This is a genomic window from Pseudomonas azotoformans (assembly GCF_001579805.1).
Taxonomy (GTDB): domain Bacteria; phylum Pseudomonadota; class Gammaproteobacteria; order Pseudomonadales; family Pseudomonadaceae; genus Aquipseudomonas; species Aquipseudomonas azotoformans_A.
On the sequence record NZ_CP014546.1, the window covers coordinates 343907 to 459249 of the forward strand.

General features: G+C 59.9%; 95 protein-coding genes, 2 tRNA genes, 3 rRNA genes and 5 pseudogenes (2 of these 105 running past the window's edge). 44 read left to right on the forward strand and 61 right to left on the reverse strand.

Annotated elements, in window-relative coordinates; genetic code table 11:
• The 6 genes in view from AYR47_RS01650 to AYR47_RS01675 are tightly spaced (at most 57 nt apart) and all read left to right on the forward strand, a layout consistent with a single transcriptional unit that may run on beyond the window.
• A protein-coding gene (locus AYR47_RS01650) for an antibiotic biosynthesis monooxygenase (RefSeq protein ID WP_033896197.1) crosses the window boundary here: on the forward strand, nt 1–171 show its 3' end. Its footprint begins 390 nt before the window's first position; only the last 171 of its 561 coding nucleotides appear in the window; the start codon falls outside the window, past its left edge; it ends in the stop codon at nt 169–171.
• A 57-nt stretch (nt 172–228) separates the two neighbouring features.
• Entirely contained in the window at nt 229–939 is a 711-nt protein-coding gene (gene folM / locus AYR47_RS01655; protein WP_033896196.1) for a dihydromonapterin reductase, read from the forward strand.
• Between the two features lie 20 nt (nt 940–959).
• Entirely contained in the window at nt 960–1514 is a 555-nt protein-coding gene (gene folE / locus AYR47_RS01660; protein WP_033896195.1) for a GTP cyclohydrolase I FolE, read from the forward strand.
• A gap of 2 nt (nt 1515–1516) precedes the next feature.
• A complete protein-coding gene (folX, locus tag AYR47_RS01665; protein WP_033896194.1) occupies nt 1517–1888 on the forward strand; it encodes a dihydroneopterin triphosphate 2'-epimerase in 372 nt (123 codons plus the stop codon).
• Nucleotides 1889–1911: 23 nt separating this feature from the next.
• Nucleotides 1912–2208 (forward strand): DUF1244 domain-containing protein, encoded by a 297-nt coding sequence (locus AYR47_RS01670; RefSeq protein WP_010206472.1) that lies wholly within the window; start codon nt 1912–1914, stop codon nt 2206–2208.
• Complete coding sequence (locus AYR47_RS01675) at nt 2201–2539, forward strand: HopJ type III effector protein (protein ID WP_061434041.1); 339 nt, start codon at nt 2201–2203, stop codon at nt 2537–2539. Before AYR47_RS01670 ends, AYR47_RS01675 begins: the two co-directional genes overlap by 8 nt.
• A 56-nt stretch (nt 2540–2595) precedes the next feature.
• On the opposite strand, the gene trxB is transcribed toward AYR47_RS01675, so the two are convergent.
• The gene (trxB, locus tag AYR47_RS01680) at nt 2596–3558 is read right to left on the reverse strand and encodes a thioredoxin-disulfide reductase (RefSeq protein ID WP_010206474.1); all 963 of its coding nucleotides are present in this window, start codon (nt 3556–3558) and stop codon (nt 2596–2598) included.
• Between the two features lie 283 nt (nt 3559–3841).
• Between trxB and cysZ the strand changes: the two genes are divergently transcribed.
• Together cysZ and AYR47_RS01690 are read left to right on the forward strand one after the other, a co-directional pair.
• The gene (cysZ, locus tag AYR47_RS01685; protein ID WP_033896192.1) at nt 3842–4609 is read left to right on the forward strand and encodes a sulfate transporter CysZ; all 768 of its coding nucleotides are present in this window, start codon (nt 3842–3844) and stop codon (nt 4607–4609) included.
• Between the two features lie 54 nt (nt 4610–4663).
• Nucleotides 4664–5866 carry a glycosyltransferase family 4 protein gene (locus AYR47_RS01690; protein ID WP_061434043.1) on the forward strand — a complete coding sequence of 401 codons (1203 nt, stop codon included), beginning with the start codon at nt 4664–4666 and terminating at the stop codon, nt 5864–5866.
• Here AYR47_RS01690 and AYR47_RS01695 read toward each other — a convergent pair.
• The 7 genes and pseudogenes from AYR47_RS01695 to rplU form a co-directional block, all read right to left on the reverse strand.
• Nucleotides 5835–6939: pseudogene (locus tag AYR47_RS01695) on the reverse strand (NADH:flavin oxidoreductase). The gene AYR47_RS01690 and the pseudogene AYR47_RS01695 sit on opposite strands and share 32 nt — an antisense overlap.
• 132 nt (nt 6940–7071) lie before the next feature.
• Nucleotides 7072–7554, reverse strand: a complete 483-nt coding sequence (locus tag AYR47_RS01700; protein ID WP_061434045.1) for a glutathione peroxidase — start codon at nt 7552–7554, stop codon at nt 7072–7074.
• 101 nt (nt 7555–7655) lie between these two features.
• Nucleotides 7656–8120 carry a CreA family protein gene (locus AYR47_RS01705; RefSeq protein WP_015885841.1) on the reverse strand — a complete coding sequence of 155 codons (465 nt, stop codon included), beginning with the start codon at nt 8118–8120 and terminating at the stop codon, nt 7656–7658.
• A 15-nt stretch (nt 8121–8135) separates the two neighbouring features.
• Nucleotides 8136–9254 carry a glutamate 5-kinase gene (proB, locus tag AYR47_RS01710; RefSeq protein ID WP_033896188.1) on the reverse strand — a complete coding sequence of 373 codons (1119 nt, stop codon included), beginning with the start codon at nt 9252–9254 and terminating at the stop codon, nt 8136–8138.
• Nucleotides 9255–9365: 111 nt separating this feature from the next.
• The gene (gene cgtA, locus AYR47_RS01715) at nt 9366–10589 is read right to left on the reverse strand and encodes an Obg family GTPase CgtA (RefSeq protein ID WP_016976186.1); all 1224 of its coding nucleotides are present in this window, start codon (nt 10587–10589) and stop codon (nt 9366–9368) included.
• A gap of 194 nt (nt 10590–10783) precedes the next feature.
• Entirely contained in the window at nt 10784–11041 is a 258-nt protein-coding gene (rpmA, locus tag AYR47_RS01720; protein WP_003176049.1) for a 50S ribosomal protein L27, read from the reverse strand.
• 34 nt (nt 11042–11075) lie between these two features.
• The gene (gene rplU, locus AYR47_RS01725) at nt 11076–11390 is read right to left on the reverse strand and encodes a 50S ribosomal protein L21 (protein WP_007950961.1); all 315 of its coding nucleotides are present in this window, start codon (nt 11388–11390) and stop codon (nt 11076–11078) included.
• 239 nt (nt 11391–11629) lie between these two features.
• Here rplU and AYR47_RS01730 point away from each other — a divergent pair, with 239 nt between their 5' ends.
• The 3 genes from AYR47_RS01730 (at nt 11630) to AYR47_RS01740 (ending at nt 13475) form a co-directional block, all read left to right on the forward strand.
• On the forward strand, nt 11630–12598 hold the full coding sequence (locus AYR47_RS01730) for a polyprenyl synthetase family protein (RefSeq protein ID WP_028617908.1): 969 nt from the start codon (nt 11630–11632) through the stop codon (nt 12596–12598).
• A 116-nt stretch (nt 12599–12714) separates the two neighbouring features.
• Nucleotides 12715–13056, forward strand: a complete 342-nt coding sequence (locus AYR47_RS01735; protein ID WP_008022504.1) for a zinc ribbon domain-containing protein YjdM — start codon at nt 12715–12717, stop codon at nt 13054–13056.
• A 161-nt stretch (nt 13057–13217) separates the two neighbouring features.
• Nucleotides 13218–13475 (forward strand): PA4570 family protein, encoded by a 258-nt coding sequence (locus AYR47_RS01740; protein WP_003194088.1) that lies wholly within the window; start codon nt 13218–13220, stop codon nt 13473–13475.
• Between the two features lie 60 nt (nt 13476–13535).
• Here AYR47_RS01740 and AYR47_RS01745 read toward each other — a convergent pair whose 3' ends face one another.
• Nucleotides 13536–14153 carry an FKBP-type peptidyl-prolyl cis-trans isomerase gene (locus AYR47_RS01745; protein WP_017531131.1) on the reverse strand — a complete coding sequence of 206 codons (618 nt, stop codon included), beginning with the start codon at nt 14151–14153 and terminating at the stop codon, nt 13536–13538.
• A 197-nt stretch (nt 14154–14350) separates the two neighbouring features.
• On the opposite strand from AYR47_RS01745, the gene AYR47_RS01750 reads away from it, so the two are divergent.
• From AYR47_RS01750 to AYR47_RS33280, 4 genes and pseudogenes are all read left to right on the forward strand, one after another.
• Nucleotides 14351–15619 (forward strand): hypothetical protein, encoded by a 1269-nt coding sequence (locus AYR47_RS01750; protein ID WP_061434047.1) that lies wholly within the window; start codon nt 14351–14353, stop codon nt 15617–15619.
• A complete protein-coding gene (locus AYR47_RS01755) occupies nt 15600–20066 on the forward strand; it encodes a membrane-targeted effector domain-containing toxin (RefSeq protein ID WP_061434048.1) in 4467 nt (1488 codons plus the stop codon). The genes AYR47_RS01750 and AYR47_RS01755 overlap by 20 nt, the downstream gene beginning before the upstream one ends.
• A 305-nt stretch (nt 20067–20371) precedes the next feature.
• A pseudogene (locus AYR47_RS33275) lies at nt 20372–21253 on the forward strand (methyl-accepting chemotaxis protein); the annotation flags it as partial.
• Between the two features lie 198 nt (nt 21254–21451).
• A complete protein-coding gene (locus AYR47_RS33280) occupies nt 21452–22156 on the forward strand; it encodes a methyl-accepting chemotaxis protein (protein WP_371318427.1) in 705 nt (234 codons plus the stop codon).
• Between the two features lie 639 nt (nt 22157–22795).
• Here the strand turns inward: AYR47_RS33280 and AYR47_RS01765 are convergent.
• The 4 genes and pseudogenes from AYR47_RS01765 to AYR47_RS01780 all read right to left on the reverse strand — a co-directional run bounded on the left by AYR47_RS01765 (nt 22796) and on the right by AYR47_RS01780 (nt 26883).
• A complete protein-coding gene (locus AYR47_RS01765; protein ID WP_033896185.1) occupies nt 22796–23164 on the reverse strand; it encodes a glyoxalase superfamily protein in 369 nt (122 codons plus the stop codon).
• A gap of 29 nt (nt 23165–23193) precedes the next feature.
• Nucleotides 23194–24657 carry an N-acyl-D-amino-acid deacylase family protein gene (locus AYR47_RS01770; RefSeq protein WP_061434050.1) on the reverse strand — a complete coding sequence of 488 codons (1464 nt, stop codon included), beginning with the start codon at nt 24655–24657 and terminating at the stop codon, nt 23194–23196.
• Between the two features lies 1 nt (nt 24658).
• On the reverse strand, nt 24659–25519 hold the full coding sequence (locus tag AYR47_RS01775) for a MurR/RpiR family transcriptional regulator (protein ID WP_033896183.1): 861 nt from the start codon (nt 25517–25519) through the stop codon (nt 24659–24661).
• A 13-nt stretch (nt 25520–25532) separates the two neighbouring features.
• Nucleotides 25533–26883, reverse strand: a pseudogene (locus AYR47_RS01780) (GntT/GntP/DsdX family permease).
• Nucleotides 26884–27131: 248 nt separating this feature from the next.
• Here AYR47_RS01780 and AYR47_RS01785 point away from each other — a divergent pair.
• Nucleotides 27132–27512, forward strand: a complete 381-nt coding sequence (locus AYR47_RS01785; RefSeq protein WP_016976197.1) for a lysozyme inhibitor LprI family protein — start codon at nt 27132–27134, stop codon at nt 27510–27512.
• Between the two features lie 4 nt (nt 27513–27516).
• Here AYR47_RS01785 and AYR47_RS01790 read toward each other — a convergent pair whose 3' ends face one another.
• The 5 genes from AYR47_RS01790 to AYR47_RS01810 form a co-directional block, all read right to left on the reverse strand.
• The gene (locus AYR47_RS01790) at nt 27517–28962 is read right to left on the reverse strand and encodes a SulP family inorganic anion transporter (RefSeq protein ID WP_033896181.1); all 1446 of its coding nucleotides are present in this window, start codon (nt 28960–28962) and stop codon (nt 27517–27519) included.
• Between the two features lie 170 nt (nt 28963–29132).
• Nucleotides 29133–30026 (reverse strand): NAD-dependent epimerase/dehydratase family protein, encoded by an 894-nt coding sequence (locus AYR47_RS01795; RefSeq protein ID WP_033896180.1) that lies wholly within the window; start codon nt 30024–30026, stop codon nt 29133–29135.
• 103 nt (nt 30027–30129) lie between these two features.
• A complete protein-coding gene (locus AYR47_RS01800; RefSeq protein ID WP_033896179.1) occupies nt 30130–31026 on the reverse strand; it encodes a LysR family transcriptional regulator in 897 nt (298 codons plus the stop codon).
• A gap of 30 nt (nt 31027–31056) precedes the next feature.
• Nucleotides 31057–31647 (reverse strand): NAD(P)H-dependent oxidoreductase, encoded by a 591-nt coding sequence (locus tag AYR47_RS01805; RefSeq protein ID WP_033896178.1) that lies wholly within the window; start codon nt 31645–31647, stop codon nt 31057–31059.
• 120 nt (nt 31648–31767) lie between these two features.
• A complete protein-coding gene (locus tag AYR47_RS01810; RefSeq protein WP_033896177.1) occupies nt 31768–32532 on the reverse strand; it encodes a sulfite exporter TauE/SafE family protein in 765 nt (254 codons plus the stop codon).
• An 82-nt stretch (nt 32533–32614) separates the two neighbouring features.
• Here AYR47_RS01810 and AYR47_RS01815 point away from each other — a divergent pair, with 82 nt between their 5' ends.
• Entirely contained in the window at nt 32615–33505 is an 891-nt protein-coding gene (locus AYR47_RS01815) for a LysR substrate-binding domain-containing protein (RefSeq protein WP_033896176.1), read from the forward strand.
• On the opposite strand, the gene AYR47_RS01820 is transcribed toward AYR47_RS01815, so the two are convergent.
• Together AYR47_RS01820 and kynU are read right to left on the reverse strand one after the other, a co-directional pair.
• Nucleotides 33451–34857, reverse strand: a complete 1407-nt coding sequence (locus tag AYR47_RS01820) for an amino acid permease (RefSeq protein WP_033896175.1) — start codon at nt 34855–34857, stop codon at nt 33451–33453. The two genes, AYR47_RS01815 and AYR47_RS01820, sit on opposite strands and share 55 nt — an antisense overlap.
• Before the next feature lie 49 nt (nt 34858–34906).
• Complete coding sequence (kynU, locus tag AYR47_RS01825; protein WP_061434052.1) at nt 34907–36157, reverse strand: kynureninase; 1251 nt, start codon at nt 36155–36157, stop codon at nt 34907–34909.
• A 144-nt stretch (nt 36158–36301) separates the two neighbouring features.
• On the opposite strand from kynU, the gene AYR47_RS01830 reads away from it, so the two are divergent.
• A complete protein-coding gene (locus tag AYR47_RS01830) occupies nt 36302–36775 on the forward strand; it encodes an Lrp/AsnC family transcriptional regulator (protein ID WP_016974903.1) in 474 nt (157 codons plus the stop codon).
• Nucleotides 36776–36879: 104 nt separating this feature from the next.
• Here AYR47_RS01830 and catA read toward each other — a convergent pair whose 3' ends face one another.
• Genes catA through AYR47_RS01845 form a run of 3 tightly spaced genes read right to left on the reverse strand, consistent with a single transcriptional unit; the run spans nt 36880 to nt 39281 of the window.
• The gene (catA, locus tag AYR47_RS01835) at nt 36880–37809 is read right to left on the reverse strand and encodes a catechol 1,2-dioxygenase (RefSeq protein WP_033896173.1); all 930 of its coding nucleotides are present in this window, start codon (nt 37807–37809) and stop codon (nt 36880–36882) included.
• Nucleotides 37810–37850: 41 nt separating this feature from the next.
• The gene (gene catC / locus AYR47_RS01840) at nt 37851–38141 is read right to left on the reverse strand and encodes a muconolactone Delta-isomerase (RefSeq protein ID WP_033896172.1); all 291 of its coding nucleotides are present in this window, start codon (nt 38139–38141) and stop codon (nt 37851–37853) included.
• Between the two features lie 12 nt (nt 38142–38153).
• On the reverse strand, nt 38154–39281 hold the full coding sequence (locus AYR47_RS01845; RefSeq protein WP_061434054.1) for a muconate cycloisomerase family protein: 1128 nt from the start codon (nt 39279–39281) through the stop codon (nt 38154–38156).
• A 114-nt stretch (nt 39282–39395) separates the two neighbouring features.
• Here AYR47_RS01845 and AYR47_RS01850 point away from each other — a divergent pair, with 114 nt between their 5' ends.
• Complete coding sequence (locus tag AYR47_RS01850; protein WP_033896170.1) at nt 39396–40271, forward strand: LysR family transcriptional regulator; 876 nt, start codon at nt 39396–39398, stop codon at nt 40269–40271.
• On the opposite strand, the gene AYR47_RS01855 is transcribed toward AYR47_RS01850, so the two are convergent.
• Nucleotides 40268–41254, reverse strand: a complete 987-nt coding sequence (locus AYR47_RS01855; RefSeq protein WP_061434056.1) for an AraC family transcriptional regulator — start codon at nt 41252–41254, stop codon at nt 40268–40270. The two genes, AYR47_RS01850 and AYR47_RS01855, sit on opposite strands and share 4 nt — an antisense overlap.
• 310 nt (nt 41255–41564) lie before the next feature.
• Between AYR47_RS01855 and antA the strand changes: the two genes are divergently transcribed.
• The 4 genes from antA to AYR47_RS01875 all read left to right on the forward strand — a co-directional run bounded on the left by antA (nt 41565) and on the right by AYR47_RS01875 (nt 46073).
• Nucleotides 41565–42956 carry an anthranilate 1,2-dioxygenase large subunit gene (antA, locus tag AYR47_RS01860; RefSeq protein ID WP_033896168.1) on the forward strand — a complete coding sequence of 464 codons (1392 nt, stop codon included), beginning with the start codon at nt 41565–41567 and terminating at the stop codon, nt 42954–42956.
• On the forward strand, nt 42956–43447 hold the full coding sequence (antB, locus tag AYR47_RS01865) for an anthranilate 1,2-dioxygenase small subunit (protein ID WP_033896167.1): 492 nt from the start codon (nt 42956–42958) through the stop codon (nt 43445–43447). The genes antA and antB overlap by 1 nt, the downstream gene beginning before the upstream one ends.
• 148 nt (nt 43448–43595) lie before the next feature.
• Nucleotides 43596–44603, forward strand: coding sequence for an anthranilate 1,2-dioxygenase electron transfer component AntC (gene antC, locus AYR47_RS01870; RefSeq protein WP_033896166.1), 1008 nt, complete (start codon nt 43596–43598; stop codon nt 44601–44603).
• A gap of 114 nt (nt 44604–44717) precedes the next feature.
• Nucleotides 44718–46073 (forward strand): amino acid permease, encoded by a 1356-nt coding sequence (locus AYR47_RS01875; RefSeq protein WP_167351248.1) that lies wholly within the window; start codon nt 44718–44720, stop codon nt 46071–46073.
• Between the two features lie 49 nt (nt 46074–46122).
• On the opposite strand, the gene kynA is transcribed toward AYR47_RS01875, so the two are convergent.
• Together kynA and kynB are read right to left on the reverse strand one after the other, a co-directional pair.
• Nucleotides 46123–46980, reverse strand: coding sequence for a tryptophan 2,3-dioxygenase (gene kynA, locus AYR47_RS01880; protein ID WP_016974893.1), 858 nt, complete (start codon nt 46978–46980; stop codon nt 46123–46125).
• Nucleotides 46977–47627, reverse strand: coding sequence for an arylformamidase (gene kynB / locus AYR47_RS01885; protein WP_033896163.1), 651 nt, complete (start codon nt 47625–47627; stop codon nt 46977–46979). The genes kynA and kynB overlap by 4 nt, the downstream gene beginning before the upstream one ends.
• A gap of 240 nt (nt 47628–47867) precedes the next feature.
• Here kynB and AYR47_RS01890 point away from each other — a divergent pair, with 240 nt between their 5' ends.
• On the forward strand, nt 47868–48212 hold the full coding sequence (locus tag AYR47_RS01890; protein ID WP_010206533.1) for a cupin domain-containing protein: 345 nt from the start codon (nt 47868–47870) through the stop codon (nt 48210–48212).
• 49 nt (nt 48213–48261) lie between these two features.
• Here the strand turns inward: AYR47_RS01890 and mmsB are convergent, their stop codons facing one another.
• Nucleotides 48262–49149: a 3-hydroxyisobutyrate dehydrogenase gene (gene mmsB / locus AYR47_RS01895; RefSeq protein ID WP_038847136.1), complete on the reverse strand. Its 888-nt coding sequence runs from the start codon at nt 49147–49149 to the stop codon at nt 48262–48264.
• A 15-nt stretch (nt 49150–49164) separates the two neighbouring features.
• Nucleotides 49165–50682: a CoA-acylating methylmalonate-semialdehyde dehydrogenase gene (locus AYR47_RS01900; RefSeq protein WP_061434058.1), complete on the reverse strand. Its 1518-nt coding sequence runs from the start codon at nt 50680–50682 to the stop codon at nt 49165–49167.
• A 129-nt stretch (nt 50683–50811) separates the two neighbouring features.
• Between AYR47_RS01900 and AYR47_RS01905 the strand changes: the two genes are divergently transcribed.
• Nucleotides 50812–51759, forward strand: coding sequence for a LysR family transcriptional regulator (locus AYR47_RS01905; protein WP_028617937.1), 948 nt, complete (start codon nt 50812–50814; stop codon nt 51757–51759).
• Between the two features lie 314 nt (nt 51760–52073).
• On the forward strand, nt 52074–52364 hold the full coding sequence (locus tag AYR47_RS01910; RefSeq protein WP_033900338.1) for a DUF3077 domain-containing protein: 291 nt from the start codon (nt 52074–52076) through the stop codon (nt 52362–52364).
• 45 nt (nt 52365–52409) lie between these two features.
• Here AYR47_RS01910 and AYR47_RS01915 read toward each other — a convergent pair whose 3' ends face one another.
• The 22 genes and pseudogenes from AYR47_RS01915 to mrcB form a co-directional block, all read right to left on the reverse strand.
• On the reverse strand, nt 52410–53357 hold the full coding sequence (locus tag AYR47_RS01915) for a LysR substrate-binding domain-containing protein (protein WP_061434060.1): 948 nt from the start codon (nt 53355–53357) through the stop codon (nt 52410–52412).
• A complete protein-coding gene (locus tag AYR47_RS01920) occupies nt 53357–54205 on the reverse strand; it encodes an EamA family transporter (RefSeq protein WP_061434062.1) in 849 nt (282 codons plus the stop codon). Before AYR47_RS01920 ends, AYR47_RS01915 begins: the two co-directional genes overlap by 1 nt.
• Before the next feature lie 260 nt (nt 54206–54465).
• The gene (locus AYR47_RS01925; RefSeq protein WP_033900332.1) at nt 54466–54957 is read right to left on the reverse strand and encodes an OmpA family protein; all 492 of its coding nucleotides are present in this window, start codon (nt 54955–54957) and stop codon (nt 54466–54468) included.
• A 4-nt stretch (nt 54958–54961) separates the two neighbouring features.
• On the reverse strand, nt 54962–56224 hold the full coding sequence (locus AYR47_RS01930) for a diguanylate cyclase domain-containing protein (RefSeq protein ID WP_033900330.1): 1263 nt from the start codon (nt 56222–56224) through the stop codon (nt 54962–54964).
• Nucleotides 56221–56796: a YfiR family protein gene (locus AYR47_RS01935; RefSeq protein WP_033900328.1), complete on the reverse strand. Its 576-nt coding sequence runs from the start codon at nt 56794–56796 to the stop codon at nt 56221–56223. The genes AYR47_RS01930 and AYR47_RS01935 overlap by 4 nt, the downstream gene beginning before the upstream one ends.
• 142 nt (nt 56797–56938) lie before the next feature.
• Nucleotides 56939–59008, reverse strand: a complete 2070-nt coding sequence (gene recD, locus AYR47_RS01940; protein ID WP_061434064.1) for an exodeoxyribonuclease V subunit alpha — start codon at nt 59006–59008, stop codon at nt 56939–56941.
• On the reverse strand, nt 59005–62679 hold the full coding sequence (recB, locus tag AYR47_RS01945; RefSeq protein WP_061434066.1) for an exodeoxyribonuclease V subunit beta: 3675 nt from the start codon (nt 62677–62679) through the stop codon (nt 59005–59007). Before recB ends, recD begins: the two co-directional genes overlap by 4 nt.
• Nucleotides 62676–66128, reverse strand: coding sequence for an exodeoxyribonuclease V subunit gamma (recC, locus tag AYR47_RS01950; RefSeq protein ID WP_061434068.1), 3453 nt, complete (start codon nt 66126–66128; stop codon nt 62676–62678). The genes recB and recC overlap by 4 nt, the downstream gene beginning before the upstream one ends.
• 144 nt (nt 66129–66272) lie before the next feature.
• Nucleotides 66273–66388 (reverse strand): 5S ribosomal RNA (gene rrf, locus AYR47_RS01955).
• Nucleotides 66389–66542: 154 nt separating this feature from the next.
• Nucleotides 66543–69434, reverse strand: a 23S ribosomal RNA gene (locus AYR47_RS01960).
• 249 nt (nt 69435–69683) lie between these two features.
• A tRNA-Ala gene (locus AYR47_RS01965) sits at nt 69684–69759 on the reverse strand.
• A gap of 30 nt (nt 69760–69789) precedes the next feature.
• Nucleotides 69790–69866 (reverse strand) — tRNA-Ile (locus AYR47_RS01970).
• Between the two features lie 82 nt (nt 69867–69948).
• Nucleotides 69949–71485 (reverse strand): 16S ribosomal RNA (locus AYR47_RS01975).
• Together the 16S, 23S and 5S rRNA genes with 2 tRNA genes alongside form the textbook arrangement of a ribosomal RNA operon.
• 488 nt (nt 71486–71973) lie before the next feature.
• Nucleotides 71974–72594 (reverse strand): protein-methionine-sulfoxide reductase heme-binding subunit MsrQ, encoded by a 621-nt coding sequence (gene msrQ / locus AYR47_RS01980; RefSeq protein WP_033898304.1) that lies wholly within the window; start codon nt 72592–72594, stop codon nt 71974–71976.
• Nucleotides 72594–73607, reverse strand: a complete 1014-nt coding sequence (gene msrP / locus AYR47_RS01985) for a protein-methionine-sulfoxide reductase catalytic subunit MsrP (protein ID WP_033898303.1) — start codon at nt 73605–73607, stop codon at nt 72594–72596. Before msrP ends, msrQ begins: the two co-directional genes overlap by 1 nt.
• A 63-nt stretch (nt 73608–73670) precedes the next feature.
• Nucleotides 73671–74528: a CDP-diacylglycerol--serine O-phosphatidyltransferase gene (gene pssA / locus AYR47_RS01990; RefSeq protein ID WP_016976855.1), complete on the reverse strand. Its 858-nt coding sequence runs from the start codon at nt 74526–74528 to the stop codon at nt 73671–73673.
• Between the two features lie 145 nt (nt 74529–74673).
• Complete coding sequence (ilvC, locus tag AYR47_RS01995; protein WP_003176099.1) at nt 74674–75690, reverse strand: ketol-acid reductoisomerase; 1017 nt, start codon at nt 75688–75690, stop codon at nt 74674–74676.
• A 47-nt stretch (nt 75691–75737) separates the two neighbouring features.
• A complete protein-coding gene (ilvN, locus tag AYR47_RS02000) occupies nt 75738–76229 on the reverse strand; it encodes an acetolactate synthase small subunit (RefSeq protein WP_003176102.1) in 492 nt (163 codons plus the stop codon).
• A 2-nt stretch (nt 76230–76231) separates the two neighbouring features.
• Entirely contained in the window at nt 76232–77956 is a 1725-nt protein-coding gene (locus AYR47_RS02005) for an acetolactate synthase 3 large subunit (protein WP_033898305.1), read from the reverse strand.
• A 431-nt stretch (nt 77957–78387) separates the two neighbouring features.
• Entirely contained in the window at nt 78388–78717 is a 330-nt protein-coding gene (locus tag AYR47_RS02010) for a YqcC family protein (RefSeq protein WP_033898302.1), read from the reverse strand.
• Nucleotides 78717–79451 carry a tetratricopeptide repeat protein gene (locus AYR47_RS02015; RefSeq protein WP_033898301.1) on the reverse strand — a complete coding sequence of 245 codons (735 nt, stop codon included), beginning with the start codon at nt 79449–79451 and terminating at the stop codon, nt 78717–78719. Before AYR47_RS02015 ends, AYR47_RS02010 begins: the two co-directional genes overlap by 1 nt.
• Nucleotides 79452–79467: 16 nt before the next feature.
• Nucleotides 79468–81793, reverse strand: a pseudogene (gene mrcB / locus AYR47_RS02020) (penicillin-binding protein 1B).
• A gap of 118 nt (nt 81794–81911) precedes the next feature.
• Between mrcB and AYR47_RS02025 the strand changes: the two are divergent.
• From AYR47_RS02025 to AYR47_RS02035, 3 genes are all read left to right on the forward strand, one after another.
• Nucleotides 81912–83468, forward strand: coding sequence for a bifunctional aminoglycoside phosphotransferase/ATP-binding protein (locus AYR47_RS02025; protein ID WP_033898298.1), 1557 nt, complete (start codon nt 81912–81914; stop codon nt 83466–83468).
• A 93-nt stretch (nt 83469–83561) separates the two neighbouring features.
• Entirely contained in the window at nt 83562–83906 is a 345-nt protein-coding gene (locus tag AYR47_RS02030; protein WP_033898296.1) for a pentapeptide repeat-containing protein, read from the forward strand.
• Between the two features lie 191 nt (nt 83907–84097).
• On the forward strand, nt 84098–84370 hold the full coding sequence (locus AYR47_RS02035; protein WP_010206563.1) for a TfoX/Sxy family protein: 273 nt from the start codon (nt 84098–84100) through the stop codon (nt 84368–84370).
• 244 nt (nt 84371–84614) lie between these two features.
• On the opposite strand, the gene AYR47_RS02040 is transcribed toward AYR47_RS02035, so the two are convergent.
• The 3 genes from AYR47_RS02040 to AYR47_RS02050 are packed head-to-tail and all read right to left on the reverse strand — an operon-like array spanning nt 84615 to nt 87294.
• The gene (locus AYR47_RS02040) at nt 84615–85382 is read right to left on the reverse strand and encodes a heme ABC transporter ATP-binding protein (RefSeq protein WP_061434072.1); all 768 of its coding nucleotides are present in this window, start codon (nt 85380–85382) and stop codon (nt 84615–84617) included.
• The gene (locus AYR47_RS02045; RefSeq protein ID WP_033898294.1) at nt 85382–86419 is read right to left on the reverse strand and encodes a FecCD family ABC transporter permease; all 1038 of its coding nucleotides are present in this window, start codon (nt 86417–86419) and stop codon (nt 85382–85384) included. The genes AYR47_RS02040 and AYR47_RS02045 overlap by 1 nt, the downstream gene beginning before the upstream one ends.
• Nucleotides 86416–87294, reverse strand: coding sequence for a heme/hemin ABC transporter substrate-binding protein (locus tag AYR47_RS02050; RefSeq protein ID WP_061434074.1), 879 nt, complete (start codon nt 87292–87294; stop codon nt 86416–86418). Before AYR47_RS02050 ends, AYR47_RS02045 begins: the two co-directional genes overlap by 4 nt.
• 156 nt (nt 87295–87450) lie before the next feature.
• Here AYR47_RS02050 and AYR47_RS02055 point away from each other — a divergent pair, with 156 nt between their 5' ends.
• Complete coding sequence (locus AYR47_RS02055; protein ID WP_061434076.1) at nt 87451–87768, forward strand: Rieske (2Fe-2S) protein; 318 nt, start codon at nt 87451–87453, stop codon at nt 87766–87768.
• On the opposite strand, the gene sfsA is transcribed toward AYR47_RS02055, so the two are convergent.
• Together sfsA and AYR47_RS02065 are read right to left on the reverse strand one after the other, a co-directional pair.
• Nucleotides 87765–88475 (reverse strand): DNA/RNA nuclease SfsA, encoded by a 711-nt coding sequence (gene sfsA, locus AYR47_RS02060; protein WP_033898291.1) that lies wholly within the window; start codon nt 88473–88475, stop codon nt 87765–87767. The genes AYR47_RS02055 and sfsA overlap by 4 nt on opposite strands.
• Nucleotides 88475–89647, reverse strand: coding sequence for a pyridoxal phosphate-dependent aminotransferase (locus tag AYR47_RS02065; RefSeq protein ID WP_061434077.1), 1173 nt, complete (start codon nt 89645–89647; stop codon nt 88475–88477). Before AYR47_RS02065 ends, sfsA begins: the two co-directional genes overlap by 1 nt.
• A gap of 319 nt (nt 89648–89966) precedes the next feature.
• On the opposite strand from AYR47_RS02065, the gene dksA reads away from it, so the two are divergent.
• The 14 genes and pseudogenes from dksA to AYR47_RS02130 all read left to right on the forward strand — a co-directional run bounded on the left by dksA (nt 89967) and on the right by AYR47_RS02130 (nt 109357).
• Entirely contained in the window at nt 89967–90410 is a 444-nt protein-coding gene (dksA, locus tag AYR47_RS02070) for an RNA polymerase-binding protein DksA (protein ID WP_025857127.1), read from the forward strand.
• An 83-nt stretch (nt 90411–90493) separates the two neighbouring features.
• Nucleotides 90494–91381, forward strand: coding sequence for a tRNA glutamyl-Q(34) synthetase GluQRS (gene gluQRS / locus AYR47_RS02075; protein ID WP_033898286.1), 888 nt, complete (start codon nt 90494–90496; stop codon nt 91379–91381).
• Between the two features lie 62 nt (nt 91382–91443).
• Nucleotides 91444–91620 (forward strand): hypothetical protein, encoded by a 177-nt coding sequence (locus AYR47_RS32460; protein WP_003176118.1) that lies wholly within the window; start codon nt 91444–91446, stop codon nt 91618–91620.
• A complete protein-coding gene (locus AYR47_RS02080; protein WP_162240113.1) occupies nt 91604–94558 on the forward strand; it encodes a sensor histidine kinase in 2955 nt (984 codons plus the stop codon). Before AYR47_RS32460 ends, AYR47_RS02080 begins: the two co-directional genes overlap by 17 nt.
• Nucleotides 94559–94580: 22 nt before the next feature.
• On the forward strand, nt 94581–96008 hold the full coding sequence (locus AYR47_RS02085) for a sigma-54-dependent transcriptional regulator (RefSeq protein WP_061434078.1): 1428 nt from the start codon (nt 94581–94583) through the stop codon (nt 96006–96008).
• Between the two features lie 697 nt (nt 96009–96705).
• A complete protein-coding gene (locus AYR47_RS02090) occupies nt 96706–98094 on the forward strand; it encodes a polynucleotide adenylyltransferase PcnB (protein ID WP_033898282.1) in 1389 nt (462 codons plus the stop codon).
• 2 nt (nt 98095–98096) lie between these two features.
• Entirely contained in the window at nt 98097–98594 is a 498-nt protein-coding gene (gene folK / locus AYR47_RS02095; protein ID WP_061434079.1) for a 2-amino-4-hydroxy-6-hydroxymethyldihydropteridine diphosphokinase, read from the forward strand.
• A gap of 214 nt (nt 98595–98808) precedes the next feature.
• The gene (gene panB, locus AYR47_RS02100; protein WP_016976834.1) at nt 98809–99609 is read left to right on the forward strand and encodes a 3-methyl-2-oxobutanoate hydroxymethyltransferase; all 801 of its coding nucleotides are present in this window, start codon (nt 98809–98811) and stop codon (nt 99607–99609) included.
• Nucleotides 99606–100458: pseudogene (gene panC / locus AYR47_RS02105) on the forward strand (pantoate--beta-alanine ligase). The gene panB and the pseudogene panC overlap by 4 nt, the downstream one beginning before the upstream one ends.
• Before the next feature lie 225 nt (nt 100459–100683).
• Nucleotides 100684–102348, forward strand: coding sequence for a glucose-6-phosphate isomerase (gene pgi / locus AYR47_RS02110; protein WP_061434082.1), 1665 nt, complete (start codon nt 100684–100686; stop codon nt 102346–102348).
• Nucleotides 102349–102453: 105 nt separating this feature from the next.
• Nucleotides 102454–104391: an acetate--CoA ligase gene (gene acs / locus AYR47_RS02115; protein WP_033898275.1), complete on the forward strand. Its 1938-nt coding sequence runs from the start codon at nt 102454–102456 to the stop codon at nt 104389–104391.
• Nucleotides 104392–104407: 16 nt separating this feature from the next.
• On the forward strand, nt 104408–105277 hold the full coding sequence (locus tag AYR47_RS02120; RefSeq protein ID WP_061434084.1) for an oxygenase MpaB family protein: 870 nt from the start codon (nt 104408–104410) through the stop codon (nt 105275–105277).
• A 57-nt stretch (nt 105278–105334) separates the two neighbouring features.
• Nucleotides 105335–106351 (forward strand): class I SAM-dependent rRNA methyltransferase, encoded by a 1017-nt coding sequence (locus AYR47_RS02125; RefSeq protein WP_033898272.1) that lies wholly within the window; start codon nt 105335–105337, stop codon nt 106349–106351.
• An 87-nt stretch (nt 106352–106438) separates the two neighbouring features.
• Nucleotides 106439–109357, forward strand: coding sequence for a DUF748 domain-containing protein (locus AYR47_RS02130; protein WP_061434086.1), 2919 nt, complete (start codon nt 106439–106441; stop codon nt 109355–109357).
• A gap of 151 nt (nt 109358–109508) precedes the next feature.
• On the opposite strand, the gene AYR47_RS02135 is transcribed toward AYR47_RS02130, so the two are convergent.
• From AYR47_RS02135 to infB, 6 genes are all read right to left on the reverse strand, one after another.
• Nucleotides 109509–110129, reverse strand: a complete 621-nt coding sequence (locus AYR47_RS02135; protein WP_061434088.1) for a BON domain-containing protein — start codon at nt 110127–110129, stop codon at nt 109509–109511.
• Between the two features lie 296 nt (nt 110130–110425).
• Nucleotides 110426–112531 carry a polyribonucleotide nucleotidyltransferase gene (gene pnp / locus AYR47_RS02140; protein WP_016976826.1) on the reverse strand — a complete coding sequence of 702 codons (2106 nt, stop codon included), beginning with the start codon at nt 112529–112531 and terminating at the stop codon, nt 110426–110428.
• A gap of 196 nt (nt 112532–112727) precedes the next feature.
• A complete protein-coding gene (rpsO, locus tag AYR47_RS02145; RefSeq protein WP_003177875.1) occupies nt 112728–112997 on the reverse strand; it encodes a 30S ribosomal protein S15 in 270 nt (89 codons plus the stop codon).
• Nucleotides 112998–113112: 115 nt separating this feature from the next.
• A complete protein-coding gene (gene truB / locus AYR47_RS02150) occupies nt 113113–114030 on the reverse strand; it encodes a tRNA pseudouridine(55) synthase TruB (protein ID WP_003235022.1) in 918 nt (305 codons plus the stop codon).
• Between the two features lie 3 nt (nt 114031–114033).
• Nucleotides 114034–114429: a 30S ribosome-binding factor RbfA gene (rbfA, locus tag AYR47_RS02155; protein WP_016973761.1), complete on the reverse strand. Its 396-nt coding sequence runs from the start codon at nt 114427–114429 to the stop codon at nt 114034–114036.
• 159 nt (nt 114430–114588) lie between these two features.
• Nucleotides 114589–115343, reverse strand: the 3' portion of a protein-coding gene (gene infB, locus AYR47_RS02160) for a translation initiation factor IF-2 (RefSeq protein ID WP_016976824.1). It continues 1771 nt past the right edge of the window; the window shows 755 of its 2526 coding nt (coding positions 1772–2526); the start codon falls outside the window, past its right edge; it ends in the stop codon at nt 114589–114591.

The window sequence follows — 115343 nt, forward strand, 5'->3', positions numbered from 1 at the left end:
GTCCTGGGCCCTTTGCTCAACGGGCTCGACCTGGCGCCGCGCGTGCTGGTCAGCACCATGGCCCTTACGCCGCTGATGGTGTACTGGTTCATCCCGCTGTCGACCCATCTGTTGGCCAATTGGCTGCATCCTGTACCGACCCCACGCAAGGCCGGCGAAGCCGCTGCTTGAGTACAGGGGCGCCCAGTCGCTGGTATAGTTTCAATCTGCCAGCGACTCGAGCCTCCCATGACTGCAACGAACGCCCCGATCCTGATCACCGGCGCCGGCCAGCGTGTCGGTCTGCATTGCGCCCAGCGCCTGCTGGACGACGGCCATCCGGTGATTTTCAGCTACCGCAGCGAGCGGCCCGGCGTACAGGCCCTGCGCGAACGCGGAGCGATTGGGGTGTTTGCCGATTTATCCAGCGAGGCCGGCATCCTGGCGTTTATCGCTGAACTGAACACCCATACCCAACGCCTGCGCGCGATCATCCACAACGCCTCGGCCTGGATCGCCGAAACGCCCGACGAAGAAAGTCACGCCTTTACCGACATGTTCAGCGTGCACATGCTTGCGCCGTATCTGATCAACCTGCATTGTTCACCTTTGCTGCAACGCTCTTCTCCCGCAGACATCGTGCACATCAGCGATGACGTGGTGCGCAAGGGCAGCCGCCAGCACATTGCCTATTGCGCCACCAAGGCCGGCCTCGACAGCCTCACGCTGTCATTTGCCGCGCAGTTCGCGCCGTCGATCAAGGTCAACGGCATCGCCCCGGCAATGGTGATGTTCAACGAAGGCGACGACGCCGCCTACCGCGCCAAGGTACTGGCCAAGTCGGCACTGGGCATCGAACCCGGCCCCGAGGTGATCTACCAGAGCGTGCGCTATTTGCTGGATAACCCCTATGTCACCGGTACCACCCTGACCGTCAACGGCGGGCGGCATATCAAGTAAGCCGTTTGTGAGGATGTTGTATGACCCTGCCCCATCACTACCGCGAGATCCTCAAAGGCCTGGGCGAAGACCCGGAGCGCGAAGGCCTGCTCGACACCCCCAAGCGCGCCGCCAAGGCCATGCAGTACCTGTGTCACGGCTATGAGCAGAGCCTGGAAACGATCGTCAACGGTGCGCTGTTTACCTCCGACAATGACGAGATGGTGATCCTCAAGGACATCGAGTTGTACTCGTTGTGCGAGCACCACCTGCTGCCCTTCATCGGCAAGGCCCATGTGGCCTATATCCCCACCGGCAAGGTGCTGGGCCTGTCCAAGCTGGCGCGCATCGTCGACATGTTCGCCCGGCGCCTGCAGATCCAGGAAAACCTCACCCGACAGATCGCCGACGCGATCCAGGACGTGACCCAGGCCGCCGGGGTAGCCGTGGTGATCGAAGCCCAGCACATGTGCATGATGATGCGCGGCGTGGAAAAACAGAATTCAACCATGAACACCTCGGTGATGCTCGGCGCGTTCCGCGAGTCGAACACCACGCGCATGGAGTTCCTGCAACTGATCGGACGGAGCAAGTAGCAATGCCACAACTTCAACCAGGCATGGCGCGCATCCGGGTCAAGGACCTGTGCCTGCGCACGTACATCGGCATCAACGAGGACGAGATCCTCAACAAGCAGGATGTGCTGATCAACCTGACCATCCTGTATGCCGCCCAGGAAGCCGTGCGCGACAATGACATTGACCATGCGCTGAACTACCGCACCATCACCAAGGCGATCATCGCCCACGTCGAGGGCAACCGCTTTGCCCTGCTGGAGCGCCTGACCCAGGAGCTGCTGGACCTAGTGATGGGCAATGAGTCGGTGCTGTACGCCGAAGTCGAAGTGGACAAGCCCCATGCCTTGCGCTTTGCCGAGTCGGTTTCGATTACCCTGGCGGCCAGCCGTTAACCCCTGAATTGTCAGTGAGCCCTATGAACGACCAACAACGCCTCGAACTCGAAGCCGCCGCCTTCCGCCGGCTGGTGGCGCACCTGGACAGCCGCAAGGATGTGCAGAACATCGACCTGATGAACCTCTCGGGCTTTTGCCGCAACTGCTTGTCCAAGTGGTACAAGGCCGAGGCCGACGAGCGCCAGATCGAGCTGAGCCTCGATGACGCCCGTGAAGTGGTGTACGGCATGCCGTACGCCGAGTGGAAAGCCCAATACCAGAAAGAAGCCAGCGCCGACCAACAGGCGGCGTTCGCCAAAGGAAAAACCCATGACTGATCTGAACACCCTGCGCGCCAGCCTCAACAGTGGCGAACATGTTTTTGCCGATACCCTGGCGTTCGTCGCTGCCGGTTATGACTACCAGCCGCAAGCTTTCACCAATGGCGACGTGGAAAACGCTGCCGGGCAGAACGAAGGGTCATGCAAGACCCTGGGCCTGGCGCTGCTGGAAGGTCTGAGCGATCAGGAAGCACTGCTGGCGTTTGGTGAGCATTACCGCTCGGTAGTGGCGACGCCTGAGGGCAGCGATCACGGCAATATCCGTGCGTTGATTGCGAATGGCTTGGCCGGTGTGAAATTCAGCGCACTGCCGCTGACCCGTCGCTGATCAAATCGCGGACATAAAAAAACCGGCCTCTCAGCCGGTTTTTTTATTTCAACGATTTAGAACGACGCATCCTTCAAACCGTCGAGGTAACGCTCGGCATCCAGTGCCGCCATGCAACCAGCGCCGGCCGAGGTAATGGCCTGGCGGTAGACGTGGTCGGCCACGTCACCGGCAGCGAAGATGCCTTCGATGTTGGTGGCAGTCGCGTTGCCTTCGCGGCCGCCCTGCACCACCAGGTAACCGTCTTTGGCTTCCAGCACGCCTTCGAACAGCGAAGTGTTAGGGGTGTGGCCGATAGCGATGAACACGCCGTCGACTTTCAGCTCGTCGAAGCTACCGTCGTTGTTCTTCAGGCGGGCACCGGTCACGCCCATGTTGTCGCCCAGGACTTCGTCCAGGGTGGCGTTGAGCTTGAGGATGATCTTGCCTTCAGCCACACGGGCGTGCAGCTTGTCGATCAGGATCTTCTCGGCGCGGAAGGTCTCGCGGCGGTGAACCAGGGTCACGGTGCTGGCGATGTTGGCCAGGTACAGTGCTTCTTCCACAGCGGTATTGCCGCCACCGACTACGGCGACTGGCTTGTTGCGGTAGAAGAAACCATCGCAGGTCGCGCAGGCGGAAACGCCCTTGCCCATGAACGCTTCTTCCGATGGCAGGCCCAGGTAGCGGGCGCTGGCGCCGGTGGCGATGATCAGCGCGTCACAGGTGTACACGCCGCTGTCGCCGGTCAGGCTGTAAGGCTTCTTGGAGAAGTCGACCTGGTTGATGTGGTCAAACACGATCTCGGTTTCGAAACGTTCAGCGTGTTCTTTCATGCGCTCCATCAGCACCGGGCCAGTCAGGCCGTGGACGTCGCCCGGCCAGTTGTCGACTTCGGTGGTGGTGGTCAGTTGACCACCCGCCTGCATGCCAGTGATGAGCAGCGGCTTGAGGTTGGCCCGGGCAGCGTAGACCGCAGCGCTGTAACCGGCAGGGCCGGAACCCAGGATAATCACTCGCGAATGACGGGTATCAGACATGACTCACTCCTATCGACCACCCAGACTACAAGGCGGCTGGAATAAAAAAGGGACCACGAAGCACTTGGGGAAGGCTTCAACTCGCAGACCCTGAAAAATAATGGGTGCAGCGTATCGAGGGGGGCAAGATTAAGGAAATACGGAATAACAATCCAGCTCATAGGTGGTCTCTATGCAGTCACCGCTGTTGATCAACACCTTTGTTACCACTGATGTCGCCGCTTTCGCCTGTTAAACAAAGCCGGTAAGGTCGGCGCGTTCGTCACTTTGTTCGGAGTTCTCCATGCCCGCCCCTGCTCTTTCCGGCCCGCAATACCTGCGTGAAGGCCTCAAACTGGTGTTGAGCCCCGGCCTGCGCCTGTTTGTGCTGCTGCCGCTGGTGATCAACCTGGTGCTGTTCGTCGGCTTGATCTATTTCGCCGGTCATCAGTTCAGCCTGTGGGTCGATCATCTGATGCCGACGCTGCCGACTTGGCTGAGCTTTCTGAACTACCTGCTCTGGCCCCTGTTTGTCGTGTTGGTGGTGTTGATGGTGTTTTTCACGTTCACCATGCTGGCCAACATCATCGCCGCGCCCTTCAACGGCTTTCTCTCGGAGAAAGTGGAAGTGGTGGTACGCGGCACCGATGATTTCCCGGCCTTCAGCTGGGGCGAGTTGATCGCCATGGTCCCGCGCACCCTGGCCCGCGAGATGCGCAAGCTGGGCTACTTCCTGCCACGGGCCATTGGCCTGTTTATCCTGTCGTTCATACCCGTGGTCAACCTGATCGCCGCCCCGCTGTGGCTGCTGTTTGGCGTGTGGATGATGGCGATCCAGTACATCGACTACCCGGCGGATAACCACAAGCTGGGCTGGAACGAGATGCTCGCCTGGCTGCGCCAGAAACGCTGGCAGAGCATGAGCTTCGGCGGGATCGTCTATCTGGTACTGCTGGTGCCGGTGGTCAACCTGTTGATGATGCCCGCAGCGGTGGCCGGCGCCACGTTGTTCTGGGTGCGTGAACAAGGTGCCGAGGCAATGGCACAGCAGCAAAAAGTGACCCAGTCATAAATCCATCATCTCGATGACACAATGACGACATGGCCCACGGCGACACTGTGGGTCATGACGACAGCCTCGCTTCACATCACCCTCATTACCGAAACCTTCCCGCCAGAGATCAACGGGGTGGCCAATACCCTTGGTCGCCTGTGTGAGGGTTTGCGTGCCCGTGGCCATCAAGTCGAGCTGGTGCGTCCGCGCCAGGGCGTCGACCAGAGCCGCCCCAGCGACGACGCCTTGCTGCTGTGCCGTGGCTGGCCGCTGCCGGGTTATCCGGGCCTGCAATGGGGGCAGTCGTCGATGCACAAATTGCTGCGGCGCTGGACCCGTCAGCGCCCGGACGTGCTGTACATCGCCACGGAAGGACCGCTAGGTTTGTCCGCGCTGCGCGCCGCACGTCGCCTGGGGATCAGCGTGGTCAGCGGCTTTCACACCAACTTCCAGCAGTACTCGAACCAATATGGCATGAGTATGCTGAGCCGGATGGTCACTCACTATCTGCGCTGGTTCCATAACCGCTCGACCCTGACCCTAGTGCCCAGCGCCAGCCAGCGCCTGGAACTGGAACGCAAGCATTTCGAGCGTCTGGGCATGTTGTCGCGCGGAGTGGACAGCCAGTTGTTCCACCCGGCCAAACGCGACAATGCATTGCGGGAAAGTTGGGCGCTGAACAGTGAACAAACCGCCGTGCTCTATGTGGGCCGGTTGGCCCAGGAGAAAAACCTGGGGTTGCTCAAGCGCTGCTTCGAGACCTTGCAGGACACCTACCCTCTGCGTCAGATGAAGCTGATCATCGTCGGTGATGGCCCGCAACGCGCGACGATGGAGAAAGAACTGCCGGAGGCGATCTTCTGCGGCACCTTGCGCGGTGAGGAACTGGCGCGGCACTACGCGTCAGGTGATGTGTTCCTGTTCCCCAGCCTGACCGAAACCTTCGGCAATGTGGTGCTGGAAGCGATGGCGTCGGGGTTGGGTGTGGTGGCCTACGATCAGGCAGCGGCGACGCAGCATATTCGCCATGGCTACAACGGCGTGCTGGCGATGCCGGGGGATGAGAACGCGTTTTGCGAGGCGGCCAACTGGCTGCTGGAGGACGCCGAAAGCCTGCGTCGCATGCGCCTGAATGCACGTCAGCATGCGAGTCGCCAGGGTTGGCCGGCGATCATCGAGCAATTCGAACGCCAGTTGCGCGGGGTCTGCAAGGACGGGCACCCGGTGCCCGCCCTGTCGCCGCTTACACCAGGGTCGTCAACGCCTCACGACTGAAGGGCAGGATGTCGCCCTCGCGGCCTTCGCGCACCTTCAACGCCCAATCCGGATCGACCAGTAGCGCACGCCCTACCGCCACCAAGTCGAACTCATCGTTATTCAGGCGCTCCAGCAGCTTCTCGAGGCTGGCCGGTTGCGCGACCTTGTCGGTGTTGACCATGAACTGCAGGAACTCGCCATCCAGGCCGACACTGCCCACAGTGATGGTCGGTTTGCCGGTGAGCTGGCGAGTCCAGCCGGCGAGGTTGAGGTCGGACCCTTCGAATTCAGGCTCCCAAAAACGGCGCGTGGAGCAGTGGAAAATGTCCACACCCGCGTCAGACAACGGCTTGAGAAATTCGCCCAACGCCTCAGGAGTTTGTACCAGCCGCGCGGTGTAATCCTGCTGCTTCCACTGGGAGAAACGGAAGATGATCGGGAAGTCCGGACCGACGGCGGCGCGGGTGGCCTGGATCAGCTCGATGGCAAAACGCGAGCGGTTGGCCAGGCTGCCGCCGTATTCGTCGGTACGCTGATTGCTGCCTTCCCAGAAGAACTGATCGACCAGATAGCCGTGGGCGCCGTGGATCTCAACGCCATCCATACCGATGCTCTGGGCATCCTTGGCGGCTTGGGCGAAGGCGTTGATCACCTCCTTGATGTCTTGATGGGTCATGCCGTGCACGACCACGTTGCCATCCTTGAGTTTTTCCATCGGGCCGTAGGCTGGCACGCTGGCATCCGGCTCGGTGCCGATGCGACGTACGCTGCCCACATGCCACAGCTGCGGGACGATCTTGCCGCCTTCGGCATGTACCGCGTCGACGACTTTCTTCCAGCCAGCCAGGGCGGCTTCACCGTAGAAGTGCGGGACGTTGGGGTAACCGTTCGAGGCCCTGGTGGCCGACCACGGTGCCTTCGGTGATGATCAGGCCCACTCCAGCAGCGGCGCGGCGGCGGTAGTACTCGATGACTTTGGAGTTGGGGATACCGCCCGGCGAAAACGAGCGGGTCATCGGCGCCATGACAACGCGGGTCGACAGTTGCAACGCACCGAGCTGGAAGGGTTTGAACAAGGCTTGGACGGGCATGGGGCACTCCACGGAAGTCGGGGTTTATGATGTGGATAATATGGGGAGCGCGAGGTGCTGGGTAGCACTATTGATCTGGGTGATTAAGGGGTAAAAGTGCAGGAGCCAGCCTGGCTCCTGCAGAAGGGTTGTTCAGCTCAAGGCTTTTTCGATGGCCTGGACTATCGTCGGATCGTCCGGCGCCGTGCGCGGGGAGAAGCGTGCGAGCACTCGCCCATCCTTGCCCAGCAAGAACTTCTCGAAGTTCCAGGTGATGTCCCCAGGAAACTCGGCGCCCTCCCCCGCCAGCAAGCGGTAGAGCTGATGACGATCCGGGCCGTTCACGTCGAGCTTGCTGCCCAAAGGAAAGGTCACGCCGTAGTTAAGGCTGCAGAACTCGCGGATCTCTTCTTCAGAGCCCGGCTCCTGGCCGGCAAACTGGTTGCACGGCAGGCCAAGCACGGTAAACCCCTGGTCCTTGTACTGCTGGTAGAGGTTCTCCAGCGAGGCGTATTGCGGGGTCAAACCACATTTGGACGCCACGTTGACCACCAGCACCACTTGCCCCTTGAAGGGCGCCAGCGGCAGCTCTTGTCCGTCCAAAGCTTTGAGTTTCAGGTCGTGGAAAGCACTCATGACGAACTCCAGATATCCCATGTTCTTCGCATTGCGGCACGTCGAGATTACAACCCGCAAGCCTGCAATCATAGACGCCGATTGCAAAACCCGCCTGCGGGTTACTGAGCGGTCGGCCAGGGCAAAATCGGAATGGCGGTCACGGCGTTTTGCGGGCTGCCTTCGATCAGGCGGTCGCTGTACACCAGGTAAACCAAGGTGTTGCGCTTCTTGTCGAGGAAGCGCACCACCTGCATGGTCTTGAACACCAGGGAGGTGCGCTCCTTGAACACTTCGTCGCCGTCCTTGAGTTCGCCCTTGAAGCGGATCGGGCCGACCTGGCGGCAGGCAATCGAGGCTTCGGCGCGGTCTTCGGCCAGCCCGAGGCCGCCTTTGACGCCGCCGGTCTTGGCGCGGGACAGGTAGCAGGTCACGCCGTCGACCTTGGGGTCATCGAAGGCTTCAACCACAATCCGGTCGTTGGGGCCGACAAACTTGAACACCGTCGACACCTGGCCGATTTCTTCAGCAGAGGCCAACAATGGCATGGCCAACAGCAGGCCGAGCAATCCCTTCATGACACGCATGGTGTATTCCTTTGGTTAGACCAGGATCAGGTTATCGCGGTGAACCAGTTCCGGTTCGGCCATGTAACCCAATAGTCCGACAATCGCATCGGAGGATTGTCCAATGATTTTCTGCGCTTCGAGCGCGCTGTAGTTGGCCAGGCCACGGGCGATCTCACGACCGTCCGGCGCCACGCACACCACCATCTCGCCCCGGCGGAAGCTGCCCTGTACCAACTTGACGCCGACCGGCAGCAGGCTCTTATTGCCTTGGGACAGCGCAGACACGGCGCCAGCGTCCAGCACCAGAGTGCCACGGGTTTGCAGATGACCGGCCAGCCACTGTTTGCGCGCCGCCAGCATGCCGCGTTCCGGCGACAGCAGCGTACCGATGCGCTCGCCGGCCTTGAGACGATCCAGCACGCGCTCGATGCGCCCGCCGACGATGATGGTGTGGGCACCGGAACGCGCCGCCAGACGCGCCGCACGCAACTTGGTCTGCATGCCACCACGGCCCAGGGCCCCGCCGACACTACCGGCCACGGCGTCCAGCGCGGGGTCATCGGCGCGGGCTTCGTAGATCAGCTGGGCCTCCGGATTGTTGCGCGGGTCGGCGTCGAACATGCCATCGCGGTCGGTGAGGATCACCAGCAGGTCGGCTTCCACCAGGTTGGCCACCAGGGCGGCCAAGGTGTCGTTGTCGCCAAAACGGATTTCGTCGGTAACCACGGTGTCGTTTTCGTTGATCACCGGGATGACTTTCAGCTCCACCAGCGCGCGCAAGGTGCTGCGGGCGTTGAGGTAGCGCTTGCGGTCGGACAGGTCATCGTGGGTCAGCAGGATCTGCGCCGTATGGCGGCCGTGCTCGGCAAAGCTGGATTCCCAGGCTTGCACCAGGCCCATCTGACCAATGGCGGCGGCGGCTTGCAGTTCGTGCATCGCGCTGGGTCGCGCGGTCCAGCCGAGGCGGCTCATCCCGGCGGCAACCGCCCCGGACGACACCAGCACCAACTCCACACCGGCCTCATGCAAGGCCACCATCTGCTCGACCCAGACGCTCATGGCTGCGCGATCGAGCCCCTTGCCATCCGCCGTCAGCAACGCACTGCCGATCTTTACGACCCAGCGCTGCGCACCTGTCACTTTGCTCCGCATCATCTTCAACCTTAGATTGAGGGCTGCGCGACCCAGCGCGGCCCATAACGTTAAACCCGGATACTAAAACGCCGCTCCAACAGGAGCGGCGTTCAAGTTTATCGCAACGACTCAGTCGCGCACGTAAATGATTTCAGGACCGTCTTCATCATCCACGTCTTCTTCGTCCCAATCATCGTCACCGATGTCGTGGACCGACTTCACGCCGCTGCGGCGCAGGGCACGCTGGTCGTCCAGCGCTTGCAGCTGGGCACGGGCTTCGTCTTCGATCTGTTGATCGAGCTCAGCCAGCTCAGCCTTGAACACAGGATCGGCCGCCAGGCGGTCGGCGCGGTCTTCGAGGTAGCGCATGATGTCGCGGGTCAGGCGCTCGGTGCCTTCTTTGGCAATGGCCGAGATCACGTAGACCGGACCTTCCCACTCCAGGCGGTCAACGATTTCCTTGACGCGCTCTTCGTGCTCTTCCTCCAGGATCTGGTCGCACTTGTTCAGCACCAACCAGCGATCACGCTCGGCCAGGGCCGGGCTGAACTTGGTCAGTTCGCTGACGATCACTTCGGCGGCGTCCGGTGCGCTGGTGTCATCCAGCGGCGCCATGTCGACGAGGTGCAGCAGCAAACGGGTACGCGACAAGTGCTTGAGGAAGCGAATCCCCAGGCCTGCGCCATCGGAAGCCCCTTCGATCAGGCCGGGAATGTCGGCGATCACGAAGCTTTTCCAACGGTCGACGCTGACCACACCGAGGTTTGGCACCAGGGTGGTGAACGGGTAGTCGGCGACTTTCGGCTTGGCGGCCGAAACCGAGCGGATGAAGGTACTTTTGCCAGCGTTCGGCAGACCCAGCAGGCCCACGTCAGCCAGTACTTTCATTTCCAGCTTGAGGTCACGCTGCTCGCCCGGCTTGCCTGGCGTGGTCTGGCGTGGCGCGCGGTTGGTACTGGACTTGAATCGGGTGTTACCCAGACCGTGCCAGCCGCCCTGTACCACCATCAGCTTCTGGCCGGCCTTGGTCAGGTCGCCGATCACTTCCTGGGTCGCGGAGTCGATGATCGTGGTGCCGACCGGTACGCGCAGTACCAGGTCTTCGCCTTTCTTACCGGTGCAGTCGGTGCTGCCGCCGTTGGAGCCACGCTCGGCATCGAAGTGCCGGGTGTAACGGTAGTCGACCAGGGTATTGAGGTTTTCGTCGGCCATCATGTAGATGGAACCGCCGTCACCGCCGTCACCGCCGTTGGGGCCACCGTTTTCGATGAATTTTTCGCGACGGAAACTCATGCAACCGTTACCGCCGTCGCCTGCTTTTACTCGGATGGAAACTTCATCAACGAACTTCATAACAAAACGCCTCTCGCCGCACGGACGAGCTTAAGAAACCAAGACATAAGACTCTTGCAAAAATGAGCGCAGCGACCTCAATCAGCGACCGCAAAAACCAGCGCCTGAGCCCATTACAAACAGCTTTGCAAGAGACTCACCCCACAAACGAAAAAGCCCCGTCGCAAGACAGGGCTTTTCCAGCGATCTCGCAATTAAGCTGCGACAACGCTCACGTAACGGCGGTTGAACGCGCCTTTTACTTCAAACTTGATCACGCCTTCGATTTTCGCGAAGAGGGTGTGATCTTTACCCATGCCTACACCGTAACCGGCGTGGAATTGGGTGCCGCGCTGACGCACGATGATGTTGCCCGGAATGATTTTCTGGCCGCCATACATCTTCACGCCAAGGCGTTTGGCTTCTGAGTCGCGACCGTTACGGGTACTACCACCAGCTTTTTTGTGTGCCATGAGTCAATTCTCCTAGTGAGGAATTAGGCTGAAATTAAGCCTGAATACCGGTGATTTTGATCTCGGTGTACCACTGGCGGTGGCCCATACGCTTCATGTGGTGCTTACGACGACGGAACTTGATGATGCGGACTTTATCGTGACGACCTTGGGAGATCACTTCAGCCACAACGGTAGCGCCAGCAACAACTGGAGCGCCGATGTTCACGTCATCGCCATTGGCGACCAACAGAACGCGATCAAAAGTAACGGATTCGCCGGTAGCGACTTCCAGTTTTTCGATCTTCAGGTATTCACCTGGGGCGACTTTGTATTGCTTGCCACCAGTAACAATTACTGCGTACGACATGGTATTTCTCCGATAATCCTGCTCACCCAGCGCTTTATAAGAAGAGGTATTGGCTGGCATGGCTGCATGGGATGGACGTCCCTAATGCAATTGCGTAAGGCAGGTGCTGCCCAGGAAGTTCAGGGTGCGCGATTGTACGCAAGGTAAATGGGTGTTGCAAGGGGCCGTCTATCGCGCCTTGACACTGGGGGGCCTGGGTCCTAGCATGCCGCGCAACCCTTCTGGAGCGACTGTCGCTGATGCAACCCCAAGCTTTCTACCGCGCGGTCGCGGACGATTTTAGCGCCGTCGACGGCATCATCAAGCAGCAGCTGACGTCTAAAGTGCCGCTGGTCTCCAAAATTGGCGACTATATTACGTCGGCGGGCGGTAAGCGCCTGCGTCCTTTATTAGTGCTGCTGTGCGGCAAGGCTCTGGGTCGCGAAGGCGATGACCTGCGCCTGCTGGCCGCCACGATCGAATTCCTGCACACCGCGACCCTACTGCATGACGACGTGGTCGACATGTCCGGCATGCGCCGTGGCCGCGAGACCGCCAACGCCATGTGGGGCAATGCCCCAAGCGTGCTGGTGGGCGACTTCCTGTACTCGCGCTCGTTCGAAATGATGGTTGAACTCGGCTCGATGCCGGTGATGAAGATTCTTTCACAGGCCACCCGCATCATCGCCGAAGGCGAAGTGTTGCAACTGTCGAAGGTCCGTGACGCCAGCACCACCGAAGAAACCTACATGGAAGTGATCCGCGGCAAAACCGCGATGCTCTTCGAAGCCTCCACCCATAGCGCCGCTGCACTGTGCGGCGCAACGGCCGAGCAGGCCGAGGCCTTGCGCACCTTTGGTGATCACCTGGGCGTCGCGTTCCAACTGGTCGACGACCTGCTCGACTACAAGGGCGACGCTGAAACCCTGGGCAAGAACGTCGGTGATGACTTGGCTGAAGGCAAGCCAACCCTGCCGCTGATCTACACCATGCGCGAAGGCACGCCGGAACAGGCCGCCCTGGTGCGCAAGGCGATCCAGAAAGGCGGGATCGAAGACCTGGAGGCCATCCGCGCCGCCGTGGAAGCCTCGGGTTCGCTGGAGTACACCGCGCAACTGGCGCGTGACTACGTGGCCCGTGCCATCCAATGCCTGCAAGCCCTTCCCGCCAGCGAATACCGCGACGCCCTGGTCGAGCTGAGTGAGTTCGCGGTTGCGCGTACGCACTAAAACGCGGGCCTATGTGGGAGGCCCCCCTCCCACATTTAGATTTCATACAACCTGTAAGACCGCAAAACCCTATATAATGTGCGCCCTTTAGCCATCCTGACTCTCAAGGAGCCTTAGTGAGCACGTTGCCACCCTGCCCGAAATGCAATTCCGAATACACCTACGAAGACGGCGCCCAGCTGATCTGCCCGGAATGCGCCCATGAGTGGTCCGCCAATGGCGAGGCCGAAGCGGCCAGCGATGACGCCGTGAAAAAAGACTCCGTCGGCAATGTGCTGCAGGACGGCGACACCATCACCGTGATCAAGGACCTCAAGGTCAAGGGCACGTCCCTGGTGGTCAAGGTCGGCACCAAGGTCAAGAACATCCGCCTGTGCGACGGCGACCACGATATCGACTGCAAGATCGACGGTATCGGCCCGATGAAGCTCAAGTCCGAGTTCGTGCGCAAAGTCTGAATAGGCTGCCTCCATCCCGCGCCTGCCGCGGGATGGCGTTTCGCCCTCTTGTTTGATCCCGCGCAATATCCACACAGAAAAACCCAGAAACCGCCAATAGGCACTTGCTATTCTACGAATAAGAATTATTCTCATTGAAACCCATCAAGGAGATGAGACCCATGACTTATTTGATAGACGCCTGGCTGGACCGACCACACCCTTACCTGCGGATCCTGCATCGGGAAACCGGTGAAGTCTGTGCGGTACTGGAAGAAGAAGCGCTGAATGAACTACAGGACCAGGGCGACCTGGACGTCAACGGGCTGAGTTCGAGCGAACCCGGCGTGCTGAAGGAAGTGGTGCGCAATCTGTTTCTGTTCTGCTATGCCCGAGCGTTGCGCCCAGCGACTGAGCTGAATGGCAAGTTCCATCCATGAAAAAACCAGTAAAACACTGTGGGAGCGAGCAGGCTCGTTCCCACAGGTAATCAGCAGGTCTTACAGAACGTCGAGCAGCTCGACGTCAAACACCAGAACGCTGTGCGGCGGGATGCTGCCAACGCCTTGAGCGCCGTAAGCCAGTTCGCTCGGCACATACAGGCGCCATTTGCTGCCGGCATTCATCAGTTGCAGAGCTTCGGTCCAGCCGGCGATCACGCCGCCTACCGGGAATTCTGCAGGCTGGCCGCGCTCGTAGGAGCTGTCGAACACAGTGCCGTCAATCAGGGTGCCGTGGTAGTGAGTGCGTACCTGGTCTTCACGGGTCGGCTTGGCGCCGTCACCTGCGGTCAGCACTTCGAATTGCAGGCCGGAAGCCAGGGTGGTGATGCCATCGCGCTTGGCGTTTTCAGCCAGGAAGGCCAGGCCAGCGCCAGCAGCCGCTTCAGCCTTGGCAGCCGCTTCGGCTTGCATGACTTCACGGATCACTTTGAAGCTGGCGGCCATTTGCTCTTGGTCCACACGGCTTGGCTTGCCGGCGAACGCGTCGGTCAGGCCAGCCAGGATCGCGTCCAGGCTCACGCCCGGTGGTGGGTTGTCGCGCAGTTGGTCGCCCAGTTGACGGCCAATGCCGTAGCTGACGCGGGTTTCGTCGGTGGACAGATTAACTTCGGACATGAAGGTGCTCCGCTGTAGGACGACACACAAAAAGCCGCACGTAGGCCGCGCTTTCCTGGTCATCCAAAACTAAAAGGGCCAGCAGACTAGCACACAACACCCGGCCTTGATGAGCGCCCCTGTATACCTATCTACAGCCGGACACCCGCAGCCCCTCGCCATGCTGATGATTCCATTCATCACCTTGGGGCCGTGCAATGAGTACGCCGAACAACCGTCACCGATCACCCACGCTGCAGCAAATTCACAGCCACCTGCTGGAAATTGACCCCACACTTCGCACGCACAGCAAACGCCCTGTCACCTTGCCGGCTGAGCGAAGTGCCCTGGAAACCACCAATGCCACGCTCAAGCGCGTAAACACCGCCTATGAGCAGCAGGCGCAACGGCTTTACGCAGACCTGGAACACTCCGATCTCAGCCAGGCTGGCGGTCAACAACGGTTGGCCACATTGAAAACCCGGCTGGTGCAACAGCTTCAGCGCCTTGATGAAACCAGCACCGTCGATGGCCAGAGCCGTAAAACCTTCATGACCTTCACCGCTGGCATCAGCGCCCTGGAACAGGAGACCCGCCTCAACGTCAGCGACTATCTGTTGTCCCCTGCCGATCAGATCATGCTCGAAGACTGCTCACGCGGGCCGACCTTTCGCCCAGGTATGTATGCACTGACCTTCGACTATCAGGACCAGACAGTGGCGTTCGCCGGCGCGTTCGTGCTCACCCGTCAAGCCAGTCCTGTCGTCGACAGCTTGAGCGCTGCCCATCCAGGCCCCGTGTTGTTATTCACCCCGCATCGCGGCCTGGAGGCCTTCGACTCCCTCATTGACCTCAACCAAGGTTTGCAATCAGTGATGGCGACGGGCGCAGGGCTTGCAGAGTTGAACCGTCATCTGCCCGTGCGCTATCAGCACCTCGACGCGATCGGCATTTTCCCTCTGGGCTTGCAGCCCATCGAAGACGAGCCGCTGTTTGAACACGCGTATCAAGCCGTACTCGACAAACGCGCAAACGATATCGGCTACGCCCTGAACCTTGCAGCAGACGGCCAGCTCAACGCAGCTCAGCTCAAGGCACACCTCGACCATGCCATCAAGGCCGCACTGCCAGAGTTGAACATGCGCCTGGACTTCAGGGCCCAACTGCTGCTTGAGCGCGACCTGTTCAACACGTTGCCCGACTGGTACCGCAGCTTAGGCAACGACCAACGCAGCACGCTCGACCAACATCTGCGCAGTTACAACCAAGCGCGCCAGACATTCCTGGACCTGTTCGGCCCGGCCTCGACGCCCCACGCCCTGGCCCGGCACCAGTGGGCGGAATACCTGGCGAGCCAGTGGGACGTCCACGACCTGGCCCCCGAGCAACTGCAGATCACCACTCGACGCACAGTCCCCAAAGTCGGCACCTACGTCCAACAACGCTCCCTGATGGAACTGACCCTGCGTGGGCCTGCACCCAGGTGATGCGATCGCAGGTTCAGACTTCCTCGAACACAGCACCCTGAGTTATGCCGGCGCCCCACTTGGCGAGGCCCATGCCTACGTCACCGTGCAAGACCTGATCCTCCCACTGCAAGGCCTGCAACCACGCCTGGACTTTGCCAACGTCCAGAAAGCCGTGTTGGGCTCGGCGGCAATCAGACAGGCCGTGCGCACTTTTTTCGATCAGCGCCTGGTGAGCATGGCTTACCTCGCCAAACTGCAAGGCCACCTCAGCTCAGCGGATTTCCAGCTGTTTGAACAACTGCGAGAACACCCACGCCCACAACTCTGCGCTCAAACCGTGCTGTTCCACGGCGCGCAACTCAAAGACCTGTGGCTGCTGCGCGAAGATGACACCAATGGGCAGGTAAAACGCTTGTTGCTGTGCACACCCGACGCGCCTCGCGCACAGCAGTTCCGTGGGTTCGACAGCCTGCTCGAATGCCAGACCCATATTCTCGGCTGGCTGGATGACAAGGCGCAGATCAAAGGGCGCGGGATGACCGACTACGTGTTGGAGCAAGTGCCCCTGCGCTTTCGCCCCGCCATGAGCAAGGTTATTCAGGGGATCGGCTTCCGGCCTGACGCCTTGGAACACCAGGAAGTAACGTTTGGTAAACCCTGCAGCCACGCCGATTGCCTGGACGCCATGGCCGCGCACCGGCTGACACAGCTACAGGACGACTATGAGCTGGCCACTCCCGCCTGGTATCGCGCCGCATCGGCAGCGGATCACACGCGCCTGACCAAGCTGGGAGACGACGCGACGGGCGCGTTGCGCACCTACAACGCACGGCCGGACTCGGAAGCCAATTTCCCGAGCTTCGACAGCTACCTGCATGAAAAGGCCAAGCTCAGCCTGAACACTCTGCTGGGCCGTCGTCAAAACGACATCGACCCAGACACCGTTTTCGCCTACGCCCCCAAACCTTTGCTCGGCGCCGGGGATGAGCCTGTCTCCTACACCACGCTGTTCCGTGACGGGTACGACGACGGCATCGGCTTTCTCGACGAGAAATTTTCAAGGTCCGCCACCTTTCGTGGCCCGCCCGGCGTGGACATCAGCCCGCTGACCGCGCAGAACGTTGCACGCTCGGTGACCGGTGTGTGGATTGGTCAACGTTACACCGATGAAGTGCGCCGACGCTTGCAAAGCAGCAGTAGCGCGGGCTACGCCGAGCGCCGCGACGCGGTGTTGGCGATCCAGCAACTGCAAATGAAAAACGCCGCACTCGAATCGCGACTCCAAGGGCATATCGCCAGCATCGATCTGACATGGCTTGAACAGGCCATCGACAGCCTGGCAAGTACCGTCACTAGCGAGCGCAACACCTATAAGGTGCATCGGCTGGTTATCAATGGCGATTGGGTGATCGGCAATTACCTGTTCAGCCACGCGGATAACCCGGTGCTGCTTTACACCCCCGACGCACCGGACGGCATCGCCTTTCGCGAAGCACGGCTGTTCAATTACCTGCTCAAAAAAGTCGAGGGCATGCCCACCTACTGGTGTGCGCGGGTGCCAAAGCCATCAATGGCACGCATCGGGCTGTTTCTGCAAAACGCCAAAAACGGCCTGCCGCACGATATCAATCGCAGCACACCCAGCCCGCCCCGGCACGATGGGATCGCCCAGATCTCGCCCCTCAGCGACTTGCGCCATGAGTTCTACAACATGAGCCTGCAACGCAAGATCGATGACGTGCACGGCACCACCGTCAATCGCGCGCAAATGATCACCGGCATTCTGTGGACCTGCATCGAATGGGTAGCGGCTATCGCCACGATGCCTTTTCCCGTGCTCAGCCTGGCCCTCGGCGGGTTGCTCGCGTTCAAGGACGCCATGCTCGCCCTGAATGCCTACTACCAAAATGATAAGGGCGCAGCCCTGGACCACTACATCGGTTACCTGGCCAATGTTGGTGGCTCGGTGTTGTTTGATGTTCGGCCTGTTGTAAAAGACGCGTTGAAATCGCTGCGCGCCTTGCGCCCGGTCATAAAACCCGGCCCGCAAGCGACGCAAAGCGCCTTGATCGGGCAACTCGACGCGCTCACGCCAGAAGGCATGCAACCTGTGCTGTTCGAAGGGCGCAAGCTATGGGTATCGAAAACGCCAACCTCCGAGGGCCGCTATGTGTTGTACCGCCTTGATGAGGACACCGGCCAGCTCCATTCGACCGCTCGCCAGGTAGAACGGAACCCTAGCGGACAATGGGTACGCCCGACCGCACGCCACGGCGGAAAGAAATACGAAGCGCTGGTAAACGAGCAGACCAGCCCGCTGGAAGACTTTGACCTGACGGGAAAGCACGCCACAGACTTTCGCCACATGATCAGCCCGGAATACAAAGTCTCGGCGACTGATCCTGACGACCTATTCCAAGAAGCGTCCATTGTCGGTACTTCCGTACTGCGCAGCGCCTACGCCCAGAAGGTTAAGAGTGTGACCCAGCGCGCCGAGACCTTCTTCCAGGCCCCACGCCCTCCCACCACGCTCAAAGACCCCGTACCAGTACTGGCCCCCGATGCCACGCACAGCAATATCGTCAATACCTTGTTCGCCCGCGATAACCGTTTGCTCATCGGCTCCGGCAAGAACCCGACCACCAGCCTGCAACTGTTGATCGAACAACTGTCCACGCTGGTCGAACAAGGGCTCAAACGCGTGTACATCGAGTACCTGCCCCGAGACCTGTTTTATAACAAGCTGAGAATCCTCAATAACCAGGTCACAGGCAACAAAGCCCGTGCCCTGCAGCAGATAAAGCAGCAACTGGCCGAAGCCGACAAGGTTCTGAACCTGTCGGGCGCCCCCTTCAACTACAGCAAATTGCTGGATGAAACCCAGCGGCTCAATGTGCAGATAGATGGCCTGGATGGTGCCGTGTCCTACCATCTGGATCACGCGCCAAGCCGGCGCGCCGGCACCTATTTCTCACCGCGCAGTAACAGGCTACGTAATTTCTACTCACACACCATCATTGAGCACAACCTGAGCAACAACCCAGGCGAAGGTTGGGTTGCGTTGGTGGCGTCGGAGCGGCTGGGCACCTATGCACGCGTCGTAGGGCTGGCGGACCTGGAATATGCCCTGGCCCTGCGGATTATGGATGTACCGTCCACAACGCCCACTGGCGTGGTGCCCGATACGAATGCGCGGGGTCTATCCAAAGGTGACTACGTCTTGTCGATGCCGATTGACGTCCCGACACCCAGCACCTCGGGAACCGTTTCGCCACCGTCTGCTGCCGTGACTCATTTCGCCCAGTTCGACCTGCCGCACGACATTCGACCGCTCATTGAGCAGATGCAAGCGGCTCCTCATGGGCTGGACACGGGTTACATATTCATGGACCCCACCTCGCCCGAATCCGGGGCCTTGGCCAGATTCAGAAGCGTACGCAGCGAGTTGGCCAGTACTGCTGAAAACGCTTTCAGCCACTACCCAGCGACCCCACGCACGCCACTGACGACGATTTCTACGCAAAGCGAACAGGCATTTTTTGAGCAGGTATATCGACAGAAACTCGGCCTGGTGATTGGCGAAAGTCACATCCAGAGATCTGCCAAACAACTATTGAACGAGCACATGGAGCTGCTGAAAAAGCAAGGCGTCAAAACACTCTACATAGAGCACTTGCTCACCGACTTGCATCAAGAGGCCTTGGATATTTATCACCGCACCTCGAAAATGCCGAAGGCCCTGAAAAACTACCTGGAGTTACTCGATAGCGACCGTATGCCAATGTACGGCGGCGATTACACCTACACGAACATAGTCAAAACGGCGCATAAGTTTGGGATCCGCGTGCGTGCACTGGACTGCAGTGCCAGCTATCACGTCAAAGGCCTCACTGGCAAAGTCGGCAGGCTCGAACTGTTCAGCTACTTCGCTAATGAAGTGATCAAGGCTGACCAACTCGCGAAGGGCGCCCACAAATGGGTGGCCTTTGTGGGCACCGCCCACACCGATATGCACAAGGGTGTACCGGGCCTCGTCGAGTTGCAGGATGCGATCAGTCTGCATGTGTACGATACGACTCCCCAGCGCGCAAAACGGCTACGCGGCGGCGGCTGGGGCCACGTAACGGACACGCGCTCAATCGTCGCCTTACGCAGTGACTTCAGGATTGACGTGGGCAACCTCAAAGCCCCTGCGACTCGCACCCCAACACTGCCAGACCGCACCAGGCTCACTGAACCTGGGCAGTTCTTCATCGAGTATCCGAGCGAATTCGACGTCAACCTGGTTCACCGCTCACGCAGCGGCCAAATCGTCACAACGCCGTTTCAGATCAACGGCAAAGGCCAGTACTTCATCGAATACTGGAGCGCGCTAAAAAATCAGCGCTTTTATGATTTATCGGCACTGATCGAAACACTCAAGGCCGACCCTCCTCAAGGCGCGGGACTGCGACAAATAACCTGACACGTGCAACGTTTAACCTCGCCCGGCAATCGGGCGGGGTTCACCTTTCATCGGCCCATTGAAAAACCATTTCAGATTCACATCCCGCCGCCGATACCCACCTACACACTTTGGCTGGCTCAAACAACAACACCGTCCAGCAGACAGACATCAACTTTGCGGAGCATTCGATGAATAGCTGGTTCGGCAACATCAGCGTCAATCTCAAACTGGGCCTGGGCTTCGGCCTGGTGCTGGTCCTTACCTCGATCCTGGCACTGACCGGCTGGACCAGCCTGGGCGGCCTGATCGACCGCAGCAACTGGATGAGCGATATCACTCAGCTCAATGCTTCGTTGACCAAACTGCGTATCGTGCGCCTGCAGTACATGCTGGCCAATGGCGACGAAGCCGTGGCCCAGAATGTACAGACCAACCTGGACGCCTTCGCTGCCCAGCAACAGAAATTGCTCGACAGCTTCAAGAGCCCGGAAAACCTCAAGCTGCTCAACGAGCAGAAATCCATCATCACCGCTTACCAACAGTCACTGAACAAAATGCGCGAGGCCTACCGCAACGGCAACGCCTCTCGCCAGGTGATGGGCGACAAGGCGGATATCGCCAATGCACAGATCAACGCATTGGAAACCAGCGTGAAGCAAATGCCTGACAGTTCGGAGCACCTGGCTCAGTTCCAGGCGGTGGCCGACGCCAAGATGCAATTTCAGTTGGCTCGCTACGAAGTGCGTGGCTACACCGGCAACGTCAGCCCGGAAACTGAAGCCCGCGCAGCCGCACAGATTGAAAAAGCCATCGCCGGTTTGAAAGACCTCAGCGCCGCCTTCGGCGCCAGCCAGCAAAGCGCGCTGACCGCATTGGAAACCGCCTTGGGTGCCTATCGCAGCGCCGTGCAGAACTACAAGTCCGCCAACGCCAACATCGTCACCGCCCGTGCCGAAATGACCACCCAAGGCGCTGATATCGTCACGATCAGCGACAAACTGTACGACATCCAGCTGACCCGCCGCGACGCCGAAAGCGCCCAGGCCCGCAGCCTGCAATTGATCAGCACCTTGCTGGCGCTGCTGGTGGGCGTGATCGCAGCATGGGTCATCACGCGCCAGATCACTCGCCCAATCCAGGAAACCCTGGCCGTGGTGGAGCGCATTGCCTCCGGCGATCTGAGCCACAACATCCAGGTCACTCGCCGCGATGAGCTGGGCGTGCTGCAACAAGGCATCCAGCGCATGGGCACGACCTTGCGTGAATTGATCAGCGGTATTCGCGACGGCGTGACCCAGATCGCCAGCGCCGCTGAAGAACTGTCGGCCGTGACCGAGCAGACCAGCGCCGGCGTGAACAGCCAGAAGATCGAGACCGACCAGGTCGCCACGGCGATGCACGAAATGACTGCCACCGTGCAAGAAGTGGCGCGCAACGCAGAACAGGCTTCCCTGGCTGCGGCCGATGCCGACGGCCAAGCCCGCGCAGGCGACAAAGTGGTGGCCGAGGCCATCGCCCAGATCGAGCGTCTGGCCGCTGAAGTGGCACGTTCCACCGACGCCATGACCCACCTGCAACAAGAGAGCAACAAGATCGGCAGCGTGATGGACGTGATCAAGGCCGTCGCGGAACAGACCAACCTGCTGGCCCTCAACGCGGCGATCGAAGCCGCACGGGCGGGTGAAGCCGGCCGTGGGTTTGCCGTGGTCGCCGACGAAGTGCGCGGCCTGGCCCAGCGCACACAGAAATCCACCGAGGAAATCGAAGGCCTGGTCGCCGGCTTGCAGAACGGCACCCAGCAAGTGGCCAACGTGATGAACAACAGCCGCAGCCTCACTGACAGCAGTGTCGAACTGACGCGCAAGGCCGGTGTGTCACTGGAGAACATCACCCGTACGGTGTCGAATATCCAGTCGATGAACCAGCAGATCGCCGCCGCCGCCGAGCAGCAGAGCGCCGTGGCTGAAGAAATCAGCCGCAGCATTGTGAATGTGCGGGATGTGTCGGAGCAGACCGCTACGGCAAGTGACGAGACCGCCAAGTCGAGTGTTGAACTGGCACGGTTGGGTAGCCAGTTGCAGCAGATGGTCAGCCATTTCCGGGTGTAAGAAACCAAAAAGCCGCCTCAGCCTAAACCGGGGCGGCTCCACTTCTCAGACCTTAGCGGTCATCGAAGCTGTCCCGCAGGAACTTCCAGACGTGATAAGCACGCAGGCAGTTCACTACGAGGTTCCACGTACGTCGTGCAAACTTAGACATACTCGGCCCTCCCTAGGTTGGGCCTTACCTCCAGCGCACTTACCGGAACATGTGAGCCTTTGGACGCGGGTCATCGCATCTTTGAGGCGGCCGGGCTAGTGGGCATCTCGCATGAATCCGGCACGGATTACTAGCCCGTGGCGATCAGTCCAAAAATTCGCGCGCGCGTACCCGGCTCACCTAAAAGCAACCAACGCAGAACGGGGTGAAGCCTAACCAAAATCCGCCAAGAAGGTGTGACAGACAGTGGTTAAACACCCGGTATTTGTTTCGAAGATCTATTGCAAACTTTTGCAGCGGAAATCGACAAAATGAAATGCTCAAGATCATCAGTGCCGACCATCGCCTAACCTTGCGCGATAAATTGACTGGCGGTAGTATCCGCCTGCGGGTCAACGCATCTTTGAGATCGCACCCCCAGCCACTAACTGGGTTTGCAAAAAAAACCGCCCTACTAAGGCGGTTTTTTATTGCCTGCGATTTACCTCTCAACCCTCGCCTTCCTCAACAAACACCACCCGATTCCCAAACGGATCCTTGATGCTCATCTCCCGCGAGCCCCACGGCATTTCCTCAACCCCTGGCTTGGCGTACCGGTAATCCTTGCCCAGCAACTGCTGCTGGTAAGCGTCCACACCCTGCGCCTGAATCCGCACCGCCGCGCCCGGCGATGCGTCACCATGATGCTCGGTCAGATGCAACACACACTCGCCCAGCGAAACCTGCAAATACAGCGGGAAATTCGCCTCGAAACGATGCTGCCAATCCACCTTGAACCCCAAAAAATCGACGTAGAATTCCAACGCCTTGGCCTCGTCGAAAATCCGCAGGATAGGGATGACTTTTCCTAAGTGCATGGCAACCGCTCCGTTTAATTGAGCGACCACTATAGAGACGAAAAACCCGGACGCAAATCCCCGCTGCGTGCCAGGAACCGACCCGGCCGCTGACCGTTCGCCTGCCCGTCGCTATAGCTCAACACGCCGTTGACCCACACCCCATCAATGCCTTCCGCCGCGCGCTGCGGCTCCTTGAAGTCCGCCACATCGCGCACGCGCAACGGGTCGAACAACACCAGGTCGGCCCAGTGTCCTTCGCGGATTTCACCGCGTTCAGCCAAACCAAACCGCGCCGCCGACAACCCCGTCATCTTGTGCACGGCGGTGTGCAGTGGGAACAACCCCACATCCCGGCTGAAGTGCCCCAACACCCGTGGAAACGCCCCCCACAAGCGCGGATGCGGAAACGGATCCTCCGGCAACCCGTCCGACCCGACCATCGACAATGGATGCGCCAGGATCCGTCGTACATCCTCTTCATCCATCCCGTAGTACACCGCCCCTGCCGGTTGTAGCCGACGGGCTGCGTCGATCAACGCAACATCCCACTCAGCGGCAATATCCTGCAAATCACGCCCGCCCACTTCCGGGTGCGGCGTCGACCAGGTAATGGTGATTCGAAACGCGTCGGTCACCTGCTTGAGGTCCAGGGTCGAAGAACTCGCCGCATAGGGGTAGCAATCACACCCCACGGGATGGGTTTTAGCCGCCAGCTCCAACGACGCCAGCAACTGCGGACTACGCCCCCAGTTACCGGCACCGGCACATTTAAGGTGGGAAATGATCACCGGCGCCTTGGCATGCCGGCCGATCAGGAACGCCTCGTCCATCGCCTCCAGCACCGGTTCGAACTCGCTGCGCAAATGGGTGGTGTACACCGCACCGAACGCGGTGAGCTCTTCACTCAGTTGCAACACCTCATCGGTCTCGGCGTTGAACGCACTGGCGTAGGCCAGGCCTGTGGATAAGCCGAGGGCACCGGCTTCGAGGCTCTCTTGCAGCTGCACGCGCATGGCGGCGATTTCATCCACTGAAGCGGTGCGGTGCAGGTCGTCCATATGGTTGCTGCGCAACGCAGTATGGCCGATCAGTGCGGCGACGTTAACCGCCGGATGAGCCTCTTCGACCGCCGCTCGATAGTCGCTGAAACGCGGATAAACAAACGCCGAAGCGCTGCCCAACAGGTTCATCGGGTCCGGCGGATCACTGCGCAACGTCACCGGCGACGCGCTGATACCACAGTTGCCGACAATCACCGTGGTCACACCCTGGCTGAGCTTGGGCAGCATCTGCGGCTGGCGGATCACCACGGTGTCATCGTGGGTGTGCACGTCGATAAAACCCGGCGCCAACACGCGTCCGCTCGCATCGATTTCATGCTCGGCCATCGCCGCCGACAAATCACCGATCGTCTCGATGCGCCCGTCGCGCAGCCCCACATCGGCCACATAACCTGGGGTGTTGCTGCCATCAATGATCAGCGCCTGGCGGATCAATGTGTCGTACTTCATATCAGTCTCCAAGCGGCAGGCTGTCGGGGCCGCCGCGATAATCGTCCAGGGCCAGCTTGATCCGGCGCAGGCGTTCCTGGTTGTCGTCCGGCAGGGCCAAGGCCAGCTCGGTGGCGAGCAGGTCGATGGCCAGCAGCATGCCGTAGCGCGCCGCGGTGGGCTTGTAGATAAAACTGGTTTCGGCCGGTTGCAGTGGTAGCAGCACATCGGCCAACTGCGCCAAGGGCGAATCCGCCAGGGTGATGGCGACGATGCGCGCGTCGTAGTTACGTGCCAGCGTCACCACGTCGAGCAACTCAGGGGTGAGGCCGGTCAGGGAGCACACAATCAGCGCATGCTCGGGCCCCAGCGTCGCCGCCGTGACGCGCATCATCACCGGGTCGTGGCAAGCGGCAATCGGATAACCCAGGCGCACCAGACGCACCTGCAACTCATCGCTGCACAGGCTCGACGGGCCGCCCATGCCGAACGCATGGATCATTCGCGCCTTGCCCAGCAGGTTGACCGCATCGACGAAACTCGCCTGGTTGAACCCCGACAAGTGCTGACGCAAGGTCCCCTCGATATCCCCCAGGATCTGCCGATGAAACGCCGACTGCTCCGGCAACCCCGCAGGGTCGAGGAAGCGGCTGCCGACGCCACTGGCCTGGGCCAATTGCAGGCGCAAATCCCGCAGATCCCGACACCCTACGCTGCGTGCAAAGCGTGACAAGGTGGCCGTGCTCACCTCGGCCCGTTGGGACAACGCCTCCAGGCTGGCCGACGCGGCAAAGCCCACGTCATCGAGCATCAGCTTGGCGATACGGCCTTCGCCGGCGCTGAAGGAGTCCTGGCGGGCGCGGATCTGGTAGAGGATGTCCATGGGGGGCTCCGGGTTACAAGATACAGGACAGACCATAGGTGAGACCGAAGGCGACCACCGATATCAGAGTCTCCAGCACGGTCCAAGTCTTGAAGGTCTGGATCACCGTCATATTGAAGTATTCCTTGATCAGCCAGAAGCCGCCGTCGTTCACGTGGGAAAAGATCACCGAACCCGCGCCGGTGGCCAGCACCAGCAATTCGGGGTGTGGATAACCCAGCCCCATCGCAACCGGCGCCACCACGCCGGACGCGGTGGTCATAGCGACGGTGGCCGAGCCCGTAGCAATACGCATCAACGCCGCAAACAGCCAGCCCATCACCAACGGCGACAGATGGAAAGCATGGGCCAGACCGAGAATTTCGTTGGTCACCCCCGCGTCCACCAAGATGCGATTCAAACCGCCGCCCGCGCCCACCAACAAAGTGATGCTCGCGGTCGGCGCCAGGCACTCATTGGTGAACTTGAGGATCGATTCGCGGTTGAAGCCTTGAGCGATCCCCAAGGTCCAGAAGCTCACCAAGGTCGCCACCAACAGCGCGATCACCGAGTTGCCGATAAACAACAGGAACTGATTGAAACCGGTGCCCGGCGTGGAAATCACATTGGCCCAACCGCCGATCATCATCAGCACCACCGGCAACAGGATGGTGCCCATGGTCAGCGCAAAACTCGGCAAGCGGGTGCGCGGCTCGCGCTCGATGAATTGGCGTTCCAGCGGGTTTTCTGCCGGCAAATGAATACGCGGCACGATGAATTTGGCGTAGACGGGACCGGCGATGATTGCCGTGGGGATACCGATCAGAATCGCGTAGAGCACGGTCTGCCCCACCGACGCGTTGTACGCCAGCACGGCCATCATCGCCGCCGGGTGCGGCGGCACCAGCGCATGCACCACCGACAGGCCAGCGACCATCGGCAAACCGACCATCAGGATCGATACGCCCACACGCCGCGCCACGGTAAAGGCAATCGGCACCAGCAGCACAAAACCGACCTCGAAAAACAGCGGCAGCCCCACCAGGAAGGCGATGCACACCATGGCCCCAGTGCGCGTTACGCTCGCCAAAACGGTTGATCAACGTGCGCGCCACCTGCTCGGCACCGCCGGACTCGGCCATCATCTTGCCGAGCATGGTGCCCAGCGCTACTACCAGGGCGATATGCCCCAAGGTCTTGCCGACGCCCGCTTCATACGAGCCCATAATGGTGTCCGCCGGCATCCCGGCCATCAGCGCCAGGCCAATGGACACCAGGGTGATGACGATAAACGGGTTGAGCCGGTAACGTGCAATCAGCACGATCAAAGCAATGATGGCGATGGCAGCGTATGCCAATAGCCCGAAGCCCGGTGATGCGGCCATGCGGTACTCCTCGGAAAGGGTCACGTCGAATTGGTTGTGAAACTCATAAATCATTACCGAGGAGTATTTTCAATTTTTATGAAAGTAATTTTCGCCCACAGATAAGCGCTGTCGCGTTGGGATATGCCCAACGGTCGCCCATGAAAATTCGAGGGGTGTTCTTACATGAAGATCAGAAGATGCTGGAAACTCAAACGCCGCCATCGAGTCATAGAATGCGCCTCCCCTCATGCCCAGGAAAATCGAACATGATTCGCACCTCCCTCGCCGTCAGCGCTTTGTTTCTTGCCCTGTGCGGCACTGCGTCGGCCGCCGATAACGCGGCGTTGAAAAAATGCATGGACAGCGCCAACACGACCGCGGACATGGTCAATTGCAACGCCAAGGAAGCCAAGGTGCAGGACACGCGCCTGAACAAGGCCTACAAGACTGCCCTCGCCGCTCAGGAAGGTGCGCGCAAGCAGCAACTGCAAGACGTGCAGCGCCTGTGGATAAAATACCGTGATGCCAATTGCGGCTTCGCCGGCTCCGCGACCGGTGGCACCATCGACCAGGTCAACGGCTCCGCTTGCCTGCTGGACATGACCCAGACCCGCGCCCAGGAGTTGGAAGACCTGGTCGGGCCGTGATCACTTACTCATGATGGACCCGGGCGCGCTTGAGCAGCTTCTTGCAGCGCTCCGACAAATGCAGCACCCGCAGGTGCTTGCCGGCCTTGGTGTAACGCTCACGCAGGGTCATCAGCGCCGCAATGGCGGAATAGTCGACAAAGCTCAGGTGACGGCAATCCAGCGTCACCTGGGCCGGGTCGTTGGCCGGGTCGAACTGGTTGAGGAACGGCGTGGTCGAGGCAAAGAACAAGGTGCCATGCAAGCGATAGAGCTTGCTGCCATCGGCCTCCAGGTGTTCATCGGCATACAGCTCGCGCGCCTGTTGCCAGGCGAAGTTCAGCGCCGCAATCACGATCCCGCACAGCACGGCCGTGGCCAGGTCGGTGAACACAGTGATCACCGTCACCGCGATAATCACCAGCACGTCATTGAGCGGCACCTTGTTGATCACCCGCAAGGAGGCCCAGGCGAAGGTCTGCTGGGACACCACGAACATCACACCCACCAGCGCCGCCAGCGGGATCCGCTCGATAAACGGCGACAGGAACAGGATGAACAGCAGGATCATGACCCCGGCAAACACTCCGGAAAAACGCCCGCGCCCGCCCGAGCTGAGGTTGATCACGGTTTGCCCGATCATCGCGCAGCCGCCCATGCCGCCGAACAGGCCCGAGACCATATTCGCCGCGCCAAGGGCCACGCTTTCGCGGTCCGGGTAGCCACGGGTTTCGGTGATTTCATCGGTGAGGTTGAGGGTCAGCAGGGTTTCCAGCAGGCCGACCATGGCCATCAGGAACGCATAGGGCGCGATGATGCCGAGGGTTTCCAGGGTCCAGGGGATCTGCGGCAGGGCAAAGCTGGGGAGGCCACCAGCGATGTGGGCCATGTCGCCCAAGGTCCGAGTCGGCAAGCCCAGCAGGTACACCGCCAGGCCCACGCCGAGGATCGCCACCAATGCAGGTGGCACCGCGCGGGTGATGCGCGGCAGCAGGTAGACGATGGCCATGGTCACCAGCACCAGGCCGATCATCACGTAGAGCGGCGTGCCGCTGAGCCAGTGTTCACCGCTCTTGAAATGCTCCAACTGCGCCAGGGCGATAATGATCGCCAGGCCGTTGACGAACCCCAGCATTACCGGATGCGGCACCATGCGCACCAGCTTGCCCAGGCGCAGCAGGCCGAAGGCGACCATGATCAACCCGCCGAGCAATACCGTCGCCAGCAGGTATTCCACGCCGTGTTGCACCACCAGCGCCACGATCACCACCGCCATCGAGCCCGCCGCACCGGACACCATGCCGGGGCGGCCGCCAAACAATGCGGTCAGTGTGCAGATGATAAAGGCGCCATAGAGCCCCATCAGCGGGTTGAGGTGGGCCACCAGGGCAAAGGCGATGCATTCGGGCAGCAACGCAAACGACGTGGTGAGGCCGGCCAGGGCATCGGCGCGCAGACGGGTGAGGTTCATGAGGTACCAGGGTAATGCGGGGGATAAGGCGGGGAATGGTACGGAATTGACCGGGGCAGAACCAGATTTTTAAGGCGAGCTACACCCTGTGGTTGTGGTTACGGTTGTGGCTGTATCTGTGATTGTGGCGAGCGGGCTCGCCACAACAAGCCCTCTCGCCACAGGGAGACTTACACCATCTCGTTGCGAATCCACTCCACCACCGAAGTCCGCTTCGGCGCCCAGCCCAGCAGTTCACGGGCATGCTTGCCCCGCACCCGGCTGTTGGAGCCCAGGCCATAGTTGGCCATTTCATAGCCCCACTCGGCTTCGGCGTCGGCCAATGGCCAATCCTGCGGTTTGCCCAGGTTCAGGGCTTCAGCAATGGCGGTGGTCATGTCGATAAACGCCGCTTCGCTGCTTTCCACGAAGTAGAAGGTGCCCGGTACGTTCTGGGTCAGTGCCAGCAGGTACAGCGCCACCACGTCTTCGATGTGCACGTTGGACCAGATGTTCTGCCCGCTGCCCACATGGCGCACTACCCCACTCTTGCGCGCCTGCTTGAGCAAACGCGGCAATTGCACGCTGTCGCGCTTCACACCCAGGCTGTGACCGTAGATCAGCGTGTTGCAGATCACCGCCGAGTTCACGCCGTCGTTGGCCGCCGCCAGGATCAGGTTGTCGATGGCAACGCGTGCCGCCTTGTCGACGGTCGGCTCCGGCAGGTTGTCTTCAAAGTAGATGACATCGCTGGACTTGCCGCCCGACGCATCACCGACAATGCTTGAACCGCTGGTGTGCAGGAATGGCTTGTTCGAGCCCTTCAAGGCTGCCAGCAGGGTTTCCACGGCAGCGCGATGGTCGCTGCTCGCGGCATTGATCACCGCATCGGCCTTTTGCGCTTGCTCGGTCAATACAGCGGCGTCATCCAGGGTGCCGATCACTGGGGTAATACCCAATGCGGTCATCTCGGCCGCCTGCTCGGCGCTGCGCACCAGGCCGGTGACACTGTGACCAGCCTTGACCAGGCCGGTTGCGATGGAACCCCCGATAAAACCTGCTGCGCCGGTAACGAATACGTTCATGGAGACTGCTCCTGACTGGGTAAGTGATAGGACCAGTATCAAGGGCCGATCCCTGACGAATAAGCCCCTATTGCCCAATTCACTCTTGCGCGAAGGTCACGAATCAGCAGGCATACCGCGCCAGCTTGGCCTGCATGAAGTCGAGGAAACACTGGATGCGCAAGGCCAGCTGCGAGTTACGGTAGAACACCGCGTGGATCGGCTGGCGATAACCGCTGTTGAACGCTTCCAAGACTGGCACCAGGCGTCCGGCTTCGATGTCGTCGATGGTCATGAAGTTCGACAGGCAGCAGATGCCCTGCCCTTCCAGCGCCAAATGACGCACGGTTTCACCACTGGACGCGGCCACGCCGGGCTGGATCAACCAGCGGTCGCCCTCCACATGGCGCAGCGGCCAGTGGTTGAGGGTTTCAGTATGGGTGAACCCCAGCAAGGTGTGGTCCGCCAATTCGGCAACCGTGGTCGGCGTGCCGTATTGCTTGAGGTAGTCGGGGCTAGCGAGAATATGCAGCGGCGTACAGCCGAGCGCACGTGCGTGCAGAGTGGAGTCGGCCAACACACCGATGCGGATGGCGATGTCGGTACTCTGCTCCAGCAGGTCGATGATCAGGTCATCGCTGTTCAGCTCCAGCTGGATATCCGGGTAAAGACTGCGAAACTCCGCAATGTACGGCACGATCCCATGCAGCATAAAGGGCACCGCCGCATTGATGCGCAGGCGCCCCGCCGGTTTCTTCTGGCGTGACGACAGGCGTTCCTCCAGCTCATCCATCTGCGCCAGGATCACTTTGGCCTGTTCGAAGAAGTACTTGCCCTCCTCGGTCAGGTCCATGCGCCGCGTGGTGCGGTTGATCAGCGTGGTGTCGAGCTTGGCTTCCAGCCGCGACAAGGTGCGGCTGACCGCCGAGGGCGTTTGCCCGACTTGTTCTGCGGCAGCGGAAATCGAACCGCATTCAATCACGCTGACGAAGATCTGTAGCTCATCGGATCGGGCTTTCACAGGCGCTCCTCGTTATCGGTTCCCAGCAGCTTACACCGAGAAATTGAACACCTGCGCCAGATGCTGCTCATAGCGTGCTACGTCAGCCTCGATCGCCGGGCGCTTCATCACGTCCACGCACAAGAAGGTCGGCAGGCCGGTCATGCCAAGGAACTCGTTGGCCTTGTGGAACGGGAAGTACACCGCGTCCACGCCCTTGGCTTCGAAGAAGTCGGTCGGGTCGTCGAAGGCTTGCTGCGGCGCGTTCCAGGTCAGCGAGAGCATGTACTGCTTGCCCTGGATCAGGCCGCCGCTGCCGTACTTCTGCGACGAGTCGGAGCGCGTGCGACCGTCGCTGGCGTACAGGCTGCCGTGGCCTTCGGTGAAGACTTCGTCGATGTATTTCTTGACGATCCACGGCGCGCCCATCCACCAACCGGGCATCTGGTAGATGATCACGTCGGCCCAGAGGTATTTCGCCACTTCTTCGGCCACGTCGTAGCCTTCGTCGATGTGAGTGACTTTCACGTCGATACCGGCACGGTCCAGCACGGCCACGGCGGCGTCATGCAGGGTGCTGTTGTAGCGGCCATCGGAATGAGCGAATTTTTTGCCGCCGTTGAGCAGGAGGATTTTTTTCATGGGAGGGCATCCGTAAGGGTTAAAAATGTCTGCCGGCAGGCTATCGACATTGGCCCCTCGGAATAAGCGGCGGCACGGCAAAATACATTTGACCAGAAAGCACAAATGCACCACCAATTGTTAACCGCTGATCAGCAGATGCGCCCCCAGCAAGGCCATGCCAACGAAAAACACGCGCTTGAACAACACGGCACTGATGCGCTGACGCACCGCCTGGCCCAGCCACATGCCCAGCAGTGCCGGCACCAGCGCCAGCAGCGAGGCGTTGACCTCCCCGCCACCGAGCGTGCCGCGCCAGGCCAGCCCGGCGGCCAACGCCAGGGTGGAAACCGTGAACGACAGCCCCAGCGCCTGCACCAACTGATCACGGTTCAAGCCCAAGGCCTGCAGATAGGGCACGGCGGGAATCACGAACACGCCGGTCGCTGAAGTAATGACTCCCGTGACGATGCCGCACATAGGACCCAGCCAACGTTCAGTCTCAGGTTTTACCTTGAACGTCGGCAGGAACAATCCGCTGAGTGCATACACCAGCAACGCACCGCCCAACGCATGCCCCACCCAGCTTCCCCCGCTCATGCCCAGCCACAAGGTGCCCAACCCGGTACCGAGGAAGATCAGCAGCAACATCGGCCACAGGCGTTTGACCAATGCGCTCAAATGCCCGCCGAACGTCAGTTGCCACAGGTTGGTGATCGTCGACGGGATGATCAGCAAAGCCGCAGCCTGCGCCGGTAACATAGCCAGGCCGAGCAAGCCCATGGAGACTGTCGGCAAGCCCAGGCCGATCACACCCTTGACAGTGCCGGCCAGCACGAAGGTGCCGATCACCAGCAGCGTCATGGCGGGGCCGATGTCTTGGTAGAACGTGAGGAAGGTATTCATGGGGGGATTGTGCGGTTTTTCGGTGAGGTCGGAAATGCGCCATATACTGAGGCAGACTCTTGTTTTCCCTTAGGCTGGTGCCATGCACTTTGACTTGATCGACCTGCGCCTCTATCTGCACATCCTCGACACCGGCAACATCACCGCCGGTGCCGGGCGCAGCCATTTGTCCCTGGCCGCCGCGAGTGCGCGTATCCGGGCGATGGAGGCTTCGTTGGGTATCGAGTTCCTGGAGCGTAACCGCCGAGGTGTCACCCCAACGCCCGCCGGCAAAGCCCTGGCCCGCCACGCCCGCTTATTGCTGCAACAAGCCGAACACCTGCAGCAGGACCTGGCGGAGTACGCCAACGGCATCAAAGGCCAGGTGCGCCTGCTGTGCAACACCACCGCCCTCAGCGAATACCTGCCGGAACTGCTGGCGGACTTTCTGTGCGAGCACCCCAACCTCGATATCGACCTGCAGGAGCTGCCGAGCCTGCGCATCACCCAGGCCTTGCGCCAGGGCACGGCGGATATTGGGATCATCTCCGACGCAGTGGACACCCACGGTCTGCAGACTCTGCCCTTTCGCGACGACCCGCTGGTGCTGATCGCACCGCTGGATCATCCGTTCACCGCTGGGAGTTTTGTCGATAGCCTGCAACACGACTTTGTCGGCCTCGCCACTCACAGCGCGTTGACGGTTTATCTTGAAGAACAGGCACTGCACGCCGGCTTTCGTATGCAGACGCGCATCCGTGCCGAAGGGTTTGATGGGGTTATTCGCATGGTCGCCCGCGGCGCTGGCCTGGGTATCGTGCCCCAGGCCGCGCTGGAACGTTGGCCGCTGGAACCCAGCGTCAAGGCCCACCCTCTGCAAGAGGAGTGGGCCTGTAGGAAACTGCTGTTATGTGCGCGTTCGTTCGAACAACTGCCCGGTTATGCCAAGGCCTTGTTCGATGCCTTGGCCCTGCCCTTGCGGAAGAACCCGTAATACACCGCCGACAGAATCAGCAGAAACGGCACGCCAAACACCAGTGTCATCTTGAATGCCTCGGTGAAATACGTAGTGATCATCACCGCGCCCATCAGCACCAGCCCCAGCAACGTGCTGTAGGGAAACAGCCGCAGTTGGAACGACAATTTCGGCCCACCGTGACGCTTGCGGTAGCGCCGGAAGAACAGGTGCGTGAGGAAGATCATGAACCAGGTGAAGATAGCGCCAAACATCGAGATCGCCATCATCAGGGTGAACGAGCTTTCCGGGTACACCACGTTCAGCAACGTCGCCAGCGCAATGCCCGAACTGGACAGCAGCAACGCGTTCAACGGGATGCCGCTCTTGCTCAACGCGCCCATGGACTTGGGGGCAAAGCCGGCGCGGGACAGGCTGAACATCATGCGGGTGGTGATGTAGAGCTGGCTGTTCATCGCCGAGAGCGCGGCGATCAGGATCACGAAGTTCATCACGCCGGTCGCACCGGGAATGCCGATGGTCTGCATCACCGTGACGAACGGGCTCTGGGTCTGCCCGGCCTGGTTCCACGGCACGATGGCCAGCATCAGCGCCAGGGTCAGCAGGTAAAACACCACCAGGCGCACGATGGTCGCGCGGAAGGCTTTCTTCACCGCCTGTTCCGGGTCGGCGGCTTCACCGGCGGCCACGGCGATCATCTCCACACTCAAATAGCTGAAAATCGACACGATCACCGCCATCCACATGCCGCTCAGGCCATGGGGGAAAAAGCCGTCGTGGGCCGTGTAGTTCTGCACGCCATACTCCGGGTTGCCGGAGCCGAACACCACGTACACGGCAAGGATGATGAAGCCGACAATCGCACTGATCTTGATCGTCGAAAACCAGTATTCGAAGTTGCCAAACGTCTTCACGCTGATCGCATTGAGCAGGATCAACACGCTGGAAAACGACACGATCCACACCCATTCCGGTACGTTGGCGAACCAGTACTTCATGTACATCGCTACCGCCGTGACCTCGGCGCCCACCGCCAACACAATCGCCGCCCAGTAGGCATAACGCACCAGGAACCCGGCGAGCGGGCTGATGTAGAACTCGGCATAGGCACCAAAGGAGCCCGAGGTGGAATGGGCCACCGTCATTTCCGCCAGGCAGCCCATCAACAGCAAGGTGATCAACGCACCGATGGCGTAGCTCACCAACACACTGGGCCCGGCATAGCCGATGGCGTAGGCGCTGCCCATGAACAGCCCGGTGCCAATGGCGCCGCCGATGGCGATCATGCTCATCTGGCCGGAAGTGAGCTGGCGCCGCAGGCCCAGTTCGCGGTGGGTGATCTCTGCAAAGCCGTTGTCTGGCGTGGTCACGTGGTGTGCCCCTTTATTATTGTGATTGCACAGGTGGTCGGTAGATGTGTCAGGTGACGCTGTTGCGGACTTTGAATTGCGGCTGGTCCCAGGTGTGGTTGTCGAGGATGTCGCCAAGGATTTCCACAGCGTCAAACACCTCGGTAAAGCTCGTGTACAACGGCGTAAAACCAAACCGCATGATGCGCGGCTCACGGTAATCACCGATCACCCCACGGGCGATCAAGGCCTGGATCACCGCGTAGCCTTCGGGGTGTTCAAAGCTCACATGGCTGCCACGTCTGGCGTGCTCACGTGGGGTGATCAACTTCAAGTCATGGGCACCGCAACGGGCTTCGACCAACGCGATAAACAGGTCGGTCAACGCCAGGGACTTGCTGCGCAAACTCGCCATATCGGTCTGGGCAAAAATCTCCAGACCGCACTCCACCATGGCCAGCGAAGTGATCGGTTGAGTGCCGCACAGGTAACGGGCGATACCGGCACTCGGTGCATACGTCGACTCCATGGCGAACTGCCGGGTATGCCCGAACCAGCCCGACAACGGCTGACGCACCACATCTACCAACGCCGGGCTCACCCACACAAACGCCTGGGAACCCGGGCCGCCGTTGAGGTACTTGTAGGTACAGCCGATCGCATAATCGGCGCCGGCCTGATGCAGGTCGATGGGCACAGCGCCTGCCGAATGCGCCAGGTCCCAGAGGCTCAGCGCGCCACACTCATGGCTCAAGGCGGTCAGCGCCTGCATGTCGTACATGTAGCCGGTCTTGTAATTGACGTGGGTGAGCATCACCACCGCCACGTCCTGATCGACCGCCTGGGGCAGTTCGTCCGGGCTGTTCACCAGGCGCAGGGAATAGCCCTGTTGCAGCAGTTCAGCCAAGCCTTCTGCGATGTACAAGTCGGTGGGGAAGTTGCTCGCCTCGCTGACGATCACCTTGCGATGCGGCTGGCGTTGACGCTGCACGGTCAATGCGGCGCTCAGCACCTTGAACAGGTTGATCGAGGTGGTATCGGTGATCACCACTTCGTTGTCACGCGCGCCAATCAACGGCGCCAGGCGATTGCCCAGGCGCTGGGACAAATCCGCCCAGCCGGCGCTGTTCCAGCTGCGGATCAGCCCGTTGCCCCACTCTTCGGCAATCACCGCCTGCGCCCGCGCCAACGCCGCCACCGGGCGGGCGCCGAGCGAGTTGCCGTCGAGGTAGATCACGCCCTCCGGCAAGGCGAACTGGCTGCGCAACGGTGCCAGCGGGTCCTGGGCGTCGAGGGCTTGGCAATGGCTTCGAGGGGTCATGGGCGGTCCTGGTTTTTATAAGTAAGAATGGACCAAATAATGAACGAAGTTTTAGAGAATTTTCGTGCAAAGTGAGTAGCAACAGGCTAATTAAGCTGTAGGAAATTCGAATTTAACCCCCAAACACGCGGATTTATTCTAACCATGATTCTCGACGCCACCGACCTGCGCCTCCTGCATTTCCTGCAACAGGATGGCCGCATCAGCAACCAGGAACTGGCGGAAAAAGTCGCACTGTCGCCGTCCGCCTGCCTGCGCCGTTTGCGCTTGCTGGAGAGCGAGGGAATCATCAGCGGCTACCGCGCAGTGCTGAATGCGGAGCAATTGGGGATCGAGCTGGAGGCCATCGTCCACCTGTCGTTACGCCAGGATGTGGAGGATTGGCATGAGACGTTCATCAAGAAAGTGCAGGGCTGGCCGGAAGTGGCCAGCGCCTACGTGATCACCGGCGCCAGCAACTATGTGCTGCGGGTGCAGGCCCGCAACCTCAAGCATTTTTCGGACTTTATCGTGAACCACCTGAACCGCACGGCGGGGGTGATGGATATACGCTCGGAGATTGTGCTGCAGAAGATCAAGGATCGGGATGAGGTGTTGGACCTGGTCATCCGCAAATAGCGGCAACACCACCGCACTCTGTGGGAGCTGGCTTGCCTGCGATGACGGTGGTGAATGCACCATTGCTATCGCAGGCAAGCCAGCTCCCACATTTTTAACCGCGTTTAGTCCTCAAGGGCGCGCACGCGCTGCATGCGCTTTTGCTCTACCGGCGCATCCGCCACTTGCAACTCAAAGTCGAAATCAATCTGCGCAAACCGCCCTTCCACGCCAAACTCTCGCGCCAACTGCGGATCTTCACTGAAGCGAATCTCGGCGATCAACTCATCCCGCGTCGCATAGGCAAAATCATCATGCAGGTACGGGTCATCCGACAGGTTGATCTGCGTGGTCAGGTGTCGATGCCCCGGCGCCGAAATGAAGAAGTGAATATGCGCCGGCCGCTGCCCGTGGCGCCCCAGTTGATCGAGCAGTTGCTGGGTCGGCCCGGTCGGCGGGCAGCCGTAGCCCGACGGCACGATACTGCGAAACCGGTAGTTGCCCTGAGCATCGGTCTCGATGCGCCGGCGCAGGTTGAACTCGGACTGCGTGGGATCGAACCACGAATAGGTGCCACCGGTATTGGCCTGCCACACGTCCACAATCGCCCCCGCCAGCGGCTTGCCCTCGGTGTCGCGTACTTGCCCGCGCATGAACAGCGGCACCGCGTCGTCCTTGCCATCATCCAGTCGCGCCTCATACTTCGACAGCGGCGCACCGGCCACATACAACGGGCCTTCGATGGTGCGCGGTGTGCCGCCGGATTTGCCGGCTTCCTCGTCGGCGGCGTCCATCAACAGGTCGAGGTAATGCTCCAGGCCCAGCCCGGCGGCGAGCAAGCCAGCTTCCTGGTTCTTGCCCAAGTCGTTCAGATAGTTGACCGCCTTCCAGAACTCTTCCGGGGTCACTTCCAGGTCTTCGATGATGTTCACGGTGTCGCGCAGGATCCGGTAGATCAGCGCCTTGGTACGCGGGTTACCGCCGTCATTGAGGTTGCCGCTGGCTTCTTCGAGAAACTGTTGGGCATGGGCAGTCTGGGACAGTCGGATGGACATGGTGCATTCCTCATCTTGTAGTTATTAGGGTGAAAACCGGCTTAGCGGTCATCCTCATGGATCGACGACGGGTGACGGCACAGGGCATTCACTTCGATGGCCATGTAGGGAAAGAGCGGCAGTTGCATCAACACATCGTGCAGGTCCTGCACGCTGTCGACATCGAACACGCTGTAGTTCGCGTAATGCCCGGCGATGCGCCACAGGTGGCGCCATTTGCCTTGCTGTTGCAGGCGCTGCGCCAAGGCTTTTTCTTCGGCCTTGAGCGCAGCGGCGCGCTCGGGATTCATATCGAGGGGCAGGTTCACGGTCATTTTTACGTGGAACAACATGGCAGGCGCCTCTTAGTGTTTGTCACGACGGAAGAACGCCAGGCGCTCTTCATCGATGGCCAGGCCCAGGCCCGGTGCGGTGGAAACATGCAGCTGGAAATCGCGGTACACCGGCGGTTCGGTGAGGATGTCTTCGGTGAGCAACAACGGGCCGAACAACTCGGTGCCCCATGCCAGTTTGTTCAGCGTGAGAAAGGCATGGGCCGAGGCCAGGGTGCCGATGCCGCCTTCGAGCATGGTGCCGCCGTACAGGCCGATGCCCGCCGCTTCGGCAATGGCGGCCGTACGCAGTACGGCGCGCGGGCCGCCGTTCTTGGCGATCTTCAACGCAAACACCGAGGCCGCACCTTCGCGGGCCAGGTTGAAGGCATCCTCGACACATTCGATGGACTCATCCGCCATGATCGGCGCCGGGCTCGACAGGTTGAGCCGCACCATGCCGCCACGGTTGTTGCGGGAGATGGGTTGTTCGATCAGGTCGATGCCGTTGTCGCCGAGCACCTTGCAGGCACGCAGTGCCACCGCCTCATCCCAGGCCTGGTTGACGTCGACGCGCACACTGGCGCGGTCGCCCAGGGCTTTTTTGATCGCGATCACATGGGCCAGGTCGTGGCTGACTTCACCGGCGCCGATCTTCAATTTGAAAATGCGGTGGCGGCGCAGGTCGAGCATCTTTTCCGCTTCGGCAATGTCCTTTTCCGTGTTGCCGCTGGCCAGGGTCCAGGCCACTGGCAAGGCATCGCGCACACGGCCGCCGAGCAGTTCGCTGACCGGCAGGTTCAAGCGTTTGCCCAGTGCATCGAGCAAGGCGCTTTCGATCCCGGACTTGGCAAAGGTGTTGCCGCGAATGCTGCGTTCCAGGCGCAACATGGCCGCGTTGATATTGCTCGCGTCCTGGCCGATCAGCAGCGGCGCGAAGTGGCGGTCGATGTTGACCTTGATGCTATCAGGGCTTTCATTGCCGTAGCTCAGGCCGCCAATGGTGGTGGCTTCACCGATGCCTTCGATACCGTCGGCGCAACGCAGGCGGATGATCACCAAGGTCTGGTTTTGCATCGTGTGCATCGCCAGCTTGTGCGGGCGAATGGTGGGGAGGTCGACGATGATCGTGTCGATCGACTCGATGGCGCAAATCGGCATGGCTATACCCGTTGGGTTCTTTTTAGGTTTGAGCCGATTCTGTGCCGTATTTTTAAAGGCTTCCAATATAGAATGGGTCTGAAGCAATACCCTCAAGGTATGAAAGGAGTGGTTATGGAATTGCGTCATCTGCGCTATTTCCAGGTGCTGGGGGAAACCCTCAACTTCACCCGCGCCGCCGAACGTTTGCACATCGCCCAGCCGCCGTTGAGCCGGCAGATCCAGCAATTGGAAGATGAGTTGGGGGTGATCCTGCTGGAGCGTGGCCGACCGTTGCGGCTGACCGAAGCCGGGCGGTTCTTCTATGAGCATGCCAACGTGCTGCTGGAACAACTGAGCAAGGTCTGCGACAACACCCGGCGCATCGGCCAAGGCGAGAAGACTTGGCTGGGCATCGGCTTTGCGCCCTCGACCCTGTATGGCGTGCTGCCGGAACTGATCCGCCGGCTGCGCACCCATGAGGCGCTGGAGCTGGAGTTGGGGCTGGCGGAAATGACCACCTTGCAGCAGGTCGAAGCGCTCAAGGCCGGGCGCATCGACGTGGGGTTCGGGCGGATTCGCATCGACGACCCGGCCATCGTCCAGCGCGTTTTGGTGGAGGATCGGCTGGTTGCCGTGCTGCCTGCCGGCCACCCGTTGCTCGATGCGCCCGCCACCCTCGCCCAACTGGCCGCCGAGCCCTTTGTGCTCTACCCCGGCAACCCGCGCCCCAGCTACGCCGACCATGTGATCGCGCTGTTCGACGCCCATGGCCTGAGCCTTAAGGTGGCGCAGTGGACCAACGAATTGCAGACCGCCATTGGCCTGGTCGGCGCCGGCATGGGCGTGACGCTGGTGCCCGCCTCGGTGCAAGTGCTGCACCGTGCGGACATCGGCTACACGCCGGTGGTGGAGGCCACGGCAACCTCGCCGATCATCCTCAGCCGACGGGTGAATGACCAGTCGCCGGGGCTCAGTCATTGCCTGCAACTGGTGGAAGAGTTGATCTAGCTACGCAGGCGCCGCGCATCATTGCGCTGCAGGGTCTGGCTGGGAGACTCATCGAACAGCTTGCGATACTCCGCCGAAAATCGCCCAAGGTGGGTAAAGCCCCAGCCCAGGGCAATCTCGGAGATGGTGCAGGTAGAGCCCTGTTCAAGGATGGCCTGGCGCACTGCAGAGAGCCGATGCTTTTTCAAATAGGCCATCGGTGACAGCGCAAAGTATTTGCGAAAGGCATCGAACAACTTGAACCGCGATACGCCGGCCGCGGCCTCCAGGTCTTCCAGATGCACGGCGTCCCGAGCATTGTCGTGGATGTACTGGCGCGCACGGATCAGGTAATGCGGCAGTTTCACACCGAGGACATCGCGCAGCTCTTCGGAGTAATTGTTCGGCTGGGCCAGGATCAGGCCCTTGATCAGCGAGCTTTCCAGGTCACGGGAAAACGCCGGTTGCTCATACAATTCACTGCCGTGTTCCAACTCCGCGATGAAGTAGCGTGCCATGCGCCACCACGCCGCCGAAGCGCCGTCCACCGCGTCCATCACCGACTCAAAGCGCAGCGGCGCCTCAATCGGCCGTTGCAGCAAACCTTCCAGCGACTCACTCATCGCCGCCCGCGTGATCACCACCTGCAACTTGCGACAGTCGCCGGAAATCGCCAGCACCTGATGCTCGTTGGGCGAGATGATCACGCCCTGGTCGCGGTTGGAGCTCAGGCGCTCACCGTTCTTGCTCAACTCCTGCTCGCCCACCAACGGCAGGCTCAGGCTGTAGCTGCTGAAGTGCTCCGCGTCTTCGATGTCGATGGTCACGTCGGTGCCGTATTCGATCACGCCCAAGGTGGTGGCGCGAGACTTGAACATGTTGGCACTGTGGTGGAAACGCAGGCGCTCGGGCGTGGCGGTGGCCAGGCGATGGGGCCCGCAGATGCCGGACATCCAGCTGCGTGCGCCTTCCAGGTCGAAGCGTTGAATCGTTTGGCTGCTCATCAGGGTGCACCCACGGCGGTTAGGCTGTTGCGCGCTCTGGCGGCGCGTCGTTGTTGTTCGACAGCAAATAATGCGCCACGCCGGCGCAATGGCCAGCGGGTGGATAGCAATGGTCGACTAAGTGGATAAGCCGCCGACTTTTGCGGCCATTGCCTTGCCAGACAGTAGCGCATCCCGTCACCGCTGCGCACCGGGTTGGGTATTTGCTGCCCAATTATCCGGCGCAGGTTCCCCCACTAAGCGGATAGCCCGCGCCCTGCCCCGCTGCCTCTAATAAACCACCGATTAGCCCTATCAAAAGGTGCCTCCCATGAGTGGTGCAAGAAGCGTCGAGCAGTGGAAAACATTTATCGAAGGTTGTCTGGATTTTCGCCCGGCGGATGCAGTGTTCCGCATCGCCCGTGACATGTTCACCGAGCCGGAACTGTTCGATCTGGAGATGGAACTGATCTTCGAAAAGAACTGGATCTACGCCTGCCACGAAAGCGAACTGGCCAATAACCACGACTTCGTGACGATGCGCGCCGGGCGCCAGCCAATGATCATCACCCGCGACGGCGAAGGCCACCTCAACGCGCTGATCAACGCCTGCCAGCATCGCGGCACAACCTTGACGCGGGTCGGCAAGGGCAACCAGTCCACCTTCACCTGCCCGTTCCATGCCTGGTGCTACAAGAGCGATGGCCGGCTGGTGAAGGTCAAGGCGCCGGGGGAATACCCGGAGGGTTTCGACAAGGCGACGCGCGGGCTGAAAAAAGCCCGCATCGAGAGCTACAAAGGCTTCGTGTTCATCAGCCTGGATGTGGCAGGCACCGACAGCCTGGAAGACTTCCTGGGCGACGCCAAAGTGTTCTTCGACATGATGGTCGCCCAGTCCGCTACCGGTGAGTTGGAGGTATTGCCGGGCAAATCCGCCTACACCTACGACGGCAACTGGAAGCTGCAAAACGAGAACGGCCTGGACGGTTATCACGTCAGCACCGTGCACTACAACTACGTGGCCACGGTGCAGCATCGCCAGCAAGTGAACACCGAGAACGGCACCGGCGCAGGCAGCACCCTCGATTACAGCAAGCTCGGCGCGGGTGACGCCAACACCGATGACGGCTGGTTCGCCTTCAACAATGGTCACAGTGTGTTGTTCAGCGACATGCCCAACCCCAGCGTGCGCTCCGGCTACGCCACGATCATGCCGCGCCTGGTGGAAGAACACGGCCAGCCAAAGGCCGAGTGGATGATGCACCGCCTGCGCAACCTGAATATCTACCCCAGCCTGTTCTTCCTCGACCAGATCAGCTCGCAGCTGCGCATTATCCGTCCGGTGGCGTGGAACAAAACCGAGATCATCAGCCAGTGCCTGGGGGTGAAGGGTGAATCCGACGCGGATCGCGAAAACCGTATTCGTCAGTTCGAGGACTTTTTCAACGTGTCGGGCATGGGCACACCGGATGACCTGGTGGAATTTCGCGAAGCCCAACGCGGCTTCCAGGGCCGCCTGGAACGCTGGAGCGACATATCACGGGGCAGCCACCGCTGGGAAACCGGCCCCACGCCCAACAGCGAAGCCATCGGCATCCAACCGGCCATGACCGGCACCGAATTCACCCATGAAGGCCTCTACGTGAACCAGCATCGCAACTGGCAGCAGTTCCTGCTCAAGGGCCTGGACAGACAAGCACTGACATTGCGGGAGGTGAAGTGATGAATGCGCAACTGCAGTACCAGATCGAGCAGTTCTTCTACCGCAAATCCGAGCTGTGCGACGCCCAGGACTGGGACGCCTATGTGCAGCTGTTCGACCCGCAGAGCGAGTTCCACCTGCCGCAGTGGGACTCGGAACACGTCTACACCCGTGATCCCAAGCGCGAGATGTCGTTGATCTACTACGCCAACCGCTCGGGCCTGGAAGACCGTGTGTTCCGTTTGCGCACCGGCAAAGCCGCGTCGGCGACACCGATGCCGCGCACCTTGCACCTGATCAATAACGTGCGCGTGGCGGAGCAGGCGGAGGGAACGCTGGAGGTGCGGCTGAACTGGCACACGTTGTTTTACCGACTGGCTACGTCAGAGCAGTTCTACGGACATGCGACCTACAGCCTCAAGCCGAATGGCGACAGTTGGTTGATCACCCGCAAGCATGCGTTGCTGCTCAACGACACCATCAACTCGGTGCTGGATTTCTATCACCTCTAACCCAGCACATCACACCTTGTGGCGAGGGAGCTTGCTCCCGCTGGGCTGCGTAGCGGCCCCAAAATCTTGTGAGCGCTGCGCACTCCAGCGGGAGCAAGCTCCCTCGCCACAAGTTATGCGCCAGCAATACATGCGTGGAGTTTCGCGAATGAATCACAAAGTAGCCTTCAGTTTTGCCGACGGCAAAACCCTGTTTTTCCCGGTGGGCTCCCATGAAATCCTGCTGGATGCAGCGCTGCGCAACGGCATCAAGATCCCACTGGATTGCCGTGAGGGTGTCTGCGGCACCTGCCAGGGCCGTTGCGAGTCCGGCGATTACAGCCAGGACTATGTCGACGAAGAGGCGCTGTCCAGCCTCGACCTGCAACAGCGCAAGATGCTCAGTTGCCAGACGCGGGTGAAGTCCGACGCGACGTTCTATTTCGACTTTGATTCGAGCCTGTGCAACGCGCCGGGGCCGGTTCGGGTCAAGGGCAGCGTGAGCGCGGTGGAGCAGGTGTCGGCCAGCACGGCGATCCTGCAGGTGCAGTTGGATCAGGCGCTGGACTTTCTGCCGGGCCAATATGCCCGCCTAGCGGTGCCTGGCACGGACAGTTGGCGGTCCTATTCTTTCGCCAACCTGCCGGGCAATCACCTGCAATTTTTAGTGCGCCTGTTGCCCGATGGGGTGATGAGCAACTACCTGCGCGAGCGTTGCCAAGTGGGCGATGAGCTGTTGATGGAAGCGCCCCTTGGCGCCTTCTACCTGCGCCACGTCACCCAGCCATTGGTACTGGTGGCGGGTGGCACGGGGTTATCGGCCTTGCTGGGCATGCTCGATGAACTGGCCGCCAAGGGTTGTGACCAACCGGTGCACCTGTATTACGGCGTGCGCGGTGCCGAAGACTTGTGCGAAGCGGCGCGTATCCAGGGTTATGCTGCAAAAATTCCGAAGTTCCGCTACACCGAAGTCCTCAGCGCACCTTCAGAGGATTGGCCCGGCAAGCGCGGCTACCTCACTGAGCATTTTGACCTGGCCGAATTGCGGGACAGTTCGGCGGATATGTACCTGTGCGGCCCCCCTCCAATGGTCGAATCCATCCAGCAATGGCTGGCGGATCAGGCACTTGATGGCGTTCAGCTGTATTACGAAAAGTTTACGCAGAGTAATATCTGACCCTCAGTACTTCTGAGGGGCTGATGCGGCGTGCACTCACCCTCAAGAAAAACAAGTAGAAGGGAATGTTAATGGCGGATGACATGGTTAACCCGGTAGGGCCTCAAGCGTGGCTTGAAGAACCGGCACATTCAGCTGATCGCCTTGGGAGGGGCGATCGGCACGGGGTTGTTCCTCGGCTCGGCCGGGGTGCTCAAGTCGGCGGGGCCGTCGATGATCCTGGGCTACGCGATTGCCGGTTTCATCGCGTTCCTGATCATGCGCCAGCTCGGCGAAATGATCGTTGAAGAGCCGGTGGCCGGTTCCTTCAGCCACTTCGCGCACAAATACTGGGGCGGCTACGCGGGCTTCCTGGCGGGTTGGAACTACTGGGTACTCTACGTGCTGGTGGGCATGGCCGAACTGACGGCGGTGGGCAAGTACATCCAGTTCTGGTGGCCGGAGATCCCGACCTGGGTCAGTGCACTGGTGTTCTTTGTCGCGGTGAACCTGATCAACACCCTGAACGTGAAGTTCTTCGGTGAGGCCGAGTTCTGGTTCGCGATCATCAAGGTGGTGGCGATTGTCGGCATGATCGTGCTCGGCTGCTACCTGCTGTTCAGCGGCACCGGCGGCCCACAAGCCTCGGTCAGCAACCTGTGGAGCCACGGCGGGTTCTTCCCGAATGGCGGCATGGGGCTGTTGATGTCCATGGCGTTCATCATGTTCTCGTTCGGTGGCCTGGAGCTGGTGGGCATCACTGCCGCCGAAGCCAGCGAGCCGCGCAAGGTGATCCCGAAGGCGATCAACCAGGTGGTCTACCGGATCCTGATTTTCTACGTCGGCGCCCTGACCGTACTGCTGTCGCTGTACCCGTGGGACCAGTTGCTGCAAACCCTCGGCGCCTCGGGCGATGCCTACAGCGGTAGCCCGTTCGTGCAGATCTTCTCGCTGATCGGCAACGACACCGCCGCGCACATCCTCAACTTCGTGGTGCTGACCGCGGCGTTGTCGGTGTACAACAGCGGCGTGTACTGCAACAGCCGCATGCTGTTCGGCCTGGCCGAGCAAGGCGATGCACCGAAATCGCTGATGAAGCTGAACAAGCAAGGTGTGCCGATCCGCGCCCTGGCGATTTCGGCGCTGGTGACGATGCTGTGCGTGGTGGTCAACTACGTGGCACCGCAGAGCGCGCTGGAACTGCTGTTCGCGCTGGTGGTTGCCTCACTGATGATCAACTGGGCGCTGATCAGCATCACCCACATCAAGTTCCGCAAAGCCATGAGCGAACAAGGCCTGACGCCATCGTTCAAGACCTTCTGGTTCCCGTTCAGCAACTACCTGTGCCTGGCGTTCATGGTGATGATCATCAGCGTGATGCTGGCGATTCCGGGCATCAGCGAGTCGGTGTATGCGATGCCGGTGTGGGTGGGGATTATCTACATTGCCTACCGGTTGCGGGTCAGAAAGGCCAAGATGGCAGTCGCCTGATTACTGACTGACAGCCAATAAAAAGCCCCGGAATTCCGGGGCTTTTTGTTTAGAGCGTTGAGCGTACTCGCCACAGCTCTGGGAACAGCACGGTATCTAGCATCTTGCGCAAATACCCCACCCCTTCCGTGCCACCGGTTCCCGGCTGAAAGCCGATAATCCGCTCGACCGTGGTCACATGGCGGAAGCGCCACTGACGGAACGAGTCCTCCAGGTCGATAAACTTTTCGGCCAACTGATACAAATCCCAATACCGGCTCGGATCGCGATACACCTCGCGCCACGCCGCCTCCACCGATTCATCGTGAACCGTCGCCGCCGTCGGGTCGCGCTCGGCGCGTTTCGGATCAATCGCCAGACCCGCCTTGACCATCAGGTTGATCGCCTCGTCATACAGCGACGGCGTGGCAATCGCCACTTTCAACTCGTTCAACAGCTCTGGCCGATGGGCGTGGGGCCGCAACAGCGCCGCGCTTTTATTGCCGAGGATAAATTCGATCTCACGGTACTGGAACGACTGAAACCCCGACGACTGCCCCAGGAACGGGCGGATCGACTTGTACTCCGACGGCGTCATCGTCGCCAGCACCGCCCAGGCGTGCACCAGTTGGTCGAAGATCCTCGACACCCGCGCCAGCATCTTGAACGCCGGCGGCAGCTCGCCCAGGCGCACGTGTTCGCGGGCGGCCTTGAGTTCGTGGAGCATCAGTTTCATCCACAGCTCGGAGGTCTGGTGCTGGATGATGAAGAGCATTTCGTTGTGGTCCGGCGACAGCGGATGCTGGGCGCTGAGGACTTTGCCCAGGTCCAGGTAATCGCCGTAGCTCATGGACTCGGAAAAATTCAGTTCGGCGTTATGCCATTCTTCAGGCGGCTGGTAGTCAGCAGAGAAAGGACATTGGCTCATCGCGTGGGCTCCTTGAGCGGGCGCAAGATTGCGCGGACCGGGCTGGCATCGAGGTTGGCAAACCGCAGCGGCAGTGCGATCAATTCATAGTCGCCCTCCGGTACGTCATCGAGCACGATGCCTTCGAGAATCGCCATGCCATGACGGGCCACGGCGTTGTGGGAATCCATGGTCTTGGACTGCTGCGGGTCCAGGGATGGCGTATCGATGCCGATCAAGCGCACACCCAGGCTGGCTAGCAGCTCGATGGTTTGCGGAGCGATGGCGGTGAAATTCGAATCCCATTCAGTCAGCGGCGCTTGTGGATAAGTGCGCAGCAGCACGCGCTCGGGCAAGTTATCCACACGGCCTTCCAACTGATGCGGCTGCACCAGCGCACCGCTGTCCAGACAATGCAGCACCCGGCATGGCCCCAGGTACACATCCAACGACACCTCGCCAATCGGCGCGCCGTCCGCGCTGTAATGCAGCGGCGCATCCACGTGGGCGCCGGTATGTGGGGATAGCGTGATACGCCCGACATTCACCGGACACTCCGGGCCAAACTGCCACACGCGCTCTTCCTGGAACGGCGTATCCCCCGGCCAGGTCGGGGTCGCCGTACTCAAGGGCGGGCTGATATCCCACCACGTTTTTATTGGGTTCATTTCAGGGCTCTCGGCGGTTACTGGGGTGAATGATACGAGGGCGTGCTGCGAATTTTCTTGCGAATTCTGGCGTGAAGCGGGAAATCTTTCGCACTTACTGCGAGGAAATAGCGGATTGGTGATGGGTTATATCAAATAAACACCGCTGCGCTTCTGGGCATCCCGATGTCGAGTTCAGACCACTGACCCAACGCCCAAGGCCTTAGGGTGGATCTTTCCATTCCCTGCCCTGGAGACATCATGTCCAAGCCCATCACCGTACTGCGCGACACCCATCCCCTGCCGGTCCTGGACGCCTGCAAATGGGAAAAACTCGAAGGCGACCCGCACACCGTCAACCTCAACGCCTACACCAGCGAAGACGGCAGCAAGATCATGGGCACGTGGATCTGCACCCCTGGCAAATGGTACGTGGACTACGTGAAGTGGGAATACTGCCACTTCCAGGAAGGCTACTGCATCATCACCCCGGAAGGCCTGGAGCCGATTCACTTGCGGGCTGGGGATATCTTTGTGGTGGAGCCGGGGATGAAGGGGACGTGGGAAGTGGTGGAGACGGTGCGTAAGTATTTTGTGTTTGCGTGAGCCGCAAAAACCCGGGAGCCCACTATTAGCAGGCTCCCGGAAAACGCCCCTATTTGGGCTTGCGATAGCTGTTGATAATCGCCGAGAAGTCTTTACCCCCTTCCCCACGCTGGCTCATCGATTGATACAACTGCTGGGCCACAGCGCCCAGAATCACGGGTTGCTTGGCCTGACGCGCCGCTTCGGTGGCCAAGCCCAAATCCTTGAGCATCAGGTCAGCACCAAACCCACCGGTGTAACCCCGCGACGACGGCGCGGTTTCGATCACGCCCGGCCATGGGTTGTAGGTGTCGGAACTCCAGCAACGCCCGGTCGAGCTGTTGATGATCCCCGCCAGCACTTGCGTGTCGATACCCAGCGCATCGCCCAACGCCATGGCTTCGCTGACACCGACCATGCTGATCCCCAACAACAGGTTGTTGCAGATCTTGGCGATTTGCCCAGTGCCGACCTCACCGCAATGCACGATGTTGCGGCCCATCTGCGCCAGCACCGGCTGCAGGGTGGCGAACAGTTCGGGGGTGGCGCCGACCATGAAGGTCAGCGTCCCGGCTGCGGCGCCGCCCGTGCCCCCGGAGACGGGGGCGTCGGCCACGGTCACACCTTGCTTGGCCGCCGCAGCCGCCACATCGCGGATGGTCTGCGGGTCGATAGTGCTGCAATCCACCGCCGGTACGCCTTGGCCGATGCCGGCCAGTACGCCGTCTTCATTCAGCCACACGCTGCGCACATGCGCCGCCGCCGGCAACATGGTGATCACCAGTTCAGCGCCCGTGGCCGCATCACGCGGTGAATCGCTGATGGTGCCACCCAGCTCGGCCAGCTCCTTGAGCACCGTCTGGTTCAGGTCGAACAGGTTCAGCGCATGGCCGGCCTTGATCAGGTTGCGGGCCATGGGTGCGCCCATGTTGCCCAAGCCGATAAATGCAATCTTCATGGTCGTCTCCCGGGATCAGCGCAGGTTGATGGTGGTGTTGACGCCATCGTTGACCGTGTCGTCATCGAACCAGCGGCTGGTGACGGTTTTGGTCTGGGTGTAGAACTGCACCACTTGCTTGCCGTACGGGCCGAGGTCGCCGAGCTTGGAGCCACGGGAACCGGTGAAGCTGAAGAACGGCACCGGCACCGGGATCGGGATGTTGATGCCGACCTGGCCCACGTCGATTTCGCTCTGGAACTTGCGCGCCGCCGCGCCGCTCTGGGTGAACAGGCCGGTGCCGTTGCCGAACGGGTTGGCGTTGACCAGGGCGATGGCCTCGTCGAGGGTCGCCACTTCCAGCACCACCAGCACCGGGCCGAAGATTTCCTGGGTGTAGATCTGCATATCGGTGGTCACGCCCGAGAACAGGGTCGGGCCGACAAAGTTGCCTTGCTCGAAGCCCGGCACCTTGATGTCGCGGCCGTCCAGTTCCAGCTTGGCGCCTTCTTTTACGCCGCTTTCAATCAGTTCCAGGATGCGTGCCTTGGCACGCTTGGAGATCACCGGGCCGACATCGGTGCCCGCTTCACTGCCGGCGTTGACCTTGAGTTTTTGCGCCAGCGCTTTCAGGTCCGGCAACCATTGCTTGGACGCGCCCACCAGCACCACCACCGAAGTGGCCATGCAACGCTGACCCGCCGCGCCAAAACCGGCGCCGACCAGGGCATTGAGGGTGTGTTCGCGGTTGGCATCCGGCAGCACCACGGCGTGGTTCTTGGCGCCCATCATCGACTGCACACGCTTGCCGTGTTTGCCGGCCAGGTCATACACGTGAGTACCCACGGCGGTCGAGCCGACAAAGGACACGGCCTTGATATCTTTATGGGTGCACAGCGCATCCACCACATCCTTGCCGCCGTGTACCACGTTGAGCACACCAGCCGGCACGCCAGCTTCCAGCGCCAGCTCCACCAGCAGCATCGTCGACAACGGGTCCTGCTCGGACGGCTTGAGCACGAAGGTGTTACCGCAAGCAATCGCCATCGGGAACATCCACAGCGGAATCATCGCCGGGAAGTTGAACGGCGTAATGCCGGCGCACACGCCAATGGGTTGGCGCAGGGTGTAGGTATCGACGCCACCGGCAACGTTTTCAGCGAACTCGCCCATTTGCAGGCTACCGATGGAGCAGGCGTGTTCCACCACTTCCAGGCCACGGAAAATATCGCCCTCGGCATCGGCAATGGTCTTGCCCTGCTCGTTGCTGAGCACCACGGCGATGCGCTTGGAATGTTCGCGGATCAAGGCTTGCAGCTTGAGCATGATGCGCATGCGTGCGCCGATCGGCGTCAGCTTCCAGGTCTGGAAGGCACGATGGGCAGCGTCGATGGCAGCGTTGACTTCATCGGCGGTGGCGAACGGGACTTTGGCCAGCACCTCTTGGGTGGCCGGGTTGACGATGTCTTGCCACTCGGTGGTCTTGGACTCGACCCACTCGCCGTTGATCAGCAACTTGACCTGTTGCACGGAAATATCGGCAGATGCGTTCATGTGGTCTCCAATCTTATATTTATGCAGAGACAAGGCGCGTAACCGCCTTGGGAAATGAGGCGTTCGGACTGTTTTTGGAGTATAGATGTGCAAATCTCTAATAAGAACGCACATAAAAGCCGGACCAATATGCAAAAAAACATCACGTCGCTGGGCTCCCTGAACTGGGATGACCTGAAGTTTTTCCTCGAAGTGGCCCGTACCCGCAAGGCCAGCGTGGCCGCCAAGCGCCTGGCGGTGGACTACACCACGGTGTCGCGGCGCATCAGTTCATTGGAAGTGTCACTCGGTACGTTGCTGTTCGAAAAATCCCGGACCAACGGCTTCGTCCTCACCACCGAAGGCCAGCGTTTGCTGGGCTACGCCGAGTCCATCGAAAGCACCCTGCACATGGCCTGCGAGCAAGTCTCCGGTTCCGGCGTGGCGCTGTCGGGCCATGTACGCATGGGCTGCACCGAAGGGTTCGGCAGCTTTTTCGTCACCCCGCAATTGAGCCACTTCGTCGACACCTACCCCGCAATCTCGGTGGACATCCTGCCCCTGCCCCACTTCATCAGCCTGTCCAAGCGCGAAGCCGACATCGTCATCGCCCTGGAACGCCCGGAACATGGGCCCTATGTGTGCTGCAAATTGTGCGACTACAAACTGCAGCTGTACGCGACCCAGGAATACCTCGACCAACACCCGCCAATCCGCAAACCGGCGGATTTGGCCGAGCATCCGTTTATCAGCTATGTGGATGACTTGGCGTTCAGCTCGGAGTTGCTGTACCTGGCCAACGTGGTGCCCGGCGCCAGCGCCAGTTTGCGTAGCACGAGCGTGATTGCGCAGTACGTGGCGGCGCAGCAGGGGCGGTCGATGGCGATATTGCCGTGTTTTTTGGCGGCGCAGGATCCACGGTTGTTGCCGGTGTTGGGGGAGCAGATTTCCATCACTCGCCAGTTCTGGATGTATTGCCGGGAGGATCTGAGGAAGTTGAAGCGGATTACGTTGTTGTGGGACTACATCAGGGAAGTGACGGAGCAGAATCAGGGGTTGTTGATGGGGGAGACCAGGGAGATCAGGTTCGCGGATTAAAGGGCCATCAACGATGATTCGCTTTAATTTGCAGGACGTTTCCTAGAGAATCTCCGGCCTATTGTGCCTTAGGGTTCGAGTCATTAGCCTCCGTACTTCGCTGACATCAGCGAACGGGTTTAGCGACCCGAACCCGGACACAGCCTCCAACGGCAAGCGCTTCATGCTCGTCGTTGTCGTGTTATGGCGGCTGTGCGTGGGAGACCTTCGGGTCTGCCGGGTCCTGGGTCCGGTTCGCTAACCTGCGTACAGCTGCCACCCTTTCATGTTTAGCGACATGAGTGGGTGGCTCCCTAAACTCCCAGGTATAGATCATGACTAAAATCGTCCCCGACCCACCGCTTTCTTCCATCACCACCCTCGGCGTCGTCACCTTCGGCGATTACGGCGAAAACGAAAAACCCCTGTTCCGCGTCAACGCCGGCATGCCCATTGAGGAAGCGTTAGAGCATGCCTCCACCTTGCTTTTCTACTCCAAGAAACTCGCGATGGAAGCCGCCATGGATGTACGCGGCGAGCAATACGCGTGGGCCGCGCATTACCTGTGTGAGATGGGCAAAGCCGTGGTCGATGACCTGACGCAAGCGATGACGCCAAGCCGTTAAGCGATGACCGCTCGAATGCGGGAGGAGCCCTGCTCCTTCCCACATTTAAACGGCGGTGGTCCCGGCTATTTGCGGATACCGAGCCCGAACTTCGCGCAGGAACTCACCCGCACGGGTCTTGAGCCATTCAATCAGCCGCGCAATATCCGGCTCTGACTGCCGCCCATTTCGACAAATGATGTAGTAGGCCGCTGGGGACATCATCACGGGGCTTTTCAACGCAACCAATGCACCGTTTTCCAATTGGTCATACACCAACGCAGTCCTGCCCAGCGCAATCCCTGTGCCCTTTACCGCCAGACTGATCGCCAGGCTCGAATCCGGAAATCGCGGCCCATGGTGATAAGGCGGCGTCGGAAGGCCCTGAAACGCAAACCAGCTTTCCCACCCCGGACATACCTGATCGTCCACCCGATGAATCAGCGGGTATTGGGCCACATCCCCCGGCGCGATATCCCCCTTCAACCGTAGAAATTCCGGCGAGCAAACGGGAAACACCGCGTCACGCATCAGCAGTTCAACATGGTGATCCGGGTAATCGCCATACCCCATCACCACCGCGACATCGTATTGATGCGCTTCCAGACTGGTGCTGCTGATGTCGGCGCTGGTCAACACCAGATCAAGGTTGAACGAAGCCTCAGTGTGAGAGCCGTGCATCCTGGGGATCAGCCATGTCGAGCAGAGCGAGGACGTGCATGAGAGGTACAGCGGTCGGGACTTTGCGGGGTTGAGTGAATGCAAGACCCCATCCAGCGCCTTGAAAAATCCGTCGGTGATCGGCAACAAAGCCTGCCCTGCGGACGTCAGCTTAACGCCGCGCGAATGCCGCTCAAACAACTGCACGCCCCACCACTCCTCCAGGCCTGCAATTTGATGGCTGATGGCACTGGCGGTGAGGTTAAGCTGCGACGCCGCACGCGCAAAGCTACCGGTTTGCGCAGCGCTGACGAACGCTTGAAGCATCGGAGTGGGAGGCGGACGCTGGGCCATCAGGTGCTCACTTTGATCAAGATGATCCCGCAAACAATGACGAATGCCGACAGCATCCGTCGCCAACCGAACCGTTCGTGAAAGAACAGCGCGGCAATAATGGCGCCGATAATAACACTGGTTTCCCGCAGCGCTGAGACCTTGGCCACCGCGTCCAGCGACAACGCAAACAACACCAATCCGTAAGACGCCAGGTAAAAAACACCGCCCAACAGGCCGACTCGCCAATGCCCACGTATCGCACGCATCAAGGCCAAACGCTCCCTGGAAAACGCCAGCACCGGGATCGGAATGCTCTGGAATACCGTCAGGTAGATGATGTATTGCAACACCGTTTCACTGGCTCTCACGCCTTTGGCGTCCACCACCGTGTAAGCCGCGATAAACGCCCCGGCACACACCGCCATCAGGATCGGCTTGAGCATCTGCGCCGTCATCCTGCGCACAAAGGTCAGGCTGATAATGCCTACACAAATCAACACCACACCCGCCAGCGCCTCGCGTGACAACTGCTCATGCAACAGAAAGTAGGAAAACAACGCGACCAGTACCGGCGGTATCCCACGCATCACCGGGTACACCTGCCCGAAATCTCCCGTTTCATAGGCTTTGATCAGAAATAACCGATAGACCGTATTGAGTCCCACGGAGACGAGGATGTAGCCCCACACCTCCAGGCTCGGCACGCTGACAAACGGCAACGCCAACAGGCATATCACCAGCGCGGTGCCATCCACCATCGCCAAGGTCATGAAGCGACTGCTGCCGGCGCGGACGACAGCGTTCCAAGTGGCGTGCATGAAGGCTGAGATCAAGACCAGCGTGATCGCGATATCGGAGTTGTCCATGGGGCTCGGCTTGTGGCTGTTATCGGAGGATTTGAATGATGAGCTTTGGGGCGACTCAGAGCGGCCATTTAACTAAGCCGACTTCGTGCGAAAAAGCGAAACCTCGTCAGCCTAGCCATCAACATTCGTCATGGCAGAGCATTCCTAAGGAGTCATTACTTAGCGAACGCTGTTTCAGGCACACCGCAGAAACAACTGTGGGAGCTGGATTGCCAGCCCCCACAATTGATTGGGTTTCAAGTTGAGATGGGGGTAGTGACTCAGTCCGCAATCACCACAATCGATACCCGCCGATTCTCCGTGCGCCCCGCCACCGTGGTGTTCGGCGCCACCGGCTCGCTGCTGCCCAGTCCGCGCAGCTGGATGTTCTCTTCCTTCATGCCCACACCGGTCAACACCGCCGCCACGCTTTTTGCGCGGCGCAGGGACAGTTGCTGGTTGTAGGTTTCCTTGCCGGAAGCATCGGTGTGGCCGTCAACGCGCACGCGTTCGATGCCGACGCCCAGCAGGGCCTTGCCGATGCGTTGGACGATGTCGGTGCTGGGTTGGTTGAGGGTTTCGACGTCGCTGCCGAACAGCACTTTGCCGGACAGGCCGAATGCCCAGCCCTCGTCGGTCAGCTCAAAGCCTTGTTGCTTGAGGACGGCCACTTGCGCCGGGGTCAGCCCTTTGGGGGGCGGCGTCTGGCAGCCGCCGAGGGCGAGCAGTGCTACCAGCAAGGTGATAAACATGAAACGCGCGGTCGTGAACAAGGGATCAACTCCTGTGTTGAACGTTGACGACGGGGTTATCCGACTCCGCCGTTTGCTGGCCGCCCGAGGACAAACGCTTGGCCTGGTACATCGCCGCGTCGGCGGCATTGAGCAAGGTGCCAGGGGTGGCGCCATGATCGGGGTAAATGGCAATGCCGATACTGAGGGAGGTCAACACCTGGGTGTTGCCGGGCACGGGAATGGGCCGGTCCATGCTGGCGATGATCTTGTCGGCGATGCGCTCGGCGTCTTCCGCCTTGTGCAATGGCGCCAGCAGGATGGCGAACTCATCGCCGCCCAGGCGTGCCACCAGGTCATCTTCACGCAATTGCGCACGCACACGCTCGGCCACGGCGACGAGGACGGCGTCGCCGGCAGCGTGGCCAAAGCTGTCGTTGATCTCTTTGAAGCGGTCGCTGTCGAGGTACAGCACCGCCACCTGTTCCTTGGCCTTGGCCGCACTGCGCAGGGCGCGGATCAAACGGCCTTCGAAGAACGCACGATTGGGCAAGCCAGTGAGGCTGTCGTGGTTGGCCTGGTGGGCGAGGGATTCGTTCTCGCTTTGCAGGTGGCTCTGCCAGGCTTCCATTTCGCCGAGCAAGGCGTTGAAGTCACTGCCGAGGCTGTCGAGTTCGGCGATTTGCGCCGGTGGCACGCGGCGGTCGAAATCGCGCTCGCTACGGGCGGCATGGGCCACGGCGGCGAGGCTTTGCAATGGGCCGGTGATGCCACGCAACAGGCGCCGCGCCAGGTGCAGGGCAACCCATGCGCTGAGGGCGGTACAGATGAGGATCCCGGCCAGGCCGCTGAGCAGGAAGCGCAGCAGGCTACCGCCGTGGCCGGTGAGATGAATGCTGCCGATGGCTTTGCCTTGATGCAGGATCGGCTGGCTGATGGGTTGTTCGAGCAGGGTGTGCGCCAGCTCCAACTCGACCCGCGAGAGCATGCCGGTTTCCGGGCGTATCCACTTCGCCAACAGCTTGCCATTGGCATCGAAGACTTCGGCCTCGGCCACTTCTTCGGTGGAGGCAATCAGGCTGAGGGCTTCAGTGGCCGCCGCGCTGTCGTTGAACACCACCGCCGCTTCCACGGTGTAGTTGATGGAGCGTGCGATCAGGTGCAGGTTGTGCTCGGCATAGACCCGCAGCGCCAGTACGCCAAGCAGGGTCAGGGAAACACTTGCCAGCGTCACCGCCACCAGCGCCAGGATCATGTGCCCGCGACCAATGACGGAACGCAGGGTCGGCCGCGCTTTGACGGCTGTCATGACGCAGGCGCTCGGCGGCGGGACAACTGCAGCACGCTCGGGTGAATGCGCACGCCGCTGCGGGCGACGGAGTCGAGGTTGACCTCGAACGACACCTGCTCATCGCTCACCCGCAGGCAGAACAGACTGCCCACGGTGCATTGGTCGCCGCCTTCGCTGATGCTCAGCACCGGATGGCCGATCAACGAGGTGAACAACTGGCTGCGCTCATCGGCGCTGAGCTTGCCGATGTACACCGCGTCGCACGCATTGACGATATCGGGATGGCTGGCCAGCAGGCGCTGTACCACCACTGGGCGGCCGGTGGCTTGGGTGGTGCCTTTGATCAGGTCGTCGGTGTATTGGGTCGGCCCAACGATGCACAGGCGCAATTGCGCAGGTTCGACCGGCCAGCGCGCATAACTGAGGATACCCAGCACCACTTGGGTGACGGCCTGCGCACGCTGGGCGGCAACGCCCGCAGGGTCGGGCGCCTGGGCGAAAGCGTGTGGCGCGAACACGCACAGGAACGCCACCAGCAGCATGCGTCTCCAGCTCAAACTGCGCTCTGTGGGCGAGACAGCCACGTTCATGCAGCGATTCTCTCAGGTGTTTTTTAGATGATGCCGCAACGATAGCACAGCGGCGGAAAACCCCGCGAAGTGTAGGTCTTCGCAGGGGCCGCTATTTTTCCAGAAAAATCATGCGACTGAACCAGAAATCTGGCATGACCTATCAGTCAGTTTTTTCCGATTCGTGACCCAGCTCCAGCATCAACCCACTCAAACGCTTGACCTTGCGCCTGACGGCCTCCTCAAACACGCCGCCTCGGGGCTCGATCAGGCTGAACCAGCGCTTGGCCCGGGTGATGCCGGTGTAGATCAGCTCTTTGGTGAGCACCGGGTTCAGCGCATCCGGCAGGATCAGCGCGGTATGGGTGAATTCCGAGCCCTGGGATTTGTGCACGGTCATGGCGTACACGGTTTCCACATCGTTCAGACGGCTGGGCAGCACAAATCGCACACCGCCTTGGCCGTCGTTGCGTGGGAAGGCCACGCGCAGCACCTGGGGGCCGCCGTCGCTTTCGGGCAGTTTGAGCGCGATGCCGATGTCGCCGTTCATCAGGCCCAGGCCGTAATCGTTGCGGGTCATCAGCACCGGGCGGCCTTCGTACCACTGCTCGTCGCCTTCGATCAGCCGCACCTTGCGCAGGGCGGCGGTGATGCGCAGGTTCAGGCCTTCCACGCCCCAGGGGCCTTTGCGTACCGCGCAGAGCAGTTGGAACGCGTCGAAGGCTTGCAGCAATTGTTGCGCCCAGAGGGTCCAGGCCTCACTTTCACGCGGCGTATCCGGCGACGGGCGCGCGCTCTGCAACAGATTGAGGTAATAGCGATAGCCCTCGGCACCGTCACCCTGCCCGTCCAGCACCAGGCGTTCGAGGGCGTGATCGTGTTCGCCCTTGAGGCTGACGCAGAACAGGTCAGCGTGACTGCGCGCGGCGAGCAGCTTGCGGGCTTCTTCAGCGTTTTGCTGGTTGACCCAGCGCGCCAGTTGACCGATGCCACTGCCTTCGCCGAAACGTCGCGAGTAACGCAGCATCACCACTTGCTGGGCCAGGGGGTGACTGCCGTCGAGGTCTTCCTGCAGGCCGCTGGCGCTGAGGTCTTCGCCGCTGACGGCTTGCAGCCACTGGCGGGTGTCGGCGTTGTAGAAACCGGCTTCGGCGTCGCGGCACAAGTCACCGAGGACAGCGCCCGCCTCTACCGACGCCAGTTGGTCCTTGTCACCCAGCAGTACCAAGCGTGCGTGGGGCGGCAAGGCGTCGAGCAGGTTGGCCATCATTTCCAGGTCGATCATCGAGGCTTCGTCCACCACCAGCACATCCAGGGGCAATGGGTTACCGAGGTGATGACGAAAATGCCGTGTGCCTGGGCGACTGCCCAGCAAGCGGTGGACGGTGGTGACCTGGGTCGGGATTTTTTCCTTCACGCTGTCCGGCACTTTCAGCGACAGCACTTGTTGGCTGATGGACTCGGTGAGGCGTGCGGCGGCCTTACCGGTGGGGGCGGCCAGGCGAATGCGCAATGGGCTGCCGGATTCCACAGCCGGCGCCTGCAACAGCGCGAGCAAGCGCACCACGGTGGTGGTTTTGCCAGTGCCAGGGCCGCCGGTGACGATGCTGAATGCGCCGCGTGTGGCCAGGGCGCAGGCGAGTTTTTGCCAGTCGATCACACCGTCAGGCGGCGGTTGATCGAACAGGCTGTTGAGGCGCTGCGGCAAATCGCCGGCCACGTTTTCCTGGGTGGCAAGACGCAGGCGCAAGGCGCTGTCGATGCGCCGTTCGTAAGTCCAGTAGCGGCGCAGGTACAGACGCTTGCCGGACAGTACCAAAGGACGACTCTGCGCGGATTCGCTGCCATCGACCGCCAGCGCCACCAGGTGACTGGCGGCCAGTGCGTGGCACCAGTGGGCGCCGTCCAGGCCTTCCAATAACTGCGACGGCAACAACATGGCGCCGGTTTGCAGATCGCCCTCTGGCGGCAAGGACAGGGCAAAATCCGGCGCCTTGAGGGTTTCGAACAAGTCGAGGCAGACGTGACCATGGCCCAATTGGTGGCTGGTCAGCGCGGCGGCCAGCAGCACCAGCGGGTCGGCCTGAGGGTCAAGCTCGTGCAGGAAACCCACGAAGGCTTTGTCCAAGGCACGCAACCAGCCACGGTCTACCCAGCGCTCCAGCAATTGCACCAGGTCGGCGGCGCGGCTGAGGGGCATCAGCGCCTCCAGCGGTAGCGGCGACAGGCTCATAACAACACTCCTTGTTCCCAGGCGGGCTCAACCTTGGGCGGGATGGGCTTGCCCTGGAACAGCAGGTCCAGGCCTTCGATCAGTTCCCGCGGCGGTCGGGTGAAATACGCGCCCTGGCTCGCGGACTGCGTGCCCCGCAGGAAAATGTACAGCGCGCCGCCGACATGCCGGTCGTAGTCGTAGTCCGACAGGCGCGCCTTGAGTTGGCGGTGCAGGGCCAGTAGGTAAAGTACGTATTGAAGGTCGTACCGATGATCAAGGATCGACTGCTCCATGGCATCCAAGGTGTAGGCCGAATCGTCGGGGCCCAGCCAGTTGGATTTGTAGTCGGCCACGTAATAGCGGCCATCGTGTTCGAAGGTCAAATCGATGAAGCCCTTGAACATGCCGTTGAGCAGTACAGGCTCGGCGGCAACGCGGGAAGCGCCGTTGTGGGTGAATTGGCACACCAACTTGTCGACGGCGAGTACGTCAACCTTGTGGCTGGCGAACCAGAACTCCATCTCGATCTGGTACTGCTGCAAACCACTGAGGGAGACGTGACCGTTATCCACAGGCAGTGGCACTTGCAGCAGGTGGCCGAGCCAACTGCTGAGGGTGATGATCCAGCCTTCCCAGTTGCGCCGGTTGCAGCGGGCGCCCACGGCTTTTTCGATGGCCTCGGGCGTAACGTTGAAGCCGTCCTCCCCTGCCCATTCCAATAGGCCGTGGAGGAAGGTCCCTGGGTTAGGACCGCGTGGGAAACGGTGAATATCGCCGCCGGACGCCGCCACTTCGCGGGGTGCATCGGGGTCGAGCCGTTCGTCATCGAACAACTTCTGGGCCTGTGGACTTTCCGGTGCTTCGAGCGGGGCGGCGCTCATGCTGTCGCCAATGCGCAAGGCGCTGTAGGAAGCGATCCACCAGTTTTCCGCAGCCTTGCGCTGGGGCAGGAGCGGCGCTCGCAGCGTGGCTTCGTTGCGTGGTGGGTGGAAAAGGATGTCTTGCGCTTCGGGCACCTGGGCGTAGTTGATGGCGGTGCAACCTTCTTGAAGGTCCAGGAGCCAGCGTGCCAAGCCGGCGGACTCACCCAACGAGGCGCCTGCACCGAGCAAGTAGCCCAGCGCCGACAGGTGCAGCACGGAGCTGTTGCTGTTGCCACGCTTGAGGTCGGCGATGCCTAGCCAGCAGGCGTGCTTGGCGCGTGTCAGGGCGACGTAGAACAGGCGCAGGTCTTCGGCCAGACGCTCATTGTCTGCCTTTGCGATCAGCTCAGGCGTAGGACGCAGGCCGACTTGGGATTTGCCGGTTTCATCGTGGTAGTGCAGCGGTAAGCGGCTGCCATCCACCGGCTTGGCTGAACAAATGAACGGCAGGAAAACCAAGTCGTATTCCAGGCCTTTGGATTTGTGGATGGTCACGACCTTGACCAGTTGCTCATCACTCTCCAGGCGCAGGATCTGTTCTTCACCCGCCTGACCAGAAAGTGCCAGGTGTTCGGCCAGATGGCGGATCAGTGCCTGTTCGCCGTCCAGTTCCGATGCGGCCTGTTGCAGCAATTCGCTGAGGTGCAGCAGGTTGGTCAGAACACGTTCGCCATCACTGCGCGCGATCAGGGTTTGCGGCAGTTTGAAGTCGTGAAGCAGACGACGCAGCATCGGCAGCACGCCTTGGTTACGCCAAATCACGCGGTAGCCACGGAACTGCATGACGCGGCTTTCCCACGCCAGTTCGTCCTGGTTCAGACGCTCCAGCTCCGGCAGTGACAGATTCAGGGTGACGCAAGCCAGTGCGGCGCGCAGTGGGCGTTCCACATCCGGTTCGGCGCAAGCCTTGAGCCAGGCCAGCAGGTCGTGGGCTTCCTGAGCGGCGAAGACCGAATCCTTGTCGGACAGGTAGACGCTGCGCACGCCACGGGCGGCCAACTCGGCGCGCACGGCCTGGGCCTCCTTGCCGTCACGCACGAGAATGGCGATGTCTGACGGACGCACGCCTTTGAAGCTGCCGTCCGGTTGTAGGAAGCCTGCGCTGCCCTGCTGCCCGCCGTTGAGCAATTCAACAATGTGCGTGGCACAGGCCGCCGCAAGTTGCTGACGATACAGCCCGTTGGAAACCGGCTGGTCAGTAGGCAAGTGCCAGAGGTTCATGGCTGGCAGCGTTTGGCCATTTACCTGCAATTGTTCTTTACGTCCCTGGGACAGTACCGAGTGGAACGGCACCGGGTTTTCACCATTGGGCTCGCGGAACAGGAATGCGCCGCGACCTGTTTCCGCACGCTGGAACACGTGGTTCACCGCCTCGACCATCGCGTGGCTGGAGCGGAAGTTGGTGCCCAACGTGTGATGACGGCCAGTGGTGGACTGACGGGCGCGCAGGTAGGTGTAGATATCGGCGCCACGGAAGGCGTAGATCGCTTGCTTGGGGTCGCCGATCAGGAACAGGCCACTGTCGAGGTGGTTTTCTTCGATGCGGTAAATGCTGTCGAAGATGGCGTATTGCACCGGGTCGGTATCCTGGAACTCGTCGATCAGGGCTACCGGGAATTGCTCGCGGATCACACTGGCCAGGCGTTCGCCGCCGTCGGCTTGCAGTGCAGCGTTGAGGCGGATGAGCATGTCGTCGAAACCCATTTCGGCGCGACGGCGTTTTTCTTCTTCAAAGCGTTTGCCGACCCAGCCGGCCGCGTGTTGCAACACGGCGGCGTCGGGGGTTGGCAGCGCATCAAGGGTCGCCTTGAGGCCAGCCATGGCGTCGATGCCAGGATGCTGCGGCGGCTCGCCCTTCCAGGCTTCGGCCATGCCGTCGGGCGTCAAGCGGGTGAAGCCGGTGCCGATGTCGAGCTGTTCGAGGGTTTCGTCAGCGGCCCAGGCACTGATCTTTTCGAACCAGGGCTCGAAGTAACGCGCTTGCATCTTGCGGCCGTCGACAGCTTTGGCGGCCACGGCTTGCAGACAGATGTCGCGCAGCTCGGCGGCCCATTGTTGCCAGGGCGCCTTGATGGCGGTCAGCGCTTCGCGGCGCTCTTGCAGGCAGGCCGTGATCAGCTCTGCGGGCTCGCGGGCTTCATCCGTGGGCCGTTCACTGCCGAACAACGCGCGCACTCGCGGCATCAATGCGGCGGGGCCACCCCAGTTGCTGCGCACCCAATTGAGTGCGTCGTCGTGCATCGGGTAGCAGAACAGTCGCCAGTAATCGCGCAACACTTCGCCGAGCAAGTCGCTGTGATCGGTTTCCAGGGTTTGGGTGAACAGGCTGCCGCTGTCGAAGGCGTGTTCGCGCAGCATGCGCTGACACCAACTGTGGATGGTCGAGACGGCGGCTTCGTCCATCCATTGGGCGGCGATGTCCAAGCGGTTGGCGCAGGCGGGCCATTGTTCGAGCGGGTATTCGTCGCGTAGATCAGCGATCAGAGCGTCGGGCTGTTCAATTTCTTCGCGGAAGAAGCGTGCTGCTTCAGCCAGGCGGATGCGGATGCGTTCGCGCAGTTCTTTGGTGGCGGCATCGGTGAAGGTCACCACCAGGATTTGCGGCGGCAGCAGTTCGCGGCCAAAGCCTGATTCATCGCCACCGTGGCCGAGAACCAGGCGCAGGTAGAGGGCGGAGATGGTAAAGGTCTTGCCGGTGCCGGCGCTGGCTTCAATCAGCTGGCTGCCTTTGAGCGGGAAGGCCAGGGCCAAGGGTTTGCTGGTCATGTGCCGGCCTCCTCGCCTGTGAGTGATCGCCACGGGGCGTTGAGCAGCGGGCGATACAGGGTTTCGCACCAACCTTCGAATTCTTCGCTGGCGATGAGCGTGGCGTAGTCGGGGAATTGCCGGGTGAGCGCCGGGGTTTCGCGGCGTTCGCCATCGGTAGTCAGGCCATCGCCTTCGTAGGCTTTGCTGGCCGCCGCCTGGGCCTTGGCGGGGTCAGTTTGGCTGAGCCAAGCGAAAGCGGTTTTGACGGCGACGGGTAAGGGTTGGCTCATGCCGGTATGCCAGGCCAGCAATAGGTTACCGAGGATTTCCTGGGCATTGGTTTTATCCAACGGCGGCAGCAGCAGGGTGTCATCGCTGGCCACCAAGCCGGTGCTCAGCGGCAGGCCGCAGGCGCAGGCAACCACGTGATTGACCCAGGGGCGAATCAGGCGATGCCACTTGCGGGTCTTGATCGAGCCGATGCTGTTGGGGATGGTGGTAACGCTGAGCAACCCGCCATCGCTGCGTCGATGCAGACCACTGATCCAACCTTCCAACTGCACGCCATTATGCTCAAAACTGACCGGTTCGGCGCCGGTGTGCGGGGTGGGCCAGAGGACGAGCAGTTGCTGATAGCGTCGCAACAGATCGGGTAACGGTTCGATCAGTTCGTTGCGCAGGCATTCGCCGAAACCGACCATCGGCAACAGGCCACTGCCTTGCAGGCGCAGGGCCTGGGCGTTCAGGGCTTGGTCGAGATGATCGGGTTGGGTGAGTGCGGCGTTCAGCAGGCTGTCGCTCAGGCTGTAGCGTTGCAGGGCATCGAGGACGAAGGGTTCTTCGTCGGCCAGTGGCACTTCGGCGGCTTCGAAGAACACTTTCAGGCGTTGGCTGAAGAAGTGTTTGACCGGGTTGCGCAGGAAGTCTTGAAGCTGACCGAGGCTCAGGGGCTCGTCCTGTTGATGCGAGCTGAGTTCCTCTTCTTCTGGCATGGCATCCGGCGTTTCGTGCAGTAATTGCCACTCACGGGCGTAGCTGAACAGTGCGTCGCCCTCATGGAAGTAGCGGGCGCTGAACGGTTGCAGTGGGTGCTCTTGTGTCATGGCGTCGATCAGCGGTTCATCGCTATTAGCGTGGTGCCAGCCGCTAGCGAGATGGTCGCGTAGTTGGCCGATGAGTACCGACGCAGGGCGGTCACTGTTATCGCGGATGCTGCGGCCCACCCAGCTTATGTACAGCTGGTCGCGGGCTGACAGGAGTGCTTCGAGCAGCAGGTAGCGGTCGTCTTCACGCCGTGAGCGGTCGCCGGGGCGGTAGTCGCTGCCCATCAGGTCGAAGTCCAGTGGGGGTTGCGCGCGCGGGTAATCGCCATCGTTCATGCCGAGCAGGCAAACGAGCTTGAATGGGATCGCTCGCATGGGCATCAACGTACAGAAATTGACAGCTCCGGCGAGGAAACGCTGGGAGAGGCGGCCTTGGTCCAGACCTGCAAGCCAGGCTTCGCGGACTACGGTGAGGGGTAACTCGTCCTGCAGGCCGACGGATTCGCAGGTTTCCAGCCAGGTTTCCCTGAGCTGTTCGAGTTGGCCCAGCAGGTAGTCATCGTGTTCGCTGCTGGGCATGAAGAACAGTTGCATCAGGCGTTGCAGGCGCTCGCCCCATTGCGCAGGAGCCGCAGGTAGCGACAGTGCTTGATGTGCGTCGTTGAGTGCGTCGAGCAAAGCGACCAGAGGGCCAATGAGCGCTGCGTCGAGGCCACCGATTTCATCGTAGGGCTCGATGCCCTCACACGCGGCACCGGTGCCTACGGCGTAACCAAGCAACATGCGGCGCAGGCCGAAACGCCAGCTGTTTTGTTCTAACTCTGCTGGCAGGCCCAGGCCGGCACGTTGTTCGGCGTTGAGCCCCCAGCGGATGCCGGCACCTTCGATCCAGCGATGCAGCGTCGGCAGGTCGCGCTCCTGGATGGCGAAGCGTTCGCGCAGGGCCGGCACGTCGAGCAGGTCGAGGATCTCGCTCACCGGGAAGCGGCTGTCGGGCAGTTTCAGCAGATGTTCGACGGCGATCAGCAGCGGGTCCCGGCCGCGTTGGCCCTGGTCGGTCAGGGTGAACGGGATGAAGCGTGGGTCATTGCGTTCGAGTTGGCCGAACACGGCGCGGATATGCGGCGCATAGCTGTCGACATCCGGGACCATGACGATGATATCTCGCGGGCGCAGCGAGGGGGCGGCACTGAAGCGTTGGAGCAGTTGGTCGTGCAGGATTTCCACCTCGCGCTGGGCGCTGTGGGCGATGTGGAAGCGGATGGAGGTATCACGTTCCAGGTCGACAGCAGGCCATAGCTCGCGGGTTTCATTGAGTGGACGCAGTTCCAGGATGTCGTCCTGGAGCTGGTTGAGCAGTGTGGTGGGCTCGCTGTCGCTGAACAGGTCGATGCGGCCATCGCGGAATGCTGCGCGGTAACTGTTGGGGTCGTCGTAGCTGTCCAGCAAGCTGATGTAGTCACGGCCTTGTTTGCCCCAGGCGGCCAGCAGCGGGTGGGCGTGCTGGTGCAGGGTTTGTGGGTCGATGGTGACCGGCATGCCGGCTTTACGCGCTTGGCGCTTGTATTCGTTACGTAGCAGGTCTTTATCGGCGACGATGTCAGACCAATGGTGACGGCAGGGGTTGTGCACGCAGAGCAGGACTTGGCTGAATCGCGCGAGACCGGCGAGGGCTTCCAGTGCCTGGGCGGGCAACGAGGAGATGCCGAAAACAATGACTCGGGATGGCAGGCCCGCGGGCGCTGTTTCCAGTGTATTGATGCGCTCGATAAAACGCTGGTGAACGCCGGCGCGGCTTTCGGCCATGCCTTCTTCACCGACATCCAGCAGCAGTGCGCGCCATAGTTCGGCTTGCCAGCAGTTGGCCGGATTGAGCGGTTTGGATTCGCCTCGACCGTTGCGCAGTTGGTGGCGGCCGGCAGCCCAGTCTTCGAGCCAGTCGGCGCGGTAGACCTGATATTGGTCGAACAGGTCTGCCAGGCGCTCGGCGAGTTGGTAGCGTTTGCGCAGATCGCTGTCGTGGGTGAGAAAGCGCTGCAGCGGCTCGAAGTGCGGTTGATCGATAAGCTCCGGCAGCAGGCGCATGAGGCGCCAGGTCAGCGGTGCTTTATCGAGCAGGGACTTGGGCGGAATTTCATCTTTGCCTAAGACCATGCGGTAGAGCTGCCACATAAAGCTGCCGGGCAGTTGAACATCGATTGCTGCGGCGATGCCGCAACCGCCCATGTCGTCCTCTTCCGGATCTTCGGCCAGGGCCAGCTTGAGCCACTGGGCGATGCCGTTGCTTTGGACTAGGGCGATTTCGTTTTCCAGGGGCGCGAGGGGATAGCGGCGCATCCAACTGACCACCAGGCTGCGCAGTTCGTCCAGGCGGTTGCCGTGAACCACCATGAATCCAGGGCTGAGGGACGTCGCATCCGGCATAACGGCTTCCTTGGGAAAAGCAAAAATCGAGGGTGCGACTTTAGCACTGTGGGCAGTTGTTGGCGGAATTGGGATGTTAGCTGTCTTTTCGACCGCCCAAAACAAAACCCCATCTGCTTTCGCAAATGGGGTTTCGGAATTTAATCTTGACGATGACCTACTCTCACATGGGGAAACCCCACACTACCATCGGCGATGCATCGTTTCACTGCTGAGTTCGGGATGGGATCAGGTGGTTCCAATGCTCTATGGTCGTCAAGAAATTCGGGTACTGAGTCGTGGCATAGGCCTCGCTTCAGCAAATTGGGTATGTGACAGCTTTCGGTGTTTTGTGAGATTCGAACTTTCGGTTCTATCGTCTTCACACACCGCAATCTGATGCTCTTTCGAGTAGTCAAATTGCTTGGGTGTTATATGGTCAAGCCTCACGGGCAATTAGTATTGGTTAGCTCAACGCCTCACAGCGCTTACACACCCAACCTATCAACGTCGTAGTCTTCGACGGCCCTTCAGGGAACTCAAGGTTCCAGTGAGATCTCATCTTGAGGCTAGTTTCCCGCTTAGATGCTTTCAGCGGTTATCTATTCCGAACATAGCTACCCGGCAATGCCACTGGCGTGACAACCGGAACACCAGAGGTTCGTCCACTCCGGTCCTCTCGTACTAGGAGCAGCCCCTCTCAAATCTCAAACGTCCACGGCAGATAGGGACCGAACTGTCTCACGACGTTCTAAACCCAGCTCGCGTACCACTTTAAATGGCGAACAGCCATACCCTTGGGACCGGCTTCAGCCCCAGGATGTGATGAGCCGACATCGAGGTGCCAAACACCGCCGTCGATATGAACTCTTGGGCGGTATCAGCCTGTTATCCCCGGAGTACCTTTTATCCGTTGAGCGATGGCCCTTCCATACAGAACCACCGGATCACTAAGACCTACTTTCGTACCTGCTCGACGTGTCTGTCTCGCAGTCAAGCGCGCTTTTGCCTTTATACTCTACGACCGATTTCCGACCGGTCTGAGCGCACCTTCGTACTCCTCCGTTACTCTTTAGGAGGAGACCGCCCCAGTCAAACTACCCACCATACACTGTCCTCGATCCGGATAACGGACCTGAGTTAGAACCTCAAAGTTGCCAGGGTGGTATTTCAAGGTTGGCTCCACGCAGACTGGCGTCCACGCTTCAAAGCCTCCCACCTATCCTACACAAGCAAATTCAAAGTCCAGTGCAAAGCTATAGTAAAGGTTCACGGGGTCTTTCCGTCTAGCCGCGGATACACTGCATCTTCACAGCGATTTCAATTTCACTGAGTCTCGGGTGGAGACAGCGCCGCCATCGTTACGCCATTCGTGCAGGTCGGAACTTACCCGACAAGGAATTTCGCTACCTTAGGACCGTTATAGTTACGGCCGCCGTTTACCGGGGCTTCGATCAAGAGCTTCGCGTTAGCTAACCCCATCAATTAACCTTCCGGCACCGGGCAGGCGTCACACCCTATACGTCCACTTTCGTGTTTGCAGAGTGCTGTGTTTTTAATAAACAGTCGCAGCGGCCTGGTATCTTCGACCGGCATGAGCTTACGGAGCAAGTCCTTCACCCTCACCGGCGCACCTTCTCCCGAAGTTACGGTGCCATTTTGCCTAGTTCCTTCACCCGAGTTCTCTCAAGCGCCTTGGTATTCTCTACCCAACCACCTGTGTCGGTTTGGGGTACGGTTCCTGGTTACCTGAAGCTTAGAAGCTTTTCTTGGAAGCATGGCATCAACCACTTCGCTAACTAAAAGTTAGCTCGTCATCAGCTCTCGGCCTTAGAATCCCGGATTTACCTAAGATTCCAGCCTACCACCTTAAACTTGGACAACCAACGCCAAGCTGGCCTAGCCTTCTCCGTCCCTCCATCGCAATAACCAGAAGTACAGGAATATTAACCTGTTTTCCATCGACTACGCTTTTCAGCCTCGCCTTAGGGACCGACTAACCCTGCGTCGATTAACGTTGCGCAGGAAACCTTGGTCTTTCGGCGTGGGTGTTTTTCACACCCATTGTCGTTACTCATGTCAGCATTCGCACTTCTGATACCTCCAGCAAGCTTCTCAACTCACCTTCACAGGCTTACAGAACGCTCCTCTACCGCATCACTTACGTGATACCCGTAGCTTCGGTGTATGGTTTGAGCCCCGTTACATCTTCCGCGCAGGCCGACTCGACTAGTGAGCTATTACGCTTTCTTTAAAGGGTGGCTGCTTCTAAGCCAACCTCCTAGCTGTCTAAGCCTTCCCACATCGTTTCCCACTTAACCATAACTTTGGGACCTTAGCTGACGGTCTGGGTTGTTTCCCTTTTCACGACGGACGTTAGCACCCGCCGTGTGTCTCCCATGCTCGGCACTTGTAGGTATTCGGAGTTTGCATCGGTTTGGTAAGTCGGGATGACCCCCTAGCCGAAACAGTGCTCTACCCCCTACAGTGATACATGAGGCGCTACCTAAATAGCTTTCGAGGAGAACCAGCTATCTCCGAGCTTGATTAGCCTTTCACTCCGATCCACAGGTCATCCGCTAACTTTTCAACGGTAGTCGGTTCGGTCCTCCAGTTAGTGTTACCCAACCTTCAACCTGCCCATGGATAGATCGCCCGGTTTCGGGTCTATTCCCAGCGACTAGACGCCCTATTAAGACTCGCTTTCGCTACGCCTCCCCTATTCGGTTAAGCTCGCCACTGAAAATAAGTCGCTGACCCATTATACAAAAGGTACGCAGTCACCCAACAAAGTGGGCTCCCACTGCTTGTACGCATACGGTTTCAGGATCTATTTCACTCCCCTCTCCGGGGTTCTTTTCGCCTTTCCCTCACGGTACTAGTTCACTATCGGTCAGTCAGTAGTATTTAGCCTTGGAGGATGGTCCCCCCATATTCAGACAAAGTTTCTCGTGCTCCGTCCTACTCGATTTCATGACTAAGAGATTTTCGCGTACAGGGCTATCACCCACTATGGCCGCACTTTCCAGAGCGTTCCGCTAATCTCAAAGCCACTTAAGGGCTAGTCCCCGTTCGCTCGCCACTACTAAGGGAATCTCGGTTGATTTCTTTTCCTCAGGGTACTTAGATGTTTCAGTTCCCCTGGTTCGCCTCTTACGCCTATGTATTCAGCGTAAGATAACCATCTTATGATGGCTGGGTTCCCCCATTCAGACATCTCCGGATCAAAGTCTGTTTGCCGACTCCCCGAAGCTTTTCGCAGGCTACCACGTCTTTCATCGCCTCTGACTGCCAAGGCATCCACCGTATGCGCTTCTTCACTTGACCATATAACCCCAAGCAATCTGGTTATACTGTGAAGACAACATTCGCCGAAAATTCGATAATACTCAAAACTGAGTAACTCACAAATTTTACCTTAGCCTGATCCGTTACCAGTGAAAGTAACGTTCAGTCTATCTTTCTATCACATACCCAAATTTTTAAAGAACGATCTAATCAAAGACTAGAAATCAACATTCACCATCATCTTGATGGAATGCTCATTTCTAAGCTTTCAACTTCTAGAAGCAGTAGTGGTGGAGCCAAACGGGATCGAACCGTTGACCTCCTGCGTGCAAGGCAGGCGCTCTCCCAGCTGAGCTATGGCCCCGTATTTCTACAGGCGTTTCCCACACAAAATTGGTGGGTCTGGGCAGATTCGAACTGCCGACCTCACCCTTATCAGGGGTGCGCTCTAACCAACTGAGCTACAGACCCAATTTCGGGCTGCTTCTTATCGTCTTCTTCAATGAATCAAGCAATTCGTGTGGGAACTTATGGAGCAGCTGATGTCGTCGATTAAGGAGGTGATCCAGCCGCAGGTTCCCCTACGGCTACCTTGTTACGACTTCACCCCAGTCATGAATCACACCGTGGTAACCGTCCTCCCGAAGGTTAGACTAGCTACTTCTGGTGCAACCCACTCCCATGGTGTGACGGGCGGTGTGTACAAGGCCCGGGAACGTATTCACCGCGACATTCTGATTCGCGATTACTAGCGATTCCGACTTCACGCAGTCGAGTTGCAGACTGCGATCCGGACTACGATCGGTTTTATGGGATTAGCTCCACCTCGCGGCTTGGCAACCCTCTGTACCGACCATTGTAGCACGTGTGTAGCCCAGGCCGTAAGGGCCATGATGACTTGACGTCATCCCCACCTTCCTCCGGTTTGTCACCGGCAGTCTCCTTAGAGTGCCCACCATTACGTGCTGGTAACTAAGGACAAGGGTTGCGCTCGTTACGGGACTTAACCCAACATCTCACGACACGAGCTGACGACAGCCATGCAGCACCTGTCTCAATGTTCCCGAAGGCACCAATCTATCTCTAGAAAGTTCATTGGATGTCAAGGCCTGGTAAGGTTCTTCGCGTTGCTTCGAATTAAACCACATGCTCCACCGCTTGTGCGGGCCCCCGTCAATTCATTTGAGTTTTAACCTTGCGGCCGTACTCCCCAGGCGGTCAACTTAATGCGTTAGCTGCGCCACTAAAAGCTCAAGGCTTCCAACGGCTAGTTGACATCGTTTACGGCGTGGACTACCAGGGTATCTAATCCTGTTTGCTCCCCACGCTTTCGCACCTCAGTGTCAGTATTAGTCCAGGTGGTCGCCTTCGCCACTGGTGTTCCTTCCTATATCTACGCATTTCACCGCTACACAGGAAATTCCACCACCCTCTACCATACTCTAGTCAGTCAGTTTTGAATGCAGTTCCCAGGTTGAGCCCGGGGATTTCACATCCAACTTAACAAACCACCTACGCGCGCTTTACGCCCAGTAATTCCGATTAACGCTTGCACCCTCTGTATTACCGCGGCTGCTGGCACAGAGTTAGCCGGTGCTTATTCTGTCGGTAACGTCAAAATTGCAGAGTATTAATCTACAACCCTTCCTCCCAACTTAAAGTGCTTTACAATCCGAAGACCTTCTTCACACACGCGGCATGGCTGGATCAGGCTTTCGCCCATTGTCCAATATTCCCCACTGCTGCCTCCCGTAGGAGTCTGGACCGTGTCTCAGTTCCAGTGTGACTGATCATCCTCTCAGACCAGTTACGGATCGTCGCCTTGGTGAGCCATTACCTCACCAACTAGCTAATCCGACCTAGGCTCATCTGATAGCGCAAGGCCCGAAGGTCCCCTGCTTTCTCCCGTAGGACGTATGCGGTATTAGCGTCCGTTTCCGAACGTTATCCCCCACTACCAGGCAGATTCCTAGGCATTACTCACCCGTCCGCCGCTCTCAAGAGAAGCAAGCTTCTCTCTACCGCTCGACTTGCATGTGTTAGGCCTGCCGCCAGCGTTCAATCTGAGCCATGATCAAACTCTTCAGTTCAAACATCTTTGGGTTTTTAAGAAACCCTAAACTTGGCTCAGCAATCGTTGGTTACATCTTTGATTTCTCGCGGAGTAACTTGTGATGCTGATAATCTTGTTGACTATCAGTCTGACTCCACAAGCACCCACACGAATTGCTTGATTCAGTTGTTAAAGAGCGGTTGGTTAAGATCTTTCGTCTCAACCGAGGCGCGCATTCTACAGCAGCCTCATTTGCTGTCAAGTGATTATTTTCAGAAGCTTTCGAAGATTTCTTCAACAACTTCAACCACTTGCGCTTCCGATCTCTCGTCAGCGGGAGGCGAATTCTACAGCGTTACACGCTGCTGTCAACACCTCTTTTTCAACTTCCTTTTGGCTTCGATGAACTGAAGCAACCTGCTGCCGAAACCTACATAACTCATTGTTTACCAAGGAGTTTTACATTTCGACTGCGCCGGAAGTGGGGCGAATTATAGACAGTTACAATTCGCCGTCAACCGTTAATTACGCTTTTGTTGCAGAAAGTGGCTTTTTCGCAATAAGTCGCGGGATTCGGCGCATTACAGGCGGGATCCGTAGCACCAGGAGCAGCGCACCTATAGAGGCATAGATAGCCCATTCCTTGAGATCCGCCCGCACAATCCACAACATGTGAAGCAAGCCAAGCCCCAAAATCACGTACACCAGGCGATGCAGCTTCTTCCAGCGACTGCCCAACCGACGCTGACTGTAACGATTCGACGTCACCGCCAGCACCAACAGCGACAGGAAACCCAACGCCCCGACAATTATGTAAGGCCGCTTGCGCAGCTCCACACCCAGTTGCGACCAATCCAACCCAAGCACAAACACACAATAAGCAGCCAGATGCAGCACGACATAAGCAAAGCACCACAACCCAAGCTGCCGGCGTACCGCTATCCACCCTGCCCAACCGCTAAGCTTCTGCAACGGGGTCATTGCCAGGGTGATCAACAACAGTATCAACGTGCCGAGCCCCAGCCGGTCAACCAACACCTTGCCCGGATCCGGCCCCAGGACAGAACTCCAAGCTTCATATAGCCAGAACAACGGCCAAACCGCCGCCGCTATAAAGACGCCAATACGCCAGATCGGGTAGCGCATCAGTAATTCTTCCGCAGGTCGAGATCGGTATAAAGAGACGCCACCTCATCCGAGTAGCCATTGAACATCTGAGTCTCGCGCACATTGGGACTGAACAACCCACTCGGCAGACGACGCTCCCGCGCTTGAGTCCAGCGAGGATGGTCAACCGTAGGGTTCACATTCGCATAAAAACCATATTCGTCCGCTGCAATGCTCTGCCAGGTGGTTTTCGGCTGCTCGCTTACAAGACTGATGCGGACAATCGACTTCACACTCTTGAAGCCATACTTCCATGGCACGACCAACCGCAGCGGCGCGCCATTCTGGTTAGGTAATTCACGCCCATACATCCCCACAGCTAGGATCGCCAGAGGATTCATCGCCTCATCCAGTCGCAGCCCCTCTACATAAGGCCAATCAATCAAGCCAAAACTCGAACGCTGCCCCGGCATGCTCTTGGGATCCTGGAGCGTTTCAAAACGAATGTATTTGGCCTTGGAAGTCGGCTCAACCTGTTTGAGCAACGCCGAGATCGGAAAACCGATCCATGGAATAACCATCGACCACGCTTCGACACAGCGCAGACGGTAGATACGCTCTTCTAACTGATACGGCTTCATGAAGTCTTCCAGGGCATAACGGCCTGGCTTCGCAACTTCGCCATCAATCACTACGCTCCAAGGCTCGGTCTTGAGTGAGCCCGCATTGGTTGCCGGGTCGCCCTTACCTGTACCGAACTCATAGAAGTTGTTGTAGTGGGTTGCATCCTTGAACGGCGTGATCGCTTCGTCCTTTACCGTGATCGCCTGCCATTTCGTTCCCGGCAGTTTCTCGGTAAACCAATTCGGCGCCTTACCCGGTTCAACATCAGCGTAACGCGCGGCCTCATCGGCACTCGCCCAACGCGGCAGGCTGCTGGCTGCGATGCCAGCAAGCGCACCACCGAGCAAGCTACGGCGAGAGAGGTAGAAGGATTCAGGTGTGACGTCCGATTCGTGGCAATCGGACGCTTTGGGCAATTTGATTAACATGGCAACTCCGCAGCATTGGAGAACTGATGCACCAATAGACTGCGGAGTATGGGGGAAATTACATTAAGGCAATGTTTTGTCGCGGCGCAGGTGCAGCAAGTACTGAACCGGACCTGAAGCGGCGTAGACCAGGAACGCCAGCAGCAGAATGCGCGGCGGATCGCTGAACACCACGGCGAACACCAGCACCACTGCCAGAATCGCCACGAAAGGCACACGCCCCTTCAAGTCCAGTTCCTTGAAGCTGTTGTACTTGATGTTGCTGACCATCAGCATGCCGGCCGCAGCCACCATCAAGGCTACCAGGAACGACATCTTCGAACCCTGGATGCCGTAATCGCTGAATGCCCAGACAATACCTGCCACCACACCCGCAGCGGCCGGGCTGGCCAGACCGATGAAGTAACGCTTATCGGCAGTCCCCACTTGGGTATTGAAGCGCGCCAGGCGCAACGCAGCACCCGCGACATAGATGAAGGCAACCATCCAACCGACCTTGCCCATGTCACCCAGCGCCCAGGCAAATGCCAGCAACGCGGGCGCAACACCAAACGCGACCATGTCCGACAACGAGTCGTACTCGGCACCGAAGGCACTTTGCGTATTGGTCATGCGCGCAACACGACCATCCAGGCCGTCGAGCACCATGGCAACAAAGATGGCGATGGCAGCAAAGCCGAAATACTTGCTGGCACTCGCCGCATCACCTGCCGCCAGTGCGCTTTGGGCGCTCATGGAGTTGATGATGGAGTAGAACCCGGCAAACAGGTTCGCCGTGGTGAACAGGTTGGGCAAAAGATAGATGCCACGATGCCGGACCTTGCGGCCTTCAGCGTCATGCCCTTCTTCGACATGTTCATCGATCGGCAGCAGGCTTTCGGCGTCAGGAGCCTGGTTTGGCTCTTCGGGACGTTCGCTCATGGACTTTACCTTGCAACGGTGTGAAAAGAATTCGACAAATACTTGCGGCGCGTGTTCGCCCGCAAACGATGCAGCTTTATACCAGAACCCGCCCCCCAAACGAAAAAACGCGGCCTAAGCCGCGTTTTCCGTTGACACGTACGACTTAGTTCTTGGCTTTGTCGACGATCTTGTTGGCACCGATCCACGGCATCATGGAGCGCAGTTGCTCGCCGATGACTTCGATACCGTGAGCGGCGTTGTTACGACGCTTGGCGGTCATCGAAGGGTAGCCGGTAGCGCCTTCGCTGATGAACATTTTGGCGTATTCGCCGTCCTGAATACGTTTCAGGGCGTTGCGCATGGCCTGACGGGACTCGGCGTTGATCACTTCCGGGCCAGTCACGTATTCGCCGTACTCAGCGTTGTTGGAGATCGAGTAGTTCATGTTGGCGATACCGCCTTCGTACATGAGGTCAACGATCAGCTTCAGTTCGTGCAGGCACTCGAAGTAGGCCATTTCCGGCGCGTAGCCGGCTTCAACCAGGGTCTCGAAACCAGCTTTTACCAGTTCAACGGTACCGCCGCACAGAACAGCTTGCTCGCCGAACAGGTCGGTTTCAGTCTCGTCTTTGAAGGTGGTTTCGATGATGCCGGTACGACCGCCACCGACGCCAGCAGCGTAGGACAGTGCCACGTTCTTGGCGTTGCCCGATGCGTCCTGGTAGATCGCGATCAGGTCAGGGATGCCGCCGCCTTTGACGAACTCGGAACGCACGGTGTGGCCCGGTGCTTTCGGCGCGATCATGATCACGTCGAGGTCAGCGCGCGGCACAACCTGGTTGTAGTGGATCGCGAAGCCGTGGGAGAAGGCCAGGGTGGCGCCCTTCTTGATGTTCGGCTCGATTTCGTTCTTGTACAGCGCGGACTGGAACTCGTCCGGGGTCAGGATCATGACCAGGTCGGCAGCAGCAACGGCGGAAGCAACGTCAGTCACTTTCAGGCCGTGGGCCTCAGCCTTGGCAACAGTGGCCGAGCCTTTGCGCAGGCCAACAGTCACGTCAACGCCGGAATCTTTCAGGTTGCAAGCTTGCGCGTGACCTTGGGAGCCGTAGCCGATGATGGCGACTTTCTTGCCCTGGATGATCGACAGGTCACAATCTTTATCGTAATAAACTTTCATGAGGTTCCTCTATATATCCAGGCCGTAAGGCCATTCACTAATTTGGGTTAGATGCTGAGTACTTTGTCGCCACGGGCAATCCCGGTGACACCACTGCGTACCGTTTCCAGAATCGAGGCCGTCCCGATCGACTGGATGAAGCTGTCCAGCTTGTCGCTTGTACCGGTCAGTTGAACGGTATAAACGCTGGCGCTCACATCGACGATCTGCCCGCGATAAATGTCGGTAGTCCGTTTGATCTCGGCACGCTGGGCGCCGGTGGCCTTGACCTTGACCAGCATCAGCTCGCGCTCAATGTGGGCACTTTCCGACAGGTCGACCAGCTTGACCACTTCGATCAGCTTGTTGAGGTTCTTGGTGATCTGTTCGATCACCTCATCGTGGCCCACAGTGGTCAACGTCAGGCGCGACAGAGTCGGGTCTTCGGTCGGAGCCACGGTCAGGCTTTCGATGTTGTAGTTGCGTTGCGAAAACAGACCGACAACACGAGACAGAGCGCCGGGTTCGTTCTCCAGAAGCAGGGAGATAATATGCCGCATGATTAAGTACGCTCCGTCTTGTTCAGCCACATGTCGCGCATAGAGCCGTCTTTGATCTGCATCGGGTAGACGTGCTCGCTGGTATCCACCTTGATATCGATGAACACCAGGCGGTCCTTCATGGCGAACGCCTCTTCCATCTTCGGCTTCAGATCTTTCAGATCGGTGATGCGAATGCCAACGTGGCCATAGGCTTCAACCAATTTTACGAAATCTGGCAGCGACTCCATGTAGGAGTGGGAGTGACGGCTGTTGTAGCTCATGTCCTGCCACTGGCGAACCATGCCCAGTACGCCGTTGTTCAGGCAGACGATCTTCACCGGAAGGCCGTACTGCAAGCAGGTCGACAGTTCCTGGATGTTCATCTGGATGCTGCCTTCACCGGTGACACATGCAACGTCAGTGTCCGGGAAGCTCAGCTTCACACCCATGGCCGCCGGGAAACCAAAGCCCATCGTGCCCAGGCCACCGGAGTTGATCCAGCGGTTTGGCTTGTCGAACTTGTAGTACTGCGCGGCGAACATCTGGTGCTGGCCCACGTCGGAGGTCACAAAGGCGTCGCCCTTGGTCACTTCGCACAGGGTTTCGATCACGGTTTGTGGCTTGATGACGCTGCCGTCGCCCTTGTCATAAGGGAACAGGCCGCGATCACCGCGCCATTCGTCGATCTGCTTCCACCAGCTGGCAACGGATTCCTTGTTCGGCGTCTCGCCGATGTCCTTCAGTGCAGCGACCATTTCGGTCAGCACACTTTCCACAGGACCTACGATCGGCACGTCGGCCTTGATGGTCTTGGAGATGGATGCCGGGTCGATGTCGATGTGGATGATCTTGGCATTCGGGCAAAATTTGCTCGCGCCGTTGATCACACGGTCATCGAACCGTGCACCTACTGCCAGGATCACGTCAGCGTGGTGCATGGCCAGGTTGGCGGTGTAGCTGCCGTGCATACCCAGCATGCCGACGAACTGACGGTCGGTGCCCGGGAATGCGCCAAGGCCCATCAGGGTGTTGGTCACCGGCAGGTTGAGCAGCTTGGCCAATTCGGTCAACGGTGCGGAACCGCCGCCCAGAATCACGCCACCGCCCGAGTACAACACAGGACGCTTGGCCGCCAGGAGCATTTCTGCCGCCTTGCGGATTTGCCCCGAGTGCCCACGCACGGCCGGGCTGTAGGAACGCAGCTTGGCTTTCTTCGGGAAGATGTATTCGAATTTTTCCGCCGGGTTGGTCATGTCTTTCGGGATATCGACCACAACAGGGCCCGGACGACCGGACTGTGCGAGGTAGAAGGCCTTTTTCATGACTTCCGGGATTTCCGAGGGATGCTTGATCATGAAGCTGTGTTTCACGATCGGCCGGGAGATACCGATCATGTCGGTTTCCTGGAATGCATCGGTGCCTACCATGGTGCTGGGCACCTGGCCGGAAATGATCACCATCGGGATGGAGTCCATATACGCAGTCGCGATGCCGGTAATGGCATTGGTTGCGCCTGGGCCGGACGTTACCAGTACCACGCCGGCTTTACCGGTGGCACGGGCGTAACCGTCAGCCATATGGGTCGCGGCCTGTTCGTGGCGAACCAGGATGTGGGTAACAGCCGGTTCCTTGAACAGTGCGTCGTAGACATGCAGCAGAGCACCACCTGGGTACCCGTAGATATAGTCGACGCCTTCGTCACGCAAAAAGCGGACGAGCATCTCACCACCAGATAAAAGCTCCACGTTGTTCACCTCTAAAACGCCAGAATACCGTCCGTTGAAAACCGACGGGTCTTAATAGGTTTACTTCTCAACAGAGCATGAGCGACGGTGGTCGCCGACTACGTCAGCACTGACTGAGCAAGTATTGGGATCGTCCCAAGTGTTGCGGGCTTTTCCCACCCAGCGCGAGGTAACGCGTTGCGGGTGTAACAGGTCGGCGCGGATGTGCGCCTCATGATCTGCTGAGCGGGCCTGCTTCTGGCAGTCCCGATACAGCGGACTTTGGATTCTTCTGTTTCAGGCCCTTCAAGTCAAGCAATAATTGCGCTTTTTTCCAACTAAGCGCATGAGAACGTAGGAGAAAGGGCTTTGAGGAGGGATAAAACTCGCCTGAATGTCGTCAAGCGGTAGAAATGTGCGCAAGACTGCCGGAAAAACCGGCAGTCAGGCAATTAACGAGCGTCGACGATCAATTGGTCGAACTTTTTCAGCGCATTACGCAAGCCAAGGCTCTCTTGCGGGCGGTCGGCATAGACCATCTCGGCCATTTCCAGAATACCCGAGGCATTGGGCAGCGGCAGGTCCTGTTCGAGGATCTGCTTCATGCGCACCAGGAAGATCCACTGCAACCACTGGTGGAAATCCAGGGTATCCACGGAAAACGGCTCGACACTGCCGAGCGCCTCGGCGCTGGGGGACACATCGTCCCACCAGCCCTGCACGCGCAACTCTCGCTCTATGAGCAACAACTGTTCGGCGATGGCGGGAAAGCGTGCATCCATCAGAGGCTGACCTTGGCTTTTTGACGCGCCTGGGCAGCACCGGCGGCATCGCCTTGCGCGGCACGCGCGTCGCCAATCAACGCCCACAGGCTGGCTTGCAGGTCGGGACGGCCGTTGGCGAGCGACAAGCCGCGACGGGCGAACTGCTCGGCCTGCGGTGCATCACCCTGGGCCATGCGTACCTGGGCCAGGCGATATAGCACTTGCGGCTCACGCGGCGCAACGCGTTGGGCACGCTCAAGACTCGACGACGCACCGTTCAAATCACCGCCCGCCTGCTGTTGCTGGGCAGTGGTCAACAACGCCAGCACCGGGCCATCCAGTTGCTCATCAGCCGACAGGCCACTGCCGTTGGACGAGGATGGAATGCCACTCGGCGTCGATGGCATGTTGTAGCTGCCCTGGTTGATCGGGGCCGCCTGGATCGGCGTGGTATCGATCGGGCCGGAAGTGCTTGGCCCTGGGGTCCATGGCTCGGCACTGATCGGTGCCGATGTCGCTGCGCCACCGCCTGGCACCATCACTACCACACCCGAATCCTGCGGCACCGCCTGTGGTTTGGCTTGGGCAGGACGATTGGTCACGGTCTGGCGGAAACCGCCATTCGCCGAAATCCGATCGTTATTGGAGACGGCCGTGCTCGAGTCCACCACGGGAATGGAGCCGCGCTGCACGCTGGAGCAACCGCCGAGCAAAGCCAGAGCTGTAATAGCTGGAAACAACCACTTGTTCACTTGAAACCCTCTTTGCTTAATTCATCCAGCCCTTGACCCAATCCATCACCGATTCCGCATCTGCAGGGGCACTGCCACCGCACGCGGCGCCGGGTGGCGGTTCGCTGCCGCGAATATACGGCATCTGCACCGCGCCCGGACAGTTGGCATCGGAGCCCTGCCCCGTGTGTGGATCGATCCAGGCCTGCACGATGTTATCCGGCTGCGGCATATTCAACGGCAACGGGTCGGCCTTACGCATGAAACTGGTCCAGACCTGCAACGCACCGGTCGCACCGGTGAATGGCGTCTTGCCGTTATCGTCACGCCCCAGCCACACCACTGCCAGCACATCCTGGCCGAAACCGGCAAACCAGCTGTCACGCGAATCGTTACTGGTGCCGGTCTTGCCCGCCAACGTCAGGTTCGCTGGCAGCACGCTGTAGACCGAACGCCCGGTACCTTCACGCATCACGCGCTGCATGGCGTTCTGGATCAGGTAGATGGAACCTGCGTCAAACCGCTGCTGAATCTGGAACGGGTAGCGTTTGAGCGGCTCGCCCTCCGCGGTCAATACACTGCGGATCCCGCGCATCGGCGTATTGAAGCCACCGTTGGCAAGGGTCTGGTACATGGTCGCAACTTCCATCGGCGTCATTGCGCCAGCGCCCAGCAGGATCGACGGGAAGGCAGGGAACTCACGGGTGACACCCAGCCGCGCGATGGTCTTGAGGACATTCGGTACGCCGACTTCAAGGCCCAGACGCGACGTGGAAATGTTGTAGGAGTGCGCAATACCCTGATACAGGAACACCGTACCGTGGGAGCGACGGTCGAAGTTCTGCGGCGTCCACACCTGGCCATCAGCCCCTTTGACCGACAGCGGATCATCCGACAACCAACTGGTCAGGGTGTACTTGCTCGGTTTTTCCAAGGCGGTCAGGTAAACGGCGGGCTTGACCAGCGAGCCGATCGGCCGCACCGCATCCAGTGCGCGGTTGAAGCCGGCAAAGCTAGCCTGACGGCTGCCGATCATGGCCTGTACTTCACCGGTCTCCGGGTTGGTCACCACCATGGCCGCTTCGACTTCATCAGAACCTTTGCGGCCCGTCAGGCGTTTGAAGGTGTCATTGACCGACGCTTCGGCTTTCATCTGCAGGATCGGGTCGAAACTGGTGAAGATCCGCAGGCCTTCTTCGGTCAAGTCTTCGTCGCGGTAGTCTTCACGCAGTTGGCGTTTGACCAGGTCGATAAAGCCTGGGAAGGAGCTGTCTGCCAGTTTGCCGCGAGTGGTTACACCCAGTGGCATTTTCTTGGCCGCGGCGACTTGTTCAGCCGTGGCAACGCCTTGCTGCTCAAGCACGTCGAGCACCAGATTGCGACGCTCCAGCGCACGCTCAGGATTGCGGCGCGGGTTGTAGTAGGACGGTCCCTTGACCATGCCCACCAGCAACGCGACTTGGTGCAACTTCAGTTCGGACAGCGGCTGACCAAAGAAGAACTGGCTCGCCAAACCGAAGCCGTGCACGGCGCGCTGGCCATCCTGACCGACGAATACCTCGTTGAGGTACGCCTCAAGGATCTCCTGCTTGCTGTAGTGCAGCTCCAGCAGCATCGCCATCATCGCTTCGGTGAGCTTGCGGGTCAGGCTGCGCTCGTTGGTCAGGTAGAAGTTCTTGACCAATTGTTGCGTCAGCGTACTGCCGCCCTGAGTCATCTTGCCCCCGGAAGTGTTCACCCAGACTGCGCGGGCGATCGACTTGGGCGAGACACCCCAGTGATGGTAGAAATCGCGGTCTTCTACGGCAACCAGGGTTTCCAGCAGATACGGCGGCACCTGATCGAGCTTGATCAGGATGCGGTCTTCAAGGTTTTTCGGGTAAATGCCGCCAATCATCAGCGGTTCGAGGCGAACCACCGGCAACTTTGAACCGTTGAGCGACGACAGTTCAGCTACATAATCGCCAGAGAAGCGCACGCGCACCGGCTGGGCTTTCTCCAGGCCCTCGTAGAACTGGAAGCCACGGGTATTCAGGTCGACAGTGTTACCACTGACGGCTGCGGCACCGGGACCGTTGCTCACGGGTTCGCGGCGGTAGCCCAAGGCGTCGAGCTCGGTAAGGAAGTCGTCCTTGCTCAGCTTCTGGCCGGTGAACAGTTCCAGCGGGCGTGCGTACACCTTGGCCGGAATGGTCCAGCGCTTGCCAGAGAACTTCTCCTGCACCACGGCATCGAGGTACACCGCAAAGCCAGCGAGTACTACCAGGCCCTACCAGGCCGAGCTTGAGCGCCCAGCCCAGCCAAGGGCGCAGGCCACGGGAAGGAGGTTTTTTACGGGAACGGGGAGATCGGGTTCGAGTCATGGCGGCGGATTATACGCACTTTATTGATGATCAACATGAGCCGAACAGCGGTTTGCACGACCGCTCGTAGCGGCCATAATGCCCGCCATGTTTTTCCCCAGACTCTGAAGGATCGCCCGTGAGCCAGTCCCTGATCGCTGCCCTGCAAAACCCGGCTTTATACCCTCACCCGGTTGAAGCGTTTCAAGTCATCGAAACCCATATTTCCTGGGTTGTCCTCACCGGCCCGTATGCCTATAAGCTGAAGAAGCCGATGAACTTCGGCTTTCTCGACTTCACCGATCTGGAAAAGCGCGGCCACTTCTGCCGGGAAGAACTGCGCCTCAACCAGCGCCTGACCGAAGATTTGTATCTTGACGTGTTGCCGATCACCGGCAGTGCCGAAGCACCGCAATTGGGCGGCGACGGCCCGGCCATCGAATACGCACTGAAAATGCGCCAGTTCCCGCAGAGCCAACTGCTCAGCACCTTGCAGGCCAACGGTGAACTGACCAGCGCGCACATCGATGAGATGGCCAAGCAAATCGCGCACTTCCACCTCACGGCGCCAAAAGTCCCGCAGGAACACCCGGCCGGCACCCCGGATGAGGTCATGGCACCGGTTCGCCAGAACTTCGACCAGATCCGTCCGTTCCTCAGCGACAAGGCCGACCTGACTCAGTTGGACGCTCTGCAGGCCTGGGCCGAAAGCAGCTTCGAGCGCCTCAAGCCACTGTTCTCCCAGCGCAAAAAAGACGGTTTCACCCGCGAATGCCACGGTGATATTCACCTGGGCAATGCCACCTTGATCGATGGTCATGTGGTGATCTTCGACTGCATCGAGTTCAACGAGCCGTTCCGCTTCACCGATGTATATGCCGACACCGGCTTCCTGGCCATGGACCTTGAAGATCGGGGCCTCAAGTCCCTGGCTCGCCGCTTTATCAGCCAATACCTGGAGCTGACCGGCGACTATCAGGGCCTGGAAGTGCTCAACTTCTATAAAGCCTACCGCGCCTTGGTCCGCGCCAAGATCGCGCTGTTCAGCATGCCGAGTGAAGCCAGCCCGGTGCAACGCGCCACGACCCTGCGCCAATACCGCAACTACGCCAACCTGGCAGAAAGCTACAGCACCATTCCGTCGCGCTTCCTGGCCATTACCCACGGTGTTTCGGCCGTTGGTAAAAGCCACGTTTCCATGCGACTGGTGGAAGCCCTGGGCGCCGTTCGCCTGCGTTCGGATGTGGAGCGCAAGCGCCTGTTCGGCGAACAGCAAGTGGAAAACACGCCACAGGCCGGCATCTATGCGGCCGACGCCAGTGCGGCAACTTACGCACGCTTGAATGAAATCGCCGATACCGTGCTACGCGCCGGTTACCCGGTGGTGCTGGATGCGACCTTCCTTAAACGCGAACAACGCGATGCAGCGGCCAAAGTAGCAGAGGCCACCGGCGCGCCCTTCCTGATCCTGGATTGCAATGCGCCGCAAGCCGTTATCGCCAGTTGGTTGGCACAACGTCAGGCGGACAAAAACGATCCTTCCGACGCGACACTGGCGATTATCGAAGAACAACAGGCCAAGCGTGACCCGCTGACTGCCGAGGAATTGCTCCTCAGCAAACGCGTCGAGACCAATGAAAGTGGCACCCTCGACGCGTTGGTGGCGCATATTCGTCAGCGCCTGCCTGGCCTGTAAGAAAAATTTCTTGGTCGTGTCGTCTACTTAGGGGGCACGGCCAAGCAATAGTGGCACTATAATGGCGTCATAAATCCAACAGGAGTCGCCGTCATGAGTCACCCCAAGCTTCTTGATACGCCGCTTTACTCGCTCCTGCATAAAGACGATATCCGTGGCTTCAACCAGGAACGCCCGAAAGACGGGATCATCGACATGCGCGGTGGCGACTTCCGCGGGCTGGATTTGCGTGAGCTGAACACCGCTGGCGTGGATTTCACCGATGCCTACTTCCGCTCCGCCGACCTGCGCGGCCTGGACTTGCGCGACTGCCCACTGGAAGGCGCCAGCCTGGCCCATGCGCAGATTTCCGGAACGTACTTCCCACCAGAGCTGACCGCTGATGAGATCCTCATGTCGGTTAATTTCGGTACTCGCCTGCGCTACCGCACCCGCTGAACCCCTCTGCTTAAGCCCCGGTTCGCGCAGCCGAGCCGGGGACTTCCCGCCTGCCTGACCTCGCCATTCTTATAAGCTTTAGGCCGTTTCCGACTAAAGAACCACGTTTTTCCTACTGAGCGCTACACTCCTTTGCAGGCTTGCCTGGTCTCGATACCCACCGCACCATTCGGCCGTCGCAAGGAGGCTTGATGAACGATGAGCTGCAACACCTGAAAAACCTCGGCAAGACGTCAGCACAGTGGCTGCATGCGGTGGGCATCCACAGTGCGTCGGACTTGCGCCGCCTGGGTGCGGTCGATGCATACCGGGCCGTCCGGACGCGTGGGTTTCGCGCCTCGAAAGTGCTGTTGTATGCGATCGAAGGGGCTTTGATGGATGTGCACTGGAATGACATTCCTGCCGAGCGCAAGGAAGCGTTGAACCGCCAATTGGACGCGCTATCGGCACGCCAGAAGAATTAGCTCGTCGATTAACCCCAGCATTTACAGGCATTGTGAACAAGCGTTTGAGAAAATGCAGAGAACATGCAAAAACAAATGTTGACTCTCAAATGAGAATCGTTATGATTATCACAACTGGTCGCGAGATCAGCCGATAACTGAAAGACCATTGGTTCGGACTCTCAGATTATCTCCTCATCAGGCTAATCACGGTTATTTGACCCGGCTCTTGCCGGGTCTTTTTTTGCCTGTAAGAAAGCCGCATTCAGCGCGCAATGATCAGCGGGTGACCACGTTCAGGGTGTGGCTGCACCAGCACATCCAAACCAAATACCGCCTTCAACGGTTCAGGCTGCATCACCTGCGCCGGCGTATCCAATGCGTGTGGCCGCCCCGCCTCCAGCAGCAAAATCCGATCGCAGTAACGCGCTGCAAGGTTCAAGTCGTGAAGGATCACCAACACCGCCGCCCCTCGATCAGCAAAGGTGCGAATGGCTTGCAAGGTGGTGTGTTGATGCAGGGGGCCCAACATCGACGTCGGCTCATCCAACAGCAACGTCTGCCCCGCCTCGCCCGGCCATAACTGCGCCAGCACCCGTGCCAGGTGCACCCGCTGACGCTCGCCACCGGACAGCGCCAGGTAGCTGCGGCCGCTCAAGTGGCCGACATCTGCCGCTTGCAGGGCCGCCTCAATAATCTCGTCATCGCGGGCTCGCCCGGTCTGATGAGGCAAGCGCCCCATGCCGACTACCTCTTCGACACGGAAAGCAAAGTCCAGCGTCGAGCTTTGCGGCAATACCGCCAGGCGCTGCGCCCGCTGCGCACCACTCCACTCGTTCAACGGGCGTTGATCCAACCACACCTTGCCTTGGTCGGGGTGCAGCTCACCGCACAATCCACCGAGCAGTGTACTTTTACCCGCACCATTGGGGCCCAGCACGCCGAGTACTTCCCCCGGTAACAGATCAAGCGTGACATCCGCCAACACGGTTTTGCGACCACGACGGATCTGCAAGTCTTCCACACGCAGCATCAGGCTCGCCCCCGCAACAAGAGGTAAAGAAAAAACGGCGCGCCGATAAACGCAGTGACGATACCGATCGGCAATTCAGCCGGCGCCAGGGCAAGCCGTGCGACCAGATCGGCAAACAACAGCAGGCTCGCACCTGCCAGAACCGATGCCGGCAACAACACGCGATGGTCCGGCCCCGCCAGCAAACGCACCAGATGCGGCACCACCAGCCCTACAAAACCGATCATGCCCGCGGCAGCCACCGCTGCCCCGACGCCCAGCGCCGTGCAGAAAACCAATTCGCGCTTGAGCCCTTCCACATCGATGCCGAGATGATTGGCCTCCGACTCACCCAGCAGCAAGGCATTCAACGCCTTGGCCCGGCGCGGCAACCACAGCGCCACGCCCGCGCTCACCAGCAACAATGGCCATAACCGCGAATAGCTCGCGCCGTTGAGGCTGCCCAGGTTCCAAAAGGTCAGGGTGCGCAGGGTGGCGTCGTCGGCCAGGTAGGTAAACAGGCCCACCGCTGAACTGGCGAGCGCCGTGAGGGCAATGCCGGCAAGCAGCATGGTCGCGACGTTGGTCTGGCCGTTACGCCGCCCCAGTCGATAGACCAGTGCAGTCACACCCAGCCCACCCAGGAATGCACACAGCGACAGAAGATAGGGGCCAAACGCATCCGGCAAACCGCCGAAAAACGAACCACCGACAATCGCCACCGCCGCCCCCAGCGCAGCGCCACTGGAAACCCCCACCAAGCCTGGATCAGCCAAGGGATTGCGGAACAGTCCCTGCATCGCCACCCCAGACAAGGCCAACACACCGCCGACAGCCAAGCCCAGCAACGTGCGCGGCAACCGGATCTGCCCCAGAATCAGCTCAGCCTGCTCCAGCCCTTGAGCCTCAATCGGCAGCCCCATCAAGCGCAAGGCGGCTTTGAGCGTATCCAACAACGGTAAGCTGACCGGCCCCAGCGCCAAAGAAAGCCAGATCGCCAAGGCACACAACAGCGCCAGCCCAACAAACAGCGTCTTCGGTTTTACCAGAGTGGTCATGGGGCTGGCTTGGCCTGGGACGGGTAGAACCCGGCAGACAGATCCGCGAGGCTTTGCGGTAAACGCGGCCCAAGCCCGCCGACCAGCAATGTAGGATCGACCTCAAATACCCGCCCAGCCTTGGCCGCCGGCGTGGACGCCAGGATCGGATTCTCTTTGAACAGTGCGGCACGCGCCGCATCACCGGTCAGGGCACGATCCGCAAACACCAACACATCCGGGCTCAACCCCGCCAACGACTCCACCGAAAACGGCTTGTACCCGGTATGGGTGGCCAGGTTGCGTCCGCCCGCCTGCTGCAGCATCCAGTCAGCCGCCGTGTCTTTGCCCGCGATCAGCGGCTTGCCGCCCGCATGACCCAGCAACAGCAATACGCCGGGGGCCTTTTGGGTGGCCTGAGCCTTGGCGACCCAGCGTTTCTGCTGGTTCAGCGCCTGCTCATATCTGGTAAACAATTCGTTGGCCTTGGCCTCAGCGCCCAGCAACTTGCCCAGGTGCTGAAGGTTGCCCTTCAACGTCGGCAAGTCAGGCTGCGCCGAGAACATTTCCACCTGCACACCTGCGCTGCGGATCTGCGCCAGTATGGGCGGCGGGCCCATTTCTTCAGTACCCACCAACACCTGCGGGCGCAGACTCAAGATGCCCTCGGCGGACAACTGTCGCTGGTAACCAATGCTCGGCAACGCCTTGAGGGACTCAGGGTGCTGGCTGGTGGTATCCACGCCCACTAACTTCGGCTCACCGCCCAAGGCCGTCACCCACTCCGACAGCGCCCCACCGGCACTCACCCAACGTTGTGGCAGTTCAGAGGCTTGCGCCCCAGGGTTGACCAGCAGTCCGACAACAAGCGCAATAGCACTGGCACTCAGGCGCATAACAGGGTTTCCTTCCAGGGGCAGGGCCGCTCAAACGCTCATCAATGTGACAGATAACCCCTGCCCCGCATCGTATTGAGCGCCCGGTCAGCCAACGGGCGAAGCCGGCATTTGATAATTGTTTGCATTTGAACGTCAAGGCACTTAAGGATTGAAATGAAGTTTCTCTGCTCCTCCGACACCCTCGCGTCAGACAGCAGCCTCGGTTTTGAAATCGATGGTTGCAAATTGTTGGCCGTGCGCCGGGACGGCGTTGCCTACTTCTATATCAACCGTTGCCCCCATCGCGGCATTCCACTGGAATGGCAGCCCAACCGGTTCCTCGACGACAGCGCCAGCCTGATCCAGTGCGCCACCCACGGCGCACTGTTCCTGATCGAAAACGGCGAGTGCATCGCCGGCCCCTGTGCCGGGCAAAGCCTGACTGCAGTGCCCGGCCGCGAAGACGCCCAAGGATTGTGGGTGCAACTCTAGTCGAGCAGCACGTCCAGGCGCCGGTCCACGCATATTTCTTCGGGTGTCACCCGTACGCCATACGCCAGCACTTCCACCCCGGCCGCCTTGGCTTCGCGCAGGGCTGCAGCGTAAGCCGCATCGATCTCCACGGCCGGGCGCACGGCATCAATCCCCGAGAGGTTGACGCAATACAACTGCACCGCCCGCACACCGTCACGCGCCAGATAGGCCAGTTCGCGCAAATGCTTGGCGCCTCGCTGGGTTACCGCATCGGGGAAGGCGGCCACCGAAGTACCGTCGAAACCCAGGGTCACACTTTTGACTTCGACGTAGGCCGCGCCGTCGGGATAGTCCAAACGGAAGTCGATGCGGCTTTTCTCTTGACCGTAAGGCACTTCGCGCTTCAAGGCGGTGAAGCCGTTCAGCTCGGTGATGACACCCGCATGCAACGCCTCCTCGACCAACTGATTGGCACGCGCCGTGTTCACACACGCCAAGCGGCCCTGAGGTGTCTCGGCAATTTCCCAGGTGCCGGGCAACTTGCGCTTGGGGTCATTGGAGCGACTGAACCAGACCTGCCCACCTTCGACCATGCAATTGAGCATCGAGCCGGTGTTGGGGCAGTGAATGGTCAGCAATTCGCCGGTAACGGTTTCGATATCGGTAAGAAAACGCTTGTAGCGACGAATCAACCGCGCTTCTTCGAGGGGAGGATGAAAGCGCATCAGCCTTGCCAGCTCCGCAATCCACGGGCGATCCGCTCCACCGCTTCCTGTAGCCGATCAAGGTTTTGCGTGTAGGCAAAACGCACATGGTGACCGGCCTGATAGCGGCCAAAGTCCAGGCCAGGCGTGAAGGCCACATGCTCGGTTTCGAGGAAGTGGCGGCAGAATGCGAAGGCATCACCGCCGAACGCGCTGATATCGGCATACAAATAGAACGCCCCTTCAGGCTCTACCGCAATGCCGAACTCCAACTCGCGCAAGGCGGGCAGCAAGAAGTCGCGACGGCGCCCGAATTCAGCGCGCCGCTCCTCCAGAATGCTCAGGGTTTGCGGGGTAAAACAGGCCAATGCCGCGTGTTGCGCCATGCTCGGCGCACTGATGTAGAGATTTTGCGCGAGCTTCTCCAATTCACCCACCGCCGCTGGCGGCGCCACCAGCCAACCCAGGCGCCAACCGGTCATGCCGAAATACTTCGAAAAACTATTCAGGACGAACGCATCGTCGTCCACTTCCAGCACGCTGGCCGCATCGGTGCCATAGGTGAGGCCATGGTAAATCTCATCCACCACCAGATGACCGTTGCGCGCCTTAATGGCAGCAGAAAGACCGGCCAATTCGTCGCGGGTGAGGATCGTGCCAGTCGGGTTGGCTGGGGACGCCACCAATGCGCCGACACTGTCCTGATCCCAATGCTTGGCCACCAGGTCGGCGGTCAACTGATAGCGCACCTCCGGGCCGACCGGAACTAGTTGCGCCGCGCCCTCCACCAAGCGAAGGAAGTGGCGATTGCAAGGATAGCCAGGGTCGGCGAGCAGCCAATGCTTGCCCGGATCCACCAGCAAACTGCTGGCGAGCAGCAATGCGCCGGAGCCGCCGGGCGTGATCAGGATACGCTCGGGGTCCACGTCCAACCCGTAGCGCTGCTGATAGAAACCGCTGATGGCCTCGCGCAACTCAGGCAAGCCACGGGCGGCGGTATAGCGCGTCTTGCCGTTGGCCAACGCTGCCTGGCCGGCCTGGATGATCGGTTCGGCGGTGGTGAAGTCCGGCTCGCCGATCTCCAGGTGGATCACGTCATGACCGGCGGCCTGCAGCTCATTGGCGCGCGCCAGCAATGCCATGACATGAAAAGGTTCGATGGCGCGACTGCGCGCACTGTAGGGCTGAGCCATTAGCCTTCCTTAACGGTGAGGACAAAATCTGGATTCTACCGAACCCGCGCCGTAAAACATGTTCTATTGCCTGCCCGACGGCAGGCGCCGCCCGGGCAAGCGCCAGCAAAACGACTAAAATCTACATCTGAGGCATCACATACCCAGCAACGACGGGCTGATGCAGTTTGCAACCCCATTGCCGTGGGCCTCGACAACCGGGAGTGGCGCACCCCGAATCTATCTGGTAAGTTCGCCCGCTTGCAGCCGCAGGGCCGGCAGGTGTCGGTGACGTTGCAATCCTGCGCAATGGATTAGAAGAGTGAGAGGCGGTCTATTCATGTCCACCCAAGCAAAGCAACAGCAGACTCAAGGCCTCAATGGCTTCGAACCTTACGTAGAAAAGAAAGGTGAGGAGTACATGGGCGAGCCCATGCGCGAGCACTTCACCAAGATCCTGAACAAGTGGAAACAGGACTTGATGCAGGAGGTCGACCGCACGGTTGACCATATGAAGGACGAAGCAGCCAACTTCCCTGACCCGGCCGACCGTGCCAGCCAGGAAGAAGAATTCGCCCTTGAACTGCGCGCCCGTGATCGCGAGCGCAAGTTGATCAAGAAGATCGACAAGACGCTGCAGCTGATCAAGGACGAAGAATACGGCTGGTGCGAATCCTGCGGTGTCGAGATCGGCATCCGTCGCCTGGAAGCCCGCCCAACCGCGGACCTCTGCGTAGACTGCAAGACCTTGGCTGAAATCAAGGAAAAACAGGTCGGCAAGTAATCCAGCCGAGCTGAACGAATGGGGCGTGCGAACGCTCCATTTTTGTTTCTGGCGTTTACCGAATTTCCAGTAGTATCCGGCCCATGACAGCCTCTACCTATATCGGGCGCTTCGCCCCCACACCCAGCGGCCATTTGCATTTCGGCTCCCTGGTCGCCGCCCTCGCCTCCTACCTCGACGCCCGCGCCAACCAAGGCCTATGGCTGATGCGTATGGAAGACCTTGACCCACCCCGCGAAGAACCCGGCGCACAGGCAGCAATCCTGCACGCGCTGGAAAGCTATGGCTTCGAGTGGGACGGTGCACTGATCCGACAAAGTGAGCGGCACGAGGCCTACGCCAAAGTCCTGAACGACCTGTTCAACCACGGCCTGGCCTACGCCTGCACCTGTTCACGCAAACAGCTTGAACCCTACAACGGGATCTACCCGGGCCTGTGTCGCAATGCTGGCCACGACCAGCAAGACGCCGCCATCCGTTTGCGTGTTCCCGAGCTTGAGTACCACTTTACCGACCGCGTCCAAGGCGAATTCCGACAGCACCTGGGCCGCGATGTAGGCGATTTCGTCATCCGTCGCCGCGACGGCCTGTACGCCTATCAACTGGCGGTGGTACTCGACGATGCGTGGCAAGGCGTGACCGATATCGTGCGCGGTGCCGACCTGCTGGACTCGACGCCTCGCCAGCTCTACCTGCAAGAACTGCTCGGCCTGCGCCAACCGCGCTACCTGCACGTGCCGCTGATCATCCAGCCGGACGGCAATAAACTGGGCAAATCCTACCGTTCGCCGCCGTTGACACCTGACCAGGCCACGCCTTTGCTATTGAGGGCATTACGCGCCCTAGGCCAGCAACCCGGCGACGAACTGTTGCACGCCAGCCCGCGAGAACTGCTGGATTGGGGCATTGCGCACTGGGATGCCACGCAGATCCCGCGCGCACTCACGCTGGCCGAAGCACAATTGAGCTGAAGGCGCTTGCAGCTTGCCAAGCATCCGTTACCATCGCCGCACGTTTTTACACAGAGGCCAACATGTACATCTATCGATTGGTCCTGCTGCTGGTCGTCGGGATCTACCTGTTTTCCCCCGCCATCATGGATTGGTGGATCGACGCCACGGGCGCCTGGTATCGCCCTTATCTGCTGTGGCTAATCCTGATCGTCGTGACTTTCATCCTGCAGAGCCAAAAAGATGCCGATGAGCTTTAGCCTCACCCAGATGCTGCTGATCAGCGCCGCCTACCTGGCAGCGTTGTTCGGAGTCGCCTGGATCAGTGAGCGCGGAATGATTCCGCGGGCGATCATTCGCCATCCGTTGACCTACACCTTGTCCCTCGGCGTCTACGCCAGCGCCTGGGCGTTCTATGGCACCGTGGGCCTGGCCTATCAGTACGGTTATGGCTTTCTGTCCAGCTACCTCGGGGTGTCCGGCGCGTTTCTGCTGGCGCCGGTGCTGCTGTACCCGATCCTGAAGATCACCCGCACCTACCAATTATCTTCCCTGGCCGACCTATTTGCCTTCCGTTTTCGCAGCACCTGGGCCGGCGCGCTGACCACCGTTTTCATGCTGATCGGCGTGCTGCCGTTGCTGGCCCTGCAAATCCAGGCGGTGGCCGACTCCATCAGCATCCTCACCCGCGAGCCGGTGCAACATCGCGTAGCGCTGGCCTTCTGTGCGCTGATCACGCTGTTCACGATTTTCTTCGGTTCGCGCCATATCGCCACCCGCGAAAAACACGAAGGCCTGGTGTTTGCAATTGCCTTTGAGTCGGTGATCAAGCTGATCGCCATCGGGGGCGTCGGCCTGTATGCGCTCTACGGTGTGTTCGATGGCCCGCAACAGCTGGAACTGTGGCTGCTGCAAAACCAGACCGCCCTCGCCGCCCTGCACACGCCTTTGCAGGAAGGCCCATGGCGCACGCTGCTGCTGGTGTTCTTCGCCTCGGCCATCGTGATGCCGCACATGTACCACATGACCTTCACCGAGAACCTCAACCCGCGCTCGCTGGTCAGCGCCAGCTGGGGCTTGCCGTTGTTCCTGTTGTTGATGAGCCTGGCGGTGCCGCTGATCTTGTGGGCCGGCCTGAAACTGGGGGCCACCACCAACCCTGAATACTTCACCCTCGGCATCGGCATTGCCGCCAACAGCCCAGCCTTGGCGCTGCTGGCTTATGTGGGTGGATTGTCAGCGGCGAGCGGGCTGATCATCGTCACGACCCTGGCACTGTCCGGCATGGCGCTGAATCACTTGGTGCTGCCGCTGTACCAGCCGCCGGCCGAAGGTAATATCTACCGTTGGCTGAAATGGACACGCCGCGCGCTGATCGTCGCGATCATCATGGCCGGCTACGGGTTCTACCTGTTGCTGGGCGCCGGGCAGGACCTGGCCAACCTGGGCATCGTCGCATTTGTCGCCACCTTGCAGTTCCTGCCGGGTGTGCTGTCGGTACTGTACTGGCCGACCGCCAATCGCCGTGGCTTCATCGCCGGTTTGCTCGCCGGGATCCTGGTATGGATCGTGACCATGCTGTTGCCGCTGGTCGGTAACCTGCAGGGCTTCTACATCCCGTTGTTGAACATGATCTACGTGCTCGATGACACCAGTTGGCACATGGCCGCGATTGCCTCCCTGGCCGCCAACGTCCTGATGTTCACCCTGATCTCGCTGTTCACCAACGCCAGCCCGGAAGAAACCAGCGCCGCCGAAGCCTGCGCGGTGGACAACGTGCGTCGCCCACAGCGCCGCGAATTGCATGCGGCCTCACCCCAGGAGTTCGCCACGCAACTGGCCAAACCACTGGGTGCCAAGGCAGCGCAAAAAGAGGTCGAACAGGCGCTGCGCGATCTCTATCTGCCGTTCGATGAGCGGCGCCCCTACGCGCTGCGCCGTCTGCGGGACCGTATCGAGGCCAACCTGTCCGGGCTGATGGGCCCGAGCGTGTCCCAGGACATGGTGGAAACCTTCCTGCCCTACAAGGCCGGCGGCGAAAACTACGTGACCGAAGACATCCATTTCATCGAGAGCCGGCTGGAGGATTACCACTCACGCCTCACCGGCCTCGCCGCCGAACTTGACGCCCTGCGCCGCTACCACCGCCAGACCCTGCAGGAACTGCCGATGGGCGTGTGTTCCCTGGCCAAGGATCAAGAGATCCTGATGTGGAACAAGGCCATGGAAGAACTCACTGGCATCGCCGCGCAGCGCGTGGTCGGTTCACGCCTCAATACCCTGGGCGATCCGTGGAAAGAATTGTTGCAAGGCTTCATCAACCTGCCCGACGAGCACTTGCACAAACAACACCTGGCGCTCGACGGCCAGACCCGTTGGCTCAACCTGCACAAAGCCGCGATCGACGAGCCCCTGGCACCCGGTAACAGCGGCCTGGTGTTGCTGGTGGAAGACCTGACCGAAACCCAGATGCTCGAAGACAAGCTGGTGCACTCCGAGCGCCTGGCCAGCATCGGCCGGCTGGCGGCGGGCGTGGCCCATGAAATCGGCAATCCGATCACCGGTATCGCCTGCCTGGCGCAGAACCTGCGCGAAGAACGCGAAGACGACGGCGAAATCACCGAAATCAGCGGGCAGATCCTCGAACAGACCAAGCGCGTCTCACGCATCGTGCAGTCGCTGATGAGCTTCGCCCATGCCGGCGCCCACCAAAATCAGGATGAAGCGGTGTGCCTGGCCGAAGTGGCGCAGGATGCCATTGGGCTGCTGGCCTTGAACCGGCGCAATTTTGAAGTACAGTTTTTCAATTTGTGCGATCCCGACCATTGGGTCGATGGCGACTCACAACGCCTGGCCCAAGTGCTGATCAACCTGCTGTCCAACGCCCGTGACGCCACTCCGGCCGGCGGTGCGGTACGCGTCAAGACCGAGGCTTTCGAACATACGGTCGATCTGATCGTCGAAGATGAAGGTAGCGGTATTCCACAGAACATCATGGACCGATTGTTCGAACCCTTCTTCACCACCAAGGACCCAGGTGAAGGTACCGGTCTGGGCCTTGCACTGGTCTATTCCATCGTTGAAGAGCATTATGGACAAATCACCATCGACAGCCCGGCTGACACCGAAAGCCAACGCGGCACCCGTATTCGGGTGACCTTGCCGCGTCATGTCGAAGCGACGTCCGCTGTGAACTGAGACCGTCGAGAGAATTGAATCAATGCCGCACATTTTGATCGTCGAAGACGAAACCATTATCCGCTCTGCCTTGCGTCGCCTGCTTGAACGTAATCAGTACCAGGTCAGCGAAGCCGGCTCGGTGCAGGAAGCCCAGGAGCGTTTCAGCATTCCCACGTTCGACCTGATTGTCAGTGACCTACGCCTGCCTGGCGCGCCTGGCACCGAGTTGATCAAGCTTGGCCAGGGCACCCCGGTGCTGATCATGACCAGCTACGCCAGCCTGCGTTCGGCGGTCGACTCCATGAAGATGGGCGCGGTGGACTACATCGCCAAGCCTTTCGACCATGACGAGATGCTTCAGGCCGTGGCCCGCATCCTGCGTGACCGCCAGTCGGCCAGCAGTGCTCCCACCGAGCAACGTCCAGCGGGCAAAGCTGCCGACAAGCCGGGCGTGGACAACAGCAACGGCGAGATCGGCATCATCGGCTCCTGCCCTCCGATGCAGGACCTGTACGGCAAGATCCGTAAAGTCGCGCCGACTGACTCCAATGTCTTGATCCAGGGCGAGTCCGGCACCGGTAAAGAACTGGTGGCCCGTGCCCTGCACAACCTGTCCAAGCGTGCCAAGGCGCCGATGATTTCGGTGAACTGCGCAGCGATCCCCGAATCCCTGATCGAGTCCGAACTGTTCGGCCACGAGAAAGGCGCATTCACCGGCGCCAGCGCCGGGCGTGCGGGCCTGGTCGAAGCGGCGGACGGCGGCACGTTGTTCCTCGATGAAATCGGTGAGCTGCCGCTGGAAGCCCAAGCCCGATTGCTGCGTGTGCTACAGGAAGGCGAAATTCGCCGCGTAGGCTCGGTGCAGTCACAAAAGGTCGATGTGCGCCTGATCGCAGCGACTCACCGCGACCTCAAGAGCCTGGCCAAGATCGGCCAGTTCCGTGAAGACTTGTATTACCGCCTGCATGTGATCGCCCTCAAGCTGCCGGCCCTGCGTGAGCGTGGCGCCGACGTCAACGAGATCGCCAACGCCTTCCTGCTGCGCCAGAGCGCGCGCATCAACCGTACCGACCTGAAGTTCGCGCCAGACGCCGAGCAGGCGATCCGGCATTACTCGTGGCCAGGTAACGTGCGGGAGCTGGAGAATGCGGTGGAGCGTGCGGTGATCCTGTCGGAGAGCCCGGAAATTTCCGCCGAACTACTGGGCATCGATATCGAACTGAGCGACTTGGACGACGACGATTTCATCGGTCTGGCCCCACAGCAGGGCGGTAGCAATACCAGCCATGAGCCGACGGAAGATTTGTCACTGGAAGATTATTTCCAGCATTTCGTCCTTGAGCACCAGGACCATATGACCGAGACCGAACTGGCGCGCAAGCTGGGCGTGAGCCGTAAATGCCTGTGGGAACGCCGCCAGCGCCTGGGCATTCCACGGCGCAAGACCGGTGTGGCCAGCGAGAGTTGAGGGCGCGCGCCCACAGGTAACACCCACCGATGTGAAAAAACTGTTACCGCGGATATTTCGCGTAACAAAAGCCGGGGCTTACGGTAACGAAGCCCCGGCTTTTTTTGGCCCGTCAAAAACCCGAAACCACCTCAAACCCCCGGTTTTACTGGGCGGCGCAAAAGTTGGCACGCACCCTGCTATATGCTTAGTACAAAAACAATAACAAGCTTTGTACAAGACAATAAAAATAAGACGAATCGACTCACGCATAACAAAAACAACACGGCGGAGGCGCAGCTAACTGATTCTTTTGGAGAGGCGTTGCATTTGGGGCTTGCCCCGCAACCAGGCCGAGAACAACAAAAACTGCCCTAAGGCAGAGCCTGAACTGGTTGGATCGTAGATCAGCAACACAGCGACCAAAGCAATCCGTTTGCTCTTGACTCCCGATTGGGAGTGTCATGAAGGTGAAGCTTCATGGCGAGGGCGATCAACAAAAACAAGAAGCCCGAAATCAATAATAAAAATAGAGCACGCAACTACTTCTGGGGGAGCTTCGGCTCCCCTTGTAGTTTCCGGGATTTGACCTTTCAAGGCTTATGGCGCAATGCCTGTAGCTTGTTCCTACACCATCCCCTGACTAAATGCTAGAATCCCCGCCCATCATGCGGTCATTCTTCGTTATGGCCGAACATTCCTTCAAACAGTGCATCCCATGCTGAAGAAGTTGTTCCAGTCATTCCGTTCTCCCTTGCGTCGTACGCAACACAAACGCAGCACGCCTGAAGTGCTCAACAGCAGCCAGCATTCGCTGCAGCGCGCTCAATTCAGCCGTTATGCCGTGAATATCGTCGAACGCCTGCAGAACGCTGGCTACCAGGCTTACCTGGTCGGTGGCTGTGTGCGCGACATGCTGCTCAATATCACGCCCAAGGACTTCGACGTCGCCACCAGCGCCACGCCTGAGCAAGTGCGTGCCGAATTCCGTAATGCGCGGATCATCGGCCGACGCTTCAAGCTGGTGCATATCCACTTCGGTCGCGAAATCATCGAAGTCGCGACGTTCCGTGCCGGCCACCCGCAAAACGATGAAGAGGAAGACACCAATCAGTCCTCCCGCAACGAAAGCGGGCGCATCCTGCGCGACAACGTCTACGGCACCCTGGAAGAAGACGCGCAACGCCGCGACTTCACCATCAACGCCCTGTATTACGACCCGGTCAGCGAGCGCATCCTCGATTACGCCAATGGCGTACACGATATTCGTAACAACCTGATTCGCCTGATCGGCGATCCGGTCCAACGCTACCAGGAAGACCCGGTGCGCATGCTGCGGGCCGTGCGGTTTGCCGCCAAGCTGAACTTCGGTATTGAGCGCCATACCGCCGCGCCGATTCGCGAACTGGCTCCGATGCTGCGGGAGATCCCGTCGGCACGCCTGTTCGAAGAAGTGCTCAAGCTGTTCCTCTCGGGTTATGCCGCCGACACCTTCGAAATGCTGGTGGACCTGCAGTTGTTCGACCCACTGTTCCCGGCCAGCGCCGAGGCTTTGGAATACAACCCGACGTACACCCACACCTTGATCAGCGAAGCGCTGATCAACACCGACCTGCGCATCAAGCAGAACAAGCCGGTCACCCCGGCATTCCTGTTTGCCGCCTTGCTGTGGCCAGCGTTGCCCAAACGCGTACTGCGCTTGCAGGAGCGCGGCATGCCGCCGATCCCGGCCATGCAGGAAGCCGCCCATGAGCTGATCGCCGAACAGTGCCAGCGCATCGCCATTCCGAAACGTTTCACCATGCCGATCCGCGAGATCTGGGACATGCAGGAGCGTCTGCCACGCCGCAGCGGTAAACGCGCCGACCTGTTGCTGGACAACCCGCGCTTCCGCGCCGGCTACGACTTCCTGCTGTTGCGTGAAAGCGCTGGCGAGCAGACCGATGGCCTGGGTGAATGGTGGACCGATTACCAGGACGCCAATGACAGCGAGCGCCGCGACATGATTCGTGACCTCGGCAGCAAAGGCGACGGCGAAGGGCCGAAGAAGCGTCGTCGCAGCGGTACCAAGCGCAAGCGCAGCGCGGCCGATACCTCGGGCGAATAAACGTGGAACGCATCTACATCGGCATGGGCAGCAATCTGGCGGCCCCGGACCAGCAATTGCGCAGCGCTATCGAAGCACTGGCGCAATTGCCGGGCACCACCGTCGCTGGTGTGTCCGCGTTTTATCAAAGTGATTCCCTGCTCCCAGGCCAGCCGCGCTACACCAATGCGGTTGCCGCCCTGGACAGCAATCTGGCGCCCCTTGAGTTGCTGGATGCACTGCAAGCCATCGAGAACGACCAGGGCCGCGAACGTCTTGAGCGCTGGGGCCCGCGCACGCTCGACCTGGACATCTTGCTGTTTGGCGATCACCTGATCGACGAACCGCGCCTCAAGGTCCCGCACTATCAGATGCACCTGCGTGCTTTTGTGCTGTACCCGTTGGCCGAACTGGCGCCCGCCAGCCTGGCGTTACCCGATGGCCAAACCCTCAATGACTTGCTGGCAACCTGCCCATTTGTCGGTCTGGAACGCCTCACAGTTGCTGAATCGCGTCAGTAACAGCGGTAACACCGTCATCGTAACAATGCGGTAACACATCCAATTGACTTCCCGTGTCCTCCTCACGACTATAGGCGTCCCGCTGCCGCCAACCCGGCGCTAAAGGGCGCAATCCAGGCCATATAAGCACTGCTCTCAAGACCGTGCGCCTGTATAAACGAAGACTCACGCGCGTTACTCGCTGTTTCCAAGCGCCTGAATGAGGACCCTTTTCATGCCAGACATTACCCTGACCACCTTGCAGAGCCTCAAGCTCAAAGGTGAAAAAATCGCCATGCTGACCTGCTATGACGCCACCTTCGCCCACGCCAGTTGCCAGGCCGGGGTTGAAGTGTTGCTGGTGGGCGACTCCCTGGGCATGGTTCTTCAAGGGAATGACAGCACCCTGCCCGTCACCACCGATGAACTTGCGTACCACACCGCCAGCGTCAAGCGCGGCAACGATGGCGCATTCATCATCGCCGACCTGCCGTTCATGGGTTACGCGACGCTCGAACAGACCTTCCAGAATGCCGGCAAGCTGATGCAAGCTGGCGCGCATATGATCAAAGTCGAAGGCGCGGTGTGGCTGGCCGAGTCAATCCGCCTGCTGGCGGAACGCGGTGTGCCGGTGTGTGCGCACATGGGCCTGACGCCACAGTCGGTGAACATCCTCGGCGGCTACAAGGTACAAGGCCGCAATGAGGCCCAGGCGCGGCAGATGCGCGCCGATGCCATCGCCCTGGAACAGGCGGGCGCGGCAATGATCCTGCTCGAATGCGTGCCAAGCGAACTGGCGGCAGAAATCACCCAGGCGGTGAAAGTGCCGGTGATCGGGATTGGCGCAGGCTCGGCCACCGATGGCCAGGTGCTGGTGCTGCACGACATGCTCGGCCTGTCGATCAGCGGCCGTGTGCCAAAGTTCGTGAAGAACTTCATGGCCGGCCAGGACAGCATTCACGCTGCATTGAGCGCCTACGTCGCCGAAGTCAAAGGCGTGACCTTCCCTGGCGCTGAACACGGATTCTCTGCATGAACACCGTAAAAACCGTACGTGAACTGCGGGCTGCGGTGACCCACGCCCGCAATGCCGGCAAGCGCATTGGCTTTGTGCCGACCATGGGCAACCTGCACAGCGGCCATGCCACGTTGGTGACCAAGGCCGCCCAGCAGGCGGATTTCGTGGTGGCCAGCATCTTCGTCAACCCGCTGCAGTTTGGTGCTGGCGAAGACTTGGACAAGTATCCGCGCACACTCGCCGCCGACCAGGAAAATCTGCTGCAAGCGGGCTGCAACCTGTTGTTCGCGCCCACCGTCGAGGAAATGTACCCCGGCGGCATGACCGGGCCAGACCCGCGTCAGCGTGCCGCAATTGTCTGAAGGCCTGTGCGGCGCCAGCCGTCCGGGGCACTTCGAAGGAGTGGCGACGGTGGTCAGCAAGTTGTTCAACATGGTCCAGCCGGACATGGCGGTGTTTGGCCAGAAGGATTACCAGCAACTGGCGGTGATCCGCGCCATGGTCCACGACCTGAACATGCCGATCCAGATCATCGGCGAGCCCACCGTGCGCGCCGACGACGGCCTCGCGCTGTCGTCGCGTAACGGCTACCTCACCGACGAGCAACGCGCCATTGCGCCGGTGCTGTACCGCAGCCTCAGCCAGATTGGCGCCGCGATCAAAGCCGGTGACCACGACTTCGCCAAGCTGCGCGCCGAACAGGTCCAGCAGATCGAAGCCGCCGGGTTGCGCCTGGACTACCTCGAAGTTCGCCAGGGTGTGCATTTGCGCCCAGCAACGGCCGAGGATCGGGATATCGTGATCCTGGTAGCCGCCTATCTCGGCGCTACCCGACTCATCGACAACCTGCACCTGACCCTCGACTGACCCCTTTCAGTCACCCTCCTCGCTGCGTCAATAAAAAGGGCCGGTATAAAAAAGTACCGGCCTTAGCGCAGACAAAGCCAAGACATATCGACACGCTAGGTTTAATGTAATCGCCCTGCGCTATGGTTAGCGCTGTCCGGAACCCAATGCTTGATCAAAGACTGGACGTTCCGGGCTTAGAAGTGTCCTAAAGGCAGTCCCCGTAATAAAAGGAAACCCGCAGCGATGGCGTACTACCGCACTCCTCATGACGTTACCGCTCTGCCCGCCTGGCAAGCGCTCAATCAACATCGCCAAGCCATGCAGGATTTCAGCATGCGCGAAGCGTTCAATGCCGATCCTCAGCGTTTTTCCCAGTTCACCCTGAGCAGCTGCGGACTTTTCCTCGATTACTCGAAAAACCTGATCACCAGCGAAACCCGCGACCTGCTCGTGGGCCTCGCCAAAGAAGTCGGCCTGAAAGACGCGATCAACTCGCTGTACGCCGGCGAGCCGGTCAACTCCTCCGAAGGCCGCCCGGCCCTGCACACCGCCCTGCGCCGCCCGGTTGGCGACAAGTTGTCGGTGAACGGCGTGAACATCATGCCGGACGTGCACAAGGTGCTGAACCAGATCACCGACCTGGTCGGCCGCATTCATGATGGCCTGTGGCGTGGCTACACCGAGAAGCCGATCACCGACGTGGTGAACATCGGTATCGGTGGCTCGTTCCTCGGCCCGGAGCTGGTCTCCGAAGCGCTGTTGTCCTACGCCCACAAAGGCGTGCGCTGCCACTACCTGGCGAACATCGACGGCAGCGAGTTCCACGAGCTGACCATGAAGCTGCGCGCCGAGACCACGCTGTTCATCGTCTCGTCGAAATCCTTCAACACCCTGGAAACCCTGAAAAACGCCCAGGCCGCCCGCGCCTGGTACCTGGCCCAGGGTGGCTCGGAAGCCGAGCTGTACCGCCACTTCATCGCCGTATCGAGCAACAACGCGGCGGCGGTGGCCTTTGGTATCCGTGAAGAAAACATCTTCCCGATGTGGGATTGGGTCGGCGGCCGTTACTCGCTGTGGTCGGCCATCGGCTTGCCGATCGCCCTGGCGATCGGCATGTCCAACTTCAAGGAGCTGCTGTCCGGTGCCTACACCATGGACCAGCATTTCCAGAACGCACCGTTCGAACAGAACATGCCGGTGCTGCTGGGTCTGCTGGGCGTGTGGTACGGCAACTTCTGGGGCGCGCAGAGCCATGCGATCCTGCCGTACGACCATTACCTGCGTAACATCACCAAACACTTGCAACAGCTGGACATGGAATCCAACGGCAAGAGCGTGCGCCAGGACGGCACGCCCGTCGCGACCGATACCGGCCCGGTGATCTGGGGTGGCGTAGGTTGCAACGGCCAACACGCCTACCACCAGTTGCTGCACCAGGGGACCCAACTGATCCCGGCCGACTTTATCGTGCCGATCGTCAGCTTCAACCCGGTGTCCGACCACCATCAGTGGCTGTACGCCAACTGCCTGTCCCAGAGCCAGGCGCTGATGCTCGGCAAGACCCGCGCCGAAGCCGAAACCGAGCTGCGCGACAAGGGCATCCCGGAAGACGAAGTGCAAAAACTTGCACCGCACAAGGTGATCCCGGGCAATCGTCCGAGCAACACTATCGTGGTCGAGCGCATCAGCCCGCGTCGCTTGGGCGCTCTGGTTGCCATGTATGAGCACAAAGTGTTCGTGCAGAGCGTGATCTGGGGTATCAACGCCTTCGACCAATGGGGCGTGGAACTGGGCAAAGAGCTGGGCAAGGGTGTCTACAACCGCCTGACCGGCGCTGAGGAAACCCTGGCCGACGATGCGTCGACCCAGGGCCTGATCAACTACTTCCGCGGTCGTCACCGCGGCTGATCCAGGTATGGCAGGGCCAACGTCCGTTTGGACGTTGGCCTTGAACCCTCCCCTTGCAGGGTGCATCTTTATGACTTGTCGCAAAAACAAGAATAAGGATCGCTCATGTTCGATATCAGCACGTTCCCCACCGCCGATGCCGTCCGCCGGGCTGCGCAACTCAGTCAAGAGGACTATCAGCGCCTCTACCGCCAATCCATCGAGCAGCCGGACACCTTCTGGGCTGAACAGGCCAAAGGCTTTCTCGACTGGATCACCCCGTGGCACACCGTTCAAAGCTCAGACATCAACACTGGCGCCGCCCAGTGGTTTGCCGGCGGCCAACTGAACGTCAGCTACAACTGCATCGACCGTCACCTGGCGCAACGCGCCGATCAGCCGGCCTTCATTTGGGAGGGCGATGATCCTGCCAAATCCTCCAACATCACCTACCGCCAACTGCACCAGAACGTCAGTCGCCTGGCCAATGTGCTGAAAAGCCGTGGCGTGAAGAAAGGCGACCGGGTGTGCATCTACATGCCGATGATCCCGGAAGCGGCCTACGCCATGCTCGCCTGTACGCGGATTGGCGCGGTGCATTCCGTGGTGTTTGGTGGCTTCTCGCCGGATGCCTTGCGTGACCGTATTCTCGACGCCGACTGCCGCACGGTGATCACCGCCGACGAAGGCGTGCGCGGTGGCAAGCCGGTGGCGCTGAAACAGAATGTCGACAAAGCCCTGACCAACTGCCCGAATGTGAGCACGGTTCTGGTGGTAGAGCGCACCGGTGCGACCGTCAACTGGAGCGAAGGCCGCGACCTCAAGTATCAACAGGCCCTGGATGCGGCCAGCGACGACTGCCCGCCCGAGCCAATGGACGCCGAAGACCCGCTGTTCATCCTCTACACCTCCGGCAGCACCGGCAAACCCAAAGGTGTGCTGCACACCACCGGCGGCTACTTACTGCAAGCGACGATGACCTTCAAATACGTGCTCGACTACCGCGAGGGCGAGGTGTTCTGGTGCACCGCCGATGTGGGCTGGGTCACCGGCCACAGTTACATCGTGTACGGCCCACTGGCCAACGGCGCGACTTCGCTGATGTTCGAAGGCGTACCGAGCTACCCGGACAGCTCGCGCTTCTGGCAAGTGATCGACAAGCATAAAGTCAACATCTTCTACACCGCGCCCACCGCCTTGCGTGCTTTGATGCGCGAGGGTCACGGCCCGCTGGAGAACACCTCTCGCGCCAGCCTGCGCCTGCTGGGGAGTGTCGGTGAACCGATCAACCCGGAAGCCTGGGACTGGTACTTCAATGCCGTCGGCGAACAACGCTGCCCGATCGTGGACACCTGGTGGCAGACAGAAACCGGCGGCATCATGCTCAGCCCCTTGGTCAGCGCGCAGCGCATCAAGCCCGGCTGCGCGACCCAGCCGATGTTTGGCGTACAACCCGTATTGCTTGACGAACACGGCAAGGAATTCAGCGGCGCCGGCAGTGGCGTACTGGCGATCAAAGCGAGCTGGCCAGGGCAGATCCGCAGCGTGTACGGCGATCCGCAGCGCATGATCGACACCTATTTCAAACCCTACCCCGGTTACTATTTCACCGGCGACGGCGCACGCCGTGATGACGACGGCGACTACTGGATCACCGGGCGCATCGACGATGTGATCAACGTCTCCGGCCATCGCATCGGCACCGCCGAGGTGGAAAGCGCCCTGGTGCTGCACGACCAGGTGGCCGAGGCCGCCGTGGTGGGCTACCCCCATGACGTCAAAGGCCAGGGCATCTATGCGTTTGTCACGCCCATGAATGGAGTGGAACCCGACGATGCGTTGAAAAAACACCTGCTGGCGCTGGTCAGCAAGGAAATCGGCAGCTTTGCCAAGCCGGAACTGATCCAATGGGCCCCGGCCTTGCCGAAAACCCGCTCCGGCAAGATCATGCGCAGGATTTTGCGCAAGATCGCCTGCAACGAACTCGACAGCCTCGGTGATACCTCGACCCTGGCCGACCCGAGTGTCGTAGAGGGCTTGATCGACAAACGCCTGAACCGATAGGAACCCCTGAGTCGCCATGGAATTTATCCGCAGCCGTATCGAAAACCAGTTGATGAGCCTGACTGGCCTGTCGCTGGGCCAACTGGACCTGGAAAACCCTAAGGGCGACCCCGGCTTGTTCGGGCCCGACTCGGTGAGCTGGCAAGTCCATGGCGACTTCAGCAGCATGCTTATCGGCGGTATCAGCGCCTTGATGCTACAAGCCTTGCACCCATTGGCCCTGGCGGGCGTGTGGGACCATTCCAACTTTCGTCAGGACATGCTCGGGCGCTTGCGGCGCACCTCGCAGTTCATCTCGGGCACAACATTTGGCTCGCGCAAAGACGCCGAATGGCTGATCGAAAAAGTCCGCACCATTCACTTGCAGGTGGTCGGTCATGCCCCGGACGGGCGACCTTACGCGGCCAGCGACCCGGAATTGCTGACCTGGGTGCATGTGGCAGAGGTCAGTAACTTCCTCGCCGCCCACTTGCGCTATCGCAACCCGAATCTGTCCGGTCGAGACCAGGACCGTTACTACAGTGAAATTGCCTTGGTCGCCGAACAGCTGGGCGCGCGACATGTTCCGCGTTCTCGGCAGGAAATTTCGGATTATCTGGCGCGCATCCGCCCGCAATTACTGTGCGACGATCGCAGCCGCGAAGTACTACGTTTACTGCTTAACGCGCCCTCCCCCAGCCTGCTGGCCAAACCTTTTGGCAGTCTGATGATGCAGGCCGGCATTGACCTGCTGCCGGATTGGGCCAGCGCCATGCTCGACCAGCACCAGAGCCCGCTGCAACGCCAGATGATCCGTGCCGGGGTCAAGCGCAGTGCGCCGATGCTGCGATGGGCGATGCGCAACGGTTCGGTGCAACGCGCCCATCGGCGGATGGGGTTGATGTAGGCGACGGCGCATAGCTGTTAAACTTCGCGCCCTCATTTCCCCAGCAAGGCGCGCTCCATGTCTCCTCTGAATCAGGCGCTGCGCGCCGCCCTCGATCATCGCCAAGACCTGATCCATGAGCTGCACGCCCAAGGCACCGACTGCTACCGCCTGTTCCATGGCAGCCAGGAAGGCGCCGGCGGCCTGACGATCGACCGCTACGGCCCGCAATTGCTGGTGCAGAGTTTTCACCACTCCCTGGAAACTGCAGAGCTGCTGGACCTGCATCAACAGGTCAACCAGTACATGGGCCTGGAATTGTTGCTGGTGTACAACGACCGTTCCCGTGGCAACTCGCGCATCGACCGCGAAGACACGGTTTATCGTGCCGAGCCCGCTGCACTGGAAGACCTGATCGGCCATGAGTGGGGCCTCAATTACCGCGTGCGCGGCCGCCATGCCGGGCAGGACCCGCTGTTGTTCCTGGATTTGCGTAACACCCGCGGCTGGGTCAAGGCCCACAGCGCCGGCAAAAGCGTGCTGAACCTATTCGCCTACACCTGCGGCGTCGGCCTGAGCGCGGCAGCCGGTGGTGCCCGTGAGGTGTGCAACCTGGACTTCGCCGAGGGCAACCTGGCGGTCGGGCGCGAAAATGGGCTGCTCAACCCGCAATTGCCGACCATGCAGTTCGTGCAATCGGATTACTTCCCGGCTATCCGCCAATTGGCCGGCCTGCCGATCACCCAGCGCCGCGGGCAAAAGCTGCCGAGTTACCCGCGACTGGAACAACGTCAATACGACTTGGTACTGCTCGACCCGCCAGCCTGGGCCAAGAGTGCTTTCGGCACCGTCGACCTGCTGCGCGATTACCAGAGCCTGCTCAAGCCCGCACTGTTGGCCACCGCCGACAATGGCGTGCTGATTTGCTGCAACAACCTGGCGAAAGTCAGCATGGAGGACTGGCGCGAACAGGTGCTACGTTGCGCAGAGAAGGCCGGGCGCCCCGTGCGTGACTGCAAAGTCATGACGCCAGGCGCGGACTTTCCCTCGCAGGACCAACAACCCCCGCTGAAAACCCTGATACTGCAGCTGTAAGACGTTTCCCAAAGGACCCGTTCTTCGGAACCGAAAACCCGTGCCATACTCCAAGGCACTCCTGTTTGACATAGATGGCGCCGCCCCATGCCCAAAGGATTGATTCGCGCCGCTGGCGCCTTGTTGACCGCCCTTGCCCTGTACAGCTTGCTGGGCTTTTTGATTCTCCCTGGCGTTGCCCTTCGCATTGCCAACCAGCAACTGGCCAATTACGCCACGGTGCCGGCGCGGATCGAGCGGATCGAGCTCAACCCGTTCAGCCTGGAGGTAACGGCATGGGGGCTGAAAATCGGTGAGCCGGGCAAGGAACAGGTGGGTTTCGAGCGTCTCTACGCCAACCTGCAGATCGACAGCCTCTGGACTCGCGCCCTGCACCTGGCCGATGTGCAACTGGACAAACCCAAGACTGAGCTGTTGTTCGACAAGTCCGGCCAGTTGAACCTCGCGCAGTTGTTCAAGCTGCCGCCCAGCGAGCCCACCCCGACCGATCCAAATGCCAAGCCGTTTCCGCTGCGCATCGACAGCATCAAGCTGGCCGGCGGCTATGTGCATTTTGAAGACTTGCGCCCCAGCGAACCCATCGAATTCCTTTACGACAAGCTCGACTTCGAGCTGAAAAACCTCAGTACCCTGCCTGAAGACAACGCCGACATGACGTTGGTGGCAGCCGGGCCTGCAGGCGGACAGATCGACTGGAAAGGTAATTTCAGCCTGGTGCCGATCACTTCCGAAGGCACGTTGAAAGTCACCGATGGCAAGATGAAAGCCTGGTGGCCGTATGTACGTGACGCGCTGCCATTGGTGCTGGAAGACGGTGTACTCAACTTCAGCACCGAGTACAAGTTCAGCCTGGCCAAAGAGACAGAACTGAACCTGACCAACACCTCCGCCAGCATCGCGCCATTTGCCATCAAGGCACCGGATGGCCGCCCACTGGTGCGCCTGGAACGCCTGGACGTCAGCGAAACCACCGTGGACTTGGCTAAGCAGCAGGTCGTCGTCGGCAAGATCCGCAGCAACAAGCTGGAAACCTGGGCGGCGCTTGAGTCCGACGGGCAACTGGACTGGCAAAAACTGTTCGCCAGCCAGCCGAGCAAACCGGCCAAGACCCCCGAGCCCCAAAATGCACCCGCCACCGCCGACTCGCCAAAAGCCGAGCCTGCGGCGCCAAGCAAGCCTTGGCAAGTACTGCTCAAGGACGTGCAACTGCGCAACTATCAGGTGCACCTGGCTGACCGTCAGGCCAAGCCGGCGGTCGCGCTGGAAGTGGGCCCGCTGAACGTCGATGTGCAGAATTTCGACAGCCTCAACCAGAGCCCCTTCACGTTGAAAGTCGACACCGGCCTGGGCAAGCAGGGCAAGGTTCAGGCGACCGGCGAGGTTAACCTCAACCCGGTCAGCGCCAAGCTGAAAGTGAATACCCAGGACATCGACCTGCGGGTCGCCCAGTCCTATATCAGCCCGTTCATCCGCCTGGAACTGCGCAGCGGCATGCTCGGCAGCAATCTCGATGTGAACCTGAAAAGCACTGATCCTTTGAAGCTCCAGGTCACAGGCAGAGCGCAGGTCGACCAGTTGCACACCCTGGACACCCTCAAGACCCGCGACTTCCTCAAATGGCAGCGCCTGGTGCTAGAAGGCGTGAACTATCAGCACGGCGACAGTCTGTCGATCGACAAGGTCAACCTGCTGCAGCCGTATGCACGTTTCATGATCAACGATGACCGCACCACCAACGTGGATGACCTGTTGATCCCGCAACCCGCCGACAAAACACCCAAGCCCGCCAGCAAGGAAAAACCCTTGGGCATCCGCATCGGGCAGATTGCAATCAATGACGGTTCGGCCAACTTTGCCGACTTCAGCCTCACACCCAACTTCGCCACGGCGATTCAACAGCTCAACGGGCAAATCGGCACCATCGACAGCCGCCAGGCCAAACCGGCCAGCGTCGATATCAAGGGTAAGGTTGATCGTTATGCGCCGGTGACCATCAAGGGCAGCGTGAACCCGTTCGACCCGATGGCGGCGCTGGATATCGCAACCAGCTTCAAACGCGTAGAGCTGACCACCCTGACGCCCTACTCCGGCAAGTTCGCCGGTTTCCGTATCCGCAAGGGTCGCCTGAACCTCGACCTGCATTACGTGATCACCAAGGGCCAACTGAAGGCCGAGAACAAAGTGGTGGTCGAGCAGCTGCAACTTGGCGAGAAAGTCGACAGCGCCGATGCCGTGGACTTGCCGATTCGCCTGGCAATCGCCTTGCTCAAGGATTCCGACGGCAAGATTTCCATCGAACTGCCGGTGACAGGCGATCTGAATAACCCGCAGTTCAGTGTGATGCCGATTGTCTGGCAGACCCTGCGTAACCTGGTAGTGCGTGCAGCGACGGCGCCCTTCAAGTTTATCGGTGGGCTGGTGACGGGCGGTGGCTCGGAAGACCTTGGCAATGTATCGTTCGCCGCTGGGTCCAGCGAATTGAACAAGGATGCCGAAGGCGCCTTGAACACCTTGGCTAAAGCACTGAAAGAGCGCCCTACATTGCGCCTGGAGATCGAAGGCACAGCGGCTGCCAGCAGCGATGGACCGTTCCTTGCCGCTCAGCGACTGGAACGTGAATACCAGTACAACTACTACAAGATTCTTCAACGTCGTGGTGACAAGGTTCCAGCCCAGGCGTCCCTGCTTGTCGTACCGGAAAAGGAAAAGGCGCCGTTGCTTGAAGGCATCTACCGCACCCGCCTGAAACAGCAACCACCAGCCGAATGGAAAGACCTGAGCAGCGATGATCGTAGCGCCAAGCTTCGTGACGGCGTGATCAAGTTCTGGAGTGGCAGTGATGTGCTGCTGCGCCAACTGGGCCAGGACCGTGCAAGCACCATCAAGGACTACCTGGTGGACAAAGGCCAGCTGGAAGATGATCGGGTGTACTTCATTGATGCCAACTTGGGGCAGGCCGAGAAGGATGGTCGGGTCGTGACGCCGATGCATCTGGACGCGGAATAACCCGCCCAGAATAGAACAGGCCCCGACACAAGTGCCGGGGCCTGTAATGACCACATCCGTGTGGTCGGTCGCATGAACTCCAGAGGTGCATCGGGTGGATATCTAGCTCACCCTAAGCCGCCGCCGTCTCGTTCAGACGAAACTCCAAGCATTACTCTGCTTTCAGGCCGTCGGCCGATACAGCTTTAACGCCTTTGATTTTCTTGGTGATGTTCACCGCGGTAGTTTTCTGAGCTTCAGTGACCGGTGCGGTCGAAGACAGGGACACTACGCCTTTGTTGGTTTCGACTTTGATGTCGGTGCCAGGAATGCCTTTCTCGGTAACCAGATCAGCTTTTACTTTGGTGGTGATCCAAGTGTCCGAAGTGGACTCTTTGGCACCGGCTGCTGCGCTTTTGGTTTTGTCGACATTGTCAGCCTTGGTAGCGCCGCCAGCCATCAGGCCGTCAGCCGAAACGGCGGTCACGCCTTTGATTTTCTTGGTGATTGCTACAGCAGTGGCTTTCTGTGCGTCAGAGATAGCGACTGTCGAGGACAGGGAAACCACGCCTTTGTTGGTTTCAACCTTGATGTCCGAACCAGGAATACCTTTCTCGGTCAGCAGGTCAGCTTTCACTTTGGTGGTGATCCAGGTATCTGAGGTGGACTCTTTAGCCTTGGTCACTTCACCGGCCGCCAGTGTCATAGGGGCTTGGGAAGTCTGAGCAAAGGCTACGTTAGCACCCATGGCCAGGGTCAGAGCGGTAGCAGTAGCGAGAGCGAACTTCTTCATACGAGTAACTCCTGTTTTATTAAAAGTCTGCAGTACGTAAACCTTGATGCTGCAGCGTTAACAGGGATATTGCAGGCAGTGTGCCAAGTCTTATAAGACAATAAAATCCATATAAAACAACAACTTATAAAAATAGGCACTTTTCGGAATCGTGCAAGTTGCATGAACGTCATCGTGCCTGCATGCAAGTTGCGGCTTTTGGCTTCAGCTAAGCGGCTGATTTCCCGTCACTTTCCAGCGCGCATAAAAAAAGGACTCCGAGGAGTCCTTTTTTTCAGCGCAACGCTTGGGGGTGATTAAACGCCCGAAGCCTTGGCTGCTGCTACGTCCTTGATGGACAGCTTGATACGGCCGCGGTTGTCCACGTCCAGTACCAGCACTTCCACTTCCTGGCCTTCTTTCAGGATGTCAGTCACTTTCTCAACGCGAGCGTCGCTCAGCATGGAGATGTGAACCAGACCGTCCTTGCCCGGCAGGATGTTGACGAATGCGCCGAAGTCGACGATGCGCTCAACCTTACCGACGTAGATCTTGCCGATCTCGGCTTCTGCGGTGATGCCCAGGACGCGCTGACGGGCTGCTTCAGCCGCTTCCTTGGTTTCGCCGAAGATCTTGATCGAGCCGTCGTCTTCGATGTCGATCGAAGCCTTGGTCTCTTCACAGATCGCACGGATAGTCGCGCCGCCCTTACCGATGACATCACGGATTTTGTCGGTGTCGATTTTCATCGCGATCATGGTCGGAGCATTTTCCGACAGTTCGGTACGGGACTGGCCAATGATCTGGTTCATCTGACCGAGGATGTTCAGGCGCGCTTCCAGGGCTTGGCCCAGGGCGATTTCCATGATTTCTTCGGTGATGCCCTTGATCTTGATGTCCATCTGCAGCGCGGTCACACCTTTGGCGGTACCGGCTACTTTGAAGTCCATGTCGCCCAGGTGATCTTCGTCGCCCAGGATGTCGGTCAGGATGGCGAACTTCTCGCCTTCTTTAACCAGGCCCATGGCGATACCGGCAACCGGCGCCTTCATCGGCACACCCGCGTCCATCAGCGCCAGGGAAGCACCGCAAACGGAAGCCATGGAGCTGGAACCGTTGGATTCGGTGATTTCCGACACAACACGGATGGTGTACGGGAATACGTCGGCAGCAGGCAGCATGGCGGCGATCGAACGACGGGCCAGACGGCCGTGACCGATTTCGCGACGACCAGCGCCACCCATGCGACCACACTCGCCCACCGAGAACGGAGGGAAGTTGTAGTGCAGCATGAACGGGTCTTTTTTCTCGCCTTCCAGGGTGTCCAGCAGTTGTGCGTCACGGGCGGTGCCCAGGGTCGCGACTACCAAAGCCTGGGTTTCACCACGGGTGAACAGCGCGGAACCGTGAGTCTTCGGCAGAACGCCGACTTCGATGTTCAGCGGACGTACGGTGCGGGTGTCGCGACCGTCGATACGTGGCTTGCCGTTAACGATGTTTTCGCGAACGGTGCGGTATTCGATTTCACCGAAAGCCGCTTTGACGTCGCTGGAGGAAGGCTGGCCTTCTTCACCGGACAGCTTGGCCACAACCTGATCCTTCAACTCGCCCAGGCGAGCGTAACGGTCGGCCTTGACGGTGATGGTGTAGGCGTCGGAGATGGCAGCGCCGAACTCGGAGCGGATAGCGCCCAGCAGCTCGGTGGCTTCGGCTTGTGGAGCCCAGGTCCAGGTTGGCTTGGCGGCTTCGGCAGCCAGCTCGGTGACAGCCTTGATGACAGCCTGGAACTCGTCGTGGGCGAACAGCACGGCGCCCAGCATCTGGTCTTCGGTCAGCTCTTTGGCTTCCGATTCAACCATCAACACGGCTTCCGAGGTACCGGCAACGACCATGTCCAGGCTCGACGCTTTCTGTTGCTCGTAGGTCGGGTTCAGCAGGTAGCCGGTGCTTTCGTGGAAAGCAACACGGGCTGCGCCGATCGGGCCATCGAAAGGAATGCCGGAGATGGCCAGGGCAGCCGAGGTACCGATCATCGCAGCGATGTCCGGATCGGTCTTTTTGCTGGTGGAAACGACGGTGCAGACAACCTGCACTTCGTTCATGAAGCCTTCTGGGAACAGCGGACGGATCGGACGGTCGATCAGTCGGGAAGTCAGGGTTTCTTTCTCGGAAGGACGGCCTTCACGCTTGAAGAAACCGCCAGGGATCTTACCGGCAGCGTAAGTCTTTTCCTGGTAGTGAACGGACAGAGGGAAGAAGCCTTTGCTCGGGTCAGCGGTCTTGGCGCCAACAACGGTCACCAGAACGGTCACGTCGTCGTCAACGGTAACCAGCACTGCGCCGGAGGCTTGACGGGCGATACGGCCTGTCTCGAGGGTAACGGTCGACTGACCGAACTGGAATTTTTTGATAACCGGGTTCACGGTGTCCTACCTTCTTTGTGGCTCTTGGGGGAACTTGTCTTCTTGCGAAATTCTTGGGCAATGTCGGGAATCGGCCCGAGCCTGGTCCAGGGGTAAAACGTGTATCCAGATAAAACTTGAGGCTGGGAGCCTACCATGCGCCAGCGGGAATCCCACTGACACACGGCAGACAACCAACCTCTAGCGCAATCGCTTATTAGCGACGCAGACCCAGGCGACCGATCAGAGTCTGATAACGACCCAGATCCTTGCCTTTCAGGTAGTCCAGCAGCTTACGGCGCTGGTTTACCATGCGGATCAGACCACGACGGGAGTGGTGATCTTTACCGTTGGCCTTGAAGTGACCTTGCAGCTTGTTGATGTTGTGGGTCAGCAGTGCAACTTGCACTTCTGGCGAACCAGTGTCACCAACAGCTTGCTGATAGTCAGCAACGATTTGTGCTTTTTCTTGAACGTCGAGAGCCATGAGGCAATCCTTTTTTCAGGAAACCACCCAAAGGGCAGTTTCAACAGGCCAGGGACAAATCCCTGTATCTAGAAATGAGTAGTGACCGTGCCTGTTAACAGCCACCCTCGTCCGGTCATTCTGACCGAATCAGTCGACGCGGCGCGATGCGCCCGTCTTCGCTCACTTCACCGATACCGATGAAGCGACCGTTATGATCCTGTACCCGCACCATGCCGAACTTCGGGGCATCCGGGGCACGTACCGGCTGGCCGTTGAGCCAGTAGAACGCGCTGTGCTCCGAAAAGTGCAGCAATGGCCAATCCAGCAAACCGCTGTCCGATGGCATCAGGAAGCGATCAACCGCTTCGTTGCCGCCTTCGGCGTGTACGGCTTCCAGCTCTTCCAGCGTGACCGTCTGGGCCAGGCTGAAAGGGCCGGCCTGGGTGCGTCGCAGTTCTGCAACGTACGCACCGCAACCGAGCTGTTCACCGATATCTTCCACGAGGGTACGGATATAGGTGCCTTTGCTGCAGTCCACGGCCAGGCGGGCAGTGTCGCCTTCACAGGCGAGTAACTCCAAGCGCGCAATAGTAACAGAACGCGGTTCGCGCTCCACTACTTCGCCCGCACGTGCCAGCTTGTAAAGAGGCTGGCCATCACGCTTGAGCGCCGAGTACATCGGCGGTATCTGACTGATTTGCCCACGAAAACCGGGCAAAGCCGCTTCAATATCAGCACGACCAACGGTCACATCGCGAACCTGCAGAACATCACCTTCGGCGTCGGCCGTGGTGGTGGTCTTGCCCAATTGCATCAGGGTTTCGTAACCCTTGTCGGAATCGAGCAGGTATTGCGAGAATTTGGTGGCCTCGCCAAAGCACAACGGCAGTACACCGGTGGCCAAAGGATCGAGGCTGCCGGTGTGCCCGGCCTTTTCGGCGTTGAGCAGCCAACGGACCTTCTGCAAGGCGGCATTGGAGGTAAAGCCAATGGGCTTGTCGAGCAGAATGATGCCGCTGACGTTGCGACGGATACGTTTGACCTGAGCCACCGCTTACTCCTTGGCGTCTTCAGGTGTGGACGGGTGCTGGCTGTCTTCAGCCACGGCGCGCTCGATCAGTGCCGACAGGTGCGCGCCACGCACGACGCTTTCGTCGTAGTGGAAGTGCAACTGAGGAACACTGCGCAGCTTCATTTCACGGGCCAACTGCATGCGCAGGAAACCTGCGGCCGAGTTGAGCACCTTGATGCTTTGCGCGATTTCTTCGCTGCTGTCCTGCCCCATCACGGTGATGAAGATCTTGGCGTGACCCACGTCACGGCTCACTTCTACGGCGGTGATGGTGACCAGACCAACGCGGGGGTCTTTGACTTCGCGACGGATCAGTTGGGCCAGCTCGCGCTGCATCTGATCGCCGATACGCTGGGTACGGCTGTATTCTTTTGCCATGTCTTGTTACCTGTTACTGCCACACGGTGAAACCCGTGGGGTCTGAAAGCGGCAAACGCCCGGCCTGACAAAAGCCAGACCGGGCGTTGCGTTTAGAGTCCGTACGCTGCGCGGGGCATTTGCATGCCCACACGCGGCGTGGCTCCGGAAGTGCGCGAGTTAGAGGCTGCGAGCAACCTGAACCTTCTCGAAGACTTCGATCTTGTCGCCAACCTTGACGTCGTTGTAGCTCTTGACGCCGATACCGCATTCCATGCCGGCACGTACTTCGGAAGCGTCATCCTTGAAGCGGCGCAGGGATTCCAGCTCGCCTTCGAAGATAACGATGTCTTCACGCAGTACACGGATTGGACGGTTACGGTGCACAACACCTTCGATAACCATGCAACCGGCGATCGCGCCGAATTTCGGCGAGCGGAACACGTCACGCACCTCGGCCACACCCAGGATGTTCTCCCGGACGTCGCTGCCAAGCATGCCGGTGAGGGCTTTCTTGACGTCTTCGATGATGTCGTAGATGACGTTGTAGTAACGCATGTCCAGGCCTTCCTGCTCGACGATCTTGCGAGCGCCAGCATCGGCACGCACGTTGAAGCCGAACAGTACAGCGTTGGAAGCCAGTGCCAGGTTGGCGTCGGATTCGGTGATACCACCGACACCGCCACCGACAACGCGCACTTGCACTTCGTCGTTACCCAGGCCATTCAAGGCGCCGTTCAACGCTTCGAGGGAACCACGTACGTCAGACTTGAGGACGATGTTAAGCGTCTTCTTCTCTTCCTGGCCCATGTTCTCGAAGATGTTTTCCAGCTTGCCGGCGTGAGCACGGGCCAGCTTGACTTCACGGAACTTGCCTTGACGGAACAGAGCCACTTCACGGGCTTTCTTCTCGTCGGCAACCACGCTCATCTCGT

Bases quoted from the DNA above. Each gene is read 5' to 3' on its own strand.
- folM (WP_033896196.1), top strand. From the start codon at position 229: ATGACTGCAACGAACGCCCCGATCCTGATCACCGGCGCCGGCCAGCGT.
- folE (WP_033896195.1), top strand. From the start codon at position 960: ATGACCCTGCCCCATCACTACCGCGAGATCCTCAAAGGCCTGGGCGAA.
- folX (WP_033896194.1), top strand. From the start codon at position 1,517: ATGCCACAACTTCAACCAGGCATGGCGCGCATCCGGGTCAAGGACCTG.
- AYR47_RS01670 (WP_010206472.1), top strand. From the start codon at position 1,912: ATGAACGACCAACAACGCCTCGAACTCGAAGCCGCCGCCTTCCGCCGG.
- AYR47_RS01675 (WP_061434041.1), top strand. From the start codon at position 2,201: ATGACTGATCTGAACACCCTGCGCGCCAGCCTCAACAGTGGCGAACAT.
- trxB (WP_010206474.1), bottom strand. From the start codon at position 3,558: ATGTCTGATACCCGTCATTCGCGAGTGATTATCCTGGGTTCCGGCCCT.
- cysZ (WP_033896192.1), top strand. From the start codon at position 3,842: ATGCCCGCCCCTGCTCTTTCCGGCCCGCAATACCTGCGTGAAGGCCTC.
- AYR47_RS01690 (WP_061434043.1), top strand. From the start codon at position 4,664: ATGACGACAGCCTCGCTTCACATCACCCTCATTACCGAAACCTTCCCG.
- AYR47_RS01700 (WP_061434045.1), bottom strand. From the start codon at position 7,554: ATGAGTGCTTTCCACGACCTGAAACTCAAAGCTTTGGACGGACAAGAG.
- AYR47_RS01705 (WP_015885841.1), bottom strand. From the start codon at position 8,120: ATGCGTGTCATGAAGGGATTGCTCGGCCTGCTGTTGGCCATGCCATTG.
- proB (WP_033896188.1), bottom strand. From the start codon at position 9,254: ATGCGGAGCAAAGTGACAGGTGCGCAGCGCTGGGTCGTAAAGATCGGC.
- cgtA (WP_016976186.1), bottom strand. From the start codon at position 10,589: ATGAAGTTCGTTGATGAAGTTTCCATCCGAGTAAAAGCAGGCGACGGC.
- rpmA (WP_003176049.1), bottom strand. From the start codon at position 11,041: ATGGCACACAAAAAAGCTGGTGGTAGTACCCGTAACGGTCGCGACTCA.
- rplU (WP_007950961.1), bottom strand. From the start codon at position 11,390: ATGTCGTACGCAGTAATTGTTACTGGTGGCAAGCAATACAAAGTCGCC.
- AYR47_RS01730 (WP_028617908.1), top strand. From the start codon at position 11,630: ATGCAACCCCAAGCTTTCTACCGCGCGGTCGCGGACGATTTTAGCGCC.
- AYR47_RS01740 (WP_003194088.1), top strand. From the start codon at position 13,218: ATGACTTATTTGATAGACGCCTGGCTGGACCGACCACACCCTTACCTG.
- AYR47_RS01745 (WP_017531131.1), bottom strand. From the start codon at position 14,153: ATGTCCGAAGTTAATCTGTCCACCGACGAAACCCGCGTCAGCTACGGC.
- AYR47_RS01750 (WP_061434047.1), top strand. From the start codon at position 14,351: ATGAGTACGCCGAACAACCGTCACCGATCACCCACGCTGCAGCAAATT.
- AYR47_RS33280 (WP_371318427.1), top strand. From the start codon at position 21,452: ATGACTGCCACCGTGCAAGAAGTGGCGCGCAACGCAGAACAGGCTTCC.
- AYR47_RS01765 (WP_033896185.1), bottom strand. From the start codon at position 23,164: ATGCACTTAGGAAAAGTCATCCCTATCCTGCGGATTTTCGACGAGGCC.
- AYR47_RS01770 (WP_061434050.1), bottom strand. From the start codon at position 24,657: ATGAAGTACGACACATTGATCCGCCAGGCGCTGATCATTGATGGCAGC.
- AYR47_RS01775 (WP_033896183.1), bottom strand. From the start codon at position 25,519: ATGGACATCCTCTACCAGATCCGCGCCCGCCAGGACTCCTTCAGCGCC.
- AYR47_RS01785 (WP_016976197.1), top strand. From the start codon at position 27,132: ATGATTCGCACCTCCCTCGCCGTCAGCGCTTTGTTTCTTGCCCTGTGC.
- AYR47_RS01790 (WP_033896181.1), bottom strand. From the start codon at position 28,962: ATGAACCTCACCCGTCTGCGCGCCGATGCCCTGGCCGGCCTCACCACG.
- AYR47_RS01795 (WP_033896180.1), bottom strand. From the start codon at position 30,026: ATGAACGTATTCGTTACCGGCGCAGCAGGTTTTATCGGGGGTTCCATC.
- AYR47_RS01805 (WP_033896178.1), bottom strand. From the start codon at position 31,647: ATGAAAAAAATCCTCCTGCTCAACGGCGGCAAAAAATTCGCTCATTCC.
- AYR47_RS01810 (WP_033896177.1), bottom strand. From the start codon at position 32,532: ATGAATACCTTCCTCACGTTCTACCAAGACATCGGCCCCGCCATGACG.
- AYR47_RS01815 (WP_033896176.1), top strand. From the start codon at position 32,615: ATGCACTTTGACTTGATCGACCTGCGCCTCTATCTGCACATCCTCGAC.
- kynU (WP_061434052.1), bottom strand. From the start codon at position 36,157: ATGACCCCTCGAAGCCATTGCCAAGCCCTCGACGCCCAGGACCCGCTG.
- AYR47_RS01830 (WP_016974903.1), top strand. From the start codon at position 36,302: ATGATTCTCGACGCCACCGACCTGCGCCTCCTGCATTTCCTGCAACAG.
- catA (WP_033896173.1), bottom strand. From the start codon at position 37,809: ATGTCCATCCGACTGTCCCAGACTGCCCATGCCCAACAGTTTCTCGAA.
- catC (WP_033896172.1), bottom strand. From the start codon at position 38,141: ATGTTGTTCCACGTAAAAATGACCGTGAACCTGCCCCTCGATATGAAT.
- AYR47_RS01845 (WP_061434054.1), bottom strand. From the start codon at position 39,281: ATGCCGATTTGCGCCATCGAGTCGATCGACACGATCATCGTCGACCTC.
- AYR47_RS01850 (WP_033896170.1), top strand. From the start codon at position 39,396: ATGGAATTGCGTCATCTGCGCTATTTCCAGGTGCTGGGGGAAACCCTC.
- AYR47_RS01855 (WP_061434056.1), bottom strand. From the start codon at position 41,254: ATGAGCAGCCAAACGATTCAACGCTTCGACCTGGAAGGCGCACGCAGC.
- antA (WP_033896168.1), top strand. From the start codon at position 41,565: ATGAGTGGTGCAAGAAGCGTCGAGCAGTGGAAAACATTTATCGAAGGT.
- antB (WP_033896167.1), top strand. From the start codon at position 42,956: ATGAATGCGCAACTGCAGTACCAGATCGAGCAGTTCTTCTACCGCAAA.
- antC (WP_033896166.1), top strand. From the start codon at position 43,596: ATGAATCACAAAGTAGCCTTCAGTTTTGCCGACGGCAAAACCCTGTTT.
- kynA (WP_016974893.1), bottom strand. From the start codon at position 46,980: ATGAGCCAATGTCCTTTCTCTGCTGACTACCAGCCGCCTGAAGAATGG.
- kynB (WP_033896163.1), bottom strand. From the start codon at position 47,627: ATGAACCCAATAAAAACGTGGTGGGATATCAGCCCGCCCTTGAGTACG.
- AYR47_RS01890 (WP_010206533.1), top strand. From the start codon at position 47,868: ATGTCCAAGCCCATCACCGTACTGCGCGACACCCATCCCCTGCCGGTC.
- mmsB (WP_038847136.1), bottom strand. From the start codon at position 49,149: ATGAAGATTGCATTTATCGGCTTGGGCAACATGGGCGCACCCATGGCC.
- AYR47_RS01900 (WP_061434058.1), bottom strand. From the start codon at position 50,682: ATGAACGCATCTGCCGATATTTCCGTGCAACAGGTCAAGTTGCTGATC.
- AYR47_RS01905 (WP_028617937.1), top strand. From the start codon at position 50,812: ATGCAAAAAAACATCACGTCGCTGGGCTCCCTGAACTGGGATGACCTG.
- AYR47_RS01910 (WP_033900338.1), top strand. From the start codon at position 52,074: ATGACTAAAATCGTCCCCGACCCACCGCTTTCTTCCATCACCACCCTC.
- AYR47_RS01915 (WP_061434060.1), bottom strand. From the start codon at position 53,357: ATGGCCCAGCGTCCGCCTCCCACTCCGATGCTTCAAGCGTTCGTCAGC.
- AYR47_RS01920 (WP_061434062.1), bottom strand. From the start codon at position 54,205: ATGGACAACTCCGATATCGCGATCACGCTGGTCTTGATCTCAGCCTTC.
- AYR47_RS01930 (WP_033900330.1), bottom strand. From the start codon at position 56,224: ATGACAGCCGTCAAAGCGCGGCCGACCCTGCGTTCCGTCATTGGTCGC.
- AYR47_RS01935 (WP_033900328.1), bottom strand. From the start codon at position 56,796: ATGAACGTGGCTGTCTCGCCCACAGAGCGCAGTTTGAGCTGGAGACGC.
- recD (WP_061434064.1), bottom strand. From the start codon at position 59,008: ATGAGCCTGTCGCCGCTACCGCTGGAGGCGCTGATGCCCCTCAGCCGC.
- recB (WP_061434066.1), bottom strand. From the start codon at position 62,679: ATGACCAGCAAACCCTTGGCCCTGGCCTTCCCGCTCAAAGGCAGCCAG.
- recC (WP_061434068.1), bottom strand. From the start codon at position 66,128: ATGCCGGATGCGACGTCCCTCAGCCCTGGATTCATGGTGGTTCACGGC.
- msrQ (WP_033898304.1), bottom strand. From the start codon at position 72,594: ATGCGCTACCCGATCTGGCGTATTGGCGTCTTTATAGCGGCGGCGGTT.
- msrP (WP_033898303.1), bottom strand. From the start codon at position 73,607: ATGTTAATCAAATTGCCCAAAGCGTCCGATTGCCACGAATCGGACGTC.
- pssA (WP_016976855.1), bottom strand. From the start codon at position 74,528: ATGAGCGAACGTCCCGAAGAGCCAAACCAGGCTCCTGACGCCGAAAGC.
- ilvC (WP_003176099.1), bottom strand. From the start codon at position 75,690: ATGAAAGTTTATTACGATAAAGATTGTGACCTGTCGATCATCCAGGGC.
- ilvN (WP_003176102.1), bottom strand. From the start codon at position 76,229: ATGCGGCATATTATCTCCCTGCTTCTGGAGAACGAACCCGGCGCTCTG.
- AYR47_RS02010 (WP_033898302.1), bottom strand. From the start codon at position 78,717: ATGGATGCACGCTTTCCCGCCATCGCCGAACAGTTGTTGCTCATAGAG.
- AYR47_RS02030 (WP_033898296.1), top strand. From the start codon at position 83,562: ATGAGTCACCCCAAGCTTCTTGATACGCCGCTTTACTCGCTCCTGCAT.
- AYR47_RS02035 (WP_010206563.1), top strand. From the start codon at position 84,098: ATGAACGATGAGCTGCAACACCTGAAAAACCTCGGCAAGACGTCAGCA.
- AYR47_RS02040 (WP_061434072.1), bottom strand. From the start codon at position 85,382: ATGCTGCGTGTGGAAGACTTGCAGATCCGTCGTGGTCGCAAAACCGTG.
- AYR47_RS02045 (WP_033898294.1), bottom strand. From the start codon at position 86,419: ATGACCACTCTGGTAAAACCGAAGACGCTGTTTGTTGGGCTGGCGCTG.
- AYR47_RS02050 (WP_061434074.1), bottom strand. From the start codon at position 87,294: ATGCGCCTGAGTGCCAGTGCTATTGCGCTTGTTGTCGGACTGCTGGTC.
- AYR47_RS02055 (WP_061434076.1), top strand. From the start codon at position 87,451: ATGAAGTTTCTCTGCTCCTCCGACACCCTCGCGTCAGACAGCAGCCTC.
- sfsA (WP_033898291.1), bottom strand. From the start codon at position 88,475: ATGCGCTTTCATCCTCCCCTCGAAGAAGCGCGGTTGATTCGTCGCTAC.
- AYR47_RS02065 (WP_061434077.1), bottom strand. From the start codon at position 89,647: ATGGCTCAGCCCTACAGTGCGCGCAGTCGCGCCATCGAACCTTTTCAT.
- dksA (WP_025857127.1), top strand. From the start codon at position 89,967: ATGTCCACCCAAGCAAAGCAACAGCAGACTCAAGGCCTCAATGGCTTC.
- gluQRS (WP_033898286.1), top strand. From the start codon at position 90,494: ATGACAGCCTCTACCTATATCGGGCGCTTCGCCCCCACACCCAGCGGC.
- AYR47_RS32460 (WP_003176118.1), top strand. From the start codon at position 91,444: ATGTACATCTATCGATTGGTCCTGCTGCTGGTCGTCGGGATCTACCTG.
- AYR47_RS02080 (WP_162240113.1), top strand. From the start codon at position 91,604: ATGCCGATGAGCTTTAGCCTCACCCAGATGCTGCTGATCAGCGCCGCC.
- AYR47_RS02085 (WP_061434078.1), top strand. From the start codon at position 94,581: ATGCCGCACATTTTGATCGTCGAAGACGAAACCATTATCCGCTCTGCC.
- AYR47_RS02090 (WP_033898282.1), top strand. From the start codon at position 96,706: ATGCTGAAGAAGTTGTTCCAGTCATTCCGTTCTCCCTTGCGTCGTACG.
- panB (WP_016976834.1), top strand. From the start codon at position 98,809: ATGCCAGACATTACCCTGACCACCTTGCAGAGCCTCAAGCTCAAAGGT.
- pgi (WP_061434082.1), top strand. From the start codon at position 100,684: ATGGCGTACTACCGCACTCCTCATGACGTTACCGCTCTGCCCGCCTGG.
- acs (WP_033898275.1), top strand. From the start codon at position 102,454: ATGTTCGATATCAGCACGTTCCCCACCGCCGATGCCGTCCGCCGGGCT.
- AYR47_RS02120 (WP_061434084.1), top strand. From the start codon at position 104,408: ATGGAATTTATCCGCAGCCGTATCGAAAACCAGTTGATGAGCCTGACT.
- AYR47_RS02125 (WP_033898272.1), top strand. From the start codon at position 105,335: ATGTCTCCTCTGAATCAGGCGCTGCGCGCCGCCCTCGATCATCGCCAA.
- AYR47_RS02130 (WP_061434086.1), top strand. From the start codon at position 106,439: ATGCCCAAAGGATTGATTCGCGCCGCTGGCGCCTTGTTGACCGCCCTT.
- AYR47_RS02135 (WP_061434088.1), bottom strand. From the start codon at position 110,129: ATGAAGAAGTTCGCTCTCGCTACTGCTACCGCTCTGACCCTGGCCATG.
- rpsO (WP_003177875.1), bottom strand. From the start codon at position 112,997: ATGGCTCTCGACGTTCAAGAAAAAGCACAAATCGTTGCTGACTATCAG.
- rbfA (WP_016973761.1), bottom strand. From the start codon at position 114,429: ATGGCAAAAGAATACAGCCGTACCCAGCGTATCGGCGATCAGATGCAG.